This is a genomic window from Streptomyces rubradiris (assembly GCF_016860525.1).
Lineage (GTDB): Bacteria > Actinomycetota > Actinomycetes > Streptomycetales > Streptomycetaceae > Streptomyces > Streptomyces rubradiris.
In genome coordinates this window covers 1,178,187-1,292,689 of record NZ_BNEA01000001.1, presented here as the reverse complement: position 1 = coordinate 1,292,689, position 114,503 = coordinate 1,178,187, and the positions used below count along the sequence as shown (strand labels likewise).

At 72.2% G+C, this 114,503-nt stretch carries 108 protein-coding genes, 1 tRNA gene and 1 pseudogene (2 of these 110 cut by a window edge); 73 read left to right on the top strand and 37 right to left on the bottom strand.

Annotated elements, in window-relative coordinates; translation table 11 throughout:
- The 5 genes and pseudogenes from Srubr_RS06025 to Srubr_RS06005 form a co-directional block, all read right to left on the bottom strand.
- A protein-coding gene (locus tag Srubr_RS06025; RefSeq protein WP_189996119.1) for a type III PLP-dependent enzyme domain-containing protein crosses the window boundary here: on the bottom strand, positions 1–612 show its 5' end (the start). 732 nt of this gene lie to the left of the window's left edge; only the first 612 of its 1,344 coding nucleotides appear in the window; its start codon is at positions 610–612; the stop codon falls past the left edge of the window.
- A gap of 269 nt (positions 613–881) precedes the next feature.
- Complete coding sequence (locus tag Srubr_RS06020; RefSeq protein ID WP_189996120.1) at positions 882–2,549, bottom strand: PucR family transcriptional regulator; 1,668 nt, start codon at positions 2,547–2,549, stop codon at positions 882–884.
- Between the two features lie 150 nt (positions 2,550–2,699).
- Positions 2,700–3,914 (bottom strand): acyl-CoA dehydrogenase family protein, encoded by a 1,215-nt coding sequence (locus Srubr_RS06015; protein WP_189996121.1) that lies wholly within the window; start codon positions 3,912–3,914, stop codon positions 2,700–2,702.
- Between the two features lie 6 nt (positions 3,915–3,920).
- Entirely contained in the window at positions 3,921–4,943 is a 1,023-nt protein-coding gene (locus Srubr_RS06010; protein ID WP_189996122.1) for a phosphotransferase family protein, read from the bottom strand.
- 145 nt (positions 4,944–5,088) lie between these two features.
- A pseudogene (locus Srubr_RS06005) lies at positions 5,089–5,389 on the bottom strand (hypothetical protein).
- Between the two features lie 83 nt (positions 5,390–5,472).
- On the opposite strand from Srubr_RS06005, the gene Srubr_RS06000 reads away from it, so the two are divergent.
- Both Srubr_RS06000 and Srubr_RS05995 read left to right on the top strand, forming a co-directional pair.
- A complete protein-coding gene (locus tag Srubr_RS06000; protein ID WP_189996123.1) occupies positions 5,473–6,423 on the top strand; it encodes an NADP-dependent oxidoreductase in 951 nt (316 codons plus the stop codon).
- A gap of 142 nt (positions 6,424–6,565) precedes the next feature.
- Positions 6,566–7,732, top strand: a complete 1,167-nt coding sequence (locus tag Srubr_RS05995; protein WP_189996124.1) for an esterase-like activity of phytase family protein — start codon at positions 6,566–6,568, stop codon at positions 7,730–7,732.
- Between the two features lie 76 nt (positions 7,733–7,808).
- Here Srubr_RS05995 and Srubr_RS05990 read toward each other — a convergent pair whose 3' ends face one another.
- The 4 genes from Srubr_RS05990 to Srubr_RS05975 all read right to left on the bottom strand — a co-directional run bounded on the left by Srubr_RS05990 (position 7,809) and on the right by Srubr_RS05975 (position 10,048).
- Entirely contained in the window at positions 7,809–8,144 is a 336-nt protein-coding gene (locus Srubr_RS05990) for a DUF202 domain-containing protein (protein WP_373313528.1), read from the bottom strand.
- Positions 8,132–8,524, bottom strand: coding sequence for a YidH family protein (locus tag Srubr_RS05985; RefSeq protein WP_189996126.1), 393 nt, complete (start codon positions 8,522–8,524; stop codon positions 8,132–8,134). Before Srubr_RS05985 ends, Srubr_RS05990 begins: the two co-directional genes overlap by 13 nt.
- 21 nt (positions 8,525–8,545) lie before the next feature.
- Positions 8,546–9,061 carry an NUDIX hydrolase gene (locus Srubr_RS05980; protein WP_189996127.1) on the bottom strand — a complete coding sequence of 172 codons (516 nt, stop codon included), beginning with the start codon at positions 9,059–9,061 and terminating at the stop codon, positions 8,546–8,548.
- A 90-nt stretch (positions 9,062–9,151) separates the two neighbouring features.
- A complete protein-coding gene (locus Srubr_RS05975; protein WP_189996128.1) occupies positions 9,152–10,048 on the bottom strand; it encodes a DMT family transporter in 897 nt (298 codons plus the stop codon).
- Between the two features lie 394 nt (positions 10,049–10,442).
- Between Srubr_RS05975 and Srubr_RS05970 the strand changes: the two genes are divergently transcribed.
- A complete protein-coding gene (locus tag Srubr_RS05970; RefSeq protein ID WP_229926718.1) occupies positions 10,443–11,534 on the top strand; it encodes a hypothetical protein in 1,092 nt (363 codons plus the stop codon).
- A gap of 93 nt (positions 11,535–11,627) precedes the next feature.
- Here Srubr_RS05970 and Srubr_RS05965 read toward each other — a convergent pair whose 3' ends face one another.
- Both Srubr_RS05965 and Srubr_RS05960 read right to left on the bottom strand, forming a co-directional pair.
- Positions 11,628–13,025, bottom strand: a complete 1,398-nt coding sequence (locus Srubr_RS05965; protein WP_189996129.1) for a GntP family permease — start codon at positions 13,023–13,025, stop codon at positions 11,628–11,630.
- Between the two features lie 37 nt (positions 13,026–13,062).
- Positions 13,063–13,590, bottom strand: coding sequence for a gluconokinase (locus tag Srubr_RS05960; RefSeq protein WP_189996130.1), 528 nt, complete (start codon positions 13,588–13,590; stop codon positions 13,063–13,065).
- A gap of 140 nt (positions 13,591–13,730) precedes the next feature.
- Between Srubr_RS05960 and Srubr_RS05955 the strand changes: the two genes are divergently transcribed.
- A complete protein-coding gene (locus Srubr_RS05955) occupies positions 13,731–14,432 on the top strand; it encodes a FadR/GntR family transcriptional regulator (protein WP_189996131.1) in 702 nt (233 codons plus the stop codon).
- 23 nt (positions 14,433–14,455) lie between these two features.
- Here Srubr_RS05955 and Srubr_RS05950 read toward each other — a convergent pair whose 3' ends face one another.
- Entirely contained in the window at positions 14,456–14,833 is a 378-nt protein-coding gene (locus Srubr_RS05950; protein ID WP_189996132.1) for a YchJ family protein, read from the bottom strand.
- 101 nt (positions 14,834–14,934) lie between these two features.
- On the opposite strand from Srubr_RS05950, the gene Srubr_RS05945 reads away from it, so the two are divergent.
- The 3 genes from Srubr_RS05945 (at position 14,935) to Srubr_RS05935 (ending at position 17,828) form a co-directional block, all read left to right on the top strand.
- The gene (locus Srubr_RS05945) at positions 14,935–15,246 is read left to right on the top strand and encodes a dsRBD fold-containing protein (protein ID WP_189996133.1); all 312 of its coding nucleotides are present in this window, start codon (positions 14,935–14,937) and stop codon (positions 15,244–15,246) included.
- Between the two features lie 16 nt (positions 15,247–15,262).
- A complete protein-coding gene (locus Srubr_RS05940) occupies positions 15,263–16,567 on the top strand; it encodes a phosphoribosyltransferase family protein (protein WP_189996134.1) in 1,305 nt (434 codons plus the stop codon).
- 148 nt (positions 16,568–16,715) lie between these two features.
- A complete protein-coding gene (locus Srubr_RS05935) occupies positions 16,716–17,828 on the top strand; it encodes a CapA family protein (protein WP_189996135.1) in 1,113 nt (370 codons plus the stop codon).
- Between the two features lie 119 nt (positions 17,829–17,947).
- Here Srubr_RS05935 and Srubr_RS05930 read toward each other — a convergent pair whose 3' ends face one another.
- Positions 17,948–19,123 (bottom strand): serine hydrolase domain-containing protein, encoded by a 1,176-nt coding sequence (locus Srubr_RS05930; RefSeq protein ID WP_189996136.1) that lies wholly within the window; start codon positions 19,121–19,123, stop codon positions 17,948–17,950.
- 586 nt (positions 19,124–19,709) lie between these two features.
- Between Srubr_RS05930 and Srubr_RS05925 the strand changes: the two genes are divergently transcribed.
- The 8 genes from Srubr_RS05925 (at position 19,710) to Srubr_RS05895 (ending at position 24,825) form a co-directional block, all read left to right on the top strand.
- A complete protein-coding gene (locus Srubr_RS05925) occupies positions 19,710–19,919 on the top strand; it encodes a hypothetical protein (protein WP_189418471.1) in 210 nt (69 codons plus the stop codon).
- A complete protein-coding gene (locus Srubr_RS05920; RefSeq protein WP_189996137.1) occupies positions 19,903–20,415 on the top strand; it encodes a DUF6879 family protein in 513 nt (170 codons plus the stop codon). Before Srubr_RS05925 ends, Srubr_RS05920 begins: the two co-directional genes overlap by 17 nt.
- Positions 20,412–21,245 (top strand): helix-turn-helix domain-containing protein, encoded by an 834-nt coding sequence (locus tag Srubr_RS05915; protein WP_189996138.1) that lies wholly within the window; start codon positions 20,412–20,414, stop codon positions 21,243–21,245. Before Srubr_RS05920 ends, Srubr_RS05915 begins: the two co-directional genes overlap by 4 nt.
- A gap of 301 nt (positions 21,246–21,546) precedes the next feature.
- Positions 21,547–21,669 carry a hypothetical protein gene (locus Srubr_RS41310; protein WP_268257584.1) on the top strand — a complete coding sequence of 41 codons (123 nt, stop codon included), beginning with the start codon at positions 21,547–21,549 and terminating at the stop codon, positions 21,667–21,669.
- A gap of 79 nt (positions 21,670–21,748) precedes the next feature.
- Positions 21,749–21,886, top strand: coding sequence for a hypothetical protein (locus tag Srubr_RS05910; protein WP_173456875.1), 138 nt, complete (start codon positions 21,749–21,751; stop codon positions 21,884–21,886).
- 14 nt (positions 21,887–21,900) lie between these two features.
- Positions 21,901–23,088 carry a cupin domain-containing protein gene (locus Srubr_RS05905; RefSeq protein WP_189996139.1) on the top strand — a complete coding sequence of 396 codons (1,188 nt, stop codon included), beginning with the start codon at positions 21,901–21,903 and terminating at the stop codon, positions 23,086–23,088.
- Positions 23,085–23,990, top strand: coding sequence for an aldo/keto reductase (locus tag Srubr_RS05900; protein WP_189996140.1), 906 nt, complete (start codon positions 23,085–23,087; stop codon positions 23,988–23,990). The genes Srubr_RS05905 and Srubr_RS05900 overlap by 4 nt, the downstream gene beginning before the upstream one ends.
- Complete coding sequence (locus Srubr_RS05895) at positions 23,971–24,825, top strand: hypothetical protein (RefSeq protein WP_189996141.1); 855 nt, start codon at positions 23,971–23,973, stop codon at positions 24,823–24,825. The genes Srubr_RS05900 and Srubr_RS05895 overlap by 20 nt, the downstream gene beginning before the upstream one ends.
- A 21-nt stretch (positions 24,826–24,846) precedes the next feature.
- Here Srubr_RS05895 and Srubr_RS05890 read toward each other — a convergent pair whose 3' ends face one another.
- Together Srubr_RS05890 and Srubr_RS05885 are read right to left on the bottom strand one after the other, a co-directional pair.
- Positions 24,847–25,287, bottom strand: coding sequence for a recombinase family protein (locus Srubr_RS05890; protein ID WP_268257585.1), 441 nt, complete (start codon positions 25,285–25,287; stop codon positions 24,847–24,849).
- Between the two features lie 171 nt (positions 25,288–25,458).
- Positions 25,459–25,546, bottom strand: a tRNA-Leu gene (locus tag Srubr_RS05885).
- Positions 25,547–25,763: 217 nt separating this feature from the next.
- Between Srubr_RS05885 and Srubr_RS05880 the strand changes: the two genes are divergently transcribed.
- The 3 genes from Srubr_RS05880 (at position 25,764) to Srubr_RS41575 (ending at position 28,464) form a co-directional block, all read left to right on the top strand.
- Positions 25,764–27,089: a M20/M25/M40 family metallo-hydrolase gene (locus tag Srubr_RS05880; RefSeq protein WP_189996142.1), complete on the top strand. Its 1,326-nt coding sequence runs from the start codon at positions 25,764–25,766 to the stop codon at positions 27,087–27,089.
- Between the two features lie 173 nt (positions 27,090–27,262).
- Positions 27,263–27,496 carry a chaplin gene (locus Srubr_RS05875; protein ID WP_189996143.1) on the top strand — a complete coding sequence of 78 codons (234 nt, stop codon included), beginning with the start codon at positions 27,263–27,265 and terminating at the stop codon, positions 27,494–27,496.
- A gap of 119 nt (positions 27,497–27,615) precedes the next feature.
- A complete protein-coding gene (locus Srubr_RS41575; protein ID WP_189996144.1) occupies positions 27,616–28,464 on the top strand; it encodes a chaplin in 849 nt (282 codons plus the stop codon).
- Between the two features lie 112 nt (positions 28,465–28,576).
- On the opposite strand, the gene Srubr_RS05865 is transcribed toward Srubr_RS41575, so the two are convergent.
- Positions 28,577–28,765: a DUF5703 family protein gene (locus Srubr_RS05865; RefSeq protein WP_043407302.1), complete on the bottom strand. Its 189-nt coding sequence runs from the start codon at positions 28,763–28,765 to the stop codon at positions 28,577–28,579.
- A 47-nt stretch (positions 28,766–28,812) separates the two neighbouring features.
- On the opposite strand from Srubr_RS05865, the gene Srubr_RS05860 reads away from it, so the two are divergent.
- Positions 28,813–29,505: a hypothetical protein gene (locus Srubr_RS05860; RefSeq protein WP_189996145.1), complete on the top strand. Its 693-nt coding sequence runs from the start codon at positions 28,813–28,815 to the stop codon at positions 29,503–29,505.
- Positions 29,506–29,571: 66 nt separating this feature from the next.
- Here the strand turns inward: Srubr_RS05860 and Srubr_RS05855 are convergent, their stop codons facing one another.
- On the bottom strand, positions 29,572–32,229 hold the full coding sequence (locus tag Srubr_RS05855) for a helix-hairpin-helix domain-containing protein (protein ID WP_189996146.1): 2,658 nt from the start codon (positions 32,227–32,229) through the stop codon (positions 29,572–29,574).
- Positions 32,226–33,209, bottom strand: coding sequence for an aldo/keto reductase (locus Srubr_RS05850; protein WP_189996147.1), 984 nt, complete (start codon positions 33,207–33,209; stop codon positions 32,226–32,228). Before Srubr_RS05850 ends, Srubr_RS05855 begins: the two co-directional genes overlap by 4 nt.
- A 292-nt stretch (positions 33,210–33,501) precedes the next feature.
- Between Srubr_RS05850 and Srubr_RS05845 the strand changes: the two genes are divergently transcribed.
- Together Srubr_RS05845 and Srubr_RS05840 are read left to right on the top strand one after the other, a co-directional pair.
- Positions 33,502–34,557 carry an LLM class F420-dependent oxidoreductase gene (locus Srubr_RS05845; RefSeq protein ID WP_189996148.1) on the top strand — a complete coding sequence of 352 codons (1,056 nt, stop codon included), beginning with the start codon at positions 33,502–33,504 and terminating at the stop codon, positions 34,555–34,557.
- A gap of 297 nt (positions 34,558–34,854) precedes the next feature.
- On the top strand, positions 34,855–35,643 hold the full coding sequence (locus Srubr_RS05840) for a ferritin-like domain-containing protein (protein WP_189996149.1): 789 nt from the start codon (positions 34,855–34,857) through the stop codon (positions 35,641–35,643).
- Positions 35,644–35,679: 36 nt separating this feature from the next.
- Here the strand turns inward: Srubr_RS05840 and corA are convergent, their stop codons facing one another.
- The gene (gene corA, locus Srubr_RS05835) at positions 35,680–36,675 is read right to left on the bottom strand and encodes a magnesium/cobalt transporter CorA (RefSeq protein WP_189996150.1); all 996 of its coding nucleotides are present in this window, start codon (positions 36,673–36,675) and stop codon (positions 35,680–35,682) included.
- Between the two features lie 61 nt (positions 36,676–36,736).
- Here corA and Srubr_RS05830 point away from each other — a divergent pair, with 61 nt between their 5' ends.
- The 4 genes from Srubr_RS05830 (at position 36,737) to mshC (ending at position 40,311) form a co-directional block, all read left to right on the top strand.
- Positions 36,737–37,423 (top strand): histidine phosphatase family protein, encoded by a 687-nt coding sequence (locus Srubr_RS05830; RefSeq protein ID WP_189996151.1) that lies wholly within the window; start codon positions 36,737–36,739, stop codon positions 37,421–37,423.
- A 97-nt stretch (positions 37,424–37,520) separates the two neighbouring features.
- On the top strand, positions 37,521–38,111 hold the full coding sequence (locus Srubr_RS05825; RefSeq protein ID WP_189996152.1) for a DUF3090 domain-containing protein: 591 nt from the start codon (positions 37,521–37,523) through the stop codon (positions 38,109–38,111).
- The gene (locus Srubr_RS05820) at positions 38,075–38,899 is read left to right on the top strand and encodes an SCO1664 family protein (protein WP_189996153.1); all 825 of its coding nucleotides are present in this window, start codon (positions 38,075–38,077) and stop codon (positions 38,897–38,899) included. The genes Srubr_RS05825 and Srubr_RS05820 overlap by 37 nt, the downstream gene beginning before the upstream one ends.
- Positions 38,900–39,081: 182 nt before the next feature.
- Positions 39,082–40,311, top strand: a complete 1,230-nt coding sequence (mshC, locus tag Srubr_RS05815; protein WP_189996154.1) for a cysteine--1-D-myo-inosityl 2-amino-2-deoxy-alpha-D-glucopyranoside ligase — start codon at positions 39,082–39,084, stop codon at positions 40,309–40,311.
- Between the two features lie 60 nt (positions 40,312–40,371).
- Here the strand turns inward: mshC and Srubr_RS05810 are convergent, their stop codons facing one another.
- From Srubr_RS05810 to Srubr_RS05790, 5 genes are all read right to left on the bottom strand, one after another.
- A complete protein-coding gene (locus Srubr_RS05810; protein ID WP_189996155.1) occupies positions 40,372–41,289 on the bottom strand; it encodes a PAC2 family protein in 918 nt (305 codons plus the stop codon).
- 140 nt (positions 41,290–41,429) lie between these two features.
- Complete coding sequence (locus Srubr_RS05805) at positions 41,430–43,046, bottom strand: glycerol-3-phosphate dehydrogenase/oxidase (RefSeq protein ID WP_189996156.1); 1,617 nt, start codon at positions 43,044–43,046, stop codon at positions 41,430–41,432.
- 47 nt (positions 43,047–43,093) lie between these two features.
- Complete coding sequence (gene glpK, locus Srubr_RS05800; protein ID WP_189996157.1) at positions 43,094–44,632, bottom strand: glycerol kinase GlpK; 1,539 nt, start codon at positions 44,630–44,632, stop codon at positions 43,094–43,096.
- A gap of 79 nt (positions 44,633–44,711) precedes the next feature.
- Positions 44,712–45,506, bottom strand: a complete 795-nt coding sequence (locus Srubr_RS05795; RefSeq protein WP_189996158.1) for an MIP/aquaporin family protein — start codon at positions 45,504–45,506, stop codon at positions 44,712–44,714.
- Positions 45,507–45,871: 365 nt separating this feature from the next.
- Positions 45,872–46,636 carry an IclR family transcriptional regulator gene (locus tag Srubr_RS05790; protein ID WP_030608365.1) on the bottom strand — a complete coding sequence of 255 codons (765 nt, stop codon included), beginning with the start codon at positions 46,634–46,636 and terminating at the stop codon, positions 45,872–45,874.
- Between the two features lie 274 nt (positions 46,637–46,910).
- Between Srubr_RS05790 and metH the strand changes: the two genes are divergently transcribed.
- The 4 genes from metH (at position 46,911) to Srubr_RS05770 (ending at position 54,908) form a co-directional block, all read left to right on the top strand.
- Positions 46,911–50,426, top strand: coding sequence for a methionine synthase (gene metH, locus Srubr_RS05785; RefSeq protein ID WP_189996159.1), 3,516 nt, complete (start codon positions 46,911–46,913; stop codon positions 50,424–50,426).
- Positions 50,427–50,538: 112 nt separating this feature from the next.
- Positions 50,539–51,240: an HAD family hydrolase gene (locus tag Srubr_RS05780; RefSeq protein ID WP_189996160.1), complete on the top strand. Its 702-nt coding sequence runs from the start codon at positions 50,539–50,541 to the stop codon at positions 51,238–51,240.
- Positions 51,241–51,620: 380 nt separating this feature from the next.
- Complete coding sequence (locus tag Srubr_RS05775; RefSeq protein ID WP_189996161.1) at positions 51,621–53,225, top strand: ABC transporter substrate-binding protein; 1,605 nt, start codon at positions 51,621–51,623, stop codon at positions 53,223–53,225.
- 99 nt (positions 53,226–53,324) lie between these two features.
- On the top strand, positions 53,325–54,908 hold the full coding sequence (locus Srubr_RS05770; RefSeq protein WP_189996162.1) for an ABC transporter substrate-binding protein: 1,584 nt from the start codon (positions 53,325–53,327) through the stop codon (positions 54,906–54,908).
- Between the two features lie 83 nt (positions 54,909–54,991).
- On the opposite strand, the gene Srubr_RS05765 is transcribed toward Srubr_RS05770, so the two are convergent.
- Together Srubr_RS05765 and Srubr_RS05760 are read right to left on the bottom strand one after the other, a co-directional pair.
- Positions 54,992–55,663, bottom strand: coding sequence for a response regulator (locus tag Srubr_RS05765; RefSeq protein WP_030608351.1), 672 nt, complete (start codon positions 55,661–55,663; stop codon positions 54,992–54,994).
- 53 nt (positions 55,664–55,716) lie between these two features.
- Positions 55,717–56,661 carry a RecB family exonuclease gene (locus Srubr_RS05760; protein ID WP_189996163.1) on the bottom strand — a complete coding sequence of 315 codons (945 nt, stop codon included), beginning with the start codon at positions 56,659–56,661 and terminating at the stop codon, positions 55,717–55,719.
- 177 nt (positions 56,662–56,838) lie between these two features.
- Here Srubr_RS05760 and Srubr_RS05755 point away from each other — a divergent pair, with 177 nt between their 5' ends.
- The 3 genes from Srubr_RS05755 to Srubr_RS05745 all read left to right on the top strand — a co-directional run bounded on the left by Srubr_RS05755 (position 56,839) and on the right by Srubr_RS05745 (position 60,271).
- Positions 56,839–58,521, top strand: a complete 1,683-nt coding sequence (locus tag Srubr_RS05755) for a site-2 protease family protein (protein WP_189996164.1) — start codon at positions 56,839–56,841, stop codon at positions 58,519–58,521.
- A 52-nt stretch (positions 58,522–58,573) separates the two neighbouring features.
- Entirely contained in the window at positions 58,574–59,476 is a 903-nt protein-coding gene (locus Srubr_RS05750) for a tRNA (adenine-N1)-methyltransferase (protein ID WP_189996165.1), read from the top strand.
- 222 nt (positions 59,477–59,698) lie between these two features.
- Entirely contained in the window at positions 59,699–60,271 is a 573-nt protein-coding gene (locus tag Srubr_RS05745; RefSeq protein ID WP_189996166.1) for a hypothetical protein, read from the top strand.
- 7 nt (positions 60,272–60,278) lie between these two features.
- Here the strand turns inward: Srubr_RS05745 and Srubr_RS05740 are convergent, their stop codons facing one another.
- Entirely contained in the window at positions 60,279–60,581 is a 303-nt protein-coding gene (locus tag Srubr_RS05740) for a ferredoxin (RefSeq protein ID WP_189996167.1), read from the bottom strand.
- 520 nt (positions 60,582–61,101) lie between these two features.
- Here Srubr_RS05740 and arc point away from each other — a divergent pair.
- The 6 genes from arc (at position 61,102) to prcA (ending at position 67,267) form a co-directional block, all read left to right on the top strand.
- Positions 61,102–62,868: a proteasome ATPase gene (arc, locus tag Srubr_RS05735; protein ID WP_189996168.1), complete on the top strand. Its 1,767-nt coding sequence runs from the start codon at positions 61,102–61,104 to the stop codon at positions 62,866–62,868.
- A 231-nt stretch (positions 62,869–63,099) separates the two neighbouring features.
- Positions 63,100–64,611 carry a depupylase/deamidase Dop gene (gene dop / locus Srubr_RS05730; RefSeq protein WP_351325955.1) on the top strand — a complete coding sequence of 504 codons (1,512 nt, stop codon included), beginning with the start codon at positions 63,100–63,102 and terminating at the stop codon, positions 64,609–64,611.
- A gap of 171 nt (positions 64,612–64,782) precedes the next feature.
- Positions 64,783–65,001 (top strand): ubiquitin-like protein Pup, encoded by a 219-nt coding sequence (locus Srubr_RS05725; RefSeq protein ID WP_020939002.1) that lies wholly within the window; start codon positions 64,783–64,785, stop codon positions 64,999–65,001.
- A 49-nt stretch (positions 65,002–65,050) separates the two neighbouring features.
- On the top strand, positions 65,051–65,656 hold the full coding sequence (locus Srubr_RS05720; RefSeq protein WP_229926719.1) for an endonuclease VII domain-containing protein: 606 nt from the start codon (positions 65,051–65,053) through the stop codon (positions 65,654–65,656).
- A complete protein-coding gene (prcB, locus tag Srubr_RS05715) occupies positions 65,608–66,453 on the top strand; it encodes a proteasome subunit beta (RefSeq protein WP_189996169.1) in 846 nt (281 codons plus the stop codon). The genes Srubr_RS05720 and prcB overlap by 49 nt, the downstream gene beginning before the upstream one ends.
- Positions 66,454–66,514: 61 nt before the next feature.
- A complete protein-coding gene (gene prcA / locus Srubr_RS05710) occupies positions 66,515–67,267 on the top strand; it encodes a proteasome subunit alpha (RefSeq protein WP_030781329.1) in 753 nt (250 codons plus the stop codon).
- Between the two features lie 61 nt (positions 67,268–67,328).
- Here prcA and Srubr_RS05705 read toward each other — a convergent pair whose 3' ends face one another.
- Positions 67,329–68,345: a LacI family DNA-binding transcriptional regulator gene (locus Srubr_RS05705; protein ID WP_189996170.1), complete on the bottom strand. Its 1,017-nt coding sequence runs from the start codon at positions 68,343–68,345 to the stop codon at positions 67,329–67,331.
- Between the two features lie 105 nt (positions 68,346–68,450).
- Between Srubr_RS05705 and Srubr_RS05700 the strand changes: the two genes are divergently transcribed.
- From Srubr_RS05700 to Srubr_RS05625, 16 genes are all read left to right on the top strand, one after another.
- Positions 68,451–69,710: an MFS transporter gene (locus Srubr_RS05700; protein ID WP_189996171.1), complete on the top strand. Its 1,260-nt coding sequence runs from the start codon at positions 68,451–68,453 to the stop codon at positions 69,708–69,710.
- A gap of 9 nt (positions 69,711–69,719) precedes the next feature.
- A complete protein-coding gene (gene pafA / locus Srubr_RS05695; protein WP_030781321.1) occupies positions 69,720–71,081 on the top strand; it encodes a Pup--protein ligase in 1,362 nt (453 codons plus the stop codon).
- A gap of 144 nt (positions 71,082–71,225) precedes the next feature.
- Complete coding sequence (locus Srubr_RS05690) at positions 71,226–72,224, top strand: FKBP-type peptidyl-prolyl cis-trans isomerase (RefSeq protein ID WP_189996172.1); 999 nt, start codon at positions 71,226–71,228, stop codon at positions 72,222–72,224.
- An 82-nt stretch (positions 72,225–72,306) separates the two neighbouring features.
- Complete coding sequence (locus Srubr_RS05685) at positions 72,307–72,678, top strand: FKBP-type peptidyl-prolyl cis-trans isomerase (RefSeq protein WP_189996173.1); 372 nt, start codon at positions 72,307–72,309, stop codon at positions 72,676–72,678.
- A gap of 223 nt (positions 72,679–72,901) precedes the next feature.
- Positions 72,902–73,855, top strand: a complete 954-nt coding sequence (locus Srubr_RS05680; protein WP_189996174.1) for a helix-turn-helix transcriptional regulator — start codon at positions 72,902–72,904, stop codon at positions 73,853–73,855.
- A 14-nt stretch (positions 73,856–73,869) separates the two neighbouring features.
- Positions 73,870–74,874 carry a helix-turn-helix transcriptional regulator gene (locus Srubr_RS05675; RefSeq protein WP_189996175.1) on the top strand — a complete coding sequence of 335 codons (1,005 nt, stop codon included), beginning with the start codon at positions 73,870–73,872 and terminating at the stop codon, positions 74,872–74,874.
- A 184-nt stretch (positions 74,875–75,058) separates the two neighbouring features.
- Positions 75,059–75,319 (top strand): hypothetical protein, encoded by a 261-nt coding sequence (locus Srubr_RS05670; RefSeq protein ID WP_229926729.1) that lies wholly within the window; start codon positions 75,059–75,061, stop codon positions 75,317–75,319.
- Between the two features lie 98 nt (positions 75,320–75,417).
- Positions 75,418–75,612: a hypothetical protein gene (locus tag Srubr_RS05665; protein ID WP_189996177.1), complete on the top strand. Its 195-nt coding sequence runs from the start codon at positions 75,418–75,420 to the stop codon at positions 75,610–75,612.
- A 259-nt stretch (positions 75,613–75,871) separates the two neighbouring features.
- The gene (gene tatA, locus Srubr_RS05660; RefSeq protein WP_030781297.1) at positions 75,872–76,153 is read left to right on the top strand and encodes a Sec-independent protein translocase subunit TatA; all 282 of its coding nucleotides are present in this window, start codon (positions 75,872–75,874) and stop codon (positions 76,151–76,153) included.
- Positions 76,154–76,200: 47 nt separating this feature from the next.
- Positions 76,201–77,151: a twin-arginine translocase subunit TatC gene (tatC, locus tag Srubr_RS05655; protein WP_189996178.1), complete on the top strand. Its 951-nt coding sequence runs from the start codon at positions 76,201–76,203 to the stop codon at positions 77,149–77,151.
- Positions 77,152–77,312: 161 nt separating this feature from the next.
- Positions 77,313–80,165, top strand: coding sequence for a DEAD/DEAH box helicase (locus Srubr_RS05650; protein WP_189996179.1), 2,853 nt, complete (start codon positions 77,313–77,315; stop codon positions 80,163–80,165).
- A gap of 368 nt (positions 80,166–80,533) precedes the next feature.
- Entirely contained in the window at positions 80,534–82,204 is a 1,671-nt protein-coding gene (locus Srubr_RS05645) for a sensor histidine kinase (RefSeq protein WP_229926720.1), read from the top strand.
- Entirely contained in the window at positions 82,201–82,605 is a 405-nt protein-coding gene (locus Srubr_RS05640) for a roadblock/LC7 domain-containing protein (RefSeq protein ID WP_030608271.1), read from the top strand. The genes Srubr_RS05645 and Srubr_RS05640 overlap by 4 nt, the downstream gene beginning before the upstream one ends.
- Positions 82,602–83,018 (top strand): DUF742 domain-containing protein, encoded by a 417-nt coding sequence (locus tag Srubr_RS05635; protein WP_189996180.1) that lies wholly within the window; start codon positions 82,602–82,604, stop codon positions 83,016–83,018. The genes Srubr_RS05640 and Srubr_RS05635 overlap by 4 nt, the downstream gene beginning before the upstream one ends.
- Positions 82,999–83,619: a GTP-binding protein gene (locus Srubr_RS05630; RefSeq protein WP_030781273.1), complete on the top strand. Its 621-nt coding sequence runs from the start codon at positions 82,999–83,001 to the stop codon at positions 83,617–83,619. Before Srubr_RS05635 ends, Srubr_RS05630 begins: the two co-directional genes overlap by 20 nt.
- A 46-nt stretch (positions 83,620–83,665) precedes the next feature.
- Positions 83,666–85,153 (top strand): cytochrome P450, encoded by a 1,488-nt coding sequence (locus tag Srubr_RS05625; protein ID WP_189996181.1) that lies wholly within the window; start codon positions 83,666–83,668, stop codon positions 85,151–85,153.
- Positions 85,154–85,169: 16 nt separating this feature from the next.
- Here the strand turns inward: Srubr_RS05625 and Srubr_RS05620 are convergent, their stop codons facing one another.
- On the bottom strand, positions 85,170–86,135 hold the full coding sequence (locus tag Srubr_RS05620) for a pseudouridine synthase (RefSeq protein WP_189996182.1): 966 nt from the start codon (positions 86,133–86,135) through the stop codon (positions 85,170–85,172).
- Between the two features lie 158 nt (positions 86,136–86,293).
- Between Srubr_RS05620 and Srubr_RS05615 the strand changes: the two genes are divergently transcribed.
- The gene (locus Srubr_RS05615) at positions 86,294–86,875 is read left to right on the top strand and encodes a GNAT family N-acetyltransferase (protein ID WP_189996183.1); all 582 of its coding nucleotides are present in this window, start codon (positions 86,294–86,296) and stop codon (positions 86,873–86,875) included.
- 276 nt (positions 86,876–87,151) lie between these two features.
- On the opposite strand, the gene Srubr_RS05610 is transcribed toward Srubr_RS05615, so the two are convergent.
- Together Srubr_RS05610 and Srubr_RS05605 are read right to left on the bottom strand one after the other, a co-directional pair.
- A complete protein-coding gene (locus tag Srubr_RS05610) occupies positions 87,152–88,003 on the bottom strand; it encodes a siderophore-interacting protein (RefSeq protein ID WP_189996184.1) in 852 nt (283 codons plus the stop codon).
- 173 nt (positions 88,004–88,176) lie between these two features.
- Positions 88,177–89,097 (bottom strand): 5'-3' exonuclease, encoded by a 921-nt coding sequence (locus Srubr_RS05605; RefSeq protein ID WP_229926721.1) that lies wholly within the window; start codon positions 89,095–89,097, stop codon positions 88,177–88,179.
- 154 nt (positions 89,098–89,251) lie between these two features.
- Here Srubr_RS05605 and Srubr_RS05600 point away from each other — a divergent pair, with 154 nt between their 5' ends.
- The 4 genes from Srubr_RS05600 (at position 89,252) to Srubr_RS05585 (ending at position 93,837) form a co-directional block, all read left to right on the top strand.
- Positions 89,252–90,328, top strand: coding sequence for a quaternary amine ABC transporter ATP-binding protein (locus Srubr_RS05600; protein WP_189996185.1), 1,077 nt, complete (start codon positions 89,252–89,254; stop codon positions 90,326–90,328).
- Positions 90,321–92,135 carry an ABC transporter permease/substrate binding protein gene (locus Srubr_RS05595; RefSeq protein WP_189996186.1) on the top strand — a complete coding sequence of 605 codons (1,815 nt, stop codon included), beginning with the start codon at positions 90,321–90,323 and terminating at the stop codon, positions 92,133–92,135. Before Srubr_RS05600 ends, Srubr_RS05595 begins: the two co-directional genes overlap by 8 nt.
- Positions 92,136–92,519: 384 nt before the next feature.
- Entirely contained in the window at positions 92,520–93,092 is a 573-nt protein-coding gene (locus Srubr_RS05590) for a helix-turn-helix domain-containing protein (RefSeq protein ID WP_189996187.1), read from the top strand.
- A gap of 22 nt (positions 93,093–93,114) precedes the next feature.
- The gene (locus Srubr_RS05585; protein ID WP_189996188.1) at positions 93,115–93,837 is read left to right on the top strand and encodes a helical backbone metal receptor; all 723 of its coding nucleotides are present in this window, start codon (positions 93,115–93,117) and stop codon (positions 93,835–93,837) included.
- Here the strand turns inward: Srubr_RS05585 and Srubr_RS05580 are convergent.
- A complete protein-coding gene (locus Srubr_RS05580; protein ID WP_189996189.1) occupies positions 93,749–94,894 on the bottom strand; it encodes a TDT family transporter in 1,146 nt (381 codons plus the stop codon). The two genes, Srubr_RS05585 and Srubr_RS05580, sit on opposite strands and share 89 nt — an antisense overlap.
- 70 nt (positions 94,895–94,964) lie before the next feature.
- Here Srubr_RS05580 and Srubr_RS05575 point away from each other — a divergent pair, with 70 nt between their 5' ends.
- Positions 94,965–95,888: a LysR family transcriptional regulator gene (locus tag Srubr_RS05575; RefSeq protein ID WP_189996190.1), complete on the top strand. Its 924-nt coding sequence runs from the start codon at positions 94,965–94,967 to the stop codon at positions 95,886–95,888.
- Positions 95,889–95,958: 70 nt separating this feature from the next.
- On the opposite strand, the gene Srubr_RS05570 is transcribed toward Srubr_RS05575, so the two are convergent.
- Together Srubr_RS05570 and Srubr_RS05565 are read right to left on the bottom strand one after the other, a co-directional pair.
- Positions 95,959–96,645: a gamma-glutamyl-gamma-aminobutyrate hydrolase family protein gene (locus tag Srubr_RS05570; protein ID WP_189996191.1), complete on the bottom strand. Its 687-nt coding sequence runs from the start codon at positions 96,643–96,645 to the stop codon at positions 95,959–95,961.
- Positions 96,646–96,754: 109 nt separating this feature from the next.
- Positions 96,755–97,492 (bottom strand): FadR/GntR family transcriptional regulator, encoded by a 738-nt coding sequence (locus Srubr_RS05565; protein WP_189996192.1) that lies wholly within the window; start codon positions 97,490–97,492, stop codon positions 96,755–96,757.
- Positions 97,493–97,588: 96 nt separating this feature from the next.
- Here Srubr_RS05565 and Srubr_RS05560 point away from each other — a divergent pair, with 96 nt between their 5' ends.
- Genes Srubr_RS05560 through Srubr_RS05550 form a run of 3 tightly spaced genes read left to right on the top strand, consistent with a single transcriptional unit; the run spans position 97,589 to position 101,123 of the window.
- Positions 97,589–98,950: a glutamine synthetase family protein gene (locus Srubr_RS05560; protein WP_189996193.1), complete on the top strand. Its 1,362-nt coding sequence runs from the start codon at positions 97,589–97,591 to the stop codon at positions 98,948–98,950.
- 11 nt (positions 98,951–98,961) lie between these two features.
- Positions 98,962–100,335: an aldehyde dehydrogenase family protein gene (locus tag Srubr_RS05555; protein WP_189996194.1), complete on the top strand. Its 1,374-nt coding sequence runs from the start codon at positions 98,962–98,964 to the stop codon at positions 100,333–100,335.
- Entirely contained in the window at positions 100,332–101,123 is a 792-nt protein-coding gene (locus Srubr_RS05550) for a 3-oxoacyl-ACP reductase (RefSeq protein ID WP_189996195.1), read from the top strand. The genes Srubr_RS05555 and Srubr_RS05550 overlap by 4 nt, the downstream gene beginning before the upstream one ends.
- Before the next feature lie 6 nt (positions 101,124–101,129).
- On the opposite strand, the gene Srubr_RS05545 is transcribed toward Srubr_RS05550, so the two are convergent.
- On the bottom strand, positions 101,130–102,332 hold the full coding sequence (locus tag Srubr_RS05545) for an amino acid deaminase/aldolase (RefSeq protein WP_189996196.1): 1,203 nt from the start codon (positions 102,330–102,332) through the stop codon (positions 101,130–101,132).
- 948 nt (positions 102,333–103,280) lie between these two features.
- On the opposite strand from Srubr_RS05545, the gene Srubr_RS05540 reads away from it, so the two are divergent.
- Together Srubr_RS05540 and mycP are read left to right on the top strand one after the other, a co-directional pair.
- Positions 103,281–104,078: a hypothetical protein gene (locus tag Srubr_RS05540; RefSeq protein ID WP_229926722.1), complete on the top strand. Its 798-nt coding sequence runs from the start codon at positions 103,281–103,283 to the stop codon at positions 104,076–104,078.
- The gene (mycP, locus tag Srubr_RS05535) at positions 104,075–105,253 is read left to right on the top strand and encodes a type VII secretion-associated serine protease mycosin (RefSeq protein WP_189996197.1); all 1,179 of its coding nucleotides are present in this window, start codon (positions 104,075–104,077) and stop codon (positions 105,251–105,253) included. Before Srubr_RS05540 ends, mycP begins: the two co-directional genes overlap by 4 nt.
- A 6-nt stretch (positions 105,254–105,259) precedes the next feature.
- Here mycP and Srubr_RS05530 read toward each other — a convergent pair whose 3' ends face one another.
- A complete protein-coding gene (locus tag Srubr_RS05530; protein WP_229926723.1) occupies positions 105,260–106,399 on the bottom strand; it encodes an alpha/beta hydrolase in 1,140 nt (379 codons plus the stop codon).
- 283 nt (positions 106,400–106,682) lie between these two features.
- Here Srubr_RS05530 and Srubr_RS05525 point away from each other — a divergent pair, with 283 nt between their 5' ends.
- Positions 106,683–107,414, top strand: a complete 732-nt coding sequence (locus Srubr_RS05525; protein ID WP_189996198.1) for an SseB family protein — start codon at positions 106,683–106,685, stop codon at positions 107,412–107,414.
- 25 nt (positions 107,415–107,439) lie between these two features.
- On the opposite strand, the gene Srubr_RS05520 is transcribed toward Srubr_RS05525, so the two are convergent.
- Positions 107,440–107,796 carry a DUF1844 domain-containing protein gene (locus tag Srubr_RS05520; RefSeq protein WP_189996199.1) on the bottom strand — a complete coding sequence of 119 codons (357 nt, stop codon included), beginning with the start codon at positions 107,794–107,796 and terminating at the stop codon, positions 107,440–107,442.
- Positions 107,797–108,196: 400 nt separating this feature from the next.
- Here Srubr_RS05520 and infC point away from each other — a divergent pair, with 400 nt between their 5' ends.
- From infC to pheT, 7 genes are all read left to right on the top strand, one after another.
- Positions 108,197–108,835 carry a translation initiation factor IF-3 gene (gene infC / locus Srubr_RS05515; RefSeq protein ID WP_189996389.1) on the top strand — a complete coding sequence of 213 codons (639 nt, stop codon included), beginning with the start codon at positions 108,197–108,199 and terminating at the stop codon, positions 108,833–108,835.
- A gap of 122 nt (positions 108,836–108,957) precedes the next feature.
- A complete protein-coding gene (gene rpmI, locus Srubr_RS05510) occupies positions 108,958–109,152 on the top strand; it encodes a 50S ribosomal protein L35 (protein ID WP_004933563.1) in 195 nt (64 codons plus the stop codon).
- A 98-nt stretch (positions 109,153–109,250) separates the two neighbouring features.
- Entirely contained in the window at positions 109,251–109,634 is a 384-nt protein-coding gene (gene rplT / locus Srubr_RS05505) for a 50S ribosomal protein L20 (protein ID WP_006141703.1), read from the top strand.
- Between the two features lie 200 nt (positions 109,635–109,834).
- Positions 109,835–110,698 (top strand): TrmH family RNA methyltransferase, encoded by an 864-nt coding sequence (locus tag Srubr_RS05500; RefSeq protein WP_189996200.1) that lies wholly within the window; start codon positions 109,835–109,837, stop codon positions 110,696–110,698.
- Between the two features lie 50 nt (positions 110,699–110,748).
- Entirely contained in the window at positions 110,749–111,882 is a 1,134-nt protein-coding gene (locus Srubr_RS05495; protein WP_189996201.1) for a sensor histidine kinase, read from the top strand.
- A gap of 127 nt (positions 111,883–112,009) precedes the next feature.
- The gene (gene pheS, locus Srubr_RS05490) at positions 112,010–113,131 is read left to right on the top strand and encodes a phenylalanine--tRNA ligase subunit alpha (protein ID WP_189754939.1); all 1,122 of its coding nucleotides are present in this window, start codon (positions 112,010–112,012) and stop codon (positions 113,129–113,131) included.
- A protein-coding gene (gene pheT, locus Srubr_RS05485; RefSeq protein ID WP_189996202.1) for a phenylalanine--tRNA ligase subunit beta crosses the window boundary here: on the top strand, positions 113,131–114,503 show its 5' portion. The gene runs 1,141 nt beyond the window's last position; only the first 1,373 of its 2,514 coding nucleotides appear in the window; its start codon is at positions 113,131–113,133; its stop codon lies off the right edge, out of view. The genes pheS and pheT overlap by 1 nt, the downstream gene beginning before the upstream one ends.

Genomic DNA, 114,503 nt, shown 5'->3' with positions numbered 1-114,503 from the left:
GTGCACCCAGGTCAGCCACGGATAGGCGGCGAACGCCCGCAGCAGCCGCTCCCGGTTGCCCGGATCGGTCAGCGGGACACCGAACTTGGAGGTGGTCGTGGCGGTGCTCATCGCGGCGATGGCCCCGCCGCCGACCTGGCAGTTCAGCCGCACCCCGATCCGGGACGCGGACCGGCGGCCCGCCAGCAGCGCGTCGATCCGCTCCAGCTCCTGGAAGCCGTCGGCGTTGACGGCCACCCCCAGTTCCAGGGCCCGCGCCAGCTCGGCGCGCGTCTTGGCCGGGGAGTCGAAGACGATCCGGTCGGCCGGGAACCCGGCCGCCAGCGCCCGGGCCAGCTCGCCCCCGGTCGCGACCTCGCAGCCCATCCCGAGCCGTTCCAGCTCCCGCAGCACCGGCACCAGGCAGTTGGCCTTCGCGGCGAACGCGTGCGTGACGGCGGGCAGTTCGGGGGCGCCGGGAAACGCCTCGCGCAGCGCCCGGACCGTGGCCCCGACACCGTCGAGGTCCACGAAGGCGGCCAGCGGGGCGAGTTCCGGGTCGAGCAGGCCCTGCCGCACGGCCTCCCTCAGGACGTGCTCGCGGCGCGCGGCGGCACGGGACACAGCGGTCATGGTGCACCCTCCGGTGTGGGACAGCGGCCCGAGGCCGTTTCCCCGAGCACATGACCAGGCTGCTCGCCGCACCCGGGGACGGTCTTCGTCGGCTGCGCACAGGCATACCCGCCCCGGCCGGGCCCGCACCGGGGGTTCGCACCCCGGCGCGTCCGCCTTCGTGCGCGGCGACGAGGAACGGCCCCTTCGGTGGTGCGGGCGCACGAGGTGCCTCTTCGGTGCGCGGGCCCGAACGGTGCCTTCGGTGCTTCGGGCGCACGAACCGCGTCTCAGGGACCCGGGGTGCCGCGCCGCTCCCCGTCCCCGAGGCGCAGTTGCAGCTGCGCCAGCAGCCGGGCGTCCGGGCTGCCGAGGTCCAGCCCCGACACGGCCGTGATCCGGCCCAGCCGGTACCGCATGGTGTTGGGGTGCAGCGAGAGGCTGCGCGCGGCGGCCGGCACATCACCGAAGTGGTCCAGGTAGGCCCGCAGGGACTCCACCAGACGGCTGCCCGCGTGCCCGGCGTCGAATGCGGCCAGCCGCGCCACCGCGGTCCCCGGCGGCAGCTCCAGGTCCCGCAGCGCCTCCAGCACGCGCAGGACGCCGATGGTGTCGGCCACGTCCTCCACCCACGCCACGGAACGCCCGTCCCCGGTCCGGGCGAGGGCCTTCAGCGCCTGCTCGGCGCTGCGGCGCGACCGCGCCGCCTGAGCCAGCGCCGGCACCACCTCGCCCAGCCCTGCCCGCACCGGCGCGCCGGCGGCCGCCGACAGGCGGGCGGTCAGCGAGGTGCCGAGCGCCGTCATCCGCTCCCGCGCCCGGTCCGCGTCCCGGTCCAGCGCGCCGACCAGCACCAGCGCCCGGCCACCCGCCGGCACGACCACGATCCGGTGGCCGAGGGCCGCGCAGTGCAGGGCGAGCAGCGCGTACATCCGGGACGGCTCACCGGCCGCCCCCTGCTCCCCGGTCGCCACGCCCACCGCCAGCACCGCGCAGGGCTCCCGGGCCGGCAGCGCGGCCCGCTCGGCCAGCACCTCGGCCGAGCCGCGCTCCTCCAGCAGGGCGCGCGCCGCGTCCTCCACCAGCCGGCTGTCCGCGCCGCGCGTGCGGTGGTGGAGCAGATGCGGGGCGGCGGCCCGGGACGCGGCGCGCAGCGCCTGGGCCGCGTTCGGGGACAGCGGCCGGCCCGCGACCGCCGCCACCCAGACGGAGCCCAGCACCTCGCCGCCCGCCCGGACGGCGCATACCAGCCGCTCGGGATTGTCGCCCTGGGCGCGCCGGTGCAGCACGTCCTCCGTGGTCCACAGGGCGCGGAAGAACCCGGCGTCGCGCATCGCGGCCACCCGCCAGGCGGGCACGCGCCGCCCGAGGATGGTCAGCCGGCGCATCTCGTCCACGTTCTCCTCCGTCGAGGAGTACGCCAGCACCCGCGACTCGGTGTCCTCGATGGTCACCGAGCCGCCGACCAGGGCGGCCACCGCGTCGGCCAGCCCGTCGAGATCGCCTAGCACCAGGCCCCGGGCGGCCGGTAACGGCGGCACACCCGCCGCGGCGAGCCCGGCCCGGAGCACCGCCACCAGTTCCTCCCACCGGTACCAGGTGCGGAACAGCAGCGCCGTACCGGCCTCGTGGGCCGCCGAGCGCAGGACACCGAGGCTCCCGTCGGGTCGTTCCGGGCCGAAGACCACCCCGCGGGCCCCGGCGGCACCGGCCCGGCGCACGACGTCCACCGCCTGGGCCGACCCGGCCGCGACACCGACGGCCAGCACCAGTTCCCCGGGCCGGACCTCGGGGGCCAGCACATCGAGCAGGGTGACGCCGCCGACGGCCACTCCCAGGCCGCCGGGCGCCGTGTCCAGCTCCAGGGCCCCCGGGCCCACGACCGACAGCAGCCGCTCCAGGGTCACCCCGGGCCCGGCGGCCGGGCCCCACTCCGCGTGCTCCCGTGACTCGGTCACGCTTCCCCCTCGACACGCCGGCGGCCGGGTCCCGGCCGCTCCCGGAAGAGGTACGACACCACACACCGGGCGCGCGCTCAATGGGCTACGGCACCATGAACCCGGGCGCGTGTTCCAGGGGGTACGGCACCACGCGCCCGGCGACGGGGGTCAGAGGTACTTCTTCAGCTCCCGGCGCGCCAGCGACCGCTGGTGCACCTCGTCCGGGCCGTCGGCGAGCATCAGCGTGCGGGCGCTGGCGTACAGCTCGGCCAGCGGGAAGTCCTGGCTCACCCCGCCCGCGCCGTGCAGTTGGATCGCCCGGTCCAGGATGCCGACCACCGCGCGCGGCGTGGCGATCTTGATGGCCTGGATCTCGGTGTGCGCGCCCTTGTTGCCGACGGTGTCCATCAGCCAGGCCGTCTTCAGCACCAGCAGCCGCAGCTGCTCCACGGTGACCCGGGCGTCGGCGATCCAGTTCTGCACGACGCCCTGCTGGGCCAGCGCCTTGCCGAACGCCGTACGGGACACCGCCCGCCGGCACATCAGCTCGATCGCCCGCTCGGCCATGCCGATCAGCCGCATGCAGTGGTGGATCCGGCCGGGGCCGAGCCGGGCCTGGGCGATGGCGAAGCCGCCGCCCTCCTCGCCGACGAGGTTGGCCACCGGTACCCGCACCCGGTCGAAGACCACTTCGGCGTGGCCGCCGTGCGAGTGGTCCTCGTAACCGAACACCCGCATGGCCCGCTTCACCGTGACGCCCGGGGTGTTGCGGGGGACCAGAACCATCGACTGCTGGCGGCGGATGTCGGCGCCGTCCGGGTCCGTCTTGCCCATCACGATGAAGATCGCGCAGTCCGGGTTCATCGCCCCGGAGATGTACCACTTGCGGCCGGTGATGACGTACTCGTCGCCGTCCCGCTCGATGTGCGTGGTGATGTTCGTGGCGTCCGAGGAGGCCACCTCCGGCTCGGTCATCGCGAACGCCGAGCGGATCTCCCCGGCCAGCAGCGGCTCCAGCCACCGCTTCTTCTGCTCGTCGGTGCCGAACTGGGCCAGCACCTCCATGTTCCCGGTGTCGGGCGCCGCGCAGTTGGTCGCGGTGGGCGCGAGGTGCGGGGACCGGCCGGTGATCTCGGCGAGCGGCGCGTACTGGAGGTTGGTCAGCCCGGCGCCGTACCCGGCGTCCGGGAGGAAGAGGTTCCACAGGCCCTGCCGGCGTGCCTCGGCCTTCAGCTCCGCCACCACGGCCGGGGTGTCCCACGGCGAGGCGAGCGCGGCCCGCTGCTCCTCGGCGACCGCCTCGGCCGGGTAGACGTACTCGTCCATGAAGGCGAGCAGCCGGGCGCGCAGCTCTTCCGTACGCGCGTCGAACGCGAAGTCCATGTGCGGTCAGCCTTCCTGAAGGGTGGTCAGTCCGTGGCGGATGAAGACGGGAACGAGGTCGCCGATGCGGTCGAAGCCCTGGCCGACCGTCTGGCCGAGCGTGTACCGGTAGTGGATGCCCTCCAGGATCACGGCGAGCTTGAACCAGGCGAACGCCTCGTACCAGGAGACGGCCGACACGTCCCGCCCCGAACGCTCGGCGTACCGCTCGACCAGCTCGTGCGGCGAGGGGTGCCCGGGTGCCTCTGCGGTCGTGGAGACGGGCGAGTCGGGCATGCCCAGCGGACGGCTGTACATCACCAGCAGGCCGAGGTCGGTCAGCGGGTCGCCGAGCGTGGACATCTCCCAGTCGAGGACCGCCCTGATCCTGTCGTCGTCGCCGATCAGCACGTTGTCCAGGCGGTAGTCGCCGTGCACGACGGCCGGGGCGGGGGAGGCGGGCAGGGCGCGGCCGAGCGCCGCGTGCAGCTCGTCGATGCCCGCCAGCTCGCGGTTGCGGGAGGCGTCCAGCTGCTTGCCCCAGCGGCGCAGCTGCCGGTCCAGGAAGCCCTCCGGGCGGCCGAAGTCCGCGAGACCCACCTCGGCCGGGTCCACGGCGTGCAGCTCGACCAGCGTGTCCACCAGGGACAGCACCGCGTCCCGGGTGCGCTCCGGGCCGAGCGGGGCGAGCTGGCCGGCGGTGCGGTACGGGGTGCCCTCGACGAACTCCATCACGTAGAACGGGGCCCCGAGCACCTCCTCGTCCTCGCACAGCAGCACCGGGCGCGGGACCGGCACCCGGGTCGGGTGCAGGGCGCTGATGACCCGGTGTTCGCGTCTCATGTCGTGCGCGGTGGCCAGTACATGGCCGAGCGGGGGCCGGCGGACGACCCACTTCGCGTGGCCGTCGGAGAGCGCGTAGGTGAGGTTCGACCGTCCGCCCTCGATCAGCCGTCCGGTCAGCGGACCGCGCACCAGACCGGGGCGCTCGCGGTCGAGCAGGGCGCGCAGCCGGTCCAGGTCCAGCCCGGGCGGGTGGTCGGCGCTCATACATCACTCCTAGGGACGGGTGAACAGGACCCGACTCATGATGCCGACCGGTCGGTATGCCGTCCAGAGCAGGAGCGAAGATCACGCCGAACGTGACACGGCCCACGATAAGCCCGGCCCCCGCGCGGGGACCGGTCCCGTGCGCTCAGTGGTCGTCCCAGTGGTCCCCGTGCTCGGCGTGCCGGTGGCCGCCGTGCAGGTAGTCGACGTGGTCGCCGTGCGGTACCTGCGCGTGCCCGCACTCCTCGTGGTGCACGTGCGCGTGGTCCCGGTGGACCGAGTGCCCGGCCGGCTCGCACTCGTCCCAGTGGCCCGCGTGCTCCCGGTGCAGATGCCCGTCGTGCACGTAGTCCACATGATCGCCGTGCGGCACCGCGCAGTGCCCGCAGTCCGGCCCGTGACCGGTGCGACCCGTGGGCGGTGTGTTCCTGGTGGAGGGTGGTCATGGCGCTCACCTCCGGGGGTACGGGGTGCTGACGACGGGGCGTCCCGGTTGCGTGGCGCACGAGTACCCCGGAGGGTCGAGGGCATGAAGGGCATCAGCTACCGCCGCTACGGCGGACCCGAGGTGCTGGAGTACGGCGAGCTGCGGGACCCCAAGGTGGGCCCCGACCAGGTGCTGGTCGAGGTGCGCGCGGCGGCCGTCAATCCGGTCGACTGGAAGTGCCGCGAGGGCTACCTCGATCCGGTGCTGGACGCCGTCTTCCCGGTGGTCCCCGGCTGGGACGTCAGCGGGGTGGTCGTCCGCCCCGGCGCCGCCGTCACCGAGTTCGCCCCCGGGGACGAGGTCATCGGCTACGTCCGCGAGGACTTCCTCTCCCGGGGCACCTGCGCCGAGTACGTGGCCGCGCCGGTGCGCACCCTGGCCCGCAAGCCGCGCACCCTGTCCTTCGAGGAGGCCGCCGGACTCCCGCTGGCCGGCCTCACCGCCTACCAGGTGCTGGTCAAGGCGCTCCAGGTCAAGCGGGGCGAGACCGTCCTGGTGCACGCGGCGGCCGGCGGCGTCGGCTCGCTCGCCGTCCAGATCGCCGCCCACCTCGGCGCCCGCGTCCTCGGCACGGCCGGCGAGGCCAACCGCGACTACGTCCGCACCCTGGGCGGCGAGCCCCTGGCCTACGGCGAGGGGCTGGCGGAACGGGTGCGCGGGCTCGCCCCCGAGGGGGTGGACGCGGTCTTCGACACCGTCGGCGGCGACACGCTGACGGTCTCCGCCAACCTCCTCGCCCCGGAGGGCCGGCTGGCCTCGATCACCGACCGGGAGGTACGCGAGTACGGCGGCCGGTACGTCTTCGTCCGCCCGGACGCCGAGGACCTGGCGCGCCTGTCGGAGTGGGCGGACCAGGGCGTCCTCTCCGTCCACGTCCAGCGGACCTTCCCGCTGGAGCGCACGGCGGACGCCCACCGGCTGAACCAGGAGGGCCACACCCGCGGCAAGATCGTGGTGACCGTGGACCGGGCATCCGGGGAGGGCGGTGCGTAGGGGGTTCCCCGCAGGACGACGCTACGGTGCGATAACTACAGAGTTGTACGGGATGTTCGCTCCGTCGCGGGGGCCGTGGTGACCGAGGTTCACACGAACGGGTAACTGCGCCGGGGGCGTGCGCCGGTCCAAGATCGGCCTCATGCGAACTTCCTTGATCCGCCGCGCGTGCGTCGTGGCCCTCATGATGGTCACGACGATGGCGCCCGCGGCGGCGGCCCGGCCGGCCGAAGACACCAAGAAGCCCGGGACCGGCGGGCACGCGCGGCTGCTGGGGGAGCGGATCGTCCCCCACAAGCTCGCCTTCCGCGGCACCACCGTCGGCGGACTGTCCGGCATCGACCGCAACCCCTGCACGGGCGAGTACGTCATGATCAGCGACGACCGCTCGGTCCTCCAGCCCGCCCGCTTCTACACCGCCAGGATCGCCGTGGACGGCACCGGCGTGCGCTCCGTCGACTTCACCGGCACGCACCCGCTGCGGCAGCCGGACGGCTCGGTCCACCCGCCGGCGAGCGCCCGCGACGGCAAGGCCGTGGACCCGGAGGAACTGCGGGTCGACCCGCGAAGCTGCCGGTACTGGTGGTCGCAGGAGGGCGACCGGCCGGCGTCGGCGGGCGACCCGCTGATCCAGCAGTCCGTCCGGATCGCCGGCCCCACGGGAGCCTACCGCGGCCGGTTCCGGCTGCCGGCCGACTACCGGTACACGCGGGAGGACCGGGGGCCACGGCGGAACAAGGGGGTGGAAGCCATCACGTTCGGCGCCCGGGGCACCACGTTCACCAGCGCCCTGGAGGGCCCGCTGATCCAGGACGGCCCGGAACCCGACCTGCGGCACGGCGCCCTGGTCCGGGTGACCCGGCAGAACCGCGACGGCGCGGTGCTCCGGCAGTTCGCCTACCCGCTGGAGAAGATCTTCACCGCGTCCGACCCGTCCAGCCCGTGGGCCCCGGACACCGGCGTGCCCGCGATCCTCGCCTTCCCCGACGACCCCGACCGCTACCTGGTCCTCGAACGCACCTGGGTGGCCGGAGCCGGGTACAAGATCCGTGTCTTCGACGCCACCACGCGCGGCGCGACCGACGTGCGGCGCATGTCCTCCCTGGCCGGCCGGGCGGTCGTGCCCATGCGCAAGAAGCTGGTCGCCGACTTCCACGACCTGGGGCTGAGCACGGTCGTCAACACCGAGGGACTGACCTGGGGCCCCAGGCTGCCGAGCGGTGAACGGACCCTGCTCCTGGTCAGCGACGACAACTTCGCCGAGGACGAGGCCACCCAGTTCGTCGCCCTCGCCTTCCGCGACCGCTGACGCGCGGGGGAGGGGAGAGTCCCGGCGCCGTCTACGCGTGCGGCCGGAGCCCCGGGGGCCGTCGACGCGCGCGGGGCTACAGCACCAGCACCGCCGCGCACACCGCCAGCGCGAGGGCGCACAGCACCGCCGCCGTCGCCTGACGGGGGGCGAGCACCGGCGGGCGGGGTGCCGTGGTCAGGGCGCGGACCCGGGAGTGGGCGACCCCGAGCAAGCCCAGCCACAGCGCGCAGCACACCGCGCTCGTCAGGACCCCGGCCGCCGTCGGCCCCCCGTGCAGCGCGGCCTTCAAGGCCAGCACGGTGGCCACGGCGGCCGACAGCGTCGTACGCCGCCAGGCCAGCCGGGTGCGCTCGGGCTGGAGGCCGGGGTCCCGGCCTCCGCTCTCCGCCCCGGCCGTCACCCCTCCCACCCCACCAGCACGACCACGACCATCGCGACGGCCACCACCGCCACGACCAGGCTCAGCAGCACCGGGAACCGGGAGGCGGGCAGGTCCTCGCCGCGCCGCATCGCCCGCTCGCAGCGCACCCAGTGGTTCACCGCCCGCAGGGAGCACAGCACCCCGGCCGCGAGCAGCGCGAGCGCCAGCCCGACCCGCCAGGCCCAGCGCAGATCGGGCAGGAACTGGTCCACCGCGAACCCGCCGCCGATCAGCGCCAGCGCGGTGCGCAGCCAGGCGAGGAAGGTGCGCTCGTTCGCCAGCGAGAACCGGTAGTCGGGCGTGCCGCCCTCTTCCCGCACCCGCTCCGGCGCGAACCACAGCCGGATGTTCCGTACGAATTCGCTCACCCGGCCGACCCTACCGGGCGGTCACCCGCCCGCCCGGAACGCCCGGAGCCGCTCGTAGGCCGCCAGCCCGTCCGGCACCCACTCCCAGGTGCCGAGCCGCCGCTCGACCTCCTCCTCGGGCAGGAAGGCGTGCCACTGCACCTCCTCCGGCTGCGGACGCACGGGCAGGTCGCAGCGCACCTCGTACACCGCCGACCACCAGCTGTTCCCGGCGCCGTCGTCGTAGAGGAACTTGAACAGGTAGGCGGGGCGCGGCAGTCCGCTCACGCCCAGCTCCTCCTCGGCCTCGCGCAGCGCCGCATCGTCGTAGGACTCGCCCGCGCCGACGACACCGCCGACGAACATGTCGTACAGCGAGGGGAACACCAGCTTGGTCGCCGTGCGCCGGTGTACGAAGAGCCGGCCGGCCGCGTCCCGGGCCTGGACGAACACGCAGCGGTGGCGCAGCCCGAGGGCGTACGCCTCGCCACGCGGGCGCCGGTCGACGACCCGGTCGTGCTCGTCGACGATGTCGAGGATCTCGTCAGCAGGATTCATGCCCGCCATCCAAGCAGGACCCGTACCGGGCAGTCCGGGCGCCGGGTCAGCGTCACTGCAGGACCCGTACCGGCGGGTCCGGGTGCCGGGTCAGCGCCGCTGGAGGTCCGGCGCGCCCCGCTCCGTCTCGCCCGCGCCGCACGGCATCGCCGGGTGCAGCCCGAGCAGCACGATGCCCGCCACCACGGCCGCGAGTCCGGCCGCCTCCCACGCCAGCGCCCCGGTGTCGGTGCGCAGCCGGTCCCCGAGGAAGCCCACCCCGCACAGGATTCCGGCGAGCGGCTCGGCCGCGGTCAGCGCGGGCAGCGACATGCGCAGCGGCGCCGTCTCGAAGGCGCTCTGCACCAGTACCAGTCCGGTGACCCCGCAGGCCACCACGCCGTACGGCTGCCAGCCGGTGAGCAGTCCGGTCAGGCCGCCGTCGGAGAAGCGGATGCCGCTCACCCGGGTCAGCGCGTCCTGGACGCCGTACAGCAGCCCGGCCGCGAGTGCCAGCAGCACCGGGCCGCCGCTCAGCCGGGACCGCTTGGCGTACATCGTCATCAGCAGGGCCGCGCCCACCACCGCGCCGATGATCAGCCAGTGCCGCAGCGGATCGGTGACGGCCGTGCCGGCGCGCGGCTCGCCCGCCGTGATGAACGCGCTCACCCCGCCCGCGAGCAGCAGCAGCCCGGCCCAGCCCTGACGGCCGAGCGGCTGTCCGGTCTGGTACCGGGAGAGGGCCAGGGCGAACAGCAGGTTGGTCGCGAGCAGCGGCTCCACCAGCGAGATCTCGCCCTTGCCGAGGGCGATGGCGCCCAGCACCATGCCGGCCACCATCAGCGCGAGGCCCCCCAGCCAGCGCGGGATGCGCATCAGGTCGAGCAGCAGCCGGAAGGAGAGGAAGTCGCCGAGCGGCGCGTGCTGCGCCGCGTTCTGCTGGAGGACGAACCCGAAGCCGAGGCAGCAGGCCGCGCCCACGGCGAGAAGCAGAACCAGAACGGACACGCGGTGTACCTCGATCATCCGGCCGGACCACGGGCGTGTAGTGGCCGACTGTAGCGCCACCGGAACGGCGATGCCCCGGAAGTACCCGGAACCGGGCGGTCGCCCGACATGGTCCGCACCGCGGGCGCGGCGCGCCATGGCGTGCGCCACATCCGCGGCGCCGGTCCCGGGGCGCACGGCCCGGTACGCGTGGCGGGCGGGCATGGCATACGCCACAGGAACGTCCCCTCGTTCACACCCGCGACGGCTCCCACCTGCGCCGTGCGAGCCAAGTACCGCTCTGGGCAGGGAAGTTGAAGGGATGAACAGCCTCGATCCGCTTGACGCGATCCTTGGCGGGGGGTTTGCTGTGCGTGATCGGTCGATGGCAGCCCGAGAAACAGGAAGCCCCGCGGTGCCCCCTTCCCCGCCTCTGCTCGGCCCGCGCCGGGCCGCGCCGGACCCGTCCGTCGCCCCCGCCGCCGGCCCCCGCGACGCCCTCGCCCCCGGCGCCCGCGACGCCTCCGACGCCCTCGCCCCCGGCGCCTCCGACGCCCTCGCCCCCGGCGCCTCCGATGCCCTCGCCCCCGGCGCCCCCGGCGCCTCCGACACCTTCGACGCCGCCCTCGACGACGCCGAACTGCGCACCGCCCGCGCGGCGTTGGCGAAGGGCCGGCGGCAGGCCGCCCGCTCCCTGCTGGTGCACACCGGCGACGACTGGGACCGCCGCGGCCACCGCCTCACCGTTCTCGCCCAGGACCCCCGCGCCACCGCCTGGGCGGGCGACTGGCTGGCCGCCGAGCCCGGCTCCGTTGACGCCGCCACCCTGCTGGCCCTGGCCCTGGTCCACCGGGCCGTACGCGGCGAGGAGGAGCCCGGCCGGGCCCGCGACTCCTGCGCCACGGCCGCCGCCCTCGCCCCGGCCGACCCCACGCCCTGGCTCGGCCTGCTCCTGCTGGCCCGCGCCCTCGGCCCGGAGAGCGCCCTGCTCGACGCCTTCACCGAGCTGCGCCGCCGCCACCCCGAGCACCACCACGCCCACCACCTGCTGATCGCCTGCCTCGCCGAACGGCCCGGGTGCGGCCGTGCCGAGACCCACGAGGTGTACGACGCCGCCGAACTGGCCGCCGCCGAGGCCCCCGCCGACTCCCCGCTGGCCGTGCTGCCGGCGGTCGCCTACGCCGAGCGGTACCGGGTCCTCGCCGCCACCGGGCTGGGCCCCGCCGACCCGGCCGCCTCCCGGCACTGGTCCGGCCCCCGGGCCCGGCGCGTGCTGGGCGCCTGTTTCGACTGGTGGCTGGAGTGGGAGCAGGACGAACACCCGCGCCGCCTGATCGACCTCAACCACCTGGCGTTCGCCCTGTCCTGCGCCGGCCGTCCGGCCGAGGCAGCGGCCCTGTTCCAGCGCATCGGCGACCACGCCACCCCGGCGCCCTGGGCCTACGCCCACCGCGACCCGCTCGCGGCCTTCCGCGCGGCCCGCGCCCGCGCGCTCGGGCCCGGCTGACGGCCCGCGGAACGACGGAACCGGCCCGCCCGGCCGAGGGGAAGCCCTCGGCCGGACGGGCCGGCCTGCCGCGGAGGCGCCGCGCGCCGCGGCCTAGATGATCAGGGACAGCAGCAGCACCAGGCCGCCCGCGACCACCGAGATGATCGTCTCCATCAGCGACCAGGTCTTGACGGTCTGCCCGACGTTCAGCCCGAAGTACTCCTTCACCAGCCAGAAACCGGCGTCGTTGACATGGCTGAAGAAGAGCGAGCCCGCGCCGATGGCGAGGACCAGCAGGGCCGTGTGGGTGGTCGACATGTCGGCCGCGAGCGGCGCCACCAGGCCGGCCGCCGAGACCGTCGCCACCGTCGCCGAGCCGGTCGCCAGCCGGATCGCCACCGCGATCAGCCAGGCCAGCAGCAGCGCCGGGATCGACCAGTCCTCGGAGATGTCCAGGATCATCTGGCCCACGCCGGAGTCGATCAGCGTCTGCTTGAAGCCGCCGCCCGCGCCGACGATCAGCAGAATGCCGGCGATGGGCATGAGGCCCTTCTCCACGGTCTGCTGGAGCCGGTCCCGGGTGAACCCGGCGGGCCGGCCCAGCGTGAAGAAACCGACGATCACGGCGGCGAGCAGGGCGATCAGCGGGGAGCCGACGACGTCGAAGACGCGCTGGGTGTGGTCCGCGGGGTCGTCGACGACGATGTCCACCAGCGCCTTGGCCAGCATCAGCACCACCGGCAGCAGCACGGTGGCGAGCGTCGGCCCGAAGCCCGGGCGCCGTTCGAGCTGCTCCGAGGCGCGCTGCGGCAGCATCCGGTCGGGGGCGGGCACGTCCACCCAGCGGGCCGCGACCTTGGAGAACAGCGGCCCGGCGATGATCACGGTCGGGATGGCGACCACGATGCCGAGGGCCAGGGTCACGCCCAGGTTGGCCTTGACCGCGTCGATGGCCACCAGCGGGCCGGGGTGCGGCGGGATCAGACCGTGCATCACGGACAGACCGGCCAGTGCCGGGATGCCGATGCGCATCAGGGAGTAGTTGCCGCGCTTGGCGACCATCAGCACGACCGGGATCAGCAGCACGATGCCGACCTCGAAGAACAGGGGCAGGCCGACCACGGAGGCGATCAGCACCATCGCCCACGGCATCGCCCGCCCGCCGGCCTTGGCCAGGATCGTGTCGACGATCTGGTCCGCGCCGCCGGAGTCGGCGAGCAGCTTGCCCAGGATCGCCCCGAGCGCGATCAGGACGCCCACGCCGGCCACCGTGGAGCCGAGCCCGTTGGTGAAGCTGGTGATGGCCTTGTCGAGCGGCGCCCCGGCGGCCGCCCCGAGCGCCAGCGACCCGACGGTCAGCGCCAGGAAGGCATGGAGCTTGAACTTGGTGATGAGCAGGACGATGACGGCGATGCCCACCAGGACGGCGATGCCCAGCTGGGCGTGCCCGGCGGAGGTGATCGGCGGAGGGGCGTCCGCTGCCAGCATCTCGACGCTGAGTCTGGTCACGGGGGTTCCTTGCGGTTACGGGGGATTTCTGGGGGCGCTAGTGAGAGCTGCCCGCGGTGTCGGGAAGCGCCGAGAGGGCCCGTACGGCACGCTCGGTGATCTCCTCGGGGCCGCCGCTGACGTCCACGGCGACTCCCGCCTCGTCCGGCTGGAGCGGCTGGAGGGTGGCGAACTGGGAGTCCAGCAGGGCGGTCGGCATGAAGTGGCCCTGCCGCCGGGACATCCGCTCCTCGATCAGCCGGCGGTCGCCCGTCAGGTGCAGGAACACGATCCCGGGCGCCACGGCCCGCAGCCGGTCGCGGTAGACCCGCTTCAGCGCGGAGCTGCTGACCACCCCGCCCAGTCCGGCCCTGCCGTGCGCCCAGTGCCCGATGGCGTCCAGCCACGGCCACCGGTCGGCGTCGTCGAGCGGGATCCCCGCCGACATCTTGTCGATGTTGGCCTGCGGGTGGAAGTCGTCGCCCTCGGCGTACGGGACGCCCAGCCGCGCGGCGAGCAAGGGACCGATGGTGGTCTTGCCCGTCCCCGCGACGCCCATCACGACGACGACCTGGGGGGTTCGCATTACTGCCTCGCTGTCTTCCTCGACATCCGACGCCACTGCGGCGTCGCCACACTGAAACCCATTAGGTACGACGAATTCAAGAGAGTGTGACGTATAAGTCTGACTTTTTATGGCTGTGATCCAGGCCGTACGCTGAGTGCATGAGCACACGGGGCCGGGGGCTGCACGGCCATGTACTGGACACCCTCGGCCCCGCCATCACGTCCGGCGAGTACCCGCCGGGCAGCGTCCTGCGGACCGACGAGCTGGCACAGCACTTCGAGGTGTCCCGTTCGGTGATGCGCGAGGCGGTCCGCGTACTGGAGTCCATGCACCTGGTCGAGTCCCGCCGCCGGGTGGGCGTCACGGTCCGCCCCAAGGCCGAGTGGAACGTCTACGACCCGCAGGTCATCCGCTGGCGGCTGGCCGGCGCCGACCGCCCGCACCAGCTGCGCTCGCTCACCGTGCTGCGCTCCGCCGTCGAACCCGTCGCGGCGGGCCTGGCCGCCCAGTACGCCACGGCCGAACAGTGCGCCGAACTCACCGAGTGCGCGCTCGGCATGGTGGCCAACTCACGCGGCCACCGGCTCCAGGAGTACCTGTTCCACGACGTGGCCTTCCACCGGGTCATCCTCAACGCCTCCGGCAACGAGATGTTCGCCCGCCTCGGCGATGTCGTCGCGGAGGTGCTCACCGGCCGCACCCGGCACGAGGTCATGTTCGAGGACCCCGACCCGGCCGCCGTCACCCTGCACGTGCGGCTCGCCGAGGCGGTCCGCGCCCGGGACGCGGTCCGCGCCGAGGAACTGACCCGGGAGATCACCGAGGGCGCCCTCCAGGAACTGGACGTCCTGGCACCCTGAGCGACGGCGCGTCGCGGGTCCGGCTAGTCCCGCGGGAACTCCCCGTCCACGTACACCCACGCCCCGGCCACCCGCTCGAACCGGCTCCGCTCGCGCAGCGCGCCGCCCCGGTAGGAGGCGCGGAACTCCACCGTGCCCGTGGTGTGGAACGCCGACCCGTCGGCCGTGTCCAGGATCTCGAGCCCCGTCCACCTCATCCCCGGATCGAGGTCCAGCCGCTCCGGCCGGGTCCGCGGATGCCAGGTGCGCAGCAGATACGCCGTGTCCCCCTTGACGAACGCGCTGTACCGCGAACGCATCAGCAGCTCCGCGGTCGGCGCGGCGGCCCGCCCCGAGTGGAAGCGGCCGCAGCAGGCGTCGTAGGGCCGGGGGAGCCCGCAGGGGCAGGTGCGCGAGGTCATGGCGCCCATTGTGCCCGGGGCAGGGGAGGCGCCCGGCAGGGGCCGGGTGCACAGTGGAAGAGCCGGACCGCACACCGGCGCACAGGGAGGTGAGGTCGAGGATGACCGGACCCGTGAGCAGCCGGCCTCCCGCCGTCAAGGAATGGCGGCTGAACGTGTACCTGTCCGAGCACGACCCGGACACCACGGCCCGGATCGTCCTGGACACCGGGGACAACGTCCTGGAGAGCCACGCCGGGGCCCGCCGCAGCCCCGGCGACCGGGCGATGCCGGAGATCGGCGACGAACTGGCCGCCGGGCGCGCCCTGATCGCCATGGGCCGCATGCTGCTGCGCGCCGCCGACGGCGACATGAAGGCCAGCGGGGCGGCCGACACGGACGGCCCGGTCCCGCTCTGGCTGCCCCGCGAGTGAAGGAAGGAGTGCCGCCGTGCGTTTCGCGAACCGCCCGGAAGCCGGACGGCTGCTGGGGGAGCGCCTGGAGTACCTCAGGGGCCAGGACGTGGTGGTGCTCGGACTGCCCCGGGGCGGCGTACCGGTCGCCGCGGCCGTCGCCGAGGCGCTGGACGCGCCCCTGGACGTCCTGTTGGTACGCAAACTCGGCGTGCCCTACCAGCCCGAGCTGGGCATGGGGGCGATCGGCGAGGACGGCGTCCGCGTGATCAACCAGGAGGTGCTGCGCGCCACCGGCGTCGGACCGGACGACCTCGCGGCGGTCGAGGAACGGGAGCGCCGCGTCCTCGCGGAGCGCGGCGCCCGCTACCGGGGCGCGGCGCCCCCGGCCTCCGTCGCCGGCCGGACCGCCGTGGTGGTGGACGACGGCGTCGCCACCGGCTCCACCGCCCGGGTCGCCTGCCGTGTCGCCCGCGCCCGGGGCGCGGCCCGCATCGTGCTGGCCGTCCCGGTCGCCCCCCGCGACTTCGCCCGCCGCCTCGGCGAGGACGCCGACGACCTGGTGTGCCTGGACACCCCCTGGGACTTCGCCGCCGTCGGCCAGTTCTACACCGACTTCACCCAGGTCGAGGACGAGGAGGTCACCGCCTGCCTGCGGCGCGCCGCCGAGCGCCACGGGCACACCGCGGGCGCCGCGTCCGGCGCCCGGGAGGTCACGGTCACCGCCGGAGCCGTCCGGCTCGGCGGACGGCTCACCGTGCCCGACGGCGCCACCGGCGTCGTGGTCTTCGCCCACGGCAGCGGCAGCAGCCGGCACAGCCCGCGCAACCGGTTCGTCGCCGAGGGACTGCACCGCGCCGGGCTCGGCACCCTGCTGTTCGACCTGCTCACCGACGTGGAGGAGGCCGACCGGGGCAACGTCTTCGACATCGGGCTGCTGGCCGGCCGGCTGCTGGACGCCACCGCCTGGCTGCGCGAGGAACCCGACGCCGAGGGGCTCGCCATCGGCTACTTCGGCGCCAGCACCGGCGCCGCGGCCGCCCTGTGGGCCGCCGCCGACCCCGCCGCGCGGCCCGCCGCCGTCGTCTCCCGCGGCGGCCGGCCCGACCTCGCCGGGCCCCGGCTGCCGGAGGTGACGGCACCCACCCTGCTCATCGTCGGCGGCGCCGACCCGATGGTGCTCGACCTCAACCGGGACGCGCAGGCCCGGCTGCGCTGCGAGAACCGGCTGGCGGTCGTGCCCCGCGCCACCCACCTCTTCGAGGAGCCCGGCACCCTGGAGCAGGTCACCGAGCTGGCGTGCGCCTGGTTCACCGACCACATGGCACCCGCGCACGTATAGGCGGCGACCGTGCCGGAGCACCCGGCGTAGGCGGTGACCATGTCCGAGGGGCGGGAGGAGACGATGCCGGAGTGCCCGGCGTAGGCGGTGACCACGCACCATGCCCGCGGATCAGGAGGCGGCCATGCCAAAGGGCCGGGCGGCGCCCATGCCCGACAGGGTCACCCTGTTCCTGGCCGGGGACGTCATGCTCGGCCGGGGCATCGACCAGATCCTCGCGCACCCGGGCGATCCGGCCCTGCGGGAGGAGTACGTCCACGACGCCCGGGACTACATCGCCCTGGCCGAGGCCGCGAACGGCCCGGTGCCCCGGCCCGTGGACCCCGCCTGGCCCTGGGGCGAGGCCCTGTCCGTCCTGGAGCGCGCCGCGCCCGACGTCCGGGTGATCAACCTGGAGACCGCCGTCACCGCCGGCGGCGACTTCGCCCCCGGCAAGGCCATCCACTACCGGATGCACCCGGCCAACCTGCCCTGCCTCACCGCCGTCCGCCCCGACGTCTGCGTCCTCGCCAACAACCACGTCCTCGACTTCGGCCCCGCCGGCCTCGCCGACACCCTGGACACGCTCGCCGCCGCCGGAGTGCGCACCGCCGGCGCGGGCCCGGACGCGGCCGCCGCGTGGCGGCCCGCGGCCGTGCCGCTGCGCACCGGCGGACGCGTCCTGGTCCTCGCCTTCGGCATGCCCTCCAGCTTCATCCCGCACGGCTGGGCCGCCACCGCCGAACGCCCCGGCGTCGCCCTCGCCCCCGGGCCGACCACGGCCGCCGCCCTGGACTTCGCCGACCGCCTGCGGCAGCACAGGCGGCCCGGGGACATCGTCGTCGCCTCCGTCCACTGGGGGGCCAACTGGGGCTACGACGTCACCCGCGACGAGGTCCGCTTCGCCCACGCGCTCGTCGACGCGGGCGCCGACATCGTCCACGGCCACTCCTCGCACCACCCGCGGCCGCCGGAGATCTACCGGGACCGGCTCGTGCTGTACGGCTGCGGCGACCTCGTCAACGACTACGAGGGCATCGGCGGCTACGAGAGCTACCGCGACGACCTGCGGCTGCTGCACCTGGTGTCGGTCGACCCCGGCACCGGCCGGCTGACCGGAGCGCGGATGGTGCCGCTGCGGCCCCGCCGGATGCGCCTGGAGCACACCACCGCGGAAGAGACCGCCTGGCTGCGCACCGTCCTGGACACCCACGCCCGCCGCCACGCCACCCGCGTCGACCACGGCCCCGACGGCACGCTGACGGCACGGCCACTGCGCTGAAACCGGCCGCCGGAGCAGGCGCGCGGCCGGGTCGGCGGCCAGGCGTTGATCACCTCGTCCTCGGCCGGCCGCGCCGCGCGGTGGCCACGCCGTAGGGGGCCTTCGCCGACGGTGCCGGGTCAGCCGCAGAATTCCGCTTCGACTGCTGCCTGTTCGAGTGCCGGATCGCCCCAGTCGCTGTTCCGGTTGATCGTGATGACGTGCTCGCCGTCGGCGGTGGCCGCGGTCCGGGTCAGGGAGCCGGGGATCTCGCCTGAGTGTCCCCAGACCTTCACGCCGCACGCCTTGAGTGTCTGTGACCTGATCCCGAGGCCGTACGACCGGCCGTTCCCCAGGTCGTGGCCGGTGAACATCTCCCGCTGCTGGGCCGGGGGGAGGAGCTCGCCGCGCAGGAGGGCACGGACGAAGATGTTCAGGTCGCGGGTGGTGGAGATCATCTCGCCGGAGGCTCCGGAGACCGAAGGGTCGAAGTCGGTGACGTCGTGGACCCGAGCGGCGGGGTCGTCCACGTAGAGCCTGGAGTAGTGCCGCCCGTGCGGGCCGGGCACCGACGACGACGTGCCGGGGACCGTGGTCCCGCGCAGGCCGAGTGGTCTGATGATGCGCCGCTCCACTTCGGAGGCGTAGCTGTTGCCCGTGGCCTTCTCGATGACCATGCCGGCCAGGATGTAGTTGGTGTTGGAGTAGGACCAGCCGTCGCCGGGACCGAAGAGCGGCTTGTGGGCGAGGGCGGTCCGCACCAGTTCCTCCGGCGTGGCACCGTCGTACCGGTGGGAGAGGAACGCCGGTCCGGTGAACTTGGCGCGGAATCCGTCGTCGTCGATGTAGTCGTACAGCCCGCTGGTGTGCTGAAGCAGCCGGCGCAGGGTGATCCGGCGCCCGTCATTGCCGTTGCCGCGCACCAGGCCGGGCAGCCACTCGTCCACCGTGTCGTCGATCGACAGGCCGGACCCGGGCTCGGCGGCGAGCCGCAGCACGACGGTGGCGATGAAGGGCTTGGTCAGACTGCCGATACGGAACCGGTCCCGCGGCAGGCGCGGGCGGCCGGTGCGCAGGTCCGCCACACCGGAAGTGCCGTGCCAGACCTCGCCCGCACGGTCGGTCCCGGCCAGGACACCGGGGGTTCCGCCGCGGGTGATCGCGTCGAGGGCGTCCTGCGTCGCGGAGTGAGGGGAGTGAGTGGAGCGGTGTGAGGCGGCGCGCGGTGCGGCGGAGACCGGAGCGGCCGCGGTCGCGGCCACCGCTCCCGCCAGAGCCACGGCGATCAGAGTGCGGGGTAAGGCGTGCGTGGTCATGTGAGGTTCCCATCCCTGGCTGGATCCGGTATCCAGCAGGACTCCCGGCCACCGCGGCGGGTTGATCCTCCGCCGCCGGCCGGTCCGCCGTGCGGGCCGGGCAGGAAGTCTGCTCGGCCGTCGGTCACGCGCTTGGTCACGCCACAGCCGGAGAAACAGAAAGACCCCAGATCAACTGGGGTCTCTCGCTGGTGTCCGAGAGGGGACTTGAACTTTCACCTCGGGCACCAGCCCCCAACCGCTCTGACCTGGGGAAACGCCCGTCGACAGGCTTGATTTCGGTGGGCGTTTCTCCTGTTCTTTCCTGCTGTTTCAAGCCCTCTCGGGCCCCTGTTGGTCATGCGTTGGTCACGTGACCAACCCTCCTCCGAGGCGTCCGTCCCTGGTCAGGCTTCCCGGACGGCGCCACGAGGCTACGCCCAGTCTGCACGGGCGCGTACGCGACCACGTACCGGGGGTGGGCGGGGCGGTCGGAAGCTGTTTATGCAAGGACACGCATAGTCGCGTTCGCGCATAGACGCGTAGCGCCACCCCCTCTACTGTCGTTCGGCAGGTGGCCCAACGGGGCCAGAGCAAGGGGGTTGGCATGTCCGAACGTTCGGCACTCACCCGGCTCACGGGCAACGGCAACGGCGAGTGCGGAGAGAAGGACTGCCCGAACGTGTACCGCACGGCTACCGGGTCGTTCGTGGTGCAGGGCGACGTGTCCGACGCCTTCACCCCGCCCTCCGGGGAAGGGCTCGTGGAAATCCCCGAGGCGGTTCTCAGGGAGGCGTTCCGTGCACTTGGATGGTGACGCGTGGAATGACTGCTTCGATTCCATGGAGCGTGAGGCGTGGCGACTGGAAACGCTGCCCGGCTACACCATGCCCCAGGAAGCGGAGAAGCTGAAGCGCTTTCTCGCCGGGGAGAAATCCCCCGACGATTACACGTCGGCCTGGATGGACGAGGTTCGGCAATGGACCTCGGAAGGAAAGAGCGTCGGCAGGGTGCACGTCGTGACCCGCCCGCTCTCGGACTACCTTCGCTTCGAGTTCGAGTATTACTACCGGCACCACGTGAAGGTGGGCGAGGATATCCGCATCCTCGACCTCACCGACCGGGAGAACCCGGGACTTCCGGATCAGGACTTCTGGATGTTCGATGAGTCCAAGGTGGTCCTGATGAACTACCGGGCGGACGGGACGCAGATAAACCGGGAACTGTACGAGGGCGATCCGGAGCCGTACCGGCAGTGGAAGCGGATTGCCGTTGCTGAGTCGGTTCCATTCCTGGAGTATGTGAGCGGGTGACGTTCGACCCTGAGCAGATGGGCCAGCCGAAACAGGAACTGGCGGCCCTGCTGAAAGAACTACGCAAGCGAGCCGGCCTCACTGGGGACCGGCTCGCTCGGCGTTGCAACATGTCCCAATCGAAGATCAGCCGGATTGAGAACGGGAAAGCTCAGCCGAGCCTACTGGACCTGGAAAGAATCCTACGAGCCGTCGTGGCTCCACCCGAGGTCATCGAGGAGGTCATCGCCCTCGCGCGGCTGGCCAACACCGAATGGCAAGACCTGCGCTCCCTGCGCCGTAGGGGCCTGGAGAAGAAGCAGACTGAACTTGCAGCCCTCGAATCCTCATCTACGGACTTCCGCTTCTTCCTGCTCTCGATGATTACAGGACTGCTGTCCACCCCTGAGTACATCCGGGCCAGCCTTGCCCATTCCCCGGCCGATGTCACTAAGACGATCGCGAGGAAGCTGGAGCGGCAGGAGGTTCTTTACGACACGAAGAAGCGGTTCACCTTCATCCTGACCGAGCAGGCTGTGAGGTGGCCGCTCCTGCCCCCGGCTGCGATGGCAATGCAGATTGACCGACTGGCCTCGCTTACCCACCTTACGAACGTGAAGCTCGGCGTTATCCCAATCGCGGGATACAAACCCATGGCGCCTATGGACACTTTCACCATCTATGACAACACGCTGGCCACTGTGGAGAACACGACCGGTGTCGTGATCCTGAGAGATCCGAGAGACATCGAAATGCATCTCGAACTGTTCTCCACGCTGGAGGGTTACGCGTTGTTCGGGGAGGAAGCGCGAGCCTTGTTGGCGGAGTGGTCTGCCGCTTGCCGTTCATGATCTTTAGTCCATGACGGGAAAGAACTACACAGTCGCCGGTTTCTGGGCCAATGGTTTCCCCCATGGCGGCGACCGAGCGAGACGAAACGAGAAACCGAGACGGCGGGCGCATGACTTTGCGGGTGTCGTACGACGGCGGTAGGACGTACGGCCCGGTTCGTGAGGTGCAGGTGGACCCGCGCAACGCAGTGATCTTGGGTTCACCGACCAAGTACCCGCCCTGCGGGTGCCCTCGGTGCACGGGCCGCAGCTCGCCGTCTGTGAGTGATCTCCGCCCTGTCGCGGCGGAGCAGAAGACGGCGTGAGTCGCGGCCTGGGCCGCTGGGTGCTGCGCCACTTCGGCCGGTACGCGGGGTCGCTGTACCTGGCCATGATTCTCGGCGGCTGTGCCGTGGTTCTCGCCGGAGCCCTGGCGATCCGGTAACCGCCGGGCTCGCCGTTGTCCCCCTTTGCTTCCCGCCTGATCCCGGGCGGGAAGTCCCCGAGAAGAGAGAGGTAGTCCGATGGTGGAAGAGAACACCGGTTCCGTGGCCCCCGAGGGGGGTGGCCTGCTCATCGCGAAGCGGAAGATCGTGGCCGCGCGTACTCGTGCCGAGCAGGAGTCGGACGTCAGCGGTGGCCGTTCCGACGGCAACGACTGACGGGAGCGCCCACGTTGCTTGATGCAGCCTCGTGGGCGGGGCGTCTGGGCGGGGACAAGTTCCTCGCCCGGACGTACCACCGCTCCTACGCACACATCCCCGGAGCCGCCGACACGGCGGGCCTGTTCTCCTGGGACGACCTGAACCGAATCATCGCCACACAGCGGCTGGAGCCGCCCCGGCTGCGCCTCTCGGTCGACCGCGAGATGGTCCCGATCCACCGCTACGCCATCCCCACCACGAACCGCCGAGCGGTCACCTGGTCCCGCATCCAACCGTCCGATTTCCACGCCCAGCTCAGGGACGGGGCGTCGCTGGTCCTCGACGCGGTGGAGAAGATCCACCCCGCTGTGGGGGCGGCTGCGGAGGGGCTGGCTCGCTTCCTCGGGACTTCCGTGCAGGCCAACGTGTACGCCTCGTGGACCGAGCGGGAGGGCTTCGGCCGGCACTGGGACGACCACGACGTGGTGGTGGTCCAACTGCATGGCTCGAAGCGGTGGCGCCTGTGGGGGATGACCCGCGAGGCGCCCACCTTCCGGGACGTGGAGTCGCCGGAGGAGCCGGAGGGCGACCCCGTGGCGGACCTCGTTCTGTCCCCGGGTGACGTGCTCTACCTGCCGCGCGGCTGGTGGCACGCGGTCACCGCTGACCAGGGGACGGAATCCCTTCACCTCACCTTCGGCACGGTCACGCACACCGGTGCTGACCTGATGCTCTGGGTCGTGGATCAGCTCCGGGCGTCCCTCGCGCTCCGCAGGGACATCCCACGCTTCGGCTCGCTGACGGAACAGGCGGACTTCACCGACGCGCTGCGCCGTGAGGTGGCCGACATGATGGCGGACCCGCGCCTCGTGGGGCGGTGGGCGGAGTCGATCGACACGACCGACCTGGGCCACGCGATTCCGTCCCTGCCCTACGTGGACGGGCTCCCTGCACGGGGCGAGATCACGGTCAAGCTCACCGCTCCGAGGGGCCGCCTGACGGCGAACCCGGCAGAGGGCACGGTCACCTTCTCGGCAGCCGGTACCGCGTGGGACTTCGCCGAGTCCGCCGCTCCCGCACTGGGCACGCTGCTGACCAACCAGCCGACCACGCTGGGCGAGATGGCCGACTCCGCCGGACTGGAGGTCGAGGACGTAGCCGAAGTGGTCTCCGTCCTCATCGACGGCCACGCCGCCGCAGTCGTGGGGACGGCGCTGTGACCGCCGCGCTCTCCCTGGGGACATACCGCGTGCGTGCTGTCAGTCAGGCGGCACGCACCGCCCTGGCTGCCGGTAGCCCCTGGGTGGACACGGCGCCCAACTACGCTCACGGTCGGGCGCATGAGGAACTGCGCCCGCTTCTCAGGGAGTACCCGACCGTGCGGGTAGCCACGAAGGCGGGATTCTTCACGGAGGAACAGGGCCGCACCGCACTGGCTGACGGCGTGCTCACCCGGGAAGAGGCGGCCGGTAGACACAGCCTTGAGCGGGGCTTTGTCCGCTGGCAGACGGAGCGCTCGTTGGCCACGCTCGGGCGCGTGGACCTGGTGTTCGTGCACAACCCGGAGCACGACGGCCAGGGCCTTGACCGTACGGCTCTGCACGGGCGGGTGCGGGAAGCCTTTACGGCGCTGGAGGAGTTCGCCCGCACGGGCAGGATCGGCGGGTACGGCGTCGCCACTTGGTCGGGTCTGACCTCCGGGGCGTTCAGCGTGCCCGAGTTGCTCGCACTCGCGCGGCAGGCGGCGGGTTCCGCCGAGCACCACTTCACGGGCTTGCAGATGCCCGTCAGCCTGATCATGGATGCCCCGATCACACAGGCCCTGAACGGCGGCGGACCACTGGTGCAGGCGAAGGACGCGGGGCTGATCACGTTCGGCTCCGCGCCCCTGCACGGGGGCGCCCTCCTCGATGCCATGACGCCCGAACTGGTGAACCTCATCCGCCCTGGCTTGTCGGCCGCAGCCGCTGCCCTGCTGGCCGCTGGCTCGTGCCCTGGCCTCGATGTCGTCCTGACTTCCGCGAGCACCCGCGAACACTGGGACGATGCGGCGAAGGCTCTGGCTGCGCCTCTGACGGCCCAGGAACTCAGGAGGGTGACGGATGAACTCGCCGGTGAATGAGAAGGTGCAGGCCCTGATGGAGGCCGCCCACGACCGGGCGGCCAAGGCACTGGGTCTCACCTGTACGGGGCCGCTGGCGTGGGGCTTCCTTGGCGTCACCCTCGGACGCCGAGCGGGGGACCGGTGGCTGCGGGTGAGTCGGACGGCGAAGAGGAACGCGGGCAGGAAGCAAGGGGAGGGCATCGTCGGCGCCTCTGAGCTGGTGCCTGACGGCGTTCCTCGTCCCCGCCTGTACGAGGTGCACGACTGGACTGACGTGGAGTGGGCTTTCGAGGCGGAAGTCCTTGATTACGTGACGCAGCCGATCGTGTCTCCGGACCGGGCCGACATCGACCGTGACCCGGGGTTGCCTGACGAGTGGTGGGCGGACCTTCGCCAAGCCCTTGCACTGCTCGCTGAAGTGGAGGGTGTGAAGACGACCGTCCGGGATGGGTGGATCGAACGGGCCTTCCCCCAGTTCCTTGGCATCCCGGCACCCGCCAAGGTGGAGCGGGTGACCGGTCACGGTGACCTGCACTGGGGCAACCTCACCGCTGCGCCCCTGTGCCTGCTGGACTGGGAGCGGTGGGGCTTGGTGCCCTTCGGCTACGACGCGGGGCTCCTCCACGCCAACAGCCTGCTCGTTCCCGACGTAGCCGCTCGCATCCGCAGGGAGTTCGCGCCGACCCTCGACACCCCGGCCGGCCGAATCGGGGAACTCGCCGCGCTGGCGGAGATGCTGCAAGCCGTAGCCCGTGGCTGGTATCCCGACCTTGCACCCCGGCTCGTTGCCCGTGCGGAGGCGCTCACCGGTGTTCGCCCACCCGTTCCGGTGCGCTCCGAGGTGAGCGCCTGACTGCGCCCCTGTACGCCTGCCTCAGGCGCTCTCACCGATGTGCCGGTACAAAGTCGCACGGGAGATCCCCAGCGCCTTGGCGATGGCGGTGACGCTCTCTCCCTTGGCGTGCCGGGCACGGGCTACGGCTAGCTTGTCGTCGTCCACGACGGAGGGGCGTCCCCCGTGGTTGCCCTTGCGGGCCGCAGTGTCCAGCCCCTCCAACGTCTTCTCCCGGATGCCTTCCCGCTCTACCTCGGCGGCCACGGCCAGGACGGCGAACACGATCGCGCCTGCCCCGTTCGGGTCGTACACACCCTGCAAGGGGCCGGAGAGGAGTTCCGGTTGGATGCCGTCCGCTTGCAGGGTGGAGGACAACGTCATGAGTTCTGCCGCGTTGCGGGCAAGGCGCTTCATCTCCACCACCGTGAGGATCACCGGTTGGTTCGGGGCGGCTGTCTTGATCTCTCGCGCCAGAGCCAACGCCGGCAGGCGTCGCGCCGAGGGAGCGAAGAAGCTGGCCGCTTCCAGCGCTGCCCGAATCGGCCTGTCATCCCTGGTCTGACCAGGAAGTTCGCTCGGCTGTTGGTCACGCGCTTGGTCACGCCACAGCCGGAGAAACAGAAAGACCCCAGATCAACTGGGGTCTCTCGCTGGTGTCCGAGGGGGGACTTGAACCCCCACGCCCGATAAAGGGCACTAGCACCTCAAGCTAGCGCGTCTGCCATTCCGCCACCCGGACAAGGTGTCTGTCGTGCGAGATCCTCCCTTTCGGCGGGGTTTCCCTCGCGGCGACGAAGGAAACATTACCAGGCTTTCGGGGGTGTCCGATCACCCCCCGTCCCCGGGGACGGGCGCGCGTGAACGGCGTGTCACAGGCGGGGCCCGGTCTTGGGCCCGGGGCGGGGCCGGAGAGAGGATGAGGGGGACCACCAGCAGCGACAGCGGGAGGAAGCATCGTGAGCGAGACGGGCACGGCCAGGACCGTCACCGGCGAGGACGAGGTCGTGGACCTCTGCCGCGAGCTGATCCGGTTCGACACCAGCAACTACGGCGACCACTCCGGCCCCGGCGAGCGCAAGGCCGCCGAATGGGTCGCCGAGAAGCTCGCCGAGGTCGGGCTGGAGCCGAAGATCTACGAGTCGCACCCCGGCCGCGCCTCCACGGTGGCCCGGATCGAGGGCGAGGACCCGTCCCGGCCCGCGCTGCTCATCCACGGCCACCTGGACGTCGTACCGGCCAACGCGGTCGACTGGACCCACGACCCGTTCTCCGGGGAGATCGCCGACGGCTGCGTATGGGGACGCGGCGCCGTCGACATGAAGGACATGGACGCCATGACGCTGGCGGTCGTCCGCGACCGGCTGCGCAGCGGGCGCCGGCCCCCGCGGGACATCGTGGTCGCCTTCCTCGCCGACGAGGAGGCGGGCGGCACGTACGGCGCCCGCTACCTGGTCGACCACCACCCCGAGCTGTTCGAGGGGGTCACCGAGGCCATCAGCGAGGTCGGCGGCTTCTCCTTCACAGTCGACGACGAGCGGCGGCTCTATCTGATCCAGACGGCCGAGAAGGGCATGCACTGGATGAAGCTGACCGTGGCCGGCACCGCCGGGCACGGGTCGATGATCCACCGGGACAACGCCATCACCGAGCTGTCGGAGGCGGTGGCCCGGGTCGGCCGGCACAAGTTCCCGGTGCGGGTCACCAAGACCACCCGGGCCTTCCTCGACGAGCTGGGCGACGCGCTCGGCACCGAGCTGGACCCGGAGGACATGGAGGCCACCATCGCCAAGCTCGGTGGCATCGCCAAGCTGATCGGCGCGACCCTGAGCAACACCGCCAACCCCACCCAGCTGAACGCCGGCTACAAGGTCAACGTCATTCCGGGCGAGGCCACCGCCCACATCGACGGGCGGTTCCTGCCCGGTCACGAGGAGGAGTTCCTCGCCGACCTCGACCGGCTGCTCGGCCCGAACGTCCGCCGCGAGGACGTGCACTCCGACAAGGCGCTGGAGACCGGCTTCGACGGCCCCCTGGTGGCGGCCATGCAGTCCGCGCTGCTCGCCGAGGACCCGACCGCCAAGGCGATCCCGTACATGCTCTCCGGCGGCACCGACGCCAAGTCCTTCGACGACCTCGGTATCCGCGGCTTCGGCTTCGCCCCGCTGAAGCTGCCGCCGGAGCTGGACTTCGCCGGCATGTTCCACGGCGTGGACGAGCGGGTGCCGGTCGACGGGCTGCAGTTCGGCGTGCGGGTGCTCGACCGGTTCATCGACGCGTCGTGAGGCCGCGCCCGCGCCCTCCCCGGGCCGGGGCGTACGCCGCGATATTCGGGCAGTCGTACGAGGCGCGCTGAGACGGGTGAATGAGACGATCAGTTCGTAGCTTCATTAGTTCCTCCTCGTTGCATCTGATGTGATCCCGCGCCTTGGGGTCGCATTGCCAACTAGGAGGAAGAATGATCAAGAAGGTCGTCGCAGCTGCGGCCGCCACCGGTGGTCTGGTTCTCGCGGGTGCGGGCCTCGCCGTCGCCGACTCCGGTGCTCAGGGTGCCGCCCTGAACTCCCCGGGTGTCGTGTCCGGCAACGTCATCCAGGCGCCCATCCACGTCCCGGTGAACGTGTGCGGCAACACGATCGACGTGGTCGGCGTCCTGAACCCCGCCTTCGGCAACGCCTGCGTCAACAAGTGACGCAGGCTCCCTGAGGGGCGTCCTTTACGAGCCGTCGGCCCCGGAGCGCGCGCCACGCGCTCCGGGGCCGACCGGCTTTTCGGAAGAACGAAAGCACGGAAGGCAGGGGGGAATCCAGCATGCGTGAGGGCACGCGCAAAGGCCTGATGACCATGGCCGCCGCGACCGGTGTGATCGCCGCCGCGAGCGGCTACGCACACGCCGACTCGGGCGCCAGGGGCGCCGCCGGGGACTCACCCGGCGTACTGTCCGGCAACACGGTGCAGGCACCGGTGCACGCTCCGGTGAACATCTGCGGCAACACCGTGAACGTCGTCGGGCTGCTCAACCCGTCGGTGGGGAACAAGTGCGCCCACCACGGCGGCACTTCGGGGAACCGGCCGGGCGGTTCCGCGGGCAGCGGCTCCGGCGGCTCGCGCGCGGACGGTCGCACCGGCGGCTCGCCGGGCGTCGGATCCGGCAACACCGTGCAGGTGCCGGTCGACATCCCGGTGAACGTGTGCGGCAACAGCGTCGACGTCATCGGTGTGGGCAACACCACGACGGGCAACGACTGCGCCGGCGACGGGGGGTACGGCAACCCGCCCGGGAAGCCGCAAAGGCCGGGAGGGCCGGGTGAGCCGACCGGACCGGGCCGCCCGGGGCATCCGGGTGAGCCCGGGAAGCCGGGCGACCCGGGGAAACCGTGGCAGCCGGGGCACCCTGCTCAGCCGGGCGACCCCGTTGAGCCCGGCGAGCCCGGTCAGCCCGGCCGCCCCGGCCCGGGCACCCCGCCGGCCGGGCACGGCCCCGGCCCCCGCGGCGGGTCCCAGGTCACTGCGGAGGCGGGCCGCCCGCTCCAGCCGCAGACCGGCGGTCAACTCGCGCACACCGGCGGTGACGTGCCGCTCGGCATCGCGCTGCCGGCCGGCGCCGCCGCGCTGCTCGCCGGTACGGTCCTCTACCGCAAGGCCCGGGCCGCGCGATGATCGCACCGCGGTGACCGGCACAGGGTGACCGCACAGCGGCGAGCGGAAAACGGAGCGGGCCCTGCCATGCCGGCGGGGCCCGCTCCGTACGTGTCCGGCTCGGATGCCGGGCTCACCATGTGGCTCGCACCTGGCGGATGATCCGCCGGCGCAGCCGCACCTTGCGACTGCCGTCGCGCAACAGACTCAGTCGGTCCAACTCCCAGTGTCCGTACTCGGCATGATCCGTCAGCAGACGCGTCGCCTCCTTGCGGGAGACCCCGCGAGGCACGTACACGTCGACAAATTCGTATTCCGGCATCGCATCTATTGTGCGGGCTGGTGCCCGGTACGGATAGCGTCTGCACTATGTCTGATGCTGCGCAGCCCACCGCTGCCGAGGTACGCGCCGCCGCCGAGGCGGTCAAGACCGCGCTCGACCGTCATCTGGCTGCGATCGAACGCAGGTCGGGGGAGGACGACCCGGCCGTCTCCGAGGCGTTCAACCAGCTGGCCGCAGCCGCCGAGGCGTACGACGAGCTGCTCTACGACCGCTACGACGAGGTCACGCCCTTCGAGATCCCCGGCGCCGAGGACACCCTGCCGCCGTACGCCGGGCCCGGGGAACCGCATGCGATCAGTGTGCTGGTCCGCCGCGACTACACCGTGGCGGAACCCCAGCGACTGCTGGCCCAGGCCCAGCGGGTCGAGGCGGCGGAGTACGACGACGGCGGCGACGAGGACGGGGCCGCCGCGAGCGTCCCCGGCGCGCTCGGAATCCTGTTCGGCGAGTTCGAACCGGACGAGATCGCCTCCCGGCACAAGGAGTTCGGCCTGGAGGAGGGCGACTCCACGCTCTGGGTCACGGCGGCCGAGGAACCGCCCGAGGCCGGGGAGTGGCTGGCGGCGCCGTTCGAGCACATCGACCCGCAAGCGGTGGTGTGCCGCTTCGACGTGAGCGCCGTCTTCGATGACGACGCCTCCGACGACGAGGACGAGGACGAGCTGGACTTCGTCGAGGACGACGACGAGGAGCTGGAGCCGCTCGACGCCGACAAGTGAGGCGGGACCGGCGGTGCCGTGCGGGCCGGGCCCGGTACGGCACCGCCGGATTCCCCCCGGGCGGGATCAGCTCGCCGGCGCCTGCGTGCGCAGCAGGGTCCCCAGGCGAGTGGTGCGGGGCTTGGCCGGGACCTCCGCGACCGCCCTCGGCAGGGCCTGCTCCACGCCGTGCACCACGGACAGGTGGCGTTCCGCCCGGCCGAACGCCGTGTACACCCACGGACGGCTGAGCGCCTGCGCCGCGTCGCCGGGCAGCACCACGACCGCCGCCGGCCAGCGGGCACCCGCCGCCTGGTGCGCGGTGAGCGCCCAGCCGTGCCGGACACTGCCCTCCACCCGCTCGCGCGGTACGACGACGGGGGCGCCGGCGCACGACAGGTGCAGCCCGTCGGCGTCGGCCTTCACCACCACGCCCGGCACCGTACGCCCCGGCGCGGGGGAGTAGGCGATCCGGTCACCGGGGTCGAAGCCGCCGAACCGGCCGGGACCGGGGTTGAGGCGCTGCTTCAGCGCGGAGTTGAGGGCGCGGGTGCCCGCGGCGCCGCCGTGGCCCGGGGTGATCACCACGGTCTGGTCGGCCGGGACGCCGATCGCCCGCGGCACCGAGTCCGCCACCAGTTGCACCGTCCGGTGCACCGCCTCGCCCGCGTCCCGCACCGGCACGATGACGATCTCCTTGCCGGGGGCGGCGACCTGGTTCAGCTCGCCGACGCCGATGCCGGAGACCAGCTCGCCCAGCGGGCCGGGGTCCGGCACGCGGGAGACGGCCTGCGGGCAGATCCGGGCCGCGAGCAGGTCGGCGAAGATCCGGCCCGGCCCGGCCGACCACAGCACCCCGGGGTCACCGCTGAGCACGAGCCGCGCCCCGTCGGGCAACGACTCCACCAGCATCGCGGCACCCTCCACATCGAGCTGCGGCGCGTCCAGCACGATCAGCAGATCGACATCCAGAGCCCCGTCGGCGTCGCGCCCCGGCCCTTCGACCCCGGCCAGCAGCCCGGAAACGGTGACGACCCCGTGAGCACCCGGCTCCACGGCCGACGGGCCCGGGTGCCCGCCCGGTCCCGGCCGCACAGGGGCCGCGCTCGGCACTTCGGGGGCTGCTCCCGGCTGTGCGGGGGCCGCGCCTGGCTGTGCGGGGGGCGCGTCCGGCTCTACCGAGGCTGTCCCCGGCTGGGCCGGGTGCCCGCTCGGCCGTGCCGTGACCTCGCCCTGCCGTGCGGGATCTGCCATCGGCCGTGCCGTGGCCTGGCCCTGCGGTGCGGGATCTGCCATCGGCCGTGCCGTGGCCTGGCCCTGCGGTGCGGGATCTGCCATCGGCCGTGCCGTGGCCTCGCCCTGCCGTGCCGGATTCGCCACCGGACGTCCCGTGGCTGCTCCCTCCCGCCCGGAGGCCGCTCCCAGGTGTGCCGTCAGGCGGCTGCGGCCGTCCAGGGTGTGGCAGGCGGCGTAGGCCCGCAGGCCCGCCGCGCGGGCGGCGGCGAGCAGCGCGGCCGGTTCCGCGCGGGCCGCCTCGCCGCCGGTGTGCAGCACCAGACCGTGTCCCGCGACCGCGCGGGCCAGCTCGGCCGCGCCGCCGGACAGCCCGGCCGTGACCGCCTCCCACGCCTGCCCGGCCTCCTCGGGCACGGAGTTGGCCAGCCGGGCCAGGCCGTCGGCGAGGCTCTCCTCCGCCATGGCGTACCGCTCCAGACCGACCAGGACCCGGACCGGCCGCTCCTGCTCCTCGTCGGCGTCCTGGGGCGCGGACGCGCCGGGCTCCTCCAAGGCGTCCTGGAACACCAGCGCCTCACCCTCGGCGAGCGTGTCCTGTACCGCCGCGTCCGGATCCGGCACGCCCTGCCGGCCGAGCGCCGCGGTGAGCGTGGGCAGCTCCAGGGCGGTGTGCCCGGCCACGGCCGCCTGCTCCAGCAGCCAGACCGTCACCGCCCGGCCGCGCCGCGCGTCACCCGGGCCGCAGCCCGGCCCGAGCAGCGCCCGCGCGAAGCCGTCGGCCTGCTCCGGCCGTACCCCGCCGACCCGGAGCAGCTGCCAGGGGTCCTCCCGGAGCGTGGTGCCGGCGCCCTCGCCGAGCACCGCGGCCACCTGGGGGGCCAGGCTGTCCGGCGCGCCGCCCTCGGCCAGTACCCGGCGCACGGCGTCGACGGTCTCCGGCGCGGGGGCGGCGGGCGCGACGGGGGCGGGGGCGGGCTGGGGCCGGCGCACCGGTTCCGGGGCGGGGCGGCGCGGTGCCGGGGCCGGCTCGGTGAACACCGTGGCCACCGGCTTCTCGCCGCTCTCCACCGCCCGGACCGCCGCGAGCAGGTCGGCCGCCTTGCCGCTGAGCTTGGTGCCGCTGGCGATGGGTCCCTTCTTCTCGGCCTTGCGCCGCTCGATCCGCTCCCGCTCGATCCGCTGCGCGGCCAGCTCGGCCTCCGCCTCGGACAACGCACCCGCGTCGCCCGCGCCCTCCCCGGCGGCACCCTCGGCACCCGCCGAGGCACCGGCCTCCTCAGGACCGTCGCCCTCCGACGCACCGTCGTGCTCCGAGGCACCGGCCTCCTCAGGGGTACCGTCGCCCTCCGAGGCGCCGGCACCGGCATCGTCGCCCTCAACGGCACCGATGTCCTCCGTACTCGCGTCGGCGTTCCCGCCGGCGCTCCCCTCGGTGCCCCCCTCCCGTGTCCCACGGGTGTCCGGCGTCCCCGGCCCGGCTTCCTCCGTGGTCTCCGGCTCCGTGCTCACAGCGTGCTCCAGTCGTGATCGGGATAGCGGTGCACGGGCGCCGACACATCGTCCAGCGCCCGGCAGATCTCGTCAGGAAGACTAAGGGCCTCCACTGACAACGCCGCCGTGAGCTGCTGCGCGGTGCGCGCGCCGACGATCGGCGCGGCCACCCCGGGCCGGTCCCGCACCCACGCCAGCGCCACCTGGAGCGGGGTCACCGCGAGCCCGTCGGCCGCCGTCGTCACCGCGTCCACGATGCGGGTCGCGGTGTCGTCCAGGTACGGCTCGACGAACGGCGCGAGGTCCTCGGAGGCACCGCGCGAATCCGGCGGGGTGGCGTGCCGGTACTTCCCGGTGAGCACGCCCCGGCCGAGCGGCGAGGACGGCAGCAGGCCCACGCCGAGGTCGAGCGCGGCCGGCAGCACCTCGCGCTCCACACCGCGCTGGAGCAGCGAGTACTCCATCTGGGTGCTGGCCAGCCGGGTGCGGGTGCCCGGCGCCGCGAGCTGCCAGGTGGCCGCCTTGGCCAGCTGCCAGCCGCAGAAGTTCGAGACACCGGCGTACCGGGCCCGGCCGCTGCTCACCGCCAGGTCGAGGGCCTGGAGCGTCTCCTCCAGGGGGGTCTCGGTGTCGTAGGCGTGGATGTGCCACAGGTCGACGTACTCCGTGCCGAGGCGGGCGAGGGAGGCGTCGAGCGCGGCGAGCAGGTGGCCCCGGGAGCCGTCGAAGCGGCGCTCGGGGTCGGGCACGCTGCCGGCCTTGGTGGAGATGACCAGATCCCGGCGCGGCACCAGCCCGTCCATGAGCCGCCCGAGCAGATACTCCGCCTCCCCGTCGCCGTACACGTCGGCGGTGTCGACGAGGGTGCCGCCGGCCTCCCAGAACGTCTTCAGCATGTCAGCGGCGTCGTGCTCGTCGGTGTCCCGCCCCCAGGTGAGGGTGCCGAGTCCGATCCGGGACACGCGCAGGCCGGTACGGCCGAGATGCCTCTGCTCCATGCGGGCGAGATTACTGGCCAGAACCGGTGCGATGGGTTGCCTGTGGATAACCACCCCCGAAGGGGACGACTCCCGCGTTCCGTCTCCGCGCGGGGACTTCCCGCCGTTCCGTCTGCCGAGGTCGACCGCCCCTGCCCTTCCCCCTCCCGAAGCCGATGCCCCGCCTTTCCCTCTCCCGAAGAGGCACGGGGACCCTCCGCCCGTCCGCCGCCGCTCCGCCCTCCCACCCCCCCGGTCCCCGCGCTAAGGTCTGCCCCACAAGCACGTTACTCACGGGTAAGGGGAATCGCGCATGCAGCTCGGGATCAACCTCGGTTACTGGGGTGCCGGAATGGACGGCGACAACCTGGCCGTGGCACAGGAGGCCGACCGGCTGGGCTACGCGGTGTGCTGGGCCGCCGAGGCCTACGGCTCCGACGCGGCCACCGTGCTCAGCTGGGTCGCCGCGCAGACCGAGCGCATCGACGTCGGCTCCGCCATCTTCCAGATCCCGGCCCGCCAGCCCGCGATGACGGCGATGACCGCGGCCACGCTGGACTCGCTCTCCGGCGGCCGGTTCCGGCTCGGCCTCGGCGTCTCCGGCCCGCAGGTCTCCGAGGGCTGGTACGGCGTGAAGTTCGACAAGCCGCTGTCCCGCACCCGCGAGTACGTGGAGATCGTCCGCAAGGCGATGACCCGGGAGCGGCTGACGTTCGAGGGGGAGCACTGGACGCTGCCGCTGCCCGGCGGCCCCGGCAAGCCCATCAAGCTGACCGTGCACCCGCAGCGCGAGCACATCCCGCTCTACATCGCCGCCATCGGCCCGAAGAACCTGGAGCAGACCGGTGAGATCGCCGACGGCGCGCTGCTGATCTTCCCCTCCGCCGAGCACCTGGAGGAGACCACGGTCAAGTACCTGCGCGCCGGGCGGGAGAGGGCGGGGCTGACGCTGGACGGGTTCGACGTGTGCCCGACCCTGCCGATCGCCCTCGGCGACGACAAGGACGTGGCCCGGCTCGCCGACACCTTCCGCCCGTACACCGCGCTGTATGTCGGCGGCATGGGCAGCGCCAAGCAGAACTTCTACAACCAGCTCGCCCAGCGCATGGGGTACGAGGAGGAGGCCGCCGAGATCCAGCGGAAATATCTGTCCGGGGACAAGCAGGGCGCCGCCGCCGCGGTCCCGCAGGACCTCATCGACCGCACGACGCTGCTGGGCTCCGTCGACCGGATCGCCGACCGGATGAAGGCCTACGCCGCCGCCGGGGTCACGACCCTCAGCCTGGCCCCGGCCGGCTTCACGCTCGAGGAGCGGCTCGCCTCCCTGCGGGCCGGCAGTGAGGCCCTGGAGCGCGCCGGGCTGGCGTGAGCGCAGCTCCGCGGGAGGGGGGGACTTTCGCGGCCGTGGTGGGGGCTCGGGGGTCTTCCCCGCCACGGCCGTCACCGGGAACAACGCCACCGGCGCCGCGCGGTTACGACCCTCGGCGCGCTTCTTTCCCGGCTTCTTCCCGCCTTCGCGGTCCTTCGTTCGGCCGATTCGGTCGACTGCCCTGTTGCGCCTTCTTTCTGCCCGCATTTGACTCGGTCTCGCGAGCCCCCGAAGCCCCGAAAGCCACCAGAGCCCCCGGTAGGCCCGCGGAACCCTGTGGAGCGGAGAGGTGCTGCGATGCTGTCGGCCAGGAGTCTGTTCCAGGAGATCCTCGACCACGACGAGTCCTTCCGGCTCTTCTGCTCCATCGCCGCCGGCGGGGAGGCCCAGGGCGGCTGGGAGAACGGCCGGATCGCCGCGCTGGTCCCGGACGGGGAACGCGCGCTCGCCCCGAAGATCGCCCGGCACGGCGCCGACGAGGACAAGCACGGCCGCATCTTCCGCGCCCTGCTGAAGAAGCGCGGGCTCGACCCCGTCCCGGTCCCGCCGGAGACCGACTACACCATGCTCCTGGAACGGCGCGGCATCGGCCTCGCCCACGACCGGCTCCGCCGGGACGAGCCGCTCACCGTCCCGGACATCGTCGTCTACCTCGCGCACAGCCGGGTCACCGAACAGCGCGCCGCCGACCAGATGGCACTGCTGGTCCGGTACTTCGGCGACCACCCGGAGATCGGCAGGGCCCTCCGCGTGATCGCGGCGGACGAGGACAACCACCTGGCCTACGCCCACGAGGAACTGCTGCGCCTGGCCGCCGCCGGACACGGCCGGCTGATCCCGCGCACCCTGCGCGTGTACGCGCTCGCCGAGATCCGCGTCCACCGGGACGTCAGCCTCGCCGTCATGGCGTACATGGGCCGCATCCTGGGCTGGCCGAAGCCGAAACGGGCGCTGCTCGCGGCCGGCGTCCACGCCACGTACGCCTGGGAACGTCTCGTCGGCCGGCACCGCATGGCCGCCCTCCGCACGCCCGAGCGCCGCGACGCCCTCGGCAGCCCCCCGGCCCCCGCACCCGAAGCCGCGTGAACCGCGCTCACCACCAACCGGGCCGCCCGACCCCGCTCACAACCAGCCGCGCCGCTTGAACAGCCGGTACAACAGCACCTCCAGCGCGGCCATCAGCACGATCACCGCCGGGTACGACCACAGCCAGTGCAGCTCGGGCATGTGGTCGAAGTTCATGCCGTAGATCCCCGCGATCATCGTGGGCACCGCCGCCATCGCCGCCCACGAGGAGATCTTCCGCATGTCGTCGTTCTGCCGGACGCTCATCTGCGCCAGGTGCGCCGACAGGATGTCCGAGACCAGCCGGTCCAGGGCCTCCACGGACTCGTTCACGCGCGTGAGGTGATCGCCCACGTCCCGGAAGAAGGGCCGGGAGTCGTCGTGCACGAACGGCACCGAGTTGCCCAGCGGGCCGCTGCCGGCCAGCCGGGCCAGCGGCAGCGCCAGCGGGCCGGTCGCCCGGCGGAACTCCAGGATCTGCCGCTTGAAGGTGTAGATCCGGGACGCGGTGTTGCGGGACCCGCCGGTGTCCGGCCGGAACACCTCCGCCTCCAGCTCGTCCAGGTCGTTCTGCAGCTCCGTCGCCACCTCCAGATAGTGGTCCACGGTGGCGTCGGCGATCGCGTACAGCACGGCGGTGGGACCCTTGTCCAGCATTTCCGGTTCCTGCTCCAGCCGCTGCCGCACGGCCGCCAGCGGCGAACCCTCCCCGTGGCGCACCGTCACCACGAAACTCTCGCCGACGAAGACCATCACCTCACCGGCCGAGACCGCGTCGCTCTCGGGCTCGTACACCACCGGCTTCAGCACCATGAACAGCGAGTCGTCGTACACCTCCAGCTTGGGCCGCTGATGTGCCTTCAAGGCGTCCTCCACGGCCAGCGGATGCAGCCCGAACTCCTGGCTGACCAGGTCGAACTCCCGCTCGGAGGGCTCGTACAGGCCGATCCACACGAAGCCGCCCGCGGCCCTGGCCCCGGCGAGCGCGTCGGACAGGTCCGCGGGCCCCTCACTGCGGTGCCCGTGCCGGTAGACGGCGCAGTCGACGATCACGGAGCGCATTCTCCCTTCGCCCGGTCAACGGCGCACTTCCCCATGCGCCTACCCTTGCCGCATGCCCACGCTGATCCTCGTAAGGCACGGACGCTCCACCGCCAACACCTCCGGCCTGCTCGCCGGGTGGACGCCCGGCGTCGCCCTGGACGAACGCGGCGCCGCGCAGGCCGCCGCGCTGCCCGGCCGGCTCGCCGGACTGCCGATCTCCGAGGTGGTCGCGAGCCCCCTGCAGCGCTGCCAGGAAACCGTGCGCCCGCTGCTGGAGGCCCGCCCCGGCCTGCGCTCCCACACCGACGAACGGATCGGCGAGTGCCACTACGGCGACTGGTCCGGCCGCAAGCTCGCCGAGCTGAAGGACGAGCCGCTGATGGAGGTCGTACAGACCCACCCGTCCGCCGCCGCCTTCCCCGGCGGCGAGTCCATGCGGGCCATGCAGACCCGCGCCGCCGAGGCCGTACGCGAGTGGAACGCGCGCGTGGAGCGCGACCACGGCGCCGACGCCGTCTACCTGATGTGCTCCCACGGCGACATCATCAAGTCCCTCGTGGCCGACGCCCTCGGCCTGCACCTCGACCTCTTCCAGCGGATCTCCGTCGAACCCTGCTCCGTCACCGTGATCCGCTACACCCGGCTCCGGCCGTACCTCATCCGCCTCGGCGACACCGGGGACTTCGCTTCGCTCGTCCCCCGTGAGGAACCCGGCGAGGGTGACGCACCGGTCGGAGGCGGTGCGGGCGCACCGTGATCGTCGGCCGCAGTAGGGTGAGGCGACCGATCCCGTTCGCTTTCCCGTACGGCCAACCGCCGAACCTCTCGAAACCACGACTTTATGGAGACAGGACGTGTCCCGTCAGGTGTTCCTCTACGACCAGCCGGACCGCTTCGTGGCCGGCACGGTCGGGCTGCCCGGGCGCCGTACGTTCTTCCTCCAGGCCATCGCAGGCTCCCGGGTGACCAGCGTGGCCCTGGAGAAGACCCAGGTGGCCGCGCTCGCCGAGCGCATGGACGAACTGCTGGACGAGGTCGTACGGCGTAGTGGCGGCAGCGCCGCCGTCCCCGCCGTCGCCCCCGCCGAGATCACCGACACCGCACCGCTCGACACTCCCATCGAGGAGGAGTTCCGCGTCGGCACCATGGCCCTGGCCTGGGACGGCGAGGACCAGCGCATGATCGTCGAGGCACAGGCGCTGGTGGAGCTGGACGCCGACAACGAGGAAGACCTCGCCGAGGCCGAGGAGCGCCTGCTCCAGGACGAGGAGAACGGACCCCCGATGCTGCGGGTCCGGCTGACCGGCGCGCAGGCCCGGGCCTTCGCCAAGCGCGCCCTCGACGTCGTCAACGCCGGGCGGCCGCCGTGCCCGCTGTGCAGCCTCCCGCTCGATCCGGAAGGACACGTATGTCCGCGCCAGAACGGATACCGCCGCGGAGCGTGACGCCCGATGCGAACCCGGCCGAACTGCTCGCGCACGGTGAGCTGACCGTACGCGGGCGGATCCGCGAGGCGTCCAACGCGGCCCTGTTCTGCACGGTCGCCCTCGACGGCCGCCAGGCCTCCTGTGTGTACAAGCCGGTCGCCGGGGAGCGCCCCCTGTGGGACTTCCCCGACGGCACCCTGGCGGGCCGCGAGGTGGCCGCCTACGAGGTGTCCGAGGCCACCGGCTGGGGCCTGGTGCCGCCCACCGTGCTGCGCGAGGGCCCGTACGGCGAGGGCATGTGCCAGCTGTGGATCGACGTCCACCCCGAGGCCGAGCTGCTCGCCCTGGTCGACGGCGAGGAGCCGGAGCCGGGCTGGAAGGCGGTCGGGCTCGCCGACGTCGGCGAGGGCCGCACCGCGCTGCTCGTGCACGCCGACGACCCGCGGCTGCGCCGGCTCGCCGTCCTGGACGCGGTCATCAACAACGCCGACCGCAAGGGCGGCCACCTGCTGCCCACCGCCGACGGCCGGCTCTACGGCATCGACCACGGCGTCACCTTCAACGTGGACGGCAAGCTGCGCACCCTGCTGTGGGGCTGGGCGGGCGAACCCCTGCCGGAGGAGGCCGTCGGCGTCCTCAAGGGACTGCGGGACGCCCTGGACGGCCCGCTGGGCACCCGGCTGGCCACGCTGATCACGACGGCCGAGGTCGACGCCACGCGCGCGCGGGTCGACGCGCTGCTCACCTCCGGCCGGCACCCGGAGCCGAGCGGCGACTGGCCCGCCATTCCCTGGCCCCCGGTATGAGCACCCGGGGCGCGGCCTCCCGTACGAGCACCCGGGCCACCCCGCTGAGCACCTGACCGGCCACGCACGGTGAGCCAGACCGGCCCCCAGCACACGCCGCGCGGATGTTCAAGAACGCGTACCCGGCCAACCGGCCCGATCCCGTTCGTACAGGCGGGTCAGGGCCGGTTAGGCTCATGTACATGCATGCCTGGCCCGCTTCCGAGGTCCCCGCCCTGCCTGGTCAGGGCCGCGACCTGAGGATCCACGACACCGCGACCGGCGGTCCGGTCACCCTCGACCCCGGTCCCGTCGCCCGCCTCTACGTCTGCGGCATCACGCCGTACGACGCGACCCACATGGGTCACGCGGCGACCTACAACGCGTTCGACCTGGTTCAGCGCGTGTGGCTCGACACCAAGCGGCAGGTTCACTACGTCCAGAACGTCACCGACGTCGACGATCCGCTGCTGGAGCGGGCCGAGCGGGACAACGTCGACTGGGTCGCCCTCGCCGAGAAGGAGACGGCCCTCTTCCGCGAGGACATGACCGCCCTGCGGATGCTTCCGCCGCGGCACTACATCGGCGCGGTCGAGGCCATACCCGGCATCGTCCCGCTCGTCGAGCGGCTGCGTGACAGCGGCGCGGCCTACGAGCTGGACGGTGACATCTACTTCTCCGTCGAGTCCGACCCGCACTTCGGCAAGGTCTCGCACCTGGACGCCGCCGCCATGCGGCTGCTGTCCGCCGAACGCGGCGGTGACCCGGACCGTCCGGGCAAGAAGAACCCGCTGGACCCGATGCTGTGGATGGCGGCCCGCGAGGGCGAGCCCAGCTGGGACGGCGGCTCGCTCGGCCGGGGCCGCCCCGGCTGGCACATCGAGTGCGTGGCCATCGCCCTGGACCACCTCGGCATGGGCTTCGACGTCCAGGGCGGCGGCTCCGACCTCGCCTTCCCGCACCACGAGATGGGCGCCTCGCACGCCCAGGTGCTCACCGGCGAGTTCCCCATGGCCAAGGCCTATGTGCACGCCGGCATGGTCGCCCTCGACGGCGAGAAGATGTCCAAGTCCAAGGGCAACCTCGTCTTCGTCTCCCGGCTGCGCCGCGACGGCGTCGACCCCGCCGCCATCCGCCTCGCCCTGCTGGCCCACCACTACCGGTCCGACTGGGAGTGGACCGACCAGGTCCTCCAGGACGCCGTGGCCCGCCTCGGCCGCTGGCGCGCGGCGGTCTCCCGCCCCGACGGGCCCTCGGCCGACGCCCTGGTGGAGGAGATCCGCGAGGCCCTCGCCGACGACCTGGACGCCCCCACCGCCCTCGCGGCGGTGGACCGCTGGGCGGCCCGGCAGCAGGAAGCGGGCGGCACGGACACGGGCGCCCCGGGCCTGGTGACGCGCGCGGTGGACGCGCTGCTCGGCGTGGCCCTGTAGAACCGCGAGGCAAGAAGAAGGGGCGGTTCCCCGGCCGGGGAACCGCCCCTTCTTCTTGCCTCAGCCCTCCGGGCCGTCCTCGTCCGCGTCGGCCGGACCGCCGGAGGCGGGCGGCCTCGGCTTCCCGCCCGGCGGGCCCACGTCCCGGCGCCGCAGATACCGCTCGAACTCCCGGGCGATCGCCTCACCGGACGCCTCCGGCAGCTCCGCGGTGTCCCGGGCCTCCTCCAGCGTCTGGACGTACTCGGCGACCTCGCTGTCCTCGGCTGCCAGCTGGTCCACGCCCACCTGCCAGGCCCGCGCGTCCTCGGGCAGCTCGCCCTGCGGGATGCGCAGGTCCAGCAGGTCCTCCAGGCGGTTGAGCAGCGCCAGCGTGGCCTTGGGATTGGGCGGCTGGGAGACGTAGTGCGGTACGGCCGCCCACAACGAGACCGCCGGGACGCCCGCGTGCGTGCACGCCTCCTGCAGGACGCCGACGATGCCCGTCGGGCCCTCGTACTTGGTCTCCTCCAGGTCCATGCGGCGGGCCAGGTCCGGGTCGGACGTGACCCCGCTGACCGGGACCGGACGCGTGTGCGGGGTGTCACCGAGCAGGGCGCCCATGATGACCACCAGTTCCACGCCCAGCTCGTGCGCGAAGCCGAGCAGCTCGTTGCAGAACGAACGCCACCGCATGGACGGCTCGATGCCCCGGACCAGCACCAGGTCGCGCGGCTTGTCGCCGCCGACCCGGACCACCGACAACCGCGTCGTCGGCCAGGTGATCTTGCGCACACCGCCGTCCATGAACACCGTGGGACGGTTCACCTGGAAGTCGTAGTAGTCCTCGGCGTCCAGCGCCGCGAACACCTCGCCCTTCCATTCGCGTTCCAGGTGCGCGACCGCCGTGGAGGCGGCGTCGCCGGCATCGTTCCAGCCCTCGAACGCGGCCACCATGACTGGGTCGATCAGCTCGGGAACCCCCTCCAGCTCGATCACCCAGTGCCTCCTTCCGACGTGCCCTCGCTTGACCCACCAACCTTACGGCGTCCCGCGGGGGCGCCCGCAGCCCCCTTGCACGGGGGAGTGAACGGATCACTGCCCCGTTCGCCACCGGGGAACACGCGGGCGCGCCGGACTCACTTCCCGTCCAGGACCTCCCGGACCTTCTCCCGGACCTCGTCCGTGGCCAGGCCCCGGATGGTCAGCGTGGTGCGGCGGCGCAGCACGTCGTCCGGCGTCTCGGCCCACTCGTGGTCACGGGCCCAGACCACCTGCGCCCAGATCTCCGGGGCGTCGGGGTGGACGCGCTCGGCCAGCTCCGGGTTCTCGTTCGCCAGCCGGGCGATGTCGAAGGCCAGCGAACCGTAGTGGGTGGCCAGATGCTTGGCGGTGTCGGCGGCCATGCGCGGGCCGGGCGACGGAGCGTCGACCAGCAGCCGGTGGGCGACCGCGCGCGGGTTGGCGACACCGGGCAGCGGCAGCTTCTTCGGCAGCGAGGAGATCGGTTCGAAGTCGTCGCCGAGCGGGTGGCCCGGCAGCGCCTCCAGCTTCTTCATGATCGTGCGGCCGATGTGCCGGAACGTCGTCCACTTGCCGCCCGCGACCGACAGCATGCCGCCCTTGCCCTCGGTCACCACGGTCTCCCGCTTGGCCTTGGCGGTGTCGCCGGGGCCGCCCGGCAGCACCCGCAGACCGGCGAACGCGTAGGTGATCAGCTCGCGCCGCAGCTGCTGGTCCCGGACGGAGAACGCGGCCTCGTCCAGGATCTGGGCTATGTCCTTGTCATTGACGGACACGTCCGCCGGGTCGCCCTCGTACTCCTCGTCGGTGGTGCCGAGCAGCAGCATGTCCTCCCAGGGGAGGGCGAAGGTGATGCGGTACTTGTCGATGGGCGTGGCGAGCGCCGCCTTCCAGGGGGAGGTGCGCTTCAGGACCAGGTGCGCGCCCTTGGACAGCCGGATGGACGGCGCCGCGTTCGGGTCCTCCATCCTGCGCAGGTGGTCGACCCACGGCCCGGTCGCGTTCAGCACCAGGCGGGCGTTCACGCCGAACTCCTCGCCGGACAGCCGGTCCCTCAGCTCCGCGCCGGTCACCCGGCCCTGGGTGAAGCGCAGCCCGGTGACCTCGGCGTGGTTGAGGACGACCGCGCCCGCCTCGACGGCCGCGCGGACCGTCATCAGCGCCATGCGCGCGTCGTTCATCTGGTCGTCGCCGTACACGGCCACGGCCTTGAGGTTCTCGGTGCGCAGCTCGGGCACGTCCTGCGCCGCCTTGGCCGGCGAGAGCAGGTGGCCGACGCCGTCGCCGAACGCGGACAGCGCGGAGTAGGCGAAGACGCCCGCGCCGAGCTTGGCCGCGCCGTGCGGGCCGCCCTTGTACACCGGCAGGTAGAAGGTGAGCGGGTTCGCCAGGTGGGGGGCCACCTGGCGGGAGACCGCCCGGCGCTCGAAGTGGTTCTCCGCCACCAGCTTCACCGCGCCGGTCTGCAGGTAACGCAGGCCGCCGTGGAGCAGCTTGGAGGAGGCGGAGGAGGTGGCGCCGGCGAAGTCGCCGGCGTCGACCAGGGCCACCCTGAGCCCGGACTGCGCGGCGTGCCAGGCGGTGGAGATGCCCAGGATGCCGCCGCCGATCACAAGAAGGTCGTACGACGCCTTGGAGAGCTGCTCCCTGGTCTCGGCGCGGCTCGGGTTGGAGCCGGAGGCCGGGCGCGTCCCCAGGGCAGGCACGGACTGCAGGGTGGACTGACTGGTCATGTCGGGTACTTACTCCTCGTCAGAGCTGACTGAGCCGGATGAACCGCTCAGCTCTCGTCGTCGAGCCAGCCCATGGTCCGGTCGACGGCCTTGAGCCAGTTCTTGTACTCACGGGCGCGGGTCTCCGCGTCCATGCGGGGGGTCCATTCGGCGGCCCGGCGCCAGTTGGCGCGCAGGTCGTCGGTGCTGGACCAGAAGCCGACGGCGAGGCCGGCGGCGTAGGCGGCGCCGAGGCAGGTGGTCTCGGCGACCATCGGCCGCACCACCGGCGCGTCCAGGACGTCGGCCAGGGTCTGCATCAGCAGGTTGTTGGCGGTCATGCCGCCGTCCACCTTGAGGGTCACCAGCTCGTCGCCGGAGTCCTTCACCATGGCGTCGGCGATCTCCCGCGTCTGCCAGGCGGTGGCTTCGAGGACGGCGCGCGCGAGGTGCGCCTTGGTCACGTACCGGGTCAGGCCGGCGATCACCCCGCGCGCGTCGGAGCGCCAGTGCGGGGCGAACAGGCCGGAGAAGGCCGGCACGAAGTAGGCGCCGCCGTTGTCCTCGACGGAGAGCGCGAGCGTCTCGATCTCGGCGGCGGTGGAGATCAGGCCCATCTGGTCGCGCATCCACTGCACCAGCGAGCCGGTGACGGCGATCGAGCCCTCCAGGGCGTACACGGTCGGCTGGTCGCCGATCTTGTAGCCGACGGTGGTGAGCAGGCCGGCGTAGGAGTTGATGATCTTCTCGCCGGTGTTCATCACCATGAAGGTGCCGGTGCCGTAGGTCGACTTGGTCTCGCCCTCGGAGAAACAGCACTGGCCGAAAAGGGCCGCCTGCTGGTCGCCGAGCGCGGAGGCGACCGGGATGCCGCCGAGCAGCTCGCCCAGCCGGCCGCCGCTGATCTCGCCGTAGACCTCGGCGGAGGAGCGGATCTCGGGCAGGATCTGCTCCGGCACGCCGATGGACTCGCAGATCTTGTCGTCCCAGCGCATCGTGTGCAGGTTCATCAGCAGGGTGCGCGAGGCGTTGGTGACGTCGGTGACGTGCCGGCCGCCGTCGACACCGCCGGTCAGGTTCCAGATGACCCAGGTGTCCATGGTGCCGAAGAGGATGTCGCCGGCCTCGGCACGCTCGCGCAGGCCCTCGACGTTGTCGAGCAGCCAGCGGGCCTTGGGCCCGGCGAAGTACGACGCGAGCGGCAGGCCGGTCTCGCGGCGGAAGCGGTCCTGGCCGACGTTGCGGCCCAGTTCCCGGCACAGGGCGTCGGTGCGGGTGTCCTGCCAGACGATGGCGTTGTGGACGGGCTCACCGGTGTTCTTGTCCCACAGCACGGTGGTCTCGCGCTGGTTGGTGATGCCGATGGCCTTGATGTCGTCCCGGGTGATGCCGGCCTTGGCCACGGCACCGGCGACGACCTCCTGGACGTTGTTCCAGATCTCGTTGGCGTCGTGCTCGACCCAGCCGGGCTTGGGGAAGATCTGCTCGTGCTCCTTCTGGTCGACGGCGACGATGCGGCCGTCCCGGTCGAAGACGATGCAGCGGGAGGAGGTGGTGCCCTGGTCGATCGCCGCGATGAAGGGGCCTGCGGTGTGGGCGTCGGTCACTGTGTGCTCCTGGAAGTCCGTGGTGATGGGGCTGTGCGTACGGCGTGCGCGCGAAGACTCGGTGCTTTCCGCAAGCTTCCTAGGCGAAGGCGAGGTTGTAGACGCCCGCTGCGATCGCGCCGCCGGCCAGCGGACCGACCACCGGGATCCAGGCGTAGGACCAGTCGGAACCGCCCTTGTTGGGCAGCGGCAGCAGTGCGTGCACGATGCGCGGGCCGAGGTCGCGGGCCGGGTTGATCGCGTAGCCCGTCGGACCGCCCAGCGACAGGCCGATGGACACCACCACGAGCGCGGTGATCAGACCGCCGAGGACGCCCAGGCCGTTGCCCTGGTCGTTCAGGCCCTGGGTGAGGACGGCGAGGACCAGCACGAAGGTGCCGATGATCTCCGTGGCGAGGTTCTGCGCCACGTTCCGGATCTCCGGACCGGTGGAGAAGATGCCGAGGACCGGGCCGGCGCCCTTCTCCTGGGCCTCGACGGCCTTGGCCGAGGTGGCCTGCGCGCCGGGGCCGCCGACGATCTCCTTGTCCGTCAGGTGGGCGAGGAACTGGCCGTAGTAGGCGACCCACACCAGGGCGGCGCCGATGAGGGCACCCAGCATCTGTCCGGCGAAGTAGGTCGGGACGTTGCTCCAGTCGCCGTCCTTGATGGCCAGGGCGACGGTGAGGGCCGGGTTGAGGTGCGCGCCGGACAGCGGTCCGGAGACGTACGCGGCCGTCATGACGGCGAAGCCCCACCCGAAGGCGATGGCGAGCCAACCGGCGTTGCGGGCCTTGGAGGCCTTCAGCGTGACGGCGGCACAGACACCGCCGCCGAGCAGGATGAGTATGGCGGTACCGATGGTCTCGCCGATGAAGATGTCGGAGCTGGACACCCGCGACTCCTTTGTCCTTCGTCCAGGGGTAGCCGAACCCCGGGTCCCTCCGGTGGTTCTGGCGCCCTCGTGGGTGAGAGCGATGCCGGCCCTTGGCGTTGTCACACTCTAGCGTGTATTGCCGGTAGGTGTTCGACAATGCCGACCGATGGACGGGAGTCTTGTTCGGCGTCACGCGCGCGTCAAGAGTTCCGTTATCGGAAACAGGATCGTTATTGATCGCTGCGGGTTATCGATCTTCACGCCCGGACGTACGATAGCGGGTTTTTTGCCCGTTTTGGGGTAGATCGACAGCCGGAACGTCGCCTGACGTCCCGGCTGTTCCCGTTCTCGTGACCCTCGCGCGCGGCCTGCCGCGGCCCGCCTCAGAACCGCCCGGCGCCCAGGTCCCGGGAGACCGCGCGGGCGCAGTCCCGCACCGCCGCGATCAGCTCCGGGCGCAGCTCGCCCTCCCGGCACAGCCGCTCCACCGCTCCGGTGATGCCGACCGCGCCCACCGGCATGCGGCGCCGGTCGTGGATCGGCGCGGCGATCGACGCCACGCCCTCCCAGGTCTCCTCCACGTCGGCCGCGTAGCCACGCGCGCGCGTGAGGTCGAGGATGTGCTCGAAGCCTGCGGCGTCGCACACCGTGCGGTCGGTGAAGGGCTTGCGATCGGCCTCCAGCGCCTCGCTGTGCGCCACCGGGTCGTACGCCGAGAGCACCTTGCCCAGCGCCGTGGAGTGCAGCGGCTGCATGGCGCCGATCTCCAGCACCTGCCGGCTGTCGTCGGGCCGGAAGACGTGGTGCACGATCAGCACCCCCTGCTGGTGCAGCACCCCCAGGTGCACGCTCTCCCCGCTGGAGCGGGCCAGGTCGTCCGCCCACACCAGGGCCCGCGCGCGCAGCTCGTGCACGTCCAGATAGGTGGTGCCCAGGCGCAGCAGCTCCGCGCCCAGCTGGTAGCGGCCGGAGGCGTCGTCCTGCTCCACGAACCCCTCCTGCTGGAGGGTGCGCAGGATGCCGTGGGCGGTGCCCTTGGCGAGACCCAGCGACGAGGCGATGTCCGACAGCCCCAGCCGCCGTTCGCCGCCCGCGAGCAGCCGCAGCATCGCTGCCGCCCGTTCGAGCGACTGGATGTTCCGTGCCATCGCCGTCCTGCCTCCGTCCCCTTCGACTGCGCAGTCGCAGTCACCGTTCGGCAATGCCGAACACTACCGGTCCATGCCGACCTCCCGCTAATGGTCGGACGCCACCTGTTACATCACACGTGATCCCCGGGTGACATTCAGGCCACTCACGTCCGCCTCGTGGACGTGGTGCCCATCCAAGCCGACCTCCGGTTACCCTGACGCCGTGCGGCAAGCCCCGCCCGTCGGGGGAAGCCGCATAGCCGACAGCCGTCGCATCCCAGGGAGCCCTTACATGGCCTCGTCGCCAACGTCCCCTTCCGCCGACAGCCGGGCCCGTGTGTCCGCGCTCCGCGAGGCGCTCGCCACCCGTGTGGTGGTCGCCGACGGAGCCATGGGCACGATGCTCCAGGCCCAGGAGCCCAGTCTCGCGGACTTCGAGAACCTCGAAGGCTGCAACGAGATCCTCAACCTGACCCGCCCCGACATCGTCCGCTCCGTCCACGAGGCGTACTTCGCCGTCGGCGTGGACTGCGTCGAGACCAACACCTTCGGGGCCAACCACTCCGCGCTCGGCGAGTACGACATCTCCGAGCGGGTCCACGAGCTGTCGCAGGCGGGCGCCCGGGTGGCCCGGGAGACCGCCGACGAGTTCACCGCGCGGGACGGCCGGCCCCGCTGGGTGCTGGGCTCGATGGGCCCGGGCACCAAGCTGCCCACCCTGGGCCACGCCCCCTACGCCACCCTGCGCGACGCCTACCAGCGCAACGCCGAGGGCCTGCTCACCGGCGGCGCCGACGCGCTGCTGGTGGAGACCACCCAGGACCTGCTCCAGACCAAGGCCGCCGTCCTCGGCGCCCGGCGCGGCATCGAGGCCCTCGGCCTGGACGTGCCGGTGATCGTGTCGGTGACGGTCGAGACCACCGGCACCATGCTGCTGGGCTCGGAGATCGGCGCGGCACTGACCGCGCTGGAGCCGCTGGGCATCGACATGATCGGCCTGAACTGCGCGACCGGCCCCGCCGAGATGAGCGAGCACCTGCGCTACCTGGCCCGCAACGCCCGCATCCCGCTGTCCTGCATGCCGAACGCGGGCCTGCCGGTCCTCGGCAAGGACGGCGCCCACTACCCCCTGTCGGCACCCGAGCTGGCCGACGCCCAGGAGACCTTCGTCCGCGAGTACGGTCTGTCGCTGGTCGGCGGCTGCTGCGGCACCACGCCCGAGCACCTGCGCCAGGTCGTCGAACGCGTCCGGGGCGTGACCCCGCCCGAGCGCGACCCCCGCCCCGAACCGGGTGCCGCCTCCCTCTACCAGTCCGTCCCCTTCCGGCAGGACACCTCCTACCTGGCCATCGGCGAGCGGACCAACGCCAACGGCTCGAAGAAGTTCCGCGAGGCGATGCTGGAGGGCCGCTGGGACGACTGTGTGGAGATGGCCCGGGAGCAGATCCGCGAGGGCGCGCACATGCTCGACCTGTGCGTGGACTACGTGGGCCGGGACGGCGTGGCGGACATGGAGGAACTGGCGGGCCGTTTCGCCACCGCCTCCACGCTGCCCATCGTGCTGGACTCCACCGAGGTCGCCGTGATCCGCGCGGGCCTGGAGAAGCTCGGCGGCCGGGCCGTGATCAACTCGGTGAACTACGAGGACGGTGACGGCCCCGATTCCCGGTTCGCGCAGGTGACCCGGCTGGCGCGGGAGCACGGCGCGGCGCTGATCGCGCTGACCATCGACGAGGAGGGCCAGGCCCGCACCCCGGAGAAGAAGGTCGAGATCGCGGAGCGGCTGATCGCGGACCTGACGGGGAACTGGGGCATCCGCGAGGAGGACATCCTCATCGACACCCTGACCTTCACCATCTGCACCGGTCAGGAGGAGTCCCGCAAGGACGGCATCGCCACGATCGAGGCGATCCGCGAGCTGAAGCGGCGCCACCCGGCGGTGCAGACCACGCTGGGGCTGTCGAACATCTCCTTCGGCCTGAACCCGGCCGCGCGCATCCTGCTGAACTCGGTGTTCCTCGACGAGTGCGTCAAGGCGGGACTGGACTCGGCGATCGTGCACGCCAGCAAGATCCTGCCGATCGCCCGGTTCAGCGAGGAGGAGGTCACCACCGCCCTCGACCTGATCTACGACCGCCGCGGCGAAGGCTACGACCCGCTGCAGAAGCTCATGCAGCTGTTCGAGGGGGCCACGGCGAAGTCGCTGAAGGCGGGCAAGGCCGAGGAACTGGCCGCGCTGCCGCTGGAGGAGCGGCTCAAGCGGCGCATCATCGACGGTGAGCGCAACGGTCTGGAGGCCGACCTCGACGCGGCGCTCCAGGACCGTCCGGCGCTGGACATCGTCAACGACACGCTGCTGGACGGCATGAAGGTCGTCGGCGACCTGTTCGGCTCGGGGCAGATGCAGCTGCCGTTCGTGCTCCAGTCGGCCGAGGTGATGAAGACCGCGGTGGCCTACCTGGAGCCGCACATGGAGAAGTCGGACGCCGAGGGCAAGGGCACCATCGTGCTGGCGACCGTCCGCGGCGACGTGCACGACATCGGCAAGAACCTGGTCGACATCATCCTGTCCAACAACGGCTACAACGTGGTCAACCTCGGCATCAAGCAGCCGGTCTCCGCGATCCTGGAGGCCGCCGAGGAACACCGCGCGGACGTGATCGGCATGTCCGGACTGCTGGTGAAATCCACCGTGATCATGAAGGAGAACCTGGAGGAGCTCAACCAGCGCGGCCTGGCCACCCGCTTCCCCGTCATCCTCGGCGGTGCCGCCCTCACCCGCGCCTACGTCGAACAGGACCTGCACGAGATCTACGAGGGCGAGGTCCGGTACGCCCGTGACGCCTTCGAGGGCCTGCACCTGATGGACGCCCTGATCGGCGTCAAGCGCGGCGTCCCCGGGGCCAAACTCCCCGAACTGCGCCAGCGCCGGGTCCGCGCCACGGCCACCGCGCAGGTGGAGGAGAAGCCGGAGCAGGGCGCCGTCCGCTCCGACGTCGCCACCGACAACCCCGTGCCCGCCCCGCCGTTCTGGGACACCCGGATCGTCAAGGGCATCCAGCTCAAGGAGTACGCGAGCTGGCTGGACGAGGGCGCGCTGTTCAAGGGCCAGTGGGGGCTGAAGCAGGCCCGCACCGGCGAGGGCCCCACCTACGAGGAACTGGTGGAGAGCGAGGGCCGGCCCAGGCTGCGCGGCCTGCTGGACCGGCTCCAGACCGACAACCTCCTCGAAGCCGCCGTGGTCTACGGCTACTTCCCCTGCGTGTCCAAGGACGACGACCTGATCATCCTGGACGAGCACGGCAACGAACGCACCCGCTTCACCTTCCCCCGCCAGCGCCGCGGCCGGCGACTGTGCCTGGCCGACTTCTTCCGCCCCCAGGAATCGGGCGAGACCGACGTCGTCGGCTTCCAGGTCGTCACCGTCGGCTCACGCATCGGCGAGGAGACCGCGAAGCTGTTCGAGGCCAACGCCTACCGCGACTACCTCGAACTGCACGGCCTGTCGGTCCAGCTGGCCGAGGCACTCGCCGAGTACTGGCACGCCCGGGTACGCGCCGAACTCGGCTTCGGCGGCGAGGACCCGGCCGACATCGACGACATGTTCGCCCTGAAGTACCGGGGCGCCCGGTTCTCCCTGGGCTACGGCGCCTGCCCCGACCTGGAGGACCGCGCCAAGATCGCCGACCTGCTCCGCCCGGAGCGCATCGGCGTCCACCTCTCCGAGGAGTTCCAGCTCCACCCCGAACAGTCCACCGACGCCATCGTGATCCACCACCCCGAGGCCAAGTACTTCAACGCACGGTGACGCACGTCTCACTCGGCACACTGATCGGATAAGTCGTACACTGGTCGGTCCACCGCAGGCCGGTTCCCCACCGGGGAGCCGGCCTGGTCGTCCCTCGAGGAGGTGCGCCCGGATGACCAGCACGGTCCCCGCGCTAGGAACCCGTACGGCCGAAGGCTCCGCCCTGCAAGCGGTGCTGCTGGACATGGACGGCACCCTGGTGGACTCCGAAGGCTGCTGGTGGGACGTCGAGGTCGAGGTCTTCGCCTCCCTCGGGTACACCCTGGACGAGACCTGGCGCCACGTCGTGGTCGGCGGCCCCATGACCCGCAGCGCCGGCTTCCTCATCGAGGCCACCGGCGCCGCCATCGGCCTGGCCGAACTCACCGTGCTGCTCAACGAGGGCTTCGAGAACCGGATCGACGGGGGACTGCCGCTGATGCCCGGCGCCGCCCGGCTGCTCGCCGAACTGCACGCGCACGAGATCCCCACCGCCCTGGTGTCCGCCTCCCACCGGCGCATCATCGACCGCGTGCTGTCCGTGCTGGGCCCGCACCACTTCACCCTGTCCATCGCCGGCGACGAGGTCTCCCGCACCAAGCCCTTCCCGGACCCCTATCTGCTCGCCGCCGCCGGACTCGGCGCCGACCCGGCCCGGTGCGCCGTGGTCGAGGACACTGCCACCGGGGTCGCCGCGGCCGAGGCCGCCGGCTGCCGCGTGGTCGCCGTCCCCTCCGTCGCCCCCATCGGCCCGGCCCTGGGACGCACCGTCGTCTCCTCCCTGGAGGAGGTCGACCTGGCATTCCTGCGGGGCATGATGGCGGAAGCGCACTGAGTGGAACCGGGGGGAATTCGCCCGCCGTCGCGCGGCCGGATTCAACCGGTCGCCATCGCGGCCCCGGGTGTGATGTTCGCCACTCGCAAAGGGTCCGACAACGTTGCCGACACCTGCCGACCGGCCCTGCCGGGGCGGTTCGGACGTGACCTTGTGTCCCGATTGGTGGGAAGCTGCACTAATCCTGCCGCTGTCGGGTTTTCGGTGTGTCCGCGACCGGTTCCCCTGCGTGATGGCGGGTCAACTCACGCGGTCGTGAACCCCCCTGCGGGTGCGGACTAATCTCATCGCGAGAACATCGCCGAGAACCCCCGTGATCCCCAAGCACCACCCCCGCATGCCGGATCCACGGACCCGAACAGCTCTGGAGAAACTCCCGCATGAACCGCAAGACTTTGGTGCTGCCGGCGGTGGCCGGCCTGCTCACCCCGGTTCTCGCCGCGTGCGGCGGATCCGACAGCGGGAGCACGAGCGGTGACGCCATCGTCGTCGGTACCACGGACCGGTTCACGGCCACCAAGGAAGCCCCCGCGCCCCTCGACCCGGCCTACGCCTACGACGTCGGCTCCTGGAACATCCTGCGCCAGTCCGTGCAGACCCTGATGGCGCAGCCCAAGGGCGAGGGGGAGCCCGTCCCGGACGCCGCCGAGAGCTGCTCCTTCACCGACAGCGGCAGCGAACGCTACGCCTGCAAGCTCCGCGAGGGCCTGAAGTTCGCCGGCGGCGACCCGGTGACCGCCGAGGACGTCAAGTACTCCATCGAGCGCGCGCTGCGCATCAACGCCGACAGCGGGGTGGCCGCCCTGCTGAACACCATCGACACGATCGAGACGCAGGGCGACCGCGACGTCGTCTTCCACCTGAAGACCGCCGACGCCACCTTCCCCTACAAGCTGTCCACCCCGGTCGCGGGCATCGTCAACCCGAAGGACTACCCGAAGGACAAGCTCCGCGAGGGCTTCGACATCGACGGCTCCGGCCCGTACACCTTCAAGGCCGACGTCGAGGACGACGCCATCACCACGGCCACCTTCACCAAGAACCCTGCCTACAAGGGCAATGTGACGGTGAACAACGAGAAGGTCGAGCTGCGCTCCTTCGCCGACGCCGACGCCATGGGCGACGCGATCGACAAGGGCGACATCGACGTCATGACCCGCACCATGTCGCCCGCGCAGATCCAGAAGCTGGACACCGGTGACGACGAGAAGGTCGACCTCGTCGACATGCCCGGCCTGGAAATCCGCTACCTGGCCTTCAACACCAACGCCCCCAGCGTCAAGGACAAGGCCGTACGCCAGGCCATGGCCCAGGTCATCAACCGCGGCGAACTGGTCTCCAAGGTCTACGGCACCCAGGCCGAGCCCCTGTACTCGCTGGTCCCGGCCACGGTCACCGGCCACTCCAACTCGTTCTTCAACAAGTACGGCAACCCCAGCGCCGACAAGGCCAAGTCCCTGCTCGCCAAGGCCGGCGTCACCACCCCGGTGAAGCTGACCCTGCACTACACGACCGACCACTACGGCTCGGCCACCAAGCAGGAGTTCGAGATCCTGTCGAAGCAGCTCAACGACAGCGGCCTGTTCGACGTCACCGTCCAGGGCCACCCCTGGTCGACCTTCCGGCCCGCCGAGCAGAAGGGCGAGTACGACGTCTACGGCATGGGCTGGTTCCCCGACTTCCCGGACGCCGACAACTTCCTGGCGCCCTTCCTGGACAAGGACAACTTCCTCGGCTCGCCGTACAACAACAGCACCGTCCAGCACACGCTGATCCCGCAGTCCCGCCGCGAGGCCGACCGGCTCGGCGCGTCCAAGAGCCTGACCGACATCCAGGACGCCGTCGCCGAGGACGTCCCCGTCCTGCCGCTGTGGCAGGGCAAGCAGTACGTCGCCGCCCGCGACGACATCACGGGCACGGCCTACGCCCTGAACTCCTCCTCCACGCTCCAGCTGTGGGAGCTCGGCCGCGGCGTGAGCGGCTGACGGTTCCCGTACCCGGGGGCCGCGCAACGGCGCGGCCCCCGGTGCCCGGGTCCAGGGATGGCGGACCCGGGCTGACGACCCGACGACAAGGCACTCCGAGTGAACCTGCGTACCCAGTGGCCGGTCCTGCCCCTCGCGGCGGTGCTCGCCTCCGGCCTGTTGACCGGCTGCGGATCCGAGTCCGGTGACTCCGGGGGCACCGGCTCCTCCGTGGTGATGGGGATGTCCGACGACGTCCTCGCCACGGACCCGGCGGCCGGCTACGACCCCGGCTCCTGGCTGTTGTTCAACAACGTCTTCCAGTCGCTGCTCAGCTTCCCCAAGGGCGCGACCGAACCCCAGCCCGAACTGGCGAAGCAGTGCGGCTTCACCGACACCCGGGCCATGGTCTACAAGTGCGAACTGAAGGACGGCCTGAAGTTCAGCAACGGTGACGACCTCACCTCCGAGGACGTGAAGTTCACCTTCGACCGCATGCTGAAGATCGCCGACCCGGCCGGTCCGGCCCTGATGTTCCCGATGCTCGACAAGGTCGAGACACCGGACGCCAAGACGGCCGTCTTCCACCTGAAGGTGCCCGACGCCACCTTCCCCAGCAAGATCGCCTCCGGCGCCGGCTCCATCGTGGACCACCGCCAGTACGACGCGAGCGCCCTGCGCACCGACCACCAGGCGATCGGCTCCGGCCCCTACAAGCTGGACTCCTTCGACAAGGACCAGGCCGTCTTCTCCGTCAACGACCACTACAAGGGCAGCGCCAAGCCGAACAACTCCGGCGTCACCCTGAAGTTCTTCCACGGCGACCGCGCGGCCCTGAAGGAAGCCCTCCTCGGCGGCGACATCGACATCGCCTACCGAGGTCTGACCGCCACCGACATCACCCAGCTCGACCAGCAGGACGACAGCAAGGGCATCGACGTCATCGAGGGCACCAGCGCCGAGGTGCAGCACCTGGTCTTCAACATGAAGGACCCGGTGGCCGGCAAGCTCGGCGTCCGCAAGGCCATCGCCTACCTCATCGACCGCGACGCCCTGATCAAGGACGTCTACCAGGGCACCGCCACCCCGCTGTACTCGATCGTCCCGGCCGGTGTCGCGGGCCACAACACCGCCTTCTTCGACACCTACGGCGCCCGGCCCTCCCAGGCCAAGGCCGCCGCCGCGCTGCGCGCCGACGACATCACCGGCAAGGTCAAGCTCACCCTGTGGTCCACGCCGTCCCGCTACGGCCCCGCCACCGACGAGGAGCTGAAGGCCATCGCCGAACAGCTCAACGCCAGCGGCCTGTTCGACGCCGACGTCAAGTCCGTCGCCTTCGACCAGTACGAGAAGGACATCGCCGCCGGCAAGTACGGCGTCTACGTGAAGGGCTGGGTGCCGGACTACCCGGACGCCGACAACTTCACGGCCCCCTTCTTCGGCAAGGGCAACGTGCTGAACAACCACTACGACAACCGCACCATCACCGGCTCCCTGCTGCCCGGCACCGCCGCGCAGAGCGACCGCGCGGCCACCGACAAGGACTTCGGCAAGCTCCAGGAGATCGTCGCCGACGACCTGCCGGTGCTGCCGGTCTGGCAGGCCAAGCAGTACGCGGTCGTCCGCGACGGCGTGTACGGCCTGGAGTACTGCCTGGACGCCTCCACGGTGTTCCGGTTCTGGGAACTCAGCAAGAGCGGCTGACCCCGCACACGGCGAAGGGCGCCCCGCTCCACAGGGAGAGGGGCGCCCTTCGCCGTCGTCACACACCCGTGCCGGGCGGACACCTACTGGGCGCCGGGACGCACCAGCCCGCTCTCGTACGCGTACACCGCCGCCTGCACCCGGTCCCTGAGCCCCAGCTTGGTCAGCACATGGCCCACATGCGTCTTCACCGTCGTCTCGCTGACGAACAGGTCCGCCGCGATCTCCGCGTTGGACAGCCCGCGCGCCACCAGCTTCAGCACCTCCACCTCACGGTCCGTGAGGGTGTGCAGGGTGTCCGGAACCGGCTCCTCACCGGACGGCAGATGCGTGGCGTACTTGTCCAGCAGCCGCCGGGTGATGCTCGGCGCGAGCATCGCCTCGCCGTTCGCCACCACCCGGATCGCCTGCACCAGCTCGTTCGCGGGCGCGTCCTTCAGCAGGAAGCCGCTCGCCCCGGCGCGCAGCGCCTCCACCACGTACTCGTCCAGGTCGAAGGTGGTCAGCACCAGCACCTTGGCCGGGCCGTCCCGGCCGGGACCGGTGATCTGCCGGGTCGCCTCCACACCGTCCATCCGCGGCATCCGGATGTCCATGAGCACCACATCCGGTTGCAGTGCTCGTACCTGGTCGAGGGCCTGGAGGCCGTCACCGGCCTCGCCGACGACCGCGATGTCCTGCTCGGCCTCCAGGATCATCCGGAAACCCGTACGCAGCAGGGGCTGGTCGTCGACCAGTAGGACACGGATGGCCACGTGACACTCCTTCGCTAGTCCGGGCCCATTCTGCCCTGCCCCCGCGCCAGGCCTCACCCCGCCCGGGACCCGGGTGCCCGGACCGGCAGCGGATAGGGCGGGGGAGTGCCGCCGAACTCCGGGCAGTGCGCCCGGTGGTCGCACCAGCCGCACAGCTTGGTCGGCCGTGGCCGCCAGTCCCCGCTCTCCGTGGCCTGCCTGATGGCCTCCCACAGCGCGTGCAGCCTGCGCTCCACCCGCTCCAGATCGGCCGGGACCGGGTCGTACGTCAGCACGTCCCCGCTGCCGAGGTACACCAGCTGCAGCCGGCGAGGCACGACGCCCTTCAGCCGCCAGACGACCAGGGCGTAGAACTTCATCTGGAAGAGCGCGCCCTCGGCGTACTCCGGGCGCGGGGCCTTGCCCGTCTTGTAGTCGACGATCCGCACCTCGCCGGTCGGCGCCACGTCCACCCGGTCGATGATCCCGCGCAGCCGCAGCCCCGAGTCCAGCTCGGTCTCCACGAACAGCTCCCGCTCGGCCGGCTCCAGCCGCGTGGGGTCCTCCAGCGTGAACCAGCGCTCCACCAGCCGCTCCGCCTCGGCGAGCCAGCCGGCCAGCCGCTCGCCCTCCGGATCGTCGGCGAACAGCTCGGTCAGCTCGGGGCGGCTCTGCCGCAGCCGGTCCCACTGCCCCGGGACCAGCGCCTTCGCCCGGGGCGCGGTCCGCTCCCCGGCGGGCGCGTCGAACAGCCGCTCCAGCACGGCGTGCACCAGCGTGCCCCGGGTCGCCGCCTCGCTCGGCTTCTCCGGCAGCCGGTCGATCACCCGGAACCGGTACAGCAGCGGACACTGCATGAAGTCACTGGCCCGGGACGGCGACAGCGACACCGGCGCGAGGGCGCCGCGCTCACCGGCGGCCCCCTGCGGGCCGCCGCTCACCGCCGGGCCGGCCCCGGGCCCGCTCCCGGCCCCGTCTCCCGCGTCCGACGCCACTGCCTCGTCGATGCTGCTGTCCATGCCCCAGACCATACGGCCCGGCACTGACAGCGACCCAGTCGCCGCCCGCCTCCCCGGGCGTCCGCCAGGCGAACACCAGGGGTGCCGGGGCGGAACGCACCGCCACGGGCGCATACCATCGACCAGAGACCCTTTCGACCAGCCAGGTGCGGAAGACGCTTCGAACGAGGGGACACCGTGGACGTGAGCGGCGGGAGCGGGCAGCCCCGGTCCGGCGACGACAGGCCGGCCGAGGACGCCGCGGACCCTACGGCCCCGGCGACCGGCCCCACCGACAAGCGCGGCCCCGGACCCCGGGAGAACCCGCCCGAGGAGAACTCCGCCCCGACGCCCAGCCCGAACGCCGAGCCCACCGGGGACGCCCCCTCCGGCGGAGGGCGACATGTCACCGAGGCCCCTGCGGGCGGCCCGTCCGGCGGCGGGCAGCCCACCACCGACGGCCCCGCGGAGAACCTTTCCGGCGGAGAGCGGCCCGTCTCCGACGGCCCCGCGCACGCCCCCTCCGGCGCAGAGCGGCCCGCCACCCACGGCACGGACACCCCCGACAGCCGGTCCACCGCCCACAGCACCCCACCCGCGGCCCCCGCCCCGGCCGAGCCGGACCAGCGCGCCGCCACCCCGACTCCCACCCCCGGTCAGCACCACTCCTTCGCGCACTCCGGCATGGCCAAGGGGCGGCCGCCCGGGCCGCGGTCCAAGGAACCCGGTCCCGGCGGCGGCATCCTCATGGGCCGCCCCTTCGGCGTGCCCGTCTACGTCGCGCCGAGCTGGTTCCTCGTCGCCGCCCTGATCACCTGGGTCTTCGGCGGACAACTCGACCGCGTGCTGCCCGAGCTGGGCGCCGCCCGCTACCTGGTCTCCCTCTTCTTCGCGGTCGCCTTCTACGCCTCCGTCCTGGTCCACGAGCTGGCCCACACGGTCGCCGCGATCCGCTTCAAGCTCCCGGTGCGCCGCATCCAGCTCCAGTTCTTCGGCGGCGTCTCGGAGATCGAGAAGGAAGCCGAGACCCCGGGCCGGGAGTTCGTGCTCGCCTTCGTCGGCCCGCTGCTCTCCCTGGTGCTGGCCGGCCTGTTCTACCTCGCCATGAAACCGGTCGAACCCGGCACCGTACCCGGCGTCCTGCTGGCCGGCCTGATGATCTCCAACCTCATCGTGGCGATCTTCAACTTCCTCCCGGGCCTGCCCCTGGACGGCGGCCGCATGCTCCGCGCCGTCGTCTGGAAGATCACCGGCAAGCCGATGAGCGGCACCGTCGCCGCCGCCTGGGTGGGCCGCGCCCTCGCCGTCTCCGTCCTGATCGGCCTGCCGCTGCTGAACTCCTCCGGCGTCCTCGGCGACGGCGGCGAGGACGCCGGCGGCATGGACACCGTCACCGACGCCCTGCTCGCCGCCATCCTCGCCGCGATCATCTGGACCGGCGCCGGCAACAGCCTGCGCATGGCCCGGCTGCGCGAACACCTCCCCGAACTGCGTGCCCGCACCCTCACCCGGCGGGCCGTGCCGGTCGAGAGCGACACCCCGCTCTCCGAGGCGCTGCGCCGCGCCAACGCCGCCGGCGCCCGCGCCCTGGTCGTCGTCGACGCCGACGGCACCCCGGTCTCCCTCGTCCGCGAGGCCGCCATCGTCGGCGTACCCGAACACCGCCGCCCCTGGGTGGCCGTCAGCGGCCTCGCCCAGGAGCTGACCGACGGCATGCGGGTCTCCGCCGAACTGGCCGGGGAGGACCTCCTGGACGTGCTGCGGGCCACCCCCGCCACCGAATACCTGGTGGTCGAGGAGACCGGCGAGATCTACGGCGTCCTGTCGGCGGCCGACGTCGAGCGGGCCTTCGTCAGGGCGATGGCCAGGCCGGCCCCGTAGCCCCGCCCGGACGACGGTCAAGCCCCCCGCGGGAACCCGGTAGGCTGGTCACATGTCCGAACCGACCGGTGCCGCCCGCAGGCGCGGGCCCTTCAAGGTCGGGGACCAGGTACAGCTGACCGACCCCAAGGGCCGCCACTACACGTTCACGCTCGAAGCCGGAAAGAACTTCCACACCCACAAGGGTTCCTTCCCGCACGACGAACTGATCGGCGCTCCCGAGGGCAGCGTTGTCCGGACCACCGGCAACGTGGCCTACCTCGCGCTGCGCCCCCTGCTCCCCGACTACGTCCTGTCCATGCCCCGCGGGGCAGCCGTCGTCTACCCGAAGGACGCGGGGCAGATCCTCGCCTTCGCCGACATCTTCCCCGGCGCCCGCGTCGTGGAGGCCGGTGTCGGCTCCGGCTCGCTCAGCAGCTTCCTGCTGCGCGCCATCGGCGACCAGGGCATGCTGCACTCCTACGAGCGCCGCGAGGACTTCGCCGAGATCGCCCGGCAGAACGTCGAGCGCTACTTCGGCGGCCCGCACCCCGCCTGGCAGCTCACCGTCGGCGACCTCCAGGACAACCTGTCCGACACCGACGTCGACCGCGTCATCCTCGACATGCTCGCCCCCTGGGAGTGCCTGGAGGCCGTCTCCAAGGCGCTCGTCCCCGGCGGCATCCTGTGCTGCTACGTGGCCACCACCACCCAGCTCGCCCGGACCGTGGAGTCCATCCGGGAGATCGGCTGCTTCAACGAGCCGACCGCCTGGGAGACCATGATCCGCAACTGGCACATCGAGGGCCTGGCCGTCCGCCCCGACCACCGGATGATCGGCCACACCGGCTTCCTGCTCACCGCCCGCCGCCTCGCGGACGGCGTCGAGCCGCCCATGCGCCGCCGCCGCCCCGCCAAGGGCGCCTACGGCGAGGACTACGCCGGCCCCAACGCCGACGGCGGCACCGGCCGCTGACCGGCCCGCACCCAACACAACGCGAGGGCGCCGTGCCCGGGTTCCCCGTCCCCGACGGGAACCCGGGCACGGCGCCCGTCCGTTGACCCGGTACCGGCCAAGGGGCCTCCCGCGCGCGCAACCGCCGGCGGGCGCCCGCCGACCCCGCCGTTCCCCCGCACTGTGACGTGTGGCACGATGCAGGCCATCCCACCGGCACCGCCCTCGCAGGAGACACTCCTCGTGCAGCAATCCGCCGCCCCGGAACTCGCGCACACCCGGACCCGGCCCATCCACTGGGTCGCCACCGCCACGGCCCTCGCGGGTGTCGTGGCCCTCTCCTCGGTCGTCCGGACCGAACCGGCCACGGCCGTCCAGCCCGCCCCCGGTTCCCACGGCAAGCCCGCCGCCGCGCCGCCGAGCACCACCGGCGTCGACTTCCCCCTGGACTGCGGGCCGGTGAAAGCCGTGGTCGTCAAGAAGGCCACCGGCGACCTGGACGGCGACGGCAGACCGGAAACCGTCGCCGTGGTCCACTGCGACGCCCCCATGGGCACCCCGCCCGACGGGGTCTACGTCCTCACCCACGGCGCCGACGGCCGCACCGCGCGCGTGGTCGCCACCCTGGTGCGGCCCGGGGAACGGCTCACCGTGACCGAATTCGGCATACACGAGCGCACCGTCTCGGCCACCCTGCTCGGCTACTCCTCGGACGCCGTGCCCAGTTGCTGCCCCGACACCCGGACCCCCGCCACCTGGCGGTGGAACGGGAACGTCCTGGTCCGCTCCACCCCGGCCGGGGCACACAGCGTCTGAACCGGACTCAGTCCGCGTCGGGCCCGTACACCTCGACCTTGTCCGAAACCCGGCGGACGTGGATGCACTCGCCGGGACACTCCTTCGCCGAGTCCACCACGTCCGTCAGCAGCGGCAACGGCACCGGCACGGTCGCCCCCGGAGCCTGGAGCAGTTCGTCGTCCGCGCCCTTCACATACGCGAGCCCGTCGATGTCCAGCTCGAACACCTCCGGGGCGTACTGGGCACAGATCCCGTCTCCGGTACACAGGTCCTGGTCGATCCAGACCTCCAGCGCCTCGCCGCCCGGGGCCTCCTGCTGCACGGTCATCTCTCCTGCCTTCGGTTCGCCGGGACGTCCCGGCGCCCCGAGGGCCGGCCGGGTCCGCACCAGCGGTCGTTGAACACCCCCGACCCTACCTCCGGCCGCTTCTCGGCCACCGGGCGCCGTCCGGGGTTTCCGGCCCGGCCCGCCCGGGTAACAGCGCCGGACCGGGAGAGGGAAGCACCGGCGGCCGGACCGATCGTCCCCAGCCGCCACGCCAGTCACACCGTCCGCCTGAACCGTCGCTCTACGTGATGATCGTACGAGCGCACTGCGTGCTGCCCTCGTCCCGGCCGAACGGTCGCCGTACGGACAACTCCGGCCAGTCACGAAGGGTTTCGCCCACAGCATGCATGGAACAAGCTGCTTTCCCCTCACGTTGAGTGGGTATCCCCTCCGTGCGAGGGAGTGTGCAGCGGGTGACCGACGACACACCTTGACAGTCATTGTGATCTAGGGGTTTCAATCGACACCCACCCAGGTAGGGTCTGGAAGCGTCCAGCTCCCCTTGGAGGAGGTGAGGACCGTGGCAGCCCACGACGACGACATGAACCGCGGCATCCGCCCGGGACGCGGGTCCGACGACCCGGCCGGGCAGATCGCCTACCTTGAGCAGGAGATCGCCGTCCTGCGCCGCAAGCTCGCCGACTCTCCGCGCCACACGAGGATTCTCGAAGAGCGGATCGTCGAGCTGCAGACCAACCTGGCCGGCGTGTCCGCCCAGAACGAGCGGCTGGCCAACACCCTGCGCGAGGCCCGCGACCAGATCGTGGCCCTCAAGGAGGAGGTCGACCGGCTCGCCCAGCCGCCGGCCGGCTTCGGTGTCTTCCTGCAAGCCAACGAGGACGGCACCGCCGACATCTTCACCGGCGGCCGCAAACTCCGGGTGAACGTCAGCCCCAGCGTCGAACTCGACGAGCTGAGGCGCGGCCAGGAGGTCATGCTCAACGAAGCGCTCAACGTGGTCGAGGCCATGGAGTTCGAGAGCGTCGGCGACATCGTCACCCTCAAGGAGATCCTGGAGGACGGCGAGCGCGCCCTCGTGCTCGGGCACACCGACGAGGAGCGGGTGGTCCGCCTCGCCGAGCCCCTGCTCGGCACCACCATCCGCGCCGGTGACGCCCTCCTGCTCGAACCCCGCTCCGGCTACGTCTACGAGGTCGTACCCAAGAGCGAGGTCGAGGAACTGGTCCTCGAAGAGGTCCCCGACATCGGCTACGACCAGATCGGCGGCCTCGGCAACCAGATCGAGGCCATCCGCGACGCGGTCGAGCTGCCGTACCTCTACCCCGACCTGTTCAAAGAGCACGAGCTGCGCCCGCCCAAGGGCGTCCTGCTCTACGGCCCGCCCGGCTGCGGCAAGACCCTGATCGCCAAGGCCGTCGCCAACTCGCTCGCCAAGAAGGTCGCCGAGGTCACCGGCCAGGCCGCCGGCAAGAGCTTCTTCTTGAACATCAAGGGCCCCGAGCTGCTCAACAAGTACGTCGGCGAGACCGAGCGGCAGATCCGCCTGGTCTTCCAGCGGGCCCGCGAGAAGGCCAGCGAGGGCACCCCCGTCATCGTCTTCTTCGACGAGATGGAATCCCTCTTCCGCACCCGCGGCTCCGGCGTCAGCTCGGACGTGGAGAACACCATCGTCCCCCAGCTGCTCGCCGAGATCGACGGTGTCGAAGGCCTGCAGAACGTGGTCGTCATCGGCGCCTCCAACCGCGAGGACATGATCGACCCCGCCATCCTGCGCCCCGGCCGGCTCGACGTGAAGATCAAGATCGAGCGTCCCGACGCCGAGGCCGCGAAGGACATCTTCGGCAAGTACCTCACCGAGCGTCTCCCGCTGCACGCCGACGACCTCGCCGAACACGGCGGGGACAAGGCCGCCACGGTCCAGGGCATGATCCAGACCGCGGTCGAGCAGATGTACGCCGAATCCGAGGAGAACCGCTTCCTGGAAGTCACCTACGCCAACGGCGACAAGGAAGTCCTCTACTTCAAGGACTTCAACTCCGGCGCCATGATCGAGAACATCGTGGGCCGCGCCAAGAAAATGGCGATCAAGGACTTCCTGGAAAAGAGCCAGAAGGGCCTCCGCGTCTCCCACCTCCTCCAGGCCTGCGTGGACGAGTTCAAGGAGAACGAGGACCTGCCCAACACCACCAACCCCGACGACTGGGCCCGCATCTCCGGAAAGAAGGGCGAACGGATCGTGTACATCCGTACCCTCATCACCGGAAAGCAGGGCGCGGACACCGGACGCTCCATCGACACGGTGGCGAACACCGGTCAGTACCTGTAACGGCAGGGCGGCTGCGGGTGCCCTCGACGGGTACCCGCAGTCGTCTGTTTTTCCGGCCACGACCGGAGCAGCCAATGACGCAAATGATCTCCCCACCAGCGCAAAGGCGTTCTAGGCTCGTTCCTACTGCCGAGTCGCGCCGTGCGGGGACGGGCACCGCACACGCACCGGAGCGCCAGCGCACTTGAGCGGCGCCCACGACCGAGGGTGCCGCCGGGCAAGGAGGGCCGCATGACCGTACGGCGAGTAATGGGCATCGAGACGGAGTACGGGATCTCCGTCCCCGGCCACCCCAACGCCAATGCCATGCTCACCTCGTCCCAGATCGTCAACGCCTACGCGGCGGCGATGCACCGGGCCCGCCGGGCCCGCTGGGACTTCGAGGAGGAGAACCCGCTGCGGGACGCGCGAGGCTTCGACCTCGCCCGGGAGGCCGCCGACGCCAGCCAGCTCACCGACGAGGACATCGGCCTGGCCAATGTGATCCTCACCAACGGCGCGCGCCTGTACGTCGACCACGCCCACCCCGAATACAGCGCCCCCGAGGTCACCAACCCCCGCGACGCCGTCCTGTGGGACAAGGCCGGCGAGCGGATCATGGCCGAGGCCGCCGAGCGGGCAGCACAGCTGCCCGGCGCCCAGCCGATCCACCTCTACAAGAACAACACCGACAACAAGGGCGCCTCCTACGGCACGCACGAGAACTACCTGATGAAGCGGGAGACCCCCTTCTCGGACATCGTGCGCCACCTCACCCCCTTCTTCGTCTCCCGCCAGGTCTTCGCCGGCGCCGGCCGCGTCGGCATCGGCCAGGACGGCCACGAGCACGGCTTCCAGCTCAGCCAGCGCGCGGACTACTTCGAGGTCGAGGTCGGCCTGGAGACCACGCTCAAGCGCCCGATCATCAATACCCGCGACGAGCCGCACGCGGACGCCGAGAAGTACCGCCGGCTCCATGTGATCATCGGCGACGCGAACCTGTCCGAGATCTCGACCTACCTCAAGCTGGGCACCACGGCGCTGGTCCTGTCCATGATCGAGGACGGCTTCATCGCCGTGGACCTCGCCGTGGACCAGCCCGTGCGCACCCTGCACCAGGTCTCGCACGACCCGTCGCTCAAGCGCCTGGTCACCCTGCGCAGCGGGCGCACCCTCACCGCGGTCCAGTTGCAGATGGAGTACTTCGAACTGGCCCGCAAGTACGTCGAGGAGCGCTACGGCGCCGACGCCGACGACCAGACCAAGGACGTACTCAGCCGCTGGGAGGACACACTCACCCGGCTGGAGAACGACCCCATGAGCCTGGCCGGCGAGCTGGACTGGGTCGCCAAGCGCGAGCTGATGGAGGGCTACCGCCGCCGCGACGACCTCGACTGGGACGCCGCCCGGCTGCACCTGGTCGACCTCCAGTACGCCGACGTACGCCCCGACAAGGGCCTGTACAACCGTCTGGTGGCCCGCGGACGCATCAAGCGGCTCCTGGACGAGTCCGAGGTCGACAGGGCCCGTACGAAGCCGCCGGAGGACACGCGGGCGTACTTCCGCGGGCGCTGCCTGGAGCAGTACGCCGACGACGTCGCGGCCGCCTCCTGGGACTCGGTCATCTTCGACCTCCCGGGCCGCGACTCCCTCCAGCGCGTCCCAACCCTGGAACCACTACGCGGAACGCGAAATCACGTCAAGGAACTCCTGGACCGCTGCCGCACGGCGGATGACCTGGTCAGGGTGTTGTCCGGCGGCTGAGCACGGTCAGCGGGTCCTCGGACCGCTCCGGGCGGGCGGGGTGGAAACCCCACCGCCCGGGAATCATCGAGGTGGGCCCCGTACGTTGTGGAAACTGCGGGGCCGATGTCGGACCCGGCCTATAGGGTCTGATCATCACCGATCGGCAGGCGAACTGAGCGGGGTGAGGTTATGGCGACCAAGGACACCGGCGGCGGCCAGCAGAAGGCCACCCGGTCCACCGAGGAGGTCGAGGAGCAGGCGCAGGACGCGCAGGCTTCCGAAGACCTGAAGGAACGGCACGAGAAGCTGTCGGACGACGTGGACTCGGTACTGGACGAGATCGACGACGTACTCGAGGAAAACGCCGAGGATTTCGTGCGGTCCTTCGTGCAAAAAGGTGGAGAGTAAAGGCTCGGTGGCCATCTTGCCTTCGAAGTGAAGGTTGCGGGGGAGTCTGGTGGCTGAGGAGCCTAACGCGAAGGAATGCAGGAAGTGCGGGCGTGAACTGTCCCTCACCTCCTTCGCCAGGGACCGGAACAGGCGTGACGGCCTCCAGGTGCACTGCCGGGAGTGTGTGGCGCGGTACAGCGCCGCGCACTACCGGCGTCGCCGGGAGGCGATGGGCAAGCCGGTCCGGGAGAAGGTGGAGGTTCCGGCGGGGCACAAGCTCTGCCGGACGTGCGGGGAGGTCAAACCGCACAGCGAGTGGCATCGCAACGCCACTGCTTCCGACGGACTGTCGACGCGCTGCAAGGCGTGCCGGGCGGCGCTCGGGCGGGAGGACCACCTGAGGCGCACGTACGGCCTCACCCGAGCCGAGCGTGACGAGTTAATCGCCTCTCAAGGGGGCGTCTGTTGTGTATGCCTCAGCGCCGTGCCCGCACATGTGGATCACTGCCATGAGACGGGTAGGGTCCGTGGCGTACTGTGCTTCAGCTGCAATGCCGCACTGGGGCAGTTCAAGGATCAGCCCGATGTCATGAGGCGGGCTGCTGCTTATGTGGAAGGAAACGCGTGGAAGCCAACACTCGTAGCACCGGGCGTCTACCAGCTGCCTTCCTGACGCCAGGATCCTCCTCGTTCATGGACTTCCTCGCCGAGCACCAGCCCGAGCTGCTGCCCGGCAACCGCCAGCTGCCGCCCACCCAGGGCGTGATCGAGGCGCCGCACGGAACGACCATCGTGGCCGTGACGTTCCCCGGCGGGGTCGTCCTCGCCGGCGACCGCCGGGCCACGATGGGCAATGTGATCGCCCAGCGGGACATCGAGAAGGTGTTCCCGGCCGACGAGTACTCGGCGGTCGGTATCGCCGGCACCGCCGGCCTGGCCGTGGAGATGGTCAAACTCTTCCAGCTGGAGCTGGAGCACTTCGAGAAGGTCGAGGGCGCCCAGCTGTCGCTGGAGGGCAAGGCGAACCGGCTGTCGACGATGATCCGTTCCAACCTCGGCATGGCCATGCAGGGCCTGGCGGTGGTCCCCCTGTTCGCGGGTTACGACCTGGACCGCGAGAAGGGGCGCATCTTCTCCTACGACGTCACGGGCGGCCGCTCCGAGGAGCACAACTTCGCGGCGACGGGTTCGGGCTCCATCTTCGCGCGCGGCGCGATGAAGAAGCTGTTCCGTGACGACCTGACCGAGGAGCAGGCCGCCACACTGGTGGTGCAGGCCCTCTATGACGCGGCCGACGACGACTCGGCGACCGGTGGTCCCGATGTCGCCCGCCGGATCTACCCGATCATCACCGTGATCACCGAGGACGGCTTCCGCCGGCTCACCGAGCAGGAGGCGTCGGAGCTGTCCCGCGCGGTGCTCCAGAAGCGCCTGGAGGAGCCGGACGGCCCGAAGGCCGCCCTGCTCTGAGCGCGGGCCCGGTTCTAATGAAGGTGATCCAGTGACCATGACAGAAAGGGACGGATAACCGGTGTCGACGCCGTTCTATGTCTCACCTCAGCAGGCCATGGCCGACCGGGCGGAGTACGCCCGCAAGGGCATCGCCCGTGGCCGCAGCCTGGTCGTGCTGCAGTACGCCGACGGCATCGTGTTCGTCGGGGAGAACCCGTCCCGCGCGCTGCACAAGTTCAGCGAGATCTACGACCGGATCGGCTTCGCCGCGGCCGGCAAGTACAACGAGTACGAGAACCTGCGCATCGGCGGTGTCCGCTACGCCGACCTGCGTGGTTACACCTACGACCGTGACGATGTCACCGCGCGCGGCCTGGCCAACGTCTACGCGCAGACGCTGGGCACGATCTTCTCCTCGGCGGCCGAGAAGCCCTACGAGGTGGAGCTGGTGGTGGCCGAGGTCGGGGAGACCCCGGAGGGCGACCAGATCTACCGGCTGCCGCACGACGGCTCCATCGTGGACGAACACGGCTCGGTCGCGGTGGGCGGCAACGCGGAGCAGATCAGCAGCTTCCTGGACCAGCGGCACCGCGACGGCATGAGCCTGGCGGAGGCGCTGAAGCTGGCGGTGCAGGCGCTGTCCCGGGACACCAATGGCAGCGAGCGGGAGATCCCCGCCGAGCGGCTGGAGGTGGCGGTGCTGGACCGTACGCGCCCGCAGAAGCGGAAGTTCAAGCGGATCGTCGGCCGGCAGCTGGACCGGCTGCTGGCGGCGGACGGCGCGAGCACGGAGGCGGAGAGCTCCGCGGAGGACGGTTCCGAGGAGCAGTGAGCCGCCCGCGGCTAACGCGGTGGGACGCCCTGGCCGGTGACGGCCGGGGCGTCCGGTGTTTCTAGGGGGTGCGTGGCGGGGCCGTGGAGCCCCGGACGACGAGCTGGACGGGGATGTCGCCGCTCGTCGGCCTGTGGCCCTCCAGGACGGCCAGCAGGGCGCGCATGCCGTGTTCGCCGAACAGCTCGGCGTCCAGTCGTACCGTCGTCAGCTCGGGGTCGATGGCGGTGGCCAGGGCCAGGTCGTCGAGGCCGGTGACGGAGATGTCGTCGGGGATGCGCAGGCCGAGGCGGCGCACGGCCTTGTAGGCGCCGGCGGCGAGTTTGTCGTCGTCGCAGACGATGGCGGTGGGCCGGGGGCCGGACGCGGTGAGGGCGGCCTCGGTGGCGGTGAGCGCGCCGTCGATGGAGATCGGGGCGCGGGCGGTGCGGATCTCGGTGCCGGGGACGGCGGCCATGCGGGCGGCCAGTTCGCGCGCGCGGATCTCGAAGGTCCAGGAGGGGACGTCGGCGGCCAGGTGGAGCACCCGGCGGTGGCCGAGGCCGAGGAGGTGTTCGGCGACCTGGCGGACGCCGTCGGTGATGTCGAGGTTGACGGTGGCGGCGCCGAGGCTGCCGTCGGGGTCGCTGTCCAGCATGACGAGCGGGAGCTGGTCGCCGCGGATGTCGGTGAGGGCATCGGCGGCCATGGAGGAGGCGATGACGCCGTCCAGGGCGGCCTGTGCGGAGGCGAAGGGGTCGCGGGCGGGGCCGATGCCTTCGGGGGAGGGGTAGAGGACGACGCCGAAGCCGTGCTCGGCGGCGACCCGGGCGGCGCCGGTGTAGACGCCGGCGAAGAACTCGGTGGTCAGGGCGGGGACGACGAGCAGGACCGTGCGGGTGCGGCCGAGGCGGAGGTTGCGGGCGGCGAGGTTGGGCCGGTAGCCCAGGTCGCGGGCGGCTTGGCGGACGCGTTCGGCGGTGGTCTCGGAGACCCGGCCGCGCCATTTGCCGCCCAGCACGAGGGAGACGGCCGCCTGCGAGACCCCGGCCGCGTGGGCGACGTCCCGGCTGGTCGGGCGCGTGCTGCTGCGTGCCACGGTGGACGTGCTCCTTCGTGTGGATGTGTGCATCACATTGGACGTGTGAACAGCGCACATGGTACGTATGATGAGCGACGTTATACGTAACACTTGGAGGCGGGCATGGCCACGGGGTACTTGGAGATCCTGCGGGCGAGACATGCGCTCCGGCTGCTCGCCGGGACTTTGGTGGGCCGGCTGCCGAACGCGACCGCGGCCATCGCGCTGGTGCTCTTCGTCCGTGCCGACGGCGGCACCTACAGCTTGGCCGGCGCCCTCGCGGCCGTGTACGGCGTGGCCAACGCCGTCGGCCAGCCGGTGCTGGGCCGACTGGTGGACCTCTACGGTCAGCCGCGCGTCCAGCTGCCCGCGGCCGTCCTGGCGGCCCTGGCCATGACGGTCTTCGCCTTCTGCGGCACCGGCCCGCTGCCGCTGGCCTACGCGGCCGTCGCGGTGTCCGGCCTGTTCGCCCCGCCGCTGGAGGGCGGCCTGCGCGCCCTGTGGCCGTCCGTGCTGCGCCGCGAGGAGCAGGTGCACGTCGCGTACGCGATGGACGCGATCGCGCAGGAGGTCATGTTCACCGTCGGCCCGCTGCTGGTGACCGTGTGCGTCTCGGTGTGGGACGAGCGGGCGGCCCTGCTCGTACTGAACCTGCTGGGTGTGCTCGGCGCCCTGTCCGTGGTCGTCTCGCCGCCGTCGCGTGCCTGGCGCTCGGCCCCGCGCGAGGCGCACTGGCTGGGCGCGCTGCGTTCGCCCGGCCTGCTGGCGCTGCTCGCCGCGTTCCTGTTCATCGGCATCGCGCTGGGCTCGATCACGGTCGCGGCGGTGTCGTACGCCGACGGCCATGGCGGCGACGCGGTCTACGGCTGGCTGATGGCGGGGCTGGGCCTGGGCGCGCTGGCCGGTGGGACCGTGTACGGCGCCCGTCAGTGGGCGGGCTCGCCCGAGCGGCGGCTGAGGGGGCTGGTGGCCCTGCTGGCGGTGTGTTACCTGCCGCTCACGCTGACGCCGGGCACGGTCTGGATGGTGCTGCTCAGCGTGGTCTCCGGCGTCTTCCTGGCGCCCTGCATAGCCTGCGCGTTCATCATCGTGGACCGGCACGCGCCGAGAGGGACGGTCACCGAGGCGTTCTCCTGGCTCGTGACGACGTTCACCGTGGGCGCGTCGGTGGGAACGGGCCTGGCGGGGCCGGTGGTGCAGGCCGGTGGCACGGTGTGGGGTTTCGGCCTGCCGAGCGTGGCCGGGGCGGTGTCGTTGCTGGTGCTGCTCGCCACCGGACGGGTCCTGGCGGCTCCCGTGCGGGCAGGTGTCGTCGCGGCTACATCGGAAAATGATCCAAATCGTGCCCTCGAACCCCGTTTCAGCTCGGGGGATCGGGCGTAATGTTCCCTCATGGACCGCCGCATTTTCGGGCTGGAGAACGAGTACGGCGTCACGTGCACGTTCAGGGGACAGCGGCGCCTGTCTCCTGACGAGGTGGCGCGGTACCTCTTCCGCCGTGTCGTGTCATGGGGCCGCAGCAGCAATGTCTTTCTGCGAAACGGCGCCCGGCTCTATCTCGACGTGGGCTCACATCCGGAATACGCGACCCCCGAATGTGACAACGTGACGGAACTGGTCACCCACGACAAGGCCGGCGAGCGCATTCTCGAAGGACTCCTGGTGGACGCGGAACGACGCCTGCACGAGGAGGGAATCGCGGGCGACGTCTACCTCTTCAAGAACAACACCGACTCGGCGGGCAACTCCTACGGCTGCCACGAGAACTACCTGGTGGCGCGGCACGGGGAGTTCTCCCGGCTCGCGGACATCCTCATCCCCTTCCTCGTCACCCGGCAGCTGCTGTGCGGCGCCGGCAAGGTACTGCAGACCCCGCGCGGTGCCGTCTACTGCGTCAGCCAGCGCGCGGAGCACATCTGGGAGGGCGTCTCCTCGGCGACGACCCGCTCCCGGCCCATCATCAACACCCGCGACGAACCGCACGCGGACGCCGAGCGCTACCGCAGGCTGCACGTCATCGTCGGCGACTCGAACATGTCCGAGACGACGATGCTGCTGAAGGTCGGCGCCACCGACCTGGTGCTGCGCATGATCGAGGCGGGCACGGTGATGCGTGACCTCACCCTGGAGAACCCGATCCGGGCGATCCGCGAGGTCAGCCATGACATCACCGGCCGGCGCAAGGTGCGCCTGGCCAGCGGCCGGGAGGCCTCCGCGCTGGAGGTGCAGCGCGAGTACTTCGACAAGGCGCTGGACTTCTGCGACCGCCGGGGCATCCGCACCGGCACCGTCGCGCAGGTCCTGGAGCTGTGGGGCCGCACGCTGGAGGCCATCGAGACCGAGGAACTGGACCGCGTCGAGACCGAGATCGACTGGGTCATGAAGTACAAGCTCATCGAGCGGTACCGGGCCAAGCACAACATGACGATGTCGCACCCGCGAGTCGCCCAGATAGACCTCGCGTACCACGACATCCACCGCCGTCGCGGCCTGTACTACCTGCTGGAGAAGAAGGGCCAAGCCGCCCGGATCTGCAACGACTTGAAGATCTTCGAGGGCAAGTCGGTTCCCCCGCAGACCACTCGGGCCCGACTGCGCGGCGATTTCATCCGGCGGGCGCAGGAGCAGCGCCGGGATTTCACGGTCGACTGGGTGCACCTGAAGCTCAACGACCAGGCGCAGCGCACCGTTCTGTGCAAGGACCCGTTCCGCGCGGTGGACGACCGGGTGGAGAAACTGATCGCCGGTATGTAGCGGCGACCGGGCGGACCGTCCGCCCGGCCGCGACACGCACCGAACGCCACACGGGCGCCGTACGTTTCCCGTACGGCGCCCGTCTCGCGTCGTAGAGTTGCGCGCACGCCACCCGCCGGACCCGATCGATTACGAGGCTCTTCCGTGCGCCGACGCTCGCTTCTCCTCGCCGCCGTACCCGCAGGACTGGTCACCCTCGCCGGATGCGGTGCCGACTCCCTCGACCCCTACAGTCCCGAGGCCTCGCCGTCGGCGTCCGCCGCGCCTCCGCCCAAGATCGTGGACGGGCCGCTGCCGGCGATCACGGCGGGCAAGAGGTTCGGCGAGAAGCCGACGGTCGCCAAGGGACCGGGCACCCCGTCGAAGAACCTCGCGGTCCGGACGGTGATCGCGGGCGGCGGGCGGACGGTCGCGGAGAACGAGTTCATCCGGGCGGACTACCTCGGCCAGATCTGGGACACCGGCAAGGTCTTCGACAACTCCTACGACCGCGGGCGTCCGCTGGTCATGCAGCTCGCCCAGGGCAGCATCATCGACGGCTGGCGGTACGCCCTCCAGGGCAAGAAGACCGGCAGCCGGGTCGAGATCGCCGTCCCGCCCACCTGGGGCTACGGCGCGGGCGGCAACCCGCAGGCGGGCATCGGGGGCACCGACACCCTGGTCTTCGTCATCGACCTGCTCGAGTCCTTCAACTCCAGGAGCTCCGCCAAGGGCACCCCGGTCCCGCAGACCGACACCGGCCTGCCCGAGGTGGGCACCGGCACCGACGGCAAGGCGCCGAAGGTCACCGTCCCCCGGGCGGCCCCGCCGAAGAAGCTCGTGTCGCGGTACGTCCTGGAGGGCGACGGTCCCGCGCTGAAGGCCGACCAGACGGTGCTGTGCCAGTTCCAGGGCCTGGTCTGGGACGGTGGCAAGACGTTCGAGCGGACGTACGGCTCGGGGCGGCTCAGCCAGTTCTCGCTGAAGCAGATGCAGGAGGCGGTCAAGGGCCTGGCCCAGGGCCTGACCGGCAAGAAGGTGGGCAGCAGGGTGTTGATCGTCGTCCCGCCCGAGCTGGGCTACGGCGACAATCCGCCGGACGGCGGAGCCATCAAGAAGGGCTCCACCCTCGTGTTCACGGTGGACATCCTCGCGGCGATGTAGCGCGGGGCCCGTGGCGGCCGGAAGGCCGGCGGGGTGAAAGACTGTCCGGGATTCATGCCGTACACACGCAGGAGCTTTTGACGTGAACATCGACAAGCCCGAGATCGACTTCCCGGAGGGCGCGCCCCCGGCCGACCTTGAGATCAAGGACATCTGGGAGGGCAACGGGCCGGTCGCGCAGGCGGGCCAGACGGTCACCGTCCACTACGTGGGCGTCGCCTTCAGCACCGGCGAGGAGTTCGACGCCAGCTGGAACCGCGGTACTCCGTTCAAGTTCCCGCTGGGCGCCGGCCGGGTCATCGCCGGCTGGGACCGTGGCGTGCAGGGCATGAAGGTCGGCGGCCGCCGCCAGCTGACCATCCCGGCCCACCTCGCCTACGGCGACCAGAGCCCGACCCCGGCGATCAAGCCCGGCGAGACCCTCATCTTCGTGGTGGACCTGCTCGGCGTCTGAGCCACGCCGGGGCGTCCCGGTCGCTGTCGACCGGCGCGCTCGGCGTCCGGAACGCCCCGCACCCGGCCGGCCGGAACCGGCCGCGCCGGGGCGCGCGGACCGGACCGGACGCGATCACGTGGGGCCCATGCCCGGCCGGGCATGGGCCCTCGGCTTTTGCCGATGCCCCGCGGAGCGGTACGGTCATCGGTCGGAAGCACCATAGGGAAGGCGAAGGGCGTCGATGGCCATTGCCAAGGCCGAGCGGCTGATGAACCTCGCGCTGTGTCTGCTCGGCGCGCGTCGGCCGCTCAGCAAGCGCGAGCTGCGCGAGTCCATCGAGGCCTATCTGGAGGCGGGCTCCGACGACTCCTTCAACCGCATGTTCGAGCGCGACAAGGACGACCTGCGCGAGCTGGGCCTGGTCATCGAGACCGTCGAGAACCTGGACGGCGAGGTCGGCTATCTCGCCCGCCGCGACAGCAACCGCTTGCCCCCCATCACCCTGGACGCCGAGGAGGCCGCCGCCCTTGGTCTCGCCGCCAAGGTCTGGCAGCAGGCCCGGCTGGCCGGCGCGGCCAGCGGGGCCCTGCAGAAGCTGCGCGCCGCCGGGCTGCCCGAGGACGTCGACCCGTACGGCGCGCACGGCGCCCTGGAGCCGCGCATCCCGGTGCACGAGGCCGCCTTCGAGCCGCTGATGCTGGCCTGCCGCGACCGCCGCACGGTCCTCTTCGACTACCGCAAGGCCACCGCCGCCCGCCCCGAGCCCCGGCACGTCGAACCCTGGGCGCTGGAGTGCTGGCGCGGCCACTGGTACCTGGCCGGATTCGACCGCGACCGGGGCGCCGAACGCGTCTTCCGGCTGTCCCGGATCACCGGCAAGGTCCGCTCCCGCGGTACGGGCTTCACCGCGCCGGTGCCGGACGTCGTCACCGTGCGCGAGACCGTCGCGAGCTGGGCCGGCGAGATCGCCGACCGCTCGGCGCTGATCCGGCTGCGTTCCGGCGCCGGTTACCCCCTTCGGGCGAAGGCCGTCAAGGTCCGGGAACTGGGTGACGGCTGGGACGAGTTGGAGATTCCGTACGGGCACGGCCTGGACGCCTGGCTGGTGGAGTTCGGACCGGACGTGGTGGTCCTGGAGCCGGCCGAGCTGCGGGCCGACGTGGTGGACCGGCTGCGCGCCGTGGCCGAGGGCTGAGGGGGAGCGGGACAGTGGCAGGCAAACCAGTCAGGACCGGCAACGCGATCGACCAGACCCGGCGGATGCTCTCCCTGGTGACGTATCTGCGCGAGCGCCCCGGCGCCCGGATCGCCGATGTCGCGCGCGCCTTCGGCATCAGCGAGGACGAGCTGGTCGCCGACCTCGATGTGCTGCCCATGTGCGGCACCAGCTTCCGCGGCGGCGATCTGCTGGACATCGACACCGACGGCGAGCGCATCTGGTGGCACAATCCGGCCGCGCTCGGCGAGGAGGCGGCCGAGCCGCTGCGGCTGGCCGCCGACGAGGCCACGGCCCTGCTGGTCGCGGCCCGCGCGGTGGCCACGCTGCCCGGCCTGCGGGAGGGCGACCGCCAGGCCCTGCTGCGGGCCACCGCCAAGGTGGAGGCCGCGGCCGGCGAGGCGGCCGGCGCCAGCTCCCGGCTGTCGGTGACCTTCGAGTCCGAGGGCGGCGTCTTCGCCGACGTCGACCGGGCGATCTCCGAGCGCCGCCGGCTGTGGATCCGCTACTACTCGCCGGCCCGCGACGAGGTCACCGAGCGCGAGATCGACCCCATCCGGCTGGTCAGCGTCGGCCACACCTATGTGGAGGCGTGGTGCCGCCGCTCGGAGGCCCGGCGGACCTTCCGGCTGGACCGGGTCGCCGAGATCAGGATCCTCGACGCGCCCTCGGCCCCGCCCGAGATAGAACTGCGCGACCTCTCCGAGGGCCTGGTGCAGCCGGCCGCCGAGGACCCGGAGGTCGTCGTCGAGGTCGGTCCCGGCGGTCGCTGGGTCGCCGAGTACTACCCGCACGACAGTGCCGACGAGCTTGACGACGGCGGGCTGCGCATCACCCTGCGCACCCCCGACCCGGCCTCCCTGCGCCGGCTGGCGCTGCGGCTCGGCCGCGACGGCCGGATCGTCTCGCCGCCCGAGCTGGCCGAGAGCGCCCGCCGGGCGGCCCGCGAGGCCCTCGCGGCGTACGACGTTCCCGCCGACGCGGTACGGGTGCCGTAGACCCGGCGCGGGTGCCGCGGGCGACCGGGGTCGCACGGCCACCGCGAACGGGGCCGTACGGCCCTGACGGCGAACGTCCGGGTGTGATCGGCTGCGACCAGAGGATTCGGCTGCTACCAGCGAACGACCAGGGGAAGAGGAGCGAGGGCCTGTGAGCGAGTCTCCGGAATCCGGCGTGGGTGAGATGACGGTGGCGACCGCCTTCGCGGGGATGAGGAGGGTGGCCCCCGTGGTGTTCAAGGCGGGCTGCCCGGACTGCCGGGGCCGCTTCGAGCTCGCCGCGAGCGCGCTGCGGCTCGCCATCGGCGCCAGCAGCCGGACGACGTTCTACTCCTTCACCTGCCCCGACTGCGGCGCAGCGGTCCGCAAACCGGCCGGGGAGCGGATCGTGGAACTGCTCACCGGGGGCGGGGTCAGGACCCTGCGACTGCACTCCAGGGTGTAGCGGACGGCCCGGCCGCCCGCCGTACGGGGACCGGCACGGTGCCGGCCACCGTACGGCCGGGTGCGGACCGGGGCGGCGGACCGTCTAGTCTCGACGTCATGTTCTGGCCGATGTTCGCCGTAGCCATGGGATTCCTGGGTCTCGCCGTCCTGGGGGTGCTCGCCGTCCGGGTGTTCGTGGCGGCGCGACGCCTCGGGCAGCAGGTGACGGACTCGGCGCGCCGTATCAGCCGGGCCGCCGAGGACCTGGAGCGGGCGAGCGTGAGCGCGGCCCGTGCCGTCGACACGCTGTGAACCGCGCCGGACGGTGGCTGTGAGACCAGCGATACAAGGGATTTGGGCCGCTTCGCCCTGTCATGCTGCCCTGCCGGGCAGGTACCCTGCTGGTCGCAGTGCGGAAAACGAGGCCCGCACTGCGGACCGGGAGTACGCACGGGGATTGCCTCACGTTTACCCCTGAGCGTTACGATCGCTGCCAGCACGACCATCGGACGCATGTCCGACTGGTCGGACAGCACCCCACCCAGCCGCCTCGGTGAGAAGGTAAAGATTCATGTTCGGTGGAAAAATCGGAGCTCCCGAGATCATTCTGATCCTCGTCGTCATCATCCTGCTGTTCGGCGCGAAGAAGCTCCCGGACATGGCGCGCTCACTCGGCAAGTCCGCCCGCATCCTCAAGAGCGAGGCGAAGGCGATGAAGGAAGAGGGCAAGACCTCCACCCAGGCGTCCGGTTCCACCGAGCAGTCCTCGGCCCAGCGCACCATCCAGGCGGCCCCCGGCGACGTGAGCAGCTCGCGCCCGGTCAACGAGCCGACGGATTCCGCCCAGCGCTGACACAAGGCCGGAGAGTCCCGGCCTGCCGCACGAGATGAGGACGTGGGTTGCTCAAGCCTGCCCGCAAGAAGGAGAAGGATCCCGAGGGGCGGATGCCCCTCGCGGATCACCTTCGTGAGCTCCGCAACCGGCTCGCGAAGGCGATGCTGGCCATCGTCATCGTGACGATCGTCGCGGCCTTCTACTACAACGACATCATCAACTTCCTGACGGAGCCGATCCTGGACTCCGTCGGCTGCCGGGAGACCTTCGCGGAGCTGGCCAAGTCCAGTGGCAAGACGCAGTGCGCGGAGATCACCATCAACGGTCTCCTCGCGCCGTTCACGCTCGCCCTGCAGGTCTCGCTGATGGCCGGCGTGGTGGCCGCCTCGCCGATCTGGCTCTTCCAGCTCTGGGCGTTCGTGGCGCCGGGTCTGCACCGGCACGAGAAGAAGTACGCCTACGCCTTCGTCTTCACCGGCGTCCCGCTGTTCCTCGGCGGTGGCTTCTTCGCGTACAAGCTGCTGCCGACCACCGCCAAGGTGCTGATCGACTTCACGCCGAACGGCGAGATCAAGAACCTGCTGCCGCTCGACGACCTGCTCCAGCTGGTCACCCGCATGGTGATCGTCTTCGGTCTCTCCTTCGAGCTGCCGCTGCTGCTGATCATGCTCAACCTCACCGGGGTGCTGACGGGCAGGCGCATGCTCAGCTGGTGGCGGGCCATGATCCTCGGCATCACGGTCTTCGCGGCCGTGGCCACCCCGAGCACCGACCCGCTGTCGATGGTGGCCCTCGCCGGGCCGATCTGGGTGCTGTACTTCGCGGCGGTCCTGTTCTCGCTCGTCAACGACAAGCGCAGGCGTCTGCGCGAGGCCGCGGGCCCCGCCGACGACGAGGCCGCCGAGCTGGACCTCACGCCCGAGGACATCGGCGAGGCCGAGCCGGTCTCCGCCGCCCGCGCGCTGCCCGAGCAGACGAGCACCGACCGGGTCAACGGCTACGACGACGTGACGTAACCGGCCGCCCCCCACCTTCACCGAGGCACCGCACGCGATGCCCCCGCCTCCCGGGTCCGTCCCGGGGACGGGGGCATCCGTCTGTACCGGAACCCTCCCGGGACCGACCCGCCGCCCCACCGTCGACGGCTCCCGCCGGCCCTCCGCGCGGGTTCCGGATAATGATCGTCGCGTTGTCAGTGAGGCCCGGTACGCTCGAAAGTACGATGACAGAGGATCTCTCACCGGCCGAGCGGTACGCGGCAGCCCGCAGGCGGGCAGCCGAGCAGGCCACCGCGCTCGCCTCCTTCCGCGAGATGTACGACTTCGGCCTCGACCCCTTCCAGATCGAGGCCTGCCAGGCACTCGAAGCGGGGAAGGGCGTACTGGTGGCCGCCCCCACCGGCTCGGGCAAGACGATCGTGGGCGAGTTCGCCGTCCACCTCGCCCTGAAGCAGGGCAAGAAGTGCTTCTACACGACGCCCATCAAGGCGCTGTCGAACCAGAAGTACGCCGACCTGTGCCGCCGCTACGGCACCGACAAGGTGGGCCTGCTCACCGGCGACAACAGCGTGAATTCCGACGCCCCGGTGGTCGTGATGACCACCGAGGTGCTGCGGAACATGCTCTACGCCGGCTCCCAGACCCTCCTCGGCCTCGGCTATGTGGTCATGGACGAGGTGCACTACCTCTCCGACCGCTTCCGCGGCGCCGTCTGGGAGGAAGTGATCATCCACCTCCCCGAGTCGGTGACGCTGGTCTCGCTCTCCGCGACCGTCTCCAACGCCGAGGAGTTCGGCGACTGGCTGGACACCGTCCGCGGCGACACCGAGGTGATCGTCTCCGAGCATCGCCCCGTGCCGCTGTTCCAGCACGTGCTGGCCGGACGGCGGATGTACGACCTGTTCGAGGAGGGAGAGGGCCACAAAAAGGCCGTCAACCCCGACCTGGTCCGCCTGGCCCGCATGGAGGCCACCAGACCGTCGTACCAGGACCGCAGGCGCGGCCGGGCGATGCGCGAGGCCGACCGGGAGCGGGAGCGCAGACAGCGCTCGCGGGTGTGGACGCCGGGCCGGCCCGAGGTCATCGAGCGCCTGGACTCCGAGGGCCTGCTCCCGGCCATCACCTTCATCTTCAGCCGGGCCGCCTGCGAGGCCGCCGTCCAGCAGTGCCTGTACGCGGGCCTCAGGCTCAACGACGAGGAGGCGCGGGACGAGGTCCGTGCCCTGGTCGAGGAGCGCACCGCCCACATCGCCCCGGAGGACCTGCACGTCCTCGGCTACTACGAATGGCTGGAGGGCCTGGAGCGGGGCATAGCCGCCCACCACGCGGGCATGCTGCCGACCTTCAAGGAGGTCGTGGAGGAGCTGTTCGTACGCGGCCTGGTCAAGGCGGTGTTCGCCACCGAGACCCTCGCGCTCGGCATCAACATGCCGGCCCGCTCGGTGGTGCTGGAGAAGCTCGTCAAGTGGAACGGCGAGCAGCACGCCGACATCACGCCCGGCGAGTACACCCAGCTCACCGGCCGCGCGGGCCGCCGGGGCATCGACGTCGAGGGCCACGCCGTGGTGCTGTGGCAGCGTGGCATGAGCCCCGAGCACCTGGCCGGTCTCGCGGGCACGCGCACGTACCCGCTGCGCTCCAGCTTCAAGCCGTCGTACAACATGGCGGTCAACCTGGTCGAGCAGTTCGGCCGGCACCGTTCGCGCGAGCTGCTGGAGACGTCCTTCGCGCAGTTCCAGGCGGACAAGTCGGTCGTCGGCATCTCCCGCCAGGTCCAGCGCAACGAGGAGGGCCTGGCCGGTTACAAGGCCTCCATGACCTGTCACCTCGGCGACTTCGAGGAGTACGCGCGGCTGCGCCGGGAGCTGAAGGACCGGGAGAACGAACTGGCCCGGCAGGGCGCCGCCCAGCGCCGGGCGGAGGCCGCCGTCGCCCTGGAGAAGCTGAGGCCGGGCGATGTCATCCATGTGCCCACGGGCAAGTACGCGGGCCTCGCGCTGGTGCTGGACCCGGGCCTGCCCGCGGGCCGTTCCAACGGGCACCGCGGCTTCGACCACCATGACGGGCCGCGCCCGCTGGTGCTGACAGCCGAACGGCAGGTCAAGCGGCTGGCGACGATGGACTTCCCGGTGCCGGTGGAGCCGCTGGACCGGATGCGGATCCCGAAGTCCTTCAACCCGCGCTCGCCGCAGTCCCGCCGGGACCTCGCCTCCGCGCTGCGCACCAAGGCCGGGCACATCCCGCCGGAGCGGGCCCGCAAGAAGCGCTCGCAGGCCGCCGACGACCGCGAGATCGCGCGGCTGCGCACGGCGCTGCGCGCGCACCCCTGCCACGGCTGCGACCAGCGCGAGGACCACGCCCGCTGGGCCGAGCGCTACCACCGGCTGCTGCGCGACACCTCGCAGCTGGAGCGGCGCATCGAGGGCCGTACGAACACCATTGCGCGCACCTTCGACCGGATCGTGGCGCTGCTGACCGAGCTGGACTATCTGCGGGGTGACGAGGTCACCGAGCACGGCAGGCGGCTCGCGCGGCTGTACAGCGAACTGGACCTGCTGGCCAGCGAGTGCCTGCGGGAGCGGGTCTGGGAGGGGCTGGGCCCCGCCGAACTCGCCGCCTGCGCCTCGGCGCTGGTGTACGAGGCACGGGTCGGCGACGACGCCATGGCGCCGAAGCTGCCCTCGGGCAAGGCCAAGGCGGCGCTCGGCGAGATGGTCCGGATCTGGGGCCGGCTCGACGCCCTGGAGGAGGAGTTCCGGATCAGCCAGACGGAGGGCGTCGGCCAGCGCGAGCCCGACCTCGGCTTCGCCTGGGCCGCCTATATGTGGGCCTCCGGCAAGGGGCTGGACGAGGTGCTGCGCGAGGCGGAGATGCCGGCCGGGGACTTCGTGCGCTGGTGCAAGCAGGTCATCGACGTCCTCGGGCAGATCTCCGCGGCCGCGCCCACGGAGGACTCGACCGTGGCCAAGGCCGCGCGCAAGGCCGTCGACCAGCTGCTGAGGGGCGTGGTGGCCTACTCGTCCGTGGGCTGATCCACCCCGCGTCCGCCAAGACCACTCGTCCGGGGGAACCGAGGCCGCACCTGTCCGGGTGCGGCCTCGCCTGCTTTTTCACTCGTTACGGTGAGTGACAATCGCACGCCTGTGCGCCGATACTGTCTGTGTGTGAACGACAGCGCAGTGTGCGCAAGGAGTCGAGCGTACTCCTGTCGAGGGCCGATTTCAGGTGCTTGCCGAAGATGACACGGCGTTGATCCGGTCGGGCTAAGCTCGCCCGCGGCGCACCGAGTTGAGGCAATTCGTGCACCTGTTCCCACATGTGAAGTGCGTCCCGACAGTTCCCCATACCTTCCCCCGCAAGCTCCACCCGACACCCAGCCGATTCGTTACAGAAGGCATCCATGGTGAGTGTTCAGAAGCCTCCCGGTCGCCGTGAACGGCCCTATGCGCGCGTGCTGTTGCCGCCGGCCATAGTGATGGCCGCGGCGGCCGGGGCCGCCGTCGCCCTGGTACCGCCCACGGCCCGGGTGGCCGTCGGCGTCTGCGGAGTGCTGGCCGTGCTGCTGGTCCTCGGCACGGCCGGGGAGGCCGCCCGGCGCGGCCGGCTGCTCCGCGAGGCACAGGCCGAACACGCCCGGCACGCAGCCCAGCTGCGACAGCAGATCGAGCTGCACCACCACCTGATGGACCACTTCGCCCAGAACGTGCTGCCCCTCGGCTTCATCCGGCTGCGTCGTGGCGAGGCGCTCCGCGACACCGTGCGCTACGTCTTCGACGAGGACCCCGAACTGCGCGGCCTGCCCGACGGCTACCGCGAACTGGTGCGCATCGCGCTGACCGGTGCCGACCACGAGATCTCGATGCGCGACGCCACCGAGCGCTCCTATGTGAGCATCGCCCGTCGCGTCCAGGCCATCGTCCACCAGCAGGCCAAGGAACTGCGCGAGATGGAGGAGGACCACGGGCGCAACCCCGAGGTCTTCGACGACCTGCTGCGCATCGACCACGGCACCTCGCTGATCGGCCGCCTCGCCGACACCATCTCCGTCCTCGGCGGCGGCCGGCCCGGCCGCCAGTGGCCGCTGCCGGTCTCCCTCTACAGCACGCTGCGCGGCGCGATGTCCCGCATCCTGGAGTACCGCCGCATCGAGCTGAGCTCCATCGTCAACATCAACATCAAGGGCACCGCGGTCGAGCCGGTCATCCACGCCGCCGCCGAACTCCTCGACAACGCCACCCGCTACTCGCCGCCGACCACCAAGGTGCACGTCACCGCCTCCGAGGTGCAGGCCGGCATCGCCATCGAGATCGAGGACGCGGGCGTCAGCCTCAGCGAGGAGTCCCGCGCCCGGATCGAGAAGGCCATCGAGGACGCCAGGAACCTCGACGACGCGGACAACCTCGGCGAGAACCCGCGCCTCGGCCTCGCCGTCGTCGGCCGGCTCTGCAAGCAGTTCGACATGGAGGTCTCGCTGCGCTCCTCCGCCTACGGCGGCGTCCGCGCGATCCTCATCGTGCCGCGCGTCATGACGACCACCGAGCCCGGTGTCGGCGTCGCCCACGGCATCGGCGCCACCGGCATCCCCAAGCCCGAACTCGGCGCCGTGGAAGGTCCCAAGCGCCCGCCCAAGACGCGCCGCCCCACCAGCCCCAAGATCCCCGCCGGAATCTCCCTGGAGGACGACATTCCGGAGGTCACCGAGTGGACCGCGACCGGGCTGCCGCAGCGCCGCAGCCGGGTGAAGACCCCGCTCAGCCAGCGGATCGCGGAACAGGCCGCCATCGAGCGCGCCGAGCGCGAGGGCAGGCCCACCATCTGGTCGCAGACCCGGACCGAGCCGGAACCCGAGCCCGAGATCGACCCCGAGCGCAGGAAGCTCATGGACCGGCCGATCGGCTCCGGGATCGAGGCCTTCTGGAAGGGCCTCAGGGAGGGCATGCCCCCGGACGCCACCGGTCCCGAGCTGACCGACTTCACCCGCAACCCGACCAAGTACCTGCATCTGCTCAAAGATCCGGCCGAATACGCCCAGGGCGGCACCGAGGCCGACGACGAGGGGGACCTCAAGTGATCCAGCAGCGAGCGAACCTGGACTGGATGCTCAAGCAGCTCAACGACGGCGTCCCGGGTATCGAGATGATCGTGGTCCTGTCCGCCGACGGACTGCGCATCGCCCGCTACGGCGGCGAGCCCGACGCCGCCGACCGGGTGGCCGCCGCCTGCGCGGGTGTACAGAGCCTGGCCGGCGCCATCATCCAGGAACTGCCGGGCGCCGGTGACATGAAGCTCGTGGTCTTCGAGATCGAGGGCGGCTACTTCTACCTGATGAACGCCGGCCCCAACGCCTACCTCGCCGTGCTCGCGGACGTCACCTGCGAACCGGGCCGGATGAGCGGCATGATGCGCGACCTCGTCGTCCGGATCGGCGCCCACCTCACCAGCCCGCCCCGGCGGAACGGGCAGACCGTATGACCCCTCCACGACGCAAGCGGCGCCGGCCGCAGCACCCGTCGCCCCCGTCGGCACCGGTCGCGAAACCGGCGGGCGGTGCGGAGAAACCCGGCAACCCCGAACGGCTCTACACCATCGCCGGATCGGCGGACGGCAAGCGCGCGGAACTCGACCTGGTGACGCTGATCGTGGCCCGCTCCGCGCCCCCGCTGTCCGCCTCCCCGGAGATGGCGGCCGTGCTCCGGCTGTGCACCGCCCCCCTGTCCATGGCCGAGCTCTCGGCCTATCTCCAACTGCCGTTCAGCGCGATGACCGTACTGATCACCGAGCTGATCCAGGCGGAGCTGGTGCAGGCCCGCGCCCCGATCGTCCGCCAGGCGGCTTTCGACCGTTCCCTCCTCGAAGCGGTGATGCATGGACTTCAAAGGCTCTGACACGATCCCCGGCCCGCGCACCGAGGATCATCTGCCGCACACGGCCCAGGCCGCGGTGAAGATCGTCATTGTGGGCGGGTTCGGCGTCGGCAAGACCACCATGGTCGGCTCCGTCAGCGAGATCAGGCCGCTGACCACCGAGGAGACCATGACCCAGGCCGGCATCGGCGTGGACGACGACTACGGCTCCGAGTCCAAGACGGCCACCACCGTGGCCATGGACTTCGGCCGCATCCAGATCACCGACCAACTGGTGCTCTACCTCTTCGGCACGCCCGGCCAGGAGCGCTTCTGGTTCCTGTGGAACGGCCTGTTCGAGGGCGCCCTCGGCGCGGTCGTCCTGGTCGACACCCGGCGCCTGGAGGTCAGCTTCGACGTCATGGGCCGGCTGGAGGAACGCGGCGTGCCCTTCGTCGTCGCCGTCAACTCCTTCCCGGACGCGCCCCGTTACCCGGTCGAGGAACTGCGCACGGCCCTGGACCTGGGCCCGGAGATCCCGATCATCGAGTGCGATGTGCGCCGCCGGGCCTCCAGCAAGGACGTGCTGCTCACCCTCACCCGCTTCCTGCACTCCCTCGCCCTGTCCGGCGCCCTCACCTGACCCGCCGCCGGCCCACCCCACCATCCGTTTCCGGAGCGACACCACCGTGACGTCTGAATCTCCCTCCCTGACCGGCACAGATTCCCTCGCCCCGCCGCCGGGTTGCCCCGCGCACGGCCTCGGCGCCGGGGGGCCGCGGCGGCTCTACGGCCCCGACGCCGAAGACCTCGCCGGCCTCTACGAACGCCTGCGGGAAGAGCACGGCCCGGTGGCTCCCGTGCTGCTCCACGACGACGTACCCATGTGGGTGGTGCTCGGGCACGCCGAGAACCTGCAACTGGTGCGCAGTCCCTCGCAGTACACCCGGGACAGCCGGATCTGGACCCCGCTGAAGGACGGCCGGGTCAAGCCCGACCACCCGCTCATGCCGCACATCGCCTGGCAGCCCATCTGCTCGCACGCCGAGGGCGCCGAGCACGAGCGGCTGCGCGACGCGGTCACCGCGGCCATGGCCACCATCGACCACCGCAGCGTCCGCCGGCACATCGGACGCCACACCCAGGCCCTGGTCAACGGCTTCTGCGAACGCGGACGGGCCGACCTGGTCTCCCAGTTCGCCGAGCATCTGCCGATGGCCGTGATGTGCGAGATCCTCGGCATGCCCGAGGAGTACAACGACCGGATGGTGCAGGCCGCGCGGGACGCCCTGAAGGGCACCGAGACCGCCATCCAGAGCCACACCTACGTCATGGACGCGCTCAGCCGGCTCACCACCCGGCGGCGCACCCGGCCCGAGGACGACTTCACCAGTCACCTCATCGGCCACCCGGCCGGACTGACCGACGACGAGGTCCGCGAACACCTGCGGCTCGTCCTGTTCGCCGCCTACGAGGCGACGGCGAACCTCCTGGCCAACGCGCTGCGCATGGTCCTCACCGAGCCGGGTTTCCGGGCCCGGCTCAACGGCGGCCAGATGACCGTGCCGGAGGCGATCGAGCAATCCCTGTGGGACGAGCCGCCGTTCAGCACGGTCTTCGGCTACTTCGCCAAGCAGGACACCGAGCTGGGCGGCCGGCGCATCCGCAAGGGCGACGGGCTGCTGTTCGCGCCCGCCCCCGGCAACGTCGACCCGAAGGTGCGGCCCGATCCGTCGGAGAGCATGCAGGGCAACCGCTCCCACCTGGCCTTCGGCGGCGGCCCGCACGAGTGCCCCGGCCAGGACATCGGCCGCGCCATCGCCGATGTCGGCGTGGACGCGCTGCTGACCCGGCTGTCCGACATCCAGCTCGACTGCGCGGAGGAGGACCTGCGCTGGCGGTCGTCCATCGCCTCCCGGCACCTGGTGGCCCTGCCGGTGCGCTTCGAACCGAAGCCCCAGCAGGACGTGGACCTGCCGCCGCGGGCCATGCCGATCCCGCCGCAGCGCTCCAACTGGCAGGTCGGCGCGCTGAGCAGCGACCCGGCCCCGGCCGCCGAACCGCAGTCGGCGGCCCACCAGCCGCCGTCCGTACCGGAACCCGCCCCTGCGGCCCTCGAACCATCCCGTCCCCGCGGGCTGTGGCAGCGGCTCCTGCGCTGGTGGCACGGCGGCTGACACCCCCGGCCGGGCGTCAACCGTGGTGCGGCCGGGGCTCGCCGGACCAGTCGGTGTACGACGTCCAGGCGCTCAACTCGCGGCCGCTGGTGAAGGCGTGGTGCGTGCCGGTGACCGGGTCGGTGAACTCCAGCCGCCGGGCGAGCAGTTGCAGCGGACGCCGGAAGTCTCCGGCCGGCACCGGGCCGGTCACCTCGGGATACAGCGGATCGCCGAGGATGGGCACACCCAGCGCGGCCAGATGCACCCGCAGCTGGTGGGTCTGGCCGGTCGCCGGGACGAGCCGGTACCGGCCCAGCCCGGCCCGGTGACCAGCTAGTGCCACCCGGGTCTCGGCGTTCGGCTCGCCGGGGATCTCCCGGGCGGCCGGTACCCCGCGCTCCTTCACGATCCGGCTGCGCACGGTGCGGGGGAGCGCGAGCGAAGGGTCGTACGGGGCGACGGCCTCGTACTCCTTGCGTACCCGCCGGTCCCGGAACAGGGTCTGGTACGCGCCGCGTTCCTCGGGCCGCACGGTGAACAGCACCAGCCCGGCGGTGAGCCGGTCCAGGCGGTGCGCCGCCGTCAGCGTCGGAAGGCCCAGCTCGTGCCGGAGCCGGGCCAGCGCGGTCTGGGCTACATGCGAGCCGCGCGGGGTGGTGGCCAGGAAGTGCGGCTTGTCGGCCACCACGATGTGCTCGTCCCGGTACACCACCTCCACCGGGAACGGCACCGGCACCTCGGCGGGCAGCTCGCGGTGGAACCAGACGTACATTCCCGGCCGGTACGGGGCGTCCGGTGGTACGGCCCGCCCGTCGGCGCCGAACACCTGGCCGGCGGCGAACATCGCCTCCACCATGCCGGGACCGGCCCCGGTGAGCCGTTCCACCAGATGCTCCCGCACGGTGGCCCACGCCCCGCCGACGGGCAGCCGTACCCGTACGGGATCGACCCCGTCGCGTTGCGGGAGCGGGGCGGGTGGGGGCGGCGTACGGCGTCTCATCGGCGTCAAGGGTACGGCGGGGGCCGGAGCCGGGCGGAGCCAAGGGGGCGGTGGTGGTGAGGGGAGCGCGGGTGGCGTCAAGGAGGCGGTGACGCGGTCACCCGGGAATGCGGGGAAAAGGGTGGGACTCCGGGCGTGGGCCCGGCAAGATGTGGATCATGCCCTTTCTCGTCAAGCCGGTCCTGACCGCCGGCGCCCTGGCCAGGGTTCCGCAACCCACCCTTCCCGCCGCCGACGGCCTGGTCCTGCGTCCCTGGCGGGCCGAGGACGCGCCCGCCGTGTATGCCGCCTTCCAGGACCCGGCGATGCACCAGTGGCACATGCGGGCCTGCGACTCCGAAGAGGAGGCCGCCGGCTGGATCGCGCAGTGGCAGGCGTCGTGGGCGCGGGAGAACGAGGCCCAGTGGGCCGTCGTGGACGAACGGACGGACGAACTGCGGGGCCGGGTCGCGCTGCGGCAGATACTGCTCGGGGACGGCGTGGCCGAGGTGGCGTACTGGACGGTGGCGCGGGCGCGGGGGCAGGGCGTCGCCGCCCGGGCCGCCGCCGCGCTGTCCCACTGGGCCTTCGAGGAGATCGGCTTCCACCGCCTCGAACTCTTCCACGCCACCGCCAACGAGGCGTCCTGCCGGGTCGCCGCCAAGGCCGGTTTCGCCCTGGAGGGCACCAAGCGCAGCGCCCTCCAGCACCAGGACGGCTGGCACGACATGCACTTCCACGCGCGGGTGCGGGGGGACTGAGCCTGGGGTGGCGGGGGAGCGTGGTGGCGGGGTGCCCCAGGTGACTCGGGCGGCGTGAGGTGCGTACCCGGCGCACGCGGCCACCTCGGTGCGGCGCGCGCGTGGGCGGGTGGCGGAGGTGCGAACAGGCGGTCGCGCACGCGGGGGCCGGGAGAGCGGCGGTTCCTCGTGGTGGGGGCCGCCGCCCGTCACTCCGCTGTTCAGCCGTCGGCTCGCTCAGGCCCCGGCGTGCTCAGGCCGGGTCCGGCCCGGCTGATGAGATGGGTGCTCGCCCGCTCACGCCGCCGCCGTCGCCGTGCCGCCCTCCTGCTCGGCCTCGACCCGGGCGTTCCACTCGCGCTTGGAGGCCTGCCAGCCGTCCTCGTTGTGGCCGAGGCGCCAGTAGCCGGAGATCGACAGGTCCTCGCGCGGGATCTGGTGCTCGATGCGCAGCAGCCGGCGCAGTTCCTTGACGACGCCCGCCTCGCCGTGCACGAAGGCGTGCACCCGGCCCGGCGGGAACTCGAGCCCGCGCACGGCCTCCAGCAGGGCCTCGCCCACCGGCCGGTCGCCGCGGTGCAGCCAGACGACCTGTACCCCGGTGTCGATCTTCTGCTCCTCCTCGGGGCCGGAGACCTCGATGAAGGCGTGCGTGCGGGCGCCGGCGGGGAGGGTCTCCAGGGCCCGGGCGATGGCCGGCAGCGCGCTCTCGTCACCGGCGAGCAGATGCCAGTCGGCCTCCGGGTCGGGCGCGTACGCGCCGCCGGGGCCCATGAAGCGCACGGTCTCGCCGGGCCGCACGCGGGCGGCCCAGGGTCCGGCCAGGCCCGCGTCGCCGTGGATCACGAAGTCCAGCGTCAGCTCGCCCCGCTCCGCGTCCCAGTCGCGCACGGTGTACGTACGGGTCACCGGCCACTGCTCGCGCGGGAACTCGGCGCGGATCCGCTCCAGGTCGAAGGGCTCGGGGTAGCTCACACCGTCGGCGCCGAACAGCAGTTTGACGTAGTGGTCGGTGCAGGTGTCCGCGGCGAATCCGGCGAGGCCCGTGCCGCCGAGCACCACGCGCTGCATGTGCGGGGTCAGCCGTTCGGTACGCACGACCTGGGCGGTATGGGGCTTGCGCGGCTTTCGTCCCGGGCGCTCTGCCATGACGGCCTCCTGGCGGGGTTGGTTAGGTTTACCTAAGTTAACACCTCGGTGGAGGCAACACCCCTCTCATCAACGCCGATGCGAGTCTTTTGCCGGAATCTTTCGTTCGGTGTGGCCCACCGGCCCCCTGGGCCGCACCCGCCTCCTCGGCCCTTCGGTCCCTCGGCCCCGGCTCAGCTCGTCAGCGTGGTCAGCAGGCGGTCCAGCGAGCCGCCCAGCCCCCACCGGCGCGCCAGCTCCGCGAGTGCCGCCGGATCGCGCGGGGCGTCCGGCAGGGCGGTGCCGACCTTTGGCAGCGGCACGTCGTCGGCCACCCGCACCACCTTCGGCGCGACCGCCAGATACGGCCGGGCCTCGGTCAGCCGCTTGCGCTGCGACGGCGTCAGCTTCGCCCCCGGATCGTCGACCGCGGCCATGATCCCGGCCAGGTCGCCGAACTCGGCGAGCAGCTTGGCGGCCGTCTTCTCGCCGATCCCGGCCACGCCCGGCAGGCCGTCGCTGGGGTCGCCGCGCAGCAGCGCCAGATCCGCGTACCCGCGCCCGTCGACGCCATACTTCTCGCGCAGCACCGCCTCGTCGGTCACCTGGAGCGTGCCGACGCCCTTGAGCGGATACAGCACCCGGACCCCGCGCTCGTCGTCCACCAGCTGGTACAGGTCGCGGTCGCCGGTGACGATGTCGACCGGGCCCCGGGCCCGCGCGGTGAACGTGCCGATCACGTCGTCCGCCTCGTACTCCGCGACGCCCACGCGGGCGATGCCGATCGCGTCCAGCACCTCCTCGATCACCGGGACCTGCGGGGCCAGGGTGTCCGGCACCTCCTCCGCGTCCGGTGCGCCGGTGTGCTCCTCGGCGACCCGGTGCGCCTTGTAGGTGGGGATGAGGTCCACCCGCCACCGCGGGCGCCAGTCGGCGTCCATGCAGGCCACCAGGTGGTCCGGCCGGTGGTCCTTGACCAGCCGGTCGATGAAGTCCAGCAGCCCGCGCACCGCGTTGACGGGCGTGCCGTCCGGCGCGCGCACCGAGTCCGGGACACCGAAGTAGGCGCGGAAGTACAGCGAGGCGGTGTCGAGAAGCATGAGTCGTCCGGTCACGCACGCATCATGCCGCACGGCACCGACAGTGCCCCGCGGACCGGGAACGCGTTGCGTGACGCGCACTGCCGTGAGCCCGGCCACTTGCGGGTTTGCCCCGGCTTGACCTGGGGAGGCGCGGCCTCTGTCCTGTCCCCGGAGACGAGAGGTACGCGTGTCACCCAGGCTTGAGGCAGAGCACCTGTTCAAGGTGTTCGGAAGACGACCCGACGACGCGGTGGAGCGACTGCGGCGCGGCGCCGACCGGGCGGAGCTGCGCGCGGACGGCGCGACGGCCGCCGTGATCGACGCCTCCTTCCGCGTCGAGGCCGGCGAGATCTTCGTCGTGATGGGACTGTCGGGCTCCGGCAAGTCCACCCTGCTGCGCATGCTCAACGGGCTGCTGGAGCCGACCGCGGGCAGCGTGCGCTTCGACGGGCAGGACCTGACCGCGCTCGGCGACCGGGCGCTGCGCGAACTGCGCTCCAGGAAGATCAGCATGGTCTTCCAGCACTTCGCGCTGTTCCCGCACCGCAGCGTCCGCGACAACGCCGCCTACGGCCTGGAAGTGCAGGGCGTGCCCCGCGCCGAGCGCGAGCGCCGCGCCGACGAGGCGCTCGCCCTGTGCGGCCTGGCCGGCTGGGAGGCGTCCTGGCCCGACGAGCTGTCCGGCGGCATGCAGCAGCGCGTCGGCCTGGCCCGCGCCCTCGCCACCGACGCGGACCTGCTGCTGATGGACGAGTCCTTCAGCGCCCTGGACCCGCTGATCCGCCGCGACATGCAGGACCAGCTGCTGGAGCTGCAGAAGACCCTGAAGAAGACGATCGTCTTCATCACCCACGACCTCAACGAGGCCATGCGGCTCGGTGACCGCGTCGCCGTCATGCGGGACGGCCGCATCGTGCAGACCGGCACCGCGGAGGACATCCTGCTGCGGCCCGCGAACGACTACGTGGCCTCCTTCATCCAGGACGTGGACCGCTCCCGGGTGCTGACGGCGGGCGCGCTCATGGACACCTCGGTGACCTCCGACGCGCCGCTGTGCGGCTGCGAGACGGCGACCCGCGAGACGCCGTTCGCGGAGCTGTGCGCGATCAGCGCCCGGCTGTCCCACCGGGTCTCGGTGGTGGACGGCACGGGCCGGGTCGTCGGGGTGGTGGCGCGCCGGCGCCTGCTCGGCTTCCTCGGCGACACGACGACCGCCCCCGTGGCCTGCGACAACCCGGAGGGGAAGGTGGTCAGCCATGCCTAGGATCCCCCTCGGCGACTGGGTCGACTCCGGCGTGGACTGGCTGGTCGCCCACCTCTCCTGGCTGTTCGACGCCGTCAAGGCGGTCATGGAGGGCATGTACGACGGCATCGACGCCCTGCTCACCGCACCCCAGCCGCTGCTGATGGCCGGCATCCTCGCCGTCGTCGCCTGGTGGCTGCGCGGACTGCTCGCCGGTGTCCTCGCCTTCGCCGGGTTCGCCCTGGTCGACTCGCTCGACCTGTGGGACCGGGCCATGTCCACCCTCGCCCTGGTCCTGGTGGCGACCGTGATCGCCCTGGTGATCTCCCTCCCGCTGGGCATCTGGGCGGCCCGCTCCAAGGCGGTCAGCGCCGCCGTACGGCCGGTCCTGGACCTGCTCCAGACCATGCCCTCGATGGTGCTGCTGATCCCGGCCATGCTCTTCTTCGGGCTGGGCACCGCCGCCGGTGTGGTCGCCACCCTGATCTTCGCGCTCGCCCCCGGCGTCCGCATGACCGAGCTGGGCATCCGCCAGGTCGACGCCGAACTGGTCGAGGCCGCAGAGGCGTTCGGCACGACCCCGCGGAACATCCTGTGGCGGGTGCAGCTGCCGCTCGCCCTGCCGACCATCATGGCCGGCGTCAACCAGGTGATCATGTTGGGCCTGTCCATGGTCGTCATCGCCGGCATGGTCGGCACCGGCGGCCTCGGCGGTGCCGTCAACGAGGCCATCGGCCAGCTCGACATCGGCTACGGCTTCGAGGCGGGCGTCGGCATCGTCGTCCTCGCCATCTACCTGGACCGGGTCACCGGCGCGCTCGGCACCCAGCTCTCCCCGCTGGGCCGCAGGGCCGCCGTGAAGGCACGCACGCGCGCGTGGTCGTACCGTCCGCGCCCGGCCGTCGCCCTGGCCGGTGTGGTCGTCCTGGCCCTCGTCGCGGGCGGACTCGGCGTCTTCGGTCCCTCCGCGGGCACCTCCGAGGCATCCGGTACGGACGTCGGCAAGGGCAAGGAGATCCGGATCGGCTACATCCCCTGGGACGAGGGCATCGCCTCCACGTTCCTGTGGAAGGAGATCCTTGAGGAGCGCGGCTTCAAGGTGAGCACGGCCCAGTACGCGGCCGGCCCGCTCTACACCGGTCTCGCCACCGGCCAGCTCGACTTCCAGACCGACTCCTGGCTGCCCACCACGCACGCCGAGTACTGGTCGAAGTACGGCAAGCAGCTTGACGACCTCGGCAAGTGGTACGGCCCCACGTCCCTGGAGCTGTCCGTGCCCTCTTATGTCAAGGACGTGAACTCCCTGGCCGACCTGAAGGAGCACGCCTCCGAGTTCGACGGGAAGATCATCGGTATCGAGCCCAGCGCGGGCGAGATGAGCCTGCTCAAGAGCGAGGTGCTGAAGGAGTACGGCCTTCAGGACACGTACGACGTGGTCGACGGCTCCACCCCGGCCATGCTCGCCGAGCTGAAGCGCGCCTACGCCCGGCACCAGCCGGTCCTCGTCACCCTGTGGTCGCCGCACTGGGCGTACAGCGACTACGACCTGAAGAAGCTCAAGGACCCCAAGGGCGCCTGGGGCGAGGGCGACGGCGTGCACACCCTCGCCCGCAAGGGCTTCGCCGCCGACAACCCGCTGGTCGGCCGGTGGCTGAGGGACTTCTCGATGACCGAGGAGCAGCTGACCGGCCTGGAGGCACGCATCCAGCAGGCCGGCAAGGGAAAGGAGCAGGAGGCCGTCCGAGGCTGGCTGCGCGACCACCCCGGCCTGGTCGACAAGTGGGCCCCCGTCGCCAAGGCCGGCACCCACAGCGAGGCGGCCGGGTGACCTGACCGGCCCGGACCGCCTCCCGAGGGGCGGGTGCCGCCGGACGCGGAGCCGCGCCCGGTGCCGCCCGCCCCTCGGGCCGTTGCGGTCGCGGCACACTTCAGGCCAATCACCACGCGTGACGACCCCTGGCCCCGGCCCCCGGCCGGGGCCAGGCCGGCAGGCGTCTTCATCCGCCCGGAGCACCCGCTCCGGGGCCCGTCCCCACCCCGGGATGCTGGCGAGAACAGTGAGGGTGGAGGATCAGGGAGGTGTCGGGGATGTGACAGGCACGTGAAACGGTTTGCCGAACATGCGTAGGGTGCAGAGAAGTCATCAGAAGAGGGGCGCCCCGTAAGGGGCACCCGTACAGCGGAACGACGAGTGAGGGAGGGAGCCGGAGCGATGGGCGACCACAAAGAACAGCAGCCCGTGCGGGTGGGCGCGGCCGTCCGGCGGCGCCGCCGCGCGCTGGAACTGACCCTCGCCGTCGTGGCCGAGCGAAGCGGCCTGTCGGTGCCCTTCCTCAGCCAGGTGGAGAACGACCGGGCCCGCCCGAGCAGCACCTCCCTGGAGAAGCTGGCCGACGCGCTGCGCACCACGGCCGTCGAACTCCTCGCCGCCGCCGACCCGGCGGCCAGCGTGGACGTGGTGCGCGCCGAGCCGGTCGCCGAGGGCGACTTCGACCCGCGCACCCGCGCCCTGGTGCGCGGCCACCACCAGCTGCACGCCTCCGAGTTCACCGGCGACCACGACGCCGGCCGCGAGCTCCAGCACCGCAACGACGAGCTGATGTACGTCGCCGACGGCGCGGTGGAGATCGAGGCGGAGGGCCGCGCCTACCGCCTCGGCCGGGGCGACACCCTGTATCTGACCGGTGGCGTCCGGCACCGCTGGCGGGCCACGGTCCCGGACACCCGGATCATCGTGGTGGCGGTCGCCGAGCACATCGAGGCCGTCCGGAACAGGTCCCGCTGAGCGGCGGGCGGAAGGCGGCGCCGTGACGCGGGTGGTCTCCCTGGTCCCGTCCCTGACCGAGGCCGTCGCGGTGACCCTGCCCGGCGCCCTCGTGGGCGCCACCGACTGGTGCACCCACCCGGCGGACCTGGACGTCGCCCGGATCGGCGGCACGAAGAACCCCCGGGTGGACCGGATCGTCTCCCTCGCCCCGGACCTGGTGATCGCCAACGAGGAGGAGAACCGCGCCGCCGACCTCGACGCCCTGCGCGCGGCCGGCATCGAGGTCCTGGTCACCGAGGTACGGGGCGTGCCGCAGGCCTTCACCGAGCTGGACCGGGTGCTCACCGCGTGCGGCGCCCCGGGCCGGCCCGGCTGGCTGGACGAGGCGGAGCGGGCCTGGGCGGCGCTGCCCGAGCCCGCGGAGCGCACGACCGCGGTGGTGCCCGTCTGGCGCCGCCCCTGGATGGTTCTCGGCCGGGACACCTTCGCCGGTGACGTCCTGGCCCGCCTCGGCGTGGACCACCTCTACGCCGGCCACCCCGACCGCTATCCGCGCGTCCCGGCGGCCGAGCTGCGCGCGGCGTCCCCGGACCTGGTGGTCCTGCCCGACGAGCCGTACCGCTTCACCGCCGACGACGGCCCCGAGGCCTTCCCCGGCCTGCCCTGCGCCCTGGTCAGCGGACGGCACCTGACGTGGTACGGCCCGTCCCTGACGCGAGCGCCACGGGTGCTGGCCGAGGCCCTGCGAGCAGCTCGCCGCTGAGCAGGCCGCGCACGGTGCCGCGGGCCGCCGCGAGCCAGGCCGCCACCAGGACGGCGTACAGACCCACGGCCAGCGCCTCGTACACCGCCAGGCCGGTGTGCCGGGCCAGGGCGGCCGCGCCGGTGACACAGGTGCCCACCGGGAAGGTGAACGCCCACCAGGTCAGCGCGAACCCCATCCCGTGCCGCCGGGCCCGCACCACGTGCGCGGTCGCCAGCGCCAGCCACAGCAGCGCGAACCCCATCACGGGCACGCCGTACAGCACGGCGAGGACCGCGAGGCCGCGGTCGTAGGGGGCCGGTACGACCCCGGGCGCGGCGTCCGCGATCACTCCCGTGGCGGTGGCGGACTGCCCGAGCGGGCCGAGTACCAGGAACAGGGTCGGGGTGAGCGCGAGCGGCAGCGGCCCGGCGGTGATCAGCCGGGCGAACACCAGCGGCAGCATCAGCAGCACGGCCAGCAGGCTCGCCCCGAACAGCGCGAGGCACGCCAGCAGCAGGGTCTCCCGGGGCTGCCCCGGCGGCAGGTGCGGCACCAGCAGCGGGCCGAGCGCGGCCGACACCATGGGCGCGACCAGCGGCAGCAGCCACACCGGGCTGGCCTGGCCGGGTTCGGCCCGGTGCCGCACGGCCATCAGGTACGGCACGGCGACGGCGGCCCCGAGCCCGGCCGCCGTACCGGCGGTGTACAGCACGGTGTCCAGGGCGACGGCCGCGCGGGTGCCGATCAGGTCCCGGCCGGCCGTCAGGGCGCCGCCGCCCACCGACAGCAGCGCCATCGCCAGGCAGGCGTGGAAGGGGGCCACGGCCGGATCGAGGAGGTGGGCGCGGGCCTGGTCGCGGTGGCGGGCCCAGTGCACGGCGCGGGCGGCCAGCAGGGCCACGAGCAGCAGCAGCGACAGCACCCAGACGGCGGCGAAGACGGCGCGCGGCCCGTTCGCCGGCGCGGGCAGCGCGACCCCTGCGGAGCCGACGATGGCGGTGCCCATCACGGAGGCGTACCAGTTGGGGCCGAGGTGTCTGACCGATGGCGTACGGGGCTGGGCTGCGGTGACCATGCGCTCACGATGTCCCAGCGATTCCCCCCTGACCAGGGAGTTCCTGTCTATGAGGGCATAAGCTGGTCTTATGAGCAGGGCCGAGGGACAGCGGGAACGCACGGAATCTCTGGCGCACCGGGTGCCGGACCTGGCCGCGCTGGAGCTGCTGCTCGCGGTGGCGCGGCTGGGCAGTCTCGGCGCGGCGGCCCGCGAGGTCGGCATCACCCAGCCGGCCGCGAGCAGCCGGCTGCGCTCCATGGAACGGCAGCTGGGGGTGGCCCTCGTCGACCGCTCCCCGCGCGGCTCCCGGCTCACCGACGCGGGCGCCCTGGTCACGGACTGGGCCCGCCGGGTGGTGGAGGCGGCGGCCGCCTTCGACGCGGGCGCGCGGGCGCTGCGGGACCGGCGTGACTCCCGGCTCCGGGTCGCGGCCAGCATGACCATCGCCGAATACCTGCTGCCCGGCTGGCTGCTCGCGCTGCACGCCGAGCGGCCCGACACGGCCGTGTCGCTGCTCGCGGGCAACTCGGCGAAGGTCGCGGAGCTGCTGCTGGCGGGGGAGGCGGACCTCGGGTTCGTGGAGGGCCTGAACGTGCCGACCGGCCTGGACTCCACGGTCATCGCCCACGACCGGCTGATCGTCGTCACCGCGCCCGGCCACCCGTGGGCCCGGCGCCGGCGGCCCCTGACGGCGGCGGAGCTGGCGTCCACCCCGCTCATCCTCCGAGAGCGGGGTTCGGGCACCCGCCAGGTCCTGGACGCGGCGCTCGGCGGTCTGGCCCGCCCGCTGATCGAGCTGTCCTCGACCACGGCGGTCAAGGCCTCCGCGGTCAGCGGCGCGGGCCCCTCCGTCCTCAGCGAACTGGCGGTGGGTGAGGAACTGTCCCTGCGCCGCCTGGTCAGCATCCCCGTGGAGGGCGTCCCCCTGCGCCGGGCCCTCCGAGCGGTCTGGCCCACCGGCCACCGCCCCGCCGGTCCGGCGAGAGAACTCCTGTCACTCACACGAGCGTGAGCGTGAAAGGACAGCGGAAAACCGGGCGCTCAGCCCCGACGCACCCGCACCCCGCGGACCACGCCGCCCCTCAGGAAGCGGCTGCGATCAGGGCCTGCATGACCCGCAGGTCGTCGCTCTGTTCGGGGTGCCACTGCACGCCGAGGACCCAGCCCCGGTCCGCGGGCAGTTCCACGGCCTCCACGGTGCCGTCCGCCGCGTAGGCGGAGGGCACCAGTCCGGCGCCGAGCCGCTCCACGGCCTGGTGGTGGTACGTCGGCACGGTCAGCTCCTCCGGGACGATCCCGCCGTACAGCGTCCCCGGTACCGGCTTCACCGGGTGCCCGCCGAACACGCCGACCCTCTCCGCGTGCCCCTCCAGGTGCTGGACCAGCGTGCCGCCCAGTGCCACGTTCAGCAGCTGCATGCCCCGGCAGACGCCGAGCAGCGGTGTCCCCGCCGCCAGCGCGGCCTCGATCAGCGCGAGTTCCCAGGCGTCCCGCTCGGGCGCGGGCCGCCCGGTGTGCGGGGAGCGCTCGGCGCCGTAACGGGCCGGGTCGACGTCCGGGCCGCCCGCGACGACCAGGGCGTCCAGCGGGGCCAGGGCCGCGGCGGCCCGCTCGGGCGCGTCCGGCGGCAGCAGCAGCGCCAGCCCGCCGGCCCGCTGGACGAGCCGTGGGTACGCGGCCGGCAGCAGCACCGCCTCCAGTTCCCACACCCCCCAGCGCGCGCCGGACTCCAGGTACGTGCTCACGCCGATCAGCGGCCGTGCCGTCATGCAGTCCTCCACGGGAACCCGGCGGTCCTGATTCCACCGTGCTCGATCGGGGCGCCCGCTTCAAGAGCGCCTCGGTAAAGGTATTCGGTCGAACCTTTGTGTAGCCGGGTCAGGTCAGGAAGCCCCGCAGCAGCGCCGCCGTGCCCGCGCAGTGCTCGCGCATCACCTCCCGGGCTCCGTCGGCGTCTCCCTCCAGCACCGCCTCCACCAGCGCGGTGTGCTGCCGCTGGGAGTGCTCCAGGTTGCGCACCAGCAGCGGGATGCAGTCCAGCAGGTCGTTCACCGTGGCCCGGACCGCCGCGTACCGCTCGGCCAGCGACGGCGAGCCGCACAGCTCGGCCAGCGTCAGGTGCAGCAGCGTGTCCGCCCGCCGGTAGTCCGCGAGCGGGGCCTCCCGCGTGCGCTCCAGCGCCTCACGCAGCCGCCGCGCGCGCTCCCCGGCCAGCCCGTGCGCCGCGCACAGACCGGCCGCGCCCACCTCCAGCACCTCGCGGAAGCGCAGCACGTCCTCGATGTCGACCCCGGCCACCCGGCGCCGCAGCTCGTCCTCGCCGCCCGCGTCCGGACGCGGCAGCACGAACGTTCCGCCGTACCGCCCGCGCCGCGCCCGGACCAGCCCCTGGTCCTGGAGCACCTTCAGCACCTCGCGCAGCGTCACCCGGCTGATCCCGAGCCGCTCCGCCAGCTCCCGCTCGGCCGGCAATCGCCCGCCGTCCGGCACCAGGCCCAGCCGGACGACCTGGAGGATCTGCTCCAGTGCCTCCTCGAAGCCGTTGCCCGCCCGCACCGGCCGCAGCACCGCGGCGAGCCGGTCCTCAGGCGTGTCCGGGCCCGCCTCCCGTGCCATCCGCCGTGCCCCCTTCCCAACCAATGGTTCCCGGCAATACCTTATGGCTCCCGGTTCGGCCGGGAACAGCGCGCCGGCGCCGAAGGAGGCTCTCCCGTGGCAGACCGCACACCCCCGCTCAGCGTCGAGGAACTGCACGCCCTCGTCGCGGGCGGTGAGATCGACACCGTCGTCCTGGCCTTCCCCGACATGCAAGGGCGGCTCCAGGGCAAGCGGTTCGCCGCCCGCTTCTTCCTCGACGAGGTACTCCACCACGGCACCGAGGGCTGCGACTACCTCCTCGCGGTCGACCCCGAGATGAACACCGTCGACGGCTACGCGATGTCCTCCTGGGAGCGCGGCTACGGCGACTTCGCCATGCGCCCCGATCCCGCCACCCTGCGCCGCGTCCCCTGGCACCCCGGCACCGCCCTGCTCCTGGCCGACCTCGCCTGGAACGACGGCACCCCGGTCGCCGTCGCGCCCCGCCAGATCCTGCGCCGCCAGCTGGAGCGGCTCGCCGCCCTCGGCTACACCGCCCAGGCCGGCACCGAGCTGGAGTTCATCGTCTTCAAGGACAGCTACGAGGCGGCCTGGGACGCGGGCTACCGCGGCCTGACCCCCGCCAACCAGTACAACGTCGACTACTCCATCCTCGGCACCGGCCGCGTCGAACCCCTGCTGCGCCGGCTGCGCAACGACATGGCCGGCGCCGGCCTCACCGTGGAGTCCGCCAAGGGCGAGTGCAACCCCGGCCAGCACGAGATCGCCTTCCGCTACGCCGAGGCCCTGCGCACTTGCGACCAGCACGCCCTGTACAAGACCGGCGCCAAGGAGATCGCCGCCCAGGAGGGCGTCTCGATCACCTTCATGGCCAAGTACAACGAACGCGAGGGCAACTCCTGCCACATCCACCTCTCCCTCGCCGACGCCGACGGCCGCAACGCGATGGCCGGCCCCGACGGCGGCATGTCCGACGTGATGCGGCACTTCCTCGCCGGACAGCTCGCCGCCCTGCGCGACTTCTGCCTCCTGTACGCCCCCAACATCAACTCCTACAAGCGGTTCCAGCCCGGCTCCTTCGCGCCCACCGCCGTCGCCTGGGGCCACGACAACCGCACCTGCGCCCTGCGCGTGGTCGGCCACGGCCGCTCCCTGCGCTTCGAGAACCGCCTCCCCGGCGGCGACGTCAACCCCCACCTCGCCGTCGCCGGACTGGTCGCGGCCGGCCTGTACGGCGTCGAGCACGGGCTCGAACTGCCCGAACCCTGCCCCGGAAACGCCTACACCGCCGGGTTCGAGCACGTCCCGACCACCCTGAGGGAGGCCGCCGAGCTCTGGGAGAACAGCCCGATCGCCAAGGCCGCCTTCGGCGACGAAGTGGTCGCGCACTACCGCAACATGGCGCGCGTCGAGCTGGACGCCTTCGACGCCGCGGTCACCGACTGGGAGCTGCGTCGCTCCTTCGAACGCCTGTGAAAGGTCACCACGTGTCCGACCCGAACGAGCTGACCGTCCTCAACCCCGCCACCGAGGAGACCGTCGCCACCGTCCCCGCCGCGAGCGAGGAGGACGTCGCCGCCGCCGTCGCACGGGCCGTACGCGCCCAGCGGACCTGGGCCGCCCTCGCCCCCGCCGACCGGGCCCGGCTGCTGCGCCGCTTCGCGGACGTGGTCGACGCCCACACCGAGGAACTCGCCCGGCTGGAGGTTTGCGAGGCCGGCCACACCCTCGGCAACGCCCGCTGGGAGGCCGGCAACGCCCGCGACCTGCTCCTGTACGCGGCGGGCGGCGCCGAACGCCTGCTCGGCCGGCAGATCCCGGCACCCGGCGGCTGGGACGTCACCTTCCACGAACCCCTCGGCGTGGTCGGCGTGATCGCCCCCTGGAACTTCCCCATGCCGATCGCCGCCTGGGGCTCCTTCCCGGCGCTCGCCGCGGGCAACGCCGTCGTCCTCAAGCCCGCCGAGGCCACCCCGCTCACCGCGCTCCGCCTCGCCGCCCTGGCCCTGGAGGCGGGCCTGCCCGAACACCTCTTCCAGGTGCTGCCCGGCTACGGCACCACCGCCGGCCGCGCCCTGGTGGACCACCCGGACGTCGCCAAGATCGTCTTCACCGGTTCCACCCGCACCGGCCGCGAGGTCATGGAACGCTGCGCCCGGCTGGTCAAACCGGTCACCCTCGAACTCGGCGGCAAGAGCCCCAACGTGGTCTTCGCCGACGCCGACCTCACCGCCGCCCTCGACCCCTTCTCCTTCCTCGACAACTGCGGCCAGGACTGCTGCGCCCGCACCCGCGTCCTGGTCCAGGAGAGCGTGCTGGACGAGGCCCGGGCCCTGCTCGCCGACGCGCTGGCCGCCGTGGTCGTCGGCGACCCGGCCGACGAGAAGACCCGGATGGGCCCGCTGATCTCGGCACGGCAGCGGGAGCGCGTACGGTCCTACGTCCCCGACGACGCCCCGGCCCTGCGCGGCAGCGCCCCCGACGGCCCCGGCTTCTGGTTCCCGCCGACCGTGCTCACCGCCGAGCGGCCCGACAGCCGGGCGGCCCGCGAGGAGATCTTCGGCCCCGTGGCCGTCCTGCTCCCCTTCACCGACGAGCAGGACGCCGTCCGCCTCGCCAACGACACCCCCTACGGCCTGTCCGGCTCGGTCTGGACCCGGGACCTGGGCCGCGCCCTGCGCGTCTCCCAGGCCGTCCGCGCGGGCAACCTGTCCGTGAACTCCCACTCCAGCGTCCGCTACTGGACCCCGTTCGGCGGCTTCAAGCAGTCCGGCCTCGGCCGCGAACTCGGCCCCGACGCCCTGACCGCCTTCACCGAGACCAAGAACGTCTTCATCAGCACGGAGGGCCCCGCACAGTGACCGACACCACCGACAACCGTGTCTGCCGCCGCCTGACCGGCCGTACCGCCGTCGTGACCGGAGCCGGCAGCGGCATCGGCCTCGCCACCGCCCGCCGCCTCGCCTCCGAAGGGGCCCACGTGGTCTGCGCGGACGTCGACGAGACCACCGGCAAGGCCGCGGCCGGGGAGGTGGGCGGACTCTTCGTCAAGACCGACGTCACCGACCCCGAGCAGGTCGAGGCGCTGTTCAAGGCGGCCTACGACACCTACGGCAGCGTCGACGTCGCCTTCAACAACGCCGGCATCTCCCCGCCCGACGACGACTCCATCCTCGACACCGGCCTGGAGGCATGGAAGCGCGTCCAGGAGGTCAACCTCACCTCCGTGTACCTGTGCTGCAAGGCCGCCATCCCCTACATGCGGCGCCAGGGCAAGGGCTCCATCATCAACACCGCGTCCTTCGTGGCCCGGATGGGCGCCGCCACCAGCCAGATCTCCTACACCGCCTCCAAGGGCGGGGTGCTCGCCATGTCCCGCGAACTCGGAGTGCAGTTCGCCCGGGAGGGCATCCGGGTCAACGCCCTGTGCCCCGGCCCGGTCAACACCCCGCTGCTGCGGGAGCTGTTCGCCAAGGACCCCGAGCGCGCCGCGCGCCGCCTGGTGCACATCCCCGCCGGCCGGTTCGCCGAGGCCGAGGAGATCGCCGCCGCCGTCGCCTTCCTGGCCAGCGACGACTCCTCCTTCGTCAACGCCACCGACTTCCTGGTGGACGGCGGCCTCACCGGCGCCTACGTCACACCCCTGTAGGACGCCTCACAGGAAGGTGTGCCCCTCACCCCGGTAGGTCGGCACGGTCGCGGTCACCGTGTCCCCCTCGATCAGGTGCAGCGCCTCGAACCGCTCGCACAGCTCGCCCGCCTTGGCGTGCCGGAACCACACCTTGTCGCCTATGAGCAGGTCGTCGGCGGGCGAGCCGAGCAGCGGGGTCTGCACCTCCCCGGGGCCTTCCTGCGGGTCGTACCGCAGCCCCTCGGGCAGATACGGCACCGGCAGCCGGTCGGGCCCGGCGGCGCCGGAGGCCGGATAGCCGCCGCCGAGCACGGTCACCACCCCCACCCCGGGCCGCCGGACCACGGGCTGCGCGAACAGGGCGCCCGGACGGCCGGTGAAGGAGGAGTAGTTGTCGAACAGGCGCGGCACGTACAGCCCCGAACCGGCGGCGATCTCGGTGACCGCGTCCTCGGCGGCGGTGTGCTGCACGCTGCCGGTGCCGCCGCCGTTCACGAACTCCAGGTCCGGGGCGACGGCCCGCACCGCCCGGACGACCGCGGCCCGCCGCTCGGCCAGTTCCCGCCGGGCGGCGGCCTGCATCAGCCGGACCGCCCGGGACCGCAGCGGCCGCCCCGCGACCGCGTCCCCGACCCCGGCGACATGCCCCTCGTACGCCATGATCCCCACCAGCCGGAAGCCCGGCCGCCGGGCCACCGAGCGTGCCAGCTCGGCGAGTTGGGCGGGGGAGTGCAGCGGCGAGCGCCGGGCGCCGATCCGCACCCGGCCGCCCAGCAGCCGCAGCGAGGTGTCCAACTCCAGGCACACCCGGACGACTTCGCGCCCGCCGTCGCGGGCCGCGTCGATGAGGTCCAGGTGCGCCGGATCGTCGATCATCACGGTGACGGCACCGGCGAGCTTCGGATCGGCGGCCAGCTCGGCGAAGTGCGCCCGGTCGGCGGACGGATAGGCCAGCAGCACGTCCTCGAACCCCGACCGCGCCAGCCACAGCGACTCGGCCAGGGTGAACGACATGACGCCCCGGAAACCGTCCTTGGCCAGGACCCGCTCCAGCAGGGCCCGGCAGCGCACCGACTTGCTGGCGACCCGCACGGGCTTGCCCCCGGCCCGGCGCAGCAGGTCGTCCGCGTTGGCGTCGAACGCGTCCAGGTCCACGATCGCGAGGGGGGCGTCGAGATGGGCGGTGGCCCGGTCGTAACGGGCCCGGGCGGCGGCAGGCGCAGTCATGGCGGAAGCCTGCCAGAGAGGATTACCGCAGGGTAGGGGGACGTTCCGGGCAGATGCCCCGGGCGCGCGGACCGGTTCCGTTCCGGCCCGCGACAAGCCGTAGAGTGACGCGCACGTACGGCGGACCGCGCCCGGCGCACCAGGCGAACCGGGATGCCCGTCCGGCCGTACGGGTATGCGTGCCCGGGAGAAACCAGCGCACCGGGCGCGGCCGGACGGCGGACGGCCCGCGTACGGAGGAAACGGCCCTGGGCACGAGGAAACGGGGGGTGCATGAGCACGGAAGCGCGGCACACCCCCGTACCGCCCCGCCCCTCGGCCCCGCCCCCCGCCGCGGAAACGGCCCGCCCCGACGCGGGGCCGGCCGGTACGGTCCCGCGCCCGTCGACGCCCACGGCCCCCCACCCGGCCGGCGACCCCGACGACGAGCCGTCGGTCTTCACCCCGCGCGTCGTACGCCCCCCGCGTCCTGCGGTGGTTCCCGAGGTCCCCGATCCGGTGAGCCCGCCTCCGCCGCCCGCGTCGGCCCGCTTTCCCGACGTACCGCCGAGCACGGGGGCCAGGGGAGGTGCGGTGCGGTCCGGCGGCCGTTCCGGGCAGGCGCCGACTCCCGCCCGGACTCCCGCGGCAACGGCCGGGGGGAGCGTCTCGCGGACCGCTCCCGGGACCGTCACCGGGCCTGCCGCGCGGGCGACCGGGGCCGGGCCACGGTCCGCTGACGAACCGCCCCGGCGGGGGACGCCCCGGCAGGACGCTCCGGCCGAGTCGGCGTCGGAGTCGACCAGGCGGCTGCGTCCCGTCCCGCCCGCCTCCGCTGACGCCCCGTCACCCGCCGTGCCCCCGACCGGGGTACGGGCCTGGGGTCCGCCGGCGCCCGGGGAGCCGGGACCACCCGGCGGGCCCGGCCCGGGCCGCCCCTGGAGCGCGGCTCCGGCCGACCGGCCCCTCGTGTCGTTCGCGGAACCCGAGCTGACCGGCGCGCGCACCCGCCCCCGGGTCGGGCCGCGCACCGCCGCTGCCGCCACTTGTCTTGTCCTCGGCCTCGGCCTCATCGGCGGGGCCGCCGCCGGGGGCTGGCTCACCGGGGACGGCGACGACGACGCCGCCCGCACCGCGTACACCGCCGCCGGCGCCCTGTGGCACAGCGTGCCCGTGGACCAGCTCTTCCCGCCCACCGTCCAGGGCACCGGCGCCGGCCCCGGCGGAGCCGACCGCACGTGGACCCGCGTCGCCGTGGCCCCGGACGGCGGCTGCGCCCACGCCTTCGACCCGCTGCTGGCCCGGGCCCTCGCCCCGGTCGGCTGCCGGCGGCTGCTGCGCGCCACCTACACCGACGCCACCCAGAGCCATGTCACCACCGTCGGCCTGATGTTCACCAAGGCCGACCCCGCCGCCATGTCCGCGCTCGCCGCCCGCTTCCGCGACGAGCGCCTGGACCGGCGCCCCGATCTGATGCCCCGGCCCTACGCCGCCCCCGGCACGGCCGCCGCCGGCTTCGGCGACCGGCAGCGGGCCTCCTGGACCCTCTCCGTCCTCACCGAAGCCCCCGTGGTGGCGTACGCCGTCTCCGGCTGGGCCGACGGCCGTACCGTCGACGAGCCCCAGCCCGCCGCCGACGCCGTCCGTACCGGCGCCGCCACCGCACCGGCCCAGGCCGGCCTCGGCAACGAGGCCAAGGGCCTGGCCGACCGCATCGAACGGCGGCTGCGCAAGACCATCGGCACGGCCACGGAGAAGTCCGCATGACCCGACCGACCGGCCGCCGCGGGGCCCTCGCCGCCGTGGCGAGCCTGCTGCTCACCGGCTCCCTCGCCCTGCTGCCCGCCGCCACGGCCCACGCCGACGGCCTGCGCGCCCGGCAGTGGGCCCTGACCGCGCTCCACCTGGAGGAGGCCTGGCGGACCACCGAGGGCCGGGGCGTCACCGTCGCCGTCCTGGACACCGGCGTGGAGTCCGGCCATCCGGACCTCGCCGGGAACGTGCTGCCCGGCAAGGACATGATCGGCTTCGGCGCCGGGCCCGGCGAGCGCCTGTGGGCCCGGCACGGCACCGCCATGGCCGGCATCATCGCCGGGCACGGCCACGGCCCCGGGAACGCCGACGGCGTCCTCGGCGTGGCCCCGGAGGCGAAGATCCTCCCGGTCCGCGTGATCCTGGAGGACGGCGACCCGGCCCGCGCCAAGGCCCGCACCACCCGCGGAACCGCCCTGGCCGACGGCATCCGCTGGGCCGCCGACCACGGCGCCGACGTCATCAACCTCTCCCTCGGCGACGACTCGAACTCGGCCCACCCCGAACCCGGTGAGGACGAGGCCGTGCAGTACGCCCTGGGCAAGGGCGTGGTCGTCGTCGCCTCCGCGGGCAACGGCGGCGACAAGGGCGACCACGTCTCCTACCCGGCCGCCTACCCGGGCGTCATCGCCGCCACCGCCGTGGACAAGTACGGCACCCGCGCCGCCTTCTCCACCCGCCGCTGGTACGCGGCCGTCAGCGCGCCCGGCGTCGACGTCGTCATCGCCGACCCCGACCACAAGTACTACGCGGGCTGGGGCACCAGCGCGGCCTCCGCCTTCGTCTCCGGAGCGGCGGCCCTGATCCGGTCGGCGTACCCGGACCTGGCCCCGGCCCAGATCAAGAAGCTGCTGGAGGACACCGCGCGGGACGCCCCGGCCGGCGGCCGGGACGACTCCCGGGGCTTCGGCATGATCGACCCGGCGGCGGCACTGAAGGCCGCCGCCCGCCTGGAGCCGCGCCGCCTGCACGCCGCGCCGTACGGCGAGAAGTACTTCGGCCCCGGCCCGGACACCCCCAGGGCCGGCGGCCGCACCGCCGACTGGGCGGCCCCGCTCGCCGGCGGCGCGGGCGCCGTCCTGCTGGCGGCCGGGACGGTCCTGTGGCGAAGCCGCGGCCGGCGGCCCTGAGAGCCGCTATCCGGCGACGTACCCGATCTCCGGGTGACGTGCCGACGCGCCCCGCAGCAGCAGCCCGGTGTCGGGCCGGCCGCGCAGCTGGAGGTCGAAGAAGGCCCGCACCACGGCCCGTACGGCCGCCACCGCCCGGTCCGCGGGGACCGTGCCGACCTGCAACGGCAGCCCGGGCGGAAGCTGCGGCGCGAGGGCGACGATGTCGCTGAAGGACAGGTGCCCGGCGTCCGCGAGCCGCAGGCAGCGGCGCCAGCCGCGCAGGTTCCGCCAGAACTCGGGCCAGTGCGGGTCCTTGGCCAGGCCGTCGTGCTCCGCCGTGTCCATCAGCAGGAACGGCCGGTCCAGGCCGCGCCCGACCACGGGGCCGAACACCGTGCCGTCCAGGTCGGCGCCGGCCCGCACCCGGTCGTCCAGGTCCATCAGGGCCGCCGCCGCGGCACCGCCCCGGGAGTGGCCGAAGGCCCCCACGCGCGTCGGATCGAGGGCGCCGCGCAGCCCGCGCGGGCGCCGCCGCCGTCCGGGGCCGGGGGCACCACCCCAGGCCGGGCCGGTGAGGTGGTCGAGCACGAACCGCAGGTCGGCGGCGCGCACCGCGACCGCGGCGACGACCTCCTCCTCGCTGTCCTCGCCGACGGAGAGCACCACACGGCCGTCGGGGAACTCCACCTCACCCGAGTCGTAGGGGTGGTCCACGGTGACCACGGCATAGCCCCAGGACACCAGCTCCTCGACCACCAGGGTGTTGAACGTGCGGTCCGAGGCCGCGCCCGGTGAGTACAGGAGCACCGGGTACCGGCCCGGCCGGACCGGCGCCCCGTCCGCGCCGTGCGTCAGGGGCATCGCGTAGCCGTCCAGCGCACCGCCGTACCGTGCCTTCAGCGCCCGCTCGGCGCCCGGCGGCAGCCACGGCAGCCGCGGGCGGTCCCGGACGTCCACGGCCGGATAGACGACGGTCGCCATCAGCTCGCGCGGCCGGCCCGACCAGGGGTCGGTCCGCGACCGGTCGACCAGGTGCAGCTCCACCGCGCCCACCGCGAACGGCCCGGTCGGGCCGGCCAGCCGGAGGCGGACGGGGCCGGACGCCGAGGCGTACGCGGGCGCCGGCAGCGAGACGGCCGCGGCGGCCGCGAGACCACCGGCCATGAGGGAACGGCGAGTCGGACGTACGGGAGGCACCGTGCTCCTTCCACGACCGGACTCCCGGCACGCTGAGGAGAACGCCGGCATCCGGCCTGCTGAAGATCAACTGCCCCGGAGTCTAGAGGAGTTGACGCGAGAGCCCCGCCGCGCCCCCGGTGCCCGCCGCCCCCGCCGCCACCGGCCCGGCGCCCCGCGGCTGCCCGGCTCCCGTCCCGCTCCCGGGGTTCCCGGCCCCGTACCGGCCCGGCGGCCCGTGCCCGCCGGGCCCCCGATAGGGTCGGTGACCGTGGCGAACAAGAACATTCCCGACCCCGGCTTCTCCGACGACGACGGCTCCGCCGACCCCCGGCTGAGCGCCGCGCTCGCCGCCTGGGCCAAGGACCGCGGCGCCGTCGGGCCCGTCCTGGAGGCGCTCAAGGGCGCCCGGCTGCTGGTCCCCGTCGTCGCCGTGCTCGGCGAGGTGGAGGAGGACGAGAACGGGCTGCGCCGCGAGAAGACCAGCGACATGGCCGTGCCCACGCTGAAGGCCGGCGACCGCACCGCGCTGCCCGCCTTCACCTCCACCGACTCCCTGGCCCGCTGGGACCCCGCGGCCCGCCCGGTCGCCGTCCCCCTGCACCAGGCGCTCCAGGCCGCCGCGCACGAGAAGGCCGACACGGTCGTGCTGGACCTCGCCGGACCGGTGCCGTTCGAGCTGACCGGACCGGCGCTGCTCGCCCTCGCCGAGGGACGCACCAGCACCGACCCGCTCGCCGACCCGGCCGTGGTGGCGGCCGTCCGCACGGCGGTGGCGGCGGAGCCCGCCGTGCTGCGCGCCCACCTCGGCCCCGGACGGGCCGACGGCACCCTCGCCCTCGTCCTCGACCCGGCAGCGCCGCCCGCCGAGGCCGCCCGCGCGGTCGCCGGACGGCTCGCCGCCGACGAAACACTGCGGGCCCGCCTGGTGCGCGGCCTCGACCTGGCACTGCTGCCGGCCGGGACCACGCCTCCGGGCGAGCCCCTGTACGTGAAGGAATGAGACCGTACGCGAGGTACGGGCGGGGTCAGCCGTAGACCGGGCCGGTGTACTTCTCGCCCGGACCCTGGCCCGGCTCGTCCGGGACGACCGACGCCTCGCGGAACGCCAGCTGGAGCGACTTCAGGCCGTCGCGCAGCGGGGCCGCGTGGAAGGAGCTGATCTCGGTCGCGCTCGCGTCCAGCAGACCGGCGAGCCCGGTGATCAGCTTGCGGGCCTCGTCCAGGTCCTTGTACTTCTCGCCCTCCTCGCTCAGCCCGAGCTTCACGGCGGCGGCGCTCATCAGGTTGACGGCGACCGTCACGATCACCTCGACGGCGGGGACCTCGGCGATGTCCCGGGTCATCGCGTCGAAGTCGGGGGACTCAGGAGGGGTGTCACTCATGCCCCACACGATAGGCCCCGCCGGACGCGCCCCGGCCCGCGGGAGCCCGCCCCGCACGGCCCCGGCGCACGGTTTGGCACCCTCTGTGGCAACCCTGTAGTCTGGGGGAAACGACCGGCCGGACACCTGCGTGTTCGGCCCACAAGTGGAGGCTCCGATCTCCCACCTGCTCCGTCCCCCGGGACGGCGGGTCCGGTCAGGTGACCGCCATCGTTCCGTACGGGCGATGGAGTCGCCCGAAAGCGCGCCCCGCGACATCGCGGCGGTGCTCCGGATGTATTGGAGCCCCGCAGGTGATCGTCCGGGGCATTTTTGTTGCTTCGGCGCGGTTAGGTCTAACGAACACAGACGTTACGCGGCTGTCCGCCAGACCGTCGCGTGGTGCTACCGAGGAGGATCCATCAGCGCCGAGCCCCGCATCAACGACCGGATTCGCGTTCCCGAGGTGCGACTTGTCGGTCCCAGTGGCGAGCAGGTCGGCATCGTGCCGCTCGCGAAGGCACTGGAGCTTGCGCAGGAGTACGACCTGGACCTGGTCGAGGTCGCGGCGAACGCCCGTCCGCCCGTGTGCAAGCTCATGGACTACGGGAAGTTCAAGTACGAGTCGGCCATGAAGGCCCGTGAGGCGCGCAAGAACCAGGCGCACACGGTCATCAAGGAGATGAAGCTCCGGCCGAAGATCGACCCGCACGACTACGACACCAAGAAGGGTCACGTCGTCCGGTTCCTCAAGCAGGGCGACAAGGTCAAGATCACGATCATGTTCCGTGGCCGTGAGCAGTCCCGCCCCGAGCTGGGCTACCGCCTGCTCCAGCGGCTCGCGGAGGACGTCCAGGACCTCGGTTTCGTGGAGTCGAACCCGAAGCAGGACGGCCGCAACATGATCATGGTCCTCGGTCCGCACAAGAAGAAGACCGAGGCGATGGCCGAGGCCCGTCAGGCGCAGGAGGCCCGCAAGGCGGAGGCGAAGGCCAACCCCGGCCGCTCGCAGAACCCCGCCGAGGCTCAGGCGTCCGCCGAGGAGCCCGCCGAGGCGTGATCCCGGGGGATGTGCTCCGTGTACGTCCCCGAGGATGTAACCGAAAGAAGAGAGCGACGCTCCGCCGTGCCCGGTTTCACGACCGGGCACCGGAGCGCCACCGACGAGGAGATAACGGCGCTATGCCGAAGAACAAGTCGCACAGCGGTGCCAGCAAGCGCTTCAAGGTCACCGGCTCCGGCAAGGTGCTCCGTGAGCGCGCCGGCAAGCGCCACCTGCTTGAGCACAAGTCGTCCCGCGTCACGCGTCGCCTCACCGGCAACGCCGAGATGGCCCCGGGCGACGCCGCGAAGATCAAGAAGCTTCTCGGCAAGTGACGCGGCGGCGCCCTGTGAGCGCCGTGCGTCTGGACCGGGACCGAATCGTTTCCGGGTCGTGTGAGGACCCCCACGACCCCGCTACAAGGAGTTAACAAGTGGCACGCGTCAAGCGGGCAGTCAACGCCCACAAGAAGCGCCGGGCGATCCTGGAGCAGGCCTCCGGCTACCGCGGTCAGCGTTCGCGCCTGTACCGCAAGGCCAAGGAGCAGGTCACCCACTCGCTGGTCTACAACTACAACGACCGCAAGAAGCGCAAGGGCGACTTCCGTCAGCTGTGGATCCAGCGCATCAACGCCGCTGCCCGCGCCAACGGCATCACCTACAACCGCTTCATCCAGGGTCTGAAGGCCGCGAACGTCGAGGTCGACCGCAAGATCCTGGCCGAGCTCGCCGTGAACGACGCGAACGCCTTCGCGGCGCTCGTCGAGGTCGCGCAGAAGGCGCTGCCGTCGGACGTCAACGCGCCCAAGGCCGCGTGACGCTGCGCTGGCTCTAGCCGACGCTCACTTCGGGACCCGCAGGCTGCATAGCTTGCGGGTCCTGTTGTTGGGACCTCCAGGCAGTCGTTCGGCTGCCCGCCGGTGAGGGCTTGTCGCGCAGTTCCCCGCGCCCCTTACGGGGCGCCGCAGCCACCCCGCGTGGAAAGAGCAAGAGAACTCATCCGAAGGTGAAGAACAACATGCCCCCCGTCAGCCCCGAGCTGATCTCCCCCCGGTCCGCGCGTGTTTCTGCTGCTCGGCGGCTTGCCAAGCGGAACTTCCGGGGGAAGGACCGGCTGTTCCTCGCCGAGGGGCCGCAGGCCGTGCGGGAGGGGGCCGGGCATCGGGGGGCCGACGGCAGCGCGACGCTCGTGGAGCTGTTCGCCACCGTCGAGGCCGCCGAGCGGTACCCCGACATCGTGGGGGAGGCACGGGACGCCGGCGCCCGGGTGCACCTGGCCTCCGAGGAGGTCATCGCCGAGATCTCCACCACCGTCACCCCGCAGGGCCTGGTCGGGGTCTGCCGGTTCCTGGACACCCCCTTCGAGGAGATCCTCGCCGCCCGGCCCAGGCTGGTCGCCGTCCTCGCCCACGTACGCGACCCCGGCAACGCCGGCACCGTGCTGCGCTGCGCCGACGCCGCCGGCGCGGAGGCCGTGATCCTCACCGACGCCTCCGTGGACCTGTACAACCCCAAGGCCGTCCGGGCCTCCGTCGGCTCCCACTTCCACCTGCCCGTCGCCGTCGGCGTGCCCGTGGAGCGGGCCGTGGCCGGCCTGAAGGAGGCCGGGGTGCGGATCCTCGCCGCCGACGGAGCCGGCGACCGCGACCTCGACGAGGAACTGGACAAGGGCACCATGGGCGGACCCACCGCCTGGGTGTTCGGCAACGAGGCGTGGGGGCTGCCCGAGGAGACCCGGGCCCTCGCCGACGCCGTCGTCCGCGTCCCCATCCACGGCAGGGCCGAGAGCCTGAACCTCGCCACGGCCGCCGCCGTATGCCTCTACGCCTCGGCCCGTGCGCAGCGCGCCTCCGGAGGGTGCCGCTCCGTCACCGAGAGCTAGTAGGGTGACCAGCGCGGGGCCCTGCGCCGTCTGAGAGGTGGGGTACGGGGATGAGTGTGGCCGGCACGAGTACCGCGCCGGAGGGACGGGACGAACGGGACACACCTGTGCCCGAGCCGGGCGGACACCGGGGCGTCGACCCGGGCGAGCTGCCCGACGGCCTGGTCATCGCCGACGAAAAAGGCCGCGTGACCTGCTTCAACGCCGCCGCCGGGCGCGTCACCGGGGTACCGCCCGCCGAAGCCCTCGGACAGCCGCTGGAGAAGGCGCTGCCATTAGAGGACCTGGAGGGGCGCCGCTGGTGGCAGCTCACCGACCCCTACGGCGGACTCGCCATCCGCACCCGGCAGCCGGAGCGCAACCTGCTGCTGCCGGGCGGCCGGGAGGTCCTGGTCACCGCCCGCTACGTGCGCGACGAACCGCTGGGCCCGGTGCGGTCGGTGGTCGTCTGCCTCCGGGACACCGAGGCCCGCCGCCGCACCGAGCGCAGCCACGCCGAACTGATCGCCACCGTCGCCCACGAACTGCGCTCCCCGCTGACCTCCGTGAAGGGCTTCACCGCCACCCTGCTCGCCAAATGGGAGCGCTTCACCGACGACCAGAAGCGGCTCATGCTGGAGACCGTCGACGCCGACGCCGACCGGGTCACCCGGCTCATCGCCGAACTGCTGGACATCTCCCGCATCGACTCCGGGCGCCTGGAGGTCCGCCGCCAGCCCGTCGACATCAAGGCCGCCGTCTCCCGGCACATCCAGGCCTACGTCGCGGCCGGCCAGCCCGCCGAGCGGTTCCTGCTCCGCATCGAACAGCCGCTGCCCGCCCTGTGGGCCGACCCCGACAAGATCGACCAGGTGCTCAGCAACCTCATCGAAAATGCCGTGCGGCACGGCGAGGGAACCGTCACCATTGGCATCACGCCCTCGGCGTCCCCGCGCGAGAGCGAGGAAACCGGCACATCGGTCACGGTGAGCGACGAAGGGCCCGGCATCCCGGAGGAGTCCATGAACCGCGTCTTCACCCGCTTCTGGCGGGGCAGCAAGCGCGGCGGCACCGGACTCGGGCTGTACATCGTCAAGGGCATCGTGGAGGCCCACGGCGGCACCATCACGGTCGGCCGCGCCCCCCGCGGCGGCGCCGAGTTCCGATTTACCCTGCCCGTGGCGACCCCGGCCTGTCTCGGCTGACGGCCCACGGGCTCTTCGCATACCTCCACCCCGTTAGACTCGGCCTTTGGCACCTTTGTGTCCTTCACGCGGCCCTCGCGAGTCGGTGACGGGGACCATCCGCCAGCAATCGGAAGCACGGGAAGAGATGTCGGCACCCAATAAGTCGTACGACCCTGTCGAGGTCGAGGCGTTGAAACCGGAAGAGATCGAGCGCATGCGGGACGAGGCGCTCGCCGCCTTCGCCGCCGCGGACTCCCTCGACGCGCTCCACGAGGCCAAGGTCGCCCACACCGGCCCCGCCTCCCCGCTGGCCCTCGCCAACCGCGAGATCGGCGCCCTGCCCCCGCACGCCAAGGCCGAGGCCGGCAAGCGCGTCGGCATGGCCCGCGGCGCCGTCAACAAGGGCCTCGCCGCCCGCCAGGCCGAGCTCGAGGCCGAGCGCGACGCCCGGGTGCTGGTCGAGGAGGACGTCGACGTCACGCTGCCGTACGACCGCGTCCCGGCCGGCGCCCGCCACCCCCTCACCACGCTCTCGGAGCGCATCGAGGACATCTTCGTGGCCATGGGCTACGAGGTCGCCGAGGGCCCGCAGGTCGAGGCCGAGTGGTTCAACTTCGACGCGCTCAACATCGGCCCGGACCACCCGGCCCGCGGCGAGGCCGACACCTTCTTCGTCCAGGGCCCGGACGGCGGCGCCGAGTCCGGCGTGGTGCTGCGCACCCACACCTCGCCCGTGCAGATCCGCTCCCTGCTCGACCGCGAACCGCCGGTCTACGTGATCTGCCCCGGCCGCGTGTACCGCACGGACGAGCTGGACGCCACCCACACCCCGGTCTTCCACCAGGTCGAGCTGCTCGCCGTGGACGAGGGCCTCACCATGGCCGACCTCAAGGGCACCCTGGACCACATGGTCCAGTCCCTGTTCGGTGAGGGCATGAAGACCCGGCTGCGCCCGAACTTCTTCCCCTTCACCGAGCCGAGCGCCGAGATGGACATGCTCTGCTACGTCTGCAAGGGCGAGTCCGTCGGCAACGCCGACCGGCCCTGCCGCACCTGCTCGTCCGAGGGCTGGATCGAGCTGGGCGGCTGCGGCATGGTCAATCCGCGGGTGCTCACCGCCTGCGGCGTCGACCCGGAGAAGTACAGCGGCTTCGCCTTCGGGTTCGGCATCGAGCGGATGCTGATGTTCCGCCACAACGTCGAAGACATGCGAGACATGGTCGAGGGTGACGTCCGGTTCACCCGGCCGTTCGGGATGGAGATCTGATGCGGGTCCCGCTTTCTTGGCTGCGGGAGTACGTCGACCTGCCGGCGACGGAGACCGGCCGTGACGTCCAGGCCAAGCTCATTTCGGCAGGCCTGGAGGTCGAGACCGTCGAACAGCTCGGCGCCGACCTCAAGGGCCCGCTGGTCGTCGGCCAGGTGCTGACCATCGAGGAGCTGGAGGGCTTCAAGAAGCCGATCCGCTTCTGCACGGTCGACGTCGGCCAGGCCAACGGCACCGGTGAGCCCCAGGAGATCGTCTGCGGCGCCCGCAACTTCGCGGTCGGCGACAAGGTCGTCGTGGTCCTGCCCGGCGCCACCCTGCCCGGCGGCTTCTCCATCTCCGCCCGCAAGACCTACGGCAAGGTCTCGCACGGCATGATCTGCTCCAGCGACGAGCTGGGCATGGGCGACGACGGTGCCCACGGCATCATCGTGCTGCCGCCGGAGACCGAGGTCGGCAAGGACGCCATCGAGCTGCTGGAGCTGGTCGACGAGGTCCTGGACATCGCCGTCACCGCCAACCGCGGCGACTGCCTGTCCATCCGCGGCGTGGCCCGCGAGGCCGCCATCGCCTACGGCCTGCCGCTGCGCGACCCGGCCCTGATCGACGTACCGGCCCCGAACGCCTTCGGCTATCCGGTGCAGGTCTCCGAGCCGTACGGCTGCGACCGCTTCACCGCCCGCACGGTCACCGGGCTGCGCCCCGAGGCGCGGTCCCCGATCTGGCTCCAGCGCCGGCTGCAGAAGGTCGGCATGCGCCCGGTCTCGCTCGCCGTGGACATCGCGAACTACGTGATGATGGAGCTGGGCCAGCCGCTGCACACCTACGACCGCAAGCTGATCCAGGGCACCATCGGCGTGCGCCGGGCCGAGGAGGGCGAGAAGCTCGTCACCCTCGACGGCGTCGAGCGCACCCTGCACGCCGAGGACCTGGTCATCACCGACGAGCGCGGCCCGATCGGGCTCGCCGGCGTGATGGGCGGCGCCAACACCGAGATCGCCGATCACGACGACGCGGAGAACGCGACGACCGAGGTGGTCATCGAGGCCGCCCACTTCGACGCCGTCTCCATCGCCCGTACGGCCCGCCGCCACAAGCTGCTGTCCGAGGCGTCCCGCCGCTTCGAGCGCGGCGTCGACCCGCAGGCCGCCGCCGCTGCCGCGCAGCGCACCGTGGACCTGCTGGTCCTGCTCGCGGGCGGCACGGCGGAGGCCGGCGTCACCGAGGTCATCGCGCCCTCGGCACCGCACACCATCACCCTCCCGGCCGACCACCCGGACAAGGTCGCGGGCGTCACCTACGGCCGTGAGACGGTCGTCCGCCGCCTCCAGGAGGTCGGCTGCGATGTCTACGGGCAGGACGAGCTGATCGT

Coding starts and splice junctions, on each gene's coding strand:
- Srubr_RS06015 (WP_189996121.1), bottom strand. CDS start 3,914: ATGGACTTCGCGTTCGACGCGCGTACGGAAGAGCTGCGCGCCCGGCTG.
- Srubr_RS06010 (WP_189996122.1), bottom strand. CDS start 4,943: ATGAGCGCCGACCACCCGCCCGGGCTGGACCTGGACCGGCTGCGCGCC.
- Srubr_RS06000 (WP_189996123.1), top strand. CDS start 5,473: ATGAAGGGCATCAGCTACCGCCGCTACGGCGGACCCGAGGTGCTGGAG.
- Srubr_RS05995 (WP_189996124.1), top strand. CDS start 6,566: ATGCGAACTTCCTTGATCCGCCGCGCGTGCGTCGTGGCCCTCATGATG.
- Srubr_RS05980 (WP_189996127.1), bottom strand. CDS start 9,061: ATGAATCCTGCTGACGAGATCCTCGACATCGTCGACGAGCACGACCGG.
- Srubr_RS05960 (WP_189996130.1), bottom strand. CDS start 13,590: ATGCGAACCCCCCAGGTCGTCGTCGTGATGGGCGTCGCGGGGACGGGC.
- Srubr_RS05955 (WP_189996131.1), top strand. CDS start 13,731: ATGAGCACACGGGGCCGGGGGCTGCACGGCCATGTACTGGACACCCTC.
- Srubr_RS05950 (WP_189996132.1), bottom strand. CDS start 14,833: ATGACCTCGCGCACCTGCCCCTGCGGGCTCCCCCGGCCCTACGACGCC.
- Srubr_RS05945 (WP_189996133.1), top strand. CDS start 14,935: ATGACCGGACCCGTGAGCAGCCGGCCTCCCGCCGTCAAGGAATGGCGG.
- Srubr_RS05935 (WP_189996135.1), top strand. CDS start 16,716: ATGCCCGACAGGGTCACCCTGTTCCTGGCCGGGGACGTCATGCTCGGC.
- Srubr_RS05930 (WP_189996136.1), bottom strand. CDS start 19,123: ATGACCACGCACGCCTTACCCCGCACTCTGATCGCCGTGGCTCTGGCG.
- Srubr_RS05925 (WP_189418471.1), top strand. CDS start 19,710: ATGTCCGAACGTTCGGCACTCACCCGGCTCACGGGCAACGGCAACGGC.
- Srubr_RS05910 (WP_173456875.1), top strand. CDS start 21,749: ATGGTGGAAGAGAACACCGGTTCCGTGGCCCCCGAGGGGGGTGGCCTG.
- Srubr_RS05895 (WP_189996141.1), top strand. CDS start 23,971: ATGAACTCGCCGGTGAATGAGAAGGTGCAGGCCCTGATGGAGGCCGCC.
- Srubr_RS05875 (WP_189996143.1), top strand. CDS start 27,263: ATGATCAAGAAGGTCGTCGCAGCTGCGGCCGCCACCGGTGGTCTGGTT.
- Srubr_RS41575 (WP_189996144.1), top strand. CDS start 27,616: ATGCGTGAGGGCACGCGCAAAGGCCTGATGACCATGGCCGCCGCGACC.
- Srubr_RS05865 (WP_043407302.1), bottom strand. CDS start 28,765: ATGCCGGAATACGAATTTGTCGACGTGTACGTGCCTCGCGGGGTCTCC.
- Srubr_RS05860 (WP_189996145.1), top strand. CDS start 28,813: ATGTCTGATGCTGCGCAGCCCACCGCTGCCGAGGTACGCGCCGCCGCC.
- Srubr_RS05850 (WP_189996147.1), bottom strand. CDS start 33,209: ATGGAGCAGAGGCATCTCGGCCGTACCGGCCTGCGCGTGTCCCGGATC.
- Srubr_RS05845 (WP_189996148.1), top strand. CDS start 33,502: ATGCAGCTCGGGATCAACCTCGGTTACTGGGGTGCCGGAATGGACGGC.
- Srubr_RS05840 (WP_189996149.1), top strand. CDS start 34,855: ATGCTGTCGGCCAGGAGTCTGTTCCAGGAGATCCTCGACCACGACGAG.
- Srubr_RS05830 (WP_189996151.1), top strand. CDS start 36,737: ATGCCCACGCTGATCCTCGTAAGGCACGGACGCTCCACCGCCAACACC.
- Srubr_RS05820 (WP_189996153.1), top strand. CDS start 38,075: ATGTCCGCGCCAGAACGGATACCGCCGCGGAGCGTGACGCCCGATGCG.
- mshC (WP_189996154.1), top strand. CDS start 39,082: ATGCATGCCTGGCCCGCTTCCGAGGTCCCCGCCCTGCCTGGTCAGGGC.
- Srubr_RS05805 (WP_189996156.1), bottom strand. CDS start 43,046: ATGACCAGTCAGTCCACCCTGCAGTCCGTGCCTGCCCTGGGGACGCGC.
- Srubr_RS05790 (WP_030608365.1), bottom strand. CDS start 46,636: ATGGCACGGAACATCCAGTCGCTCGAACGGGCGGCAGCGATGCTGCGG.
- metH (WP_189996159.1), top strand. CDS start 46,911: ATGGCCTCGTCGCCAACGTCCCCTTCCGCCGACAGCCGGGCCCGTGTG.
- Srubr_RS05780 (WP_189996160.1), top strand. CDS start 50,539: ATGACCAGCACGGTCCCCGCGCTAGGAACCCGTACGGCCGAAGGCTCC.
- Srubr_RS05775 (WP_189996161.1), top strand. CDS start 51,621: ATGAACCGCAAGACTTTGGTGCTGCCGGCGGTGGCCGGCCTGCTCACC.
- Srubr_RS05760 (WP_189996163.1), bottom strand. CDS start 56,661: ATGGACAGCAGCATCGACGAGGCAGTGGCGTCGGACGCGGGAGACGGG.
- Srubr_RS05750 (WP_189996165.1), top strand. CDS start 58,574: ATGTCCGAACCGACCGGTGCCGCCCGCAGGCGCGGGCCCTTCAAGGTC.
- Srubr_RS05740 (WP_189996167.1), bottom strand. CDS start 60,581: ATGACCGTGCAGCAGGAGGCCCCGGGCGGCGAGGCGCTGGAGGTCTGG.
- dop (WP_351325955.1), top strand. CDS start 63,100: ATGACCGTACGGCGAGTAATGGGCATCGAGACGGAGTACGGGATCTCC.
- Srubr_RS05725 (WP_020939002.1), top strand. CDS start 64,783: ATGGCGACCAAGGACACCGGCGGCGGCCAGCAGAAGGCCACCCGGTCC.
- Srubr_RS05700 (WP_189996171.1), top strand. CDS start 68,451: ATGGCCACGGGGTACTTGGAGATCCTGCGGGCGAGACATGCGCTCCGG.
- pafA (WP_030781321.1), top strand. CDS start 69,720: ATGGACCGCCGCATTTTCGGGCTGGAGAACGAGTACGGCGTCACGTGC.
- Srubr_RS05680 (WP_189996174.1), top strand. CDS start 72,902: ATGGCCATTGCCAAGGCCGAGCGGCTGATGAACCTCGCGCTGTGTCTG.
- Srubr_RS05670 (WP_229926729.1), top strand. CDS start 75,059: ATGACGGTGGCGACCGCCTTCGCGGGGATGAGGAGGGTGGCCCCCGTG.
- Srubr_RS05665 (WP_189996177.1), top strand. CDS start 75,418: ATGTTCTGGCCGATGTTCGCCGTAGCCATGGGATTCCTGGGTCTCGCC.
- tatA (WP_030781297.1), top strand. CDS start 75,872: ATGTTCGGTGGAAAAATCGGAGCTCCCGAGATCATTCTGATCCTCGTC.
- Srubr_RS05650 (WP_189996179.1), top strand. CDS start 77,313: ATGATCGTCGCGTTGTCAGTGAGGCCCGGTACGCTCGAAAGTACGATG.
- Srubr_RS05645 (WP_229926720.1), top strand. CDS start 80,534: ATGGTGAGTGTTCAGAAGCCTCCCGGTCGCCGTGAACGGCCCTATGCG.
- Srubr_RS05635 (WP_189996180.1), top strand. CDS start 82,602: ATGACCCCTCCACGACGCAAGCGGCGCCGGCCGCAGCACCCGTCGCCC.
- Srubr_RS05630 (WP_030781273.1), top strand. CDS start 82,999: ATGGACTTCAAAGGCTCTGACACGATCCCCGGCCCGCGCACCGAGGAT.
- Srubr_RS05620 (WP_189996182.1), bottom strand. CDS start 86,135: ATGAGACGCCGTACGCCGCCCCCACCCGCCCCGCTCCCGCAACGCGAC.
- Srubr_RS05615 (WP_189996183.1), top strand. CDS start 86,294: ATGCCCTTTCTCGTCAAGCCGGTCCTGACCGCCGGCGCCCTGGCCAGG.
- Srubr_RS05610 (WP_189996184.1), bottom strand. CDS start 88,003: ATGGCAGAGCGCCCGGGACGAAAGCCGCGCAAGCCCCATACCGCCCAG.
- Srubr_RS05595 (WP_189996186.1), top strand. CDS start 90,321: ATGCCTAGGATCCCCCTCGGCGACTGGGTCGACTCCGGCGTGGACTGG.
- Srubr_RS05590 (WP_189996187.1), top strand. CDS start 92,520: ATGGGCGACCACAAAGAACAGCAGCCCGTGCGGGTGGGCGCGGCCGTC.
- Srubr_RS05580 (WP_189996189.1), bottom strand. CDS start 94,894: ATGGTCACCGCAGCCCAGCCCCGTACGCCATCGGTCAGACACCTCGGC.
- Srubr_RS05575 (WP_189996190.1), top strand. CDS start 94,965: ATGAGCAGGGCCGAGGGACAGCGGGAACGCACGGAATCTCTGGCGCAC.
- Srubr_RS05570 (WP_189996191.1), bottom strand. CDS start 96,645: ATGACGGCACGGCCGCTGATCGGCGTGAGCACGTACCTGGAGTCCGGC.
- Srubr_RS05565 (WP_189996192.1), bottom strand. CDS start 97,492: ATGGCACGGGAGGCGGGCCCGGACACGCCTGAGGACCGGCTCGCCGCG.
- Srubr_RS05545 (WP_189996196.1), bottom strand. CDS start 102,332: ATGACTGCGCCTGCCGCCGCCCGGGCCCGTTACGACCGGGCCACCGCC.
- mycP (WP_189996197.1), top strand. CDS start 104,075: ATGACCCGACCGACCGGCCGCCGCGGGGCCCTCGCCGCCGTGGCGAGC.
- Srubr_RS05530 (WP_229926723.1), bottom strand. CDS start 106,399: ATGGCCGGTGGTCTCGCGGCCGCCGCGGCCGTCTCGCTGCCGGCGCCC.
- Srubr_RS05520 (WP_189996199.1), bottom strand. CDS start 107,796: ATGAGTGACACCCCTCCTGAGTCCCCCGACTTCGACGCGATGACCCGG.
- rpmI (WP_004933563.1), top strand. CDS start 108,958: ATGCCGAAGAACAAGTCGCACAGCGGTGCCAGCAAGCGCTTCAAGGTC.
- Srubr_RS05500 (WP_189996200.1), top strand. CDS start 109,835: ATGCCCCCCGTCAGCCCCGAGCTGATCTCCCCCCGGTCCGCGCGTGTT.
- Srubr_RS05495 (WP_189996201.1), top strand. CDS start 110,749: ATGAGTGTGGCCGGCACGAGTACCGCGCCGGAGGGACGGGACGAACGG.
- pheS (WP_189754939.1), top strand. CDS start 112,010: ATGTCGGCACCCAATAAGTCGTACGACCCTGTCGAGGTCGAGGCGTTG.